Origin of the sequence: Veillonella magna DSM 19857 (genome assembly GCF_000428745.1) — a bacterium.
Lineage (GTDB): Bacteria > Bacillota > Negativicutes > Veillonellales > Veillonellaceae > Veillonella_A > Veillonella_A magna.
Map to the genome: position 1 here is coordinate 1 of NZ_AUAN01000006.1, position 115,343 is coordinate 115,343.

Genomic DNA, 115,343 nt, shown 5'->3' on the forward strand with positions numbered 1-115,343 from the left:
TACACAGCTGGGGAAAATGTAACGATAGATAATGACGGAAAAATTTCAGCGAAGGATACAACGTACACCGCCGGTAGTAACCTTGAGTTAACTAATAAAACTGAATTTTCACTTGTCCCTGAATTGACAAATATTGAATCTATCAAGGGCAAGGACAACACAAAGGGAGAATTGCAATTTACTACTGAAGGTGCTAAGCTATCTCATCAAACCAACTCCATACAGGTGGGAAACGAGATAAAGGCTACTGCCGGTAACAATACCCTTGTGCTTGGCGATGCCATAGAAGCTACATCCGGAAATAACTCGTTATCCGTTGGCAATACCATTAAGGCCACCGTTGGCACTAACTCGCTGACTGTTGGCAACACCATAGAAGCTAAGGCCGGACAGAATTTGTTCGCTCTTAGCGACAACGATTTAACAGCTGCCGTTGGACAGGCACACATGACGATAGATAAAGAAAAGTGGGAAACAGTCTTTAACGATGCGACATCTACAGTCATGAAAGATACATCGATAACAACTACAGCGGGCAAATCTACGTTGGCATTGAGTGATACCACCTCAACCTTGACGGTAGGCAACAAAGACACAGGTTCCACAGCCATGAGTCAGACAACGGATACAGTAGCTTGGACGGTAACGGGCAAAGCTGCGGATGGCAAGCCGGCACCTACGGCAACCGTATCGATTACGGCAGAAGGGCTTGACGTAGGTAAGACAATCATTCATAATCTTGCGGATGGCAAAGCTCCGACTGATGCGGCTACCGTTGGGCAATTAACAACGGCGAAAGAAGAATTTAACACGCACTTCACGAAGCTTGACGGTGATGTGACTAACCTCGGTAACCGTGTGACTACGGTAGAAGGTGATGTGGTTAATCTGCAAAATTCCATAAACGGTATGAACACGCGCATCACCAAACTCGACCGCCGCGTAGACAAAGTCGGTGCCGGAGCAGCGGCATTGGCGGCACTTCATCCGCTTGACTTCGACCCGGACAATAAATGGGATATTGCCGGTGGCTATGGTCATTATGCCGGACAGTCAGCGATGGCTCTCGGCGCATACTACCGCCCGAATGAAGATGTGATGTTCAGTATCGGCGGCGCCTTTGGCAATGGTGAAGATATGATTAACGCCGGTGTGAGTGTGAAGGTTGGTTCCGGTGAAAGCAAGACGACAACTTCGAAAGCAGCCATGGCGAAGAAGATTAATGAATTGCAACAAGTGGTTACTACACAGCATCAGCAGCTGGAAGAACAGAAAGCAAATATGGCAAAGCAAGATGCCAAGATAGCTGCGCAAGAAAATGAAATTCAAGAATTGAAAGCAATGATGCAACAAATATTAGCTAAGTAGCCGTCATCGGTTAATTGTTCCGAGAGTCCGGTAGTACCGCTAGGTGGGTAGGTCTTGCGAATACCCACTGCGCAGTACTGCCGGACTCTCTTGTTATAACCGATGGCGGGTATTAGCAAATGGGGGAAAGAGAAGAGGGAGCTTCCTATCTCGACAGTCAGGTCTGACGAATGACATGTCTGCGATAGAAATCTCCCTTTTTCTTTTCATTGGTGCTACAATAAGCATAAATGGACAGTTTCTACTTTTAGAGAAGGTGAAACAATATATGAGTGTCTAGCGTTATGTGTGGACGGCAAGAGGAAAGTTTATGGTAAGGAGAGATGACTATGAAATGTAAATGCCTAGGAAGGTATGCAACGTGGGTATGTCGTGCGGTGTTGGCAGGCAGTTTGTTGATGGCCCCGATGGTGACTGAAAATTTTGTGACAGCGTCTAATGCATCGACAAGTGTAACGACGGCGGATGAAGCGGATGCGATTGTAAAAGAAGCGAAAGCCATCGTAGCACAGCCGGAAACATTTTATACATTGTATGTAGGTATGCCGAATTCAGATTTTCGGGCAAATTTTTCTAACTTACCCGGTTGGAAAGTAGGGTATTACGATAACTACAAAGACCCATGGATAACGAAGAAAACTGCTAGCTGGGAGTATAAAAGAACATTGCCGTTGGGAAAGCGAATGATTAATCAAGACGTTTATATTAAGCAACTTTATAATGGCTCGGTATATAGAGTGGCCGTTATATTTTCTGGATTGGATAAGGGAACAGGGGCTAAGATATATAAGGAAATGTATAATGTGCTCAAGAATCGATATCCTTCGTTTGAAACATCCATTCCTTATGGTCTAATAGTTCGTCGCGATTATACGCCTACTATCCAAGTAAGCTCTGGCGTACATTTGCAGCTATTGTATTATAAAAATTTTAAGGAACCGAATAACTATGAAGTGGCTTATATAATCGATGGAGGTCAAGCGTACAACCTGTACTAATTTTACTCATCCTCCCTAGCCGATGAAACAAGAGGGGTGTCCATGTCGTAGGTACGTCATTCGCAAGACCTGACTACCGAGGCATGGACACCCCTCTTGTTACTTTATATGTTCTTCTTTTTCTTTTCATGCTATAATAAAGCACATCATACGCGGTTTTCCGCTGATTTAGAATGAATGATGTAGTACGTATAACAAATAGAGTGAATCGATACCGGGCGAGATTAACTGACACCGGATTAGAGTGAATCGACATTGCGTTAGCGTTAACCAATACCGGCTCAAGGTTAACCGGCGCCGTGAATAGCATGTATCGGCACGGGAATAGAACCGGCTGCTACCCGAAATCCGATGGGCATTATGAACAGCGTTAACCGGTACGGTCGATGACGATGTTAATCGGTAGTGTCGATGACGACGATAAAAGTGAGAGAGCTGCGCAGCAGCAAGGAGGCAATATGAAGTATACAAAGATGCATGGACTGGGCAACGATTTTATTTTCTTTACGGATCCGAACGGCGCGGATACGGATTATACGGAATTGGCTAAGCGCCTGTGCCATCGCCAGACGGGCATCGGCGGTGACGGCATTATCGTGGTGGTGCCGTCCAACGTGGCCGATACGCGGATGCGCATTATCAACGCCGACGGCAGTGAAGCGGAAATGTGCGGCAACGGCATTCGTTGCTTTGCGAAATATGTGTATGAACGGGGCATTGTGACAAAAGAAAAGTTTACCATTGAAACGTTGGCCGGTATTATGGAGCCGACGCTGACGGTGGAAGACGGCAAGGTTACCTTGGTTACGGTAAACATGGGTAAGCCTTCCTTTAACGCGGCGGATATTCCCATGGACATCAAGGCGGACAAGGTGCTCAACTATGATGTGGATGTAGACGGCGTGACATATAAAGTAAGCTCCGTGCTCATGGGCGTACCGCATACGGAAGTGTTCGTAGACGATGTGACGAAAGTGCCGCTGACTACGCTAGGGCCGAAGCTGGAACGGCATCCGCTGTTTCCGCGGGGAACGAATGTAAACTTTGTGGAAGTGGTAGACGACAGCCATATTAAGGTGCGCACTTGGGAACGAGGCGCCGGAGCTACGCTGGCGTGCGGTACCGGTTGCTGCGCTTCTGCGGTAATGGCGCACGAAAACGGCTTGACCGGTCGTGAAGTGGATGTGGCCGTGTATCTCGGCACCTTGCACATCAGCTACAGCGAAGACGGCACCGTATTTATGACGGGACCTGCAGCGGAAGTATTCGAAACGGAATTGGCATAACATAGGCAGTACGAACGTATCGGACGTGGCACAACATGTCGGCACGAGTGTGTCGGGATTGCATTAGGCAGGCACTCGTCGGAACTGGCATAACGCAGCGATACGCACGTATGGGATGAGGAAATTACTAGGGAGATATGTATGAAACTACAAGGGATTTCAGGAGCCCGCGGCATCGGCGCCGGCACGGTATATGTATATACGCAGGAAGAGATTTGCATTGATCGCACTCCCATTGAGGAAGCGGCGGTAGCGGAGGAATTACACAAACTGGACGACGCCATGCAGACGACCATTGATCAGCTGACCGAGGTAAAAGCTAAGGCGGCGGCCACGATGGGTGATGCGGAGGCGGCTATCTTCGAAGCACACATTATGATTGCGCAGGACCCGTCGCTGTTGACATCGATTCGGCAGGCAGTGGAAAGTGAACACAAATCCGCGGCGGAAGCTACGGAAGGCGTAATTGAAAGCTTTGCGGCCATGTTCTCTGCTATGGACGATCCGTACATGCGCGAACGCGGTGCCGATATTCGTGACATCGGAGACCGTTTGCTCCGCAACATATTGGGCATGACACCGCGCGGCTTGGCACATTTGTCGGGACAGATTATTTTAGTGGCCGATGATTTGACCCCGTCCGATACAGCGTCCTTGGATGCTACCGTAGTGCAGGGTATTGTAACGGCCAGCGGCGGGCCTACCAGTCATGCCGCCATTATGGCGCGCACCTTGGCGATTCCCGCGGTTATGGGCGTTGGCGACAGCAGCGCACTTCGCACCGGCGAGCAGGCGGTTGTTAACGGCACGGACGGCATTGTGCTGACGGAGCTTAGCGATGATGAATTTGCGCGGTACCAAGAAGAAGGCGCACGGTATCGCCGGGTACTGCAAACGATGAAAGAATCGGCGAACCTGCCGGCGAAGACGAAGGACGGTCATGACGTGCTTCTCTTCGGCAATATCGGCAAAGCTGATGATGCGGCTAAGGCGCGGGAGCTGGGCGCCGAAGGGATCGGCCTGTTCCGAACGGAATTTTTATATATGGAGCGCGACGAATTGCCAAATGAAGAGGTGCAGTACGAAGCCTATAAGGCGTGCGCCGAAGCGATGGACGGACGCCCCGTCATCATTCGCACCATGGACATCGGCGGCGACAAAGAACTAAAATGCTTGGCCTTGCCAAAGGAAATGAATCCCTTCCTCGGGTATCGGGCCATCCGCATTTGCCTGTCCGAACCGGATATGTTTAAGACGCAGCTGAAAGCATTGCTTCGTGCCGGCGTGCATGGTCAGGTGCACATTATGTATCCCATGATTTCTTCGCTGGATGAAGTGCGCCGTGCCAATGCGCTGTTACAGGAAGCAAAGGACGAGCTTGCGGCGGCAGGCGTCGCTTTCAACGGAGACACACCGGTGGGCATCATGGTGGAAACTCCGGCAGCGGCGATGATTGCGGACATCTTGGCAAAGGAAGTTGACTTTTTCAGCATCGGTACCAATGATTTATGCCAGTATACCTTGGCGGTGGATCGCATGAACGAGCGCATCGGGCAGCTGTATGAACCGCTTCACCCGGCAGTGCTGCGGCTCATCAAACAAGTCATCGACGCATCGCATAAGGAAGGCAAGCTTACCGGCATGTGCGGAGAGATGGCCGGTGATCCGATGGCAACGATGATTTTATTGGGACTGGGGCTGGATGAATTCAGCATGAGTGCTACGGCCATTCCCATGATTAAGGCGGTGCTTCGGTCGGTGACCGTAGACGAGTGTCGCCACATGGCGGCAAAGGCATTGACCTTGGGAAGTGCCAAGGAAATTGCGGCGTACGTAACGCGCATAATGACGGAAAAAGGCATTGAACTGTAAATTGGTCATTACGTAAGCGATACTTGTTTGGTATAATAGATAGAGAAAAATGTATGACTCCGTCATACAACAGCAAGTAATGCGCACGGCAGTAGAGGCTGTGCCGATGTGGATAGCGACGCTAGTGGGTAATAGCGTCGGGGAGCAGGAAGAGGAAGGTGTGCACAATGATTCAAGAACATGTAACTATTACGAACGAATCGGGACTACATGCCCGTCCGGCGACGCTGTTTACGCAGCTGGCCGCAAAATTTCAGTCGAAAATTACCTTGGCTAACGGTGCCAAACAGGCCGATGCCAAATCGATTTTGACCGTGTTAACCTTGGGTGCCACGAAGGGAACGGAACTGGTGGTCACCGTTGACGGTGCAGATGAAGCCGAAGCCATGGCGGCGGTTAAAGAATTTTTGACAACGCATAAAGATTAATGGATGATATCCCGTGATTCTATCGCTAGGAAGCTCGTGCGTGGCTAGAGCGTTCTACGCGATAGAGTCACGGGATTTTTTTAAAGAAGAAGAGATACGGTATGAGCTTGTTTTCTTACTAGCGCAAAGAGGGAAGGAGAGGTAGCGTATGATGTCATTAGTAGAAATAATTGCTGATTGTTTTATGTTAGCATCGTATGTAGCATTGCCCGTGTATGTACTTTATCTTGCGTTTCGTCTTTGGAAGCACCGTTCGTTACGGCGGCGTGATATACTGATAGGTATTATCGTGACTGTGTGTACTGTATTTGTGCGCTATGAAATGGAAGAGCCTATAGAACCGCTGCCCAATAGTATTCCGGTGGAGCAGGTGGCTTCGTTACCGGAGAAGGAAATCGTTCGTGTAATACTAACGCAGGAATTAGAGTATTACAAAAGTAAGCGTCTTTTGACAAGCAAGAAAATATTTGATTACCGCATTCATGATATAACCTATCCTTTTGGAAAGGCTGAACTGGCGAAAAAATATCCCGGGTGTTATGACGTATCCCTATCCGTAAAGACCTTTGAATTCGGATGGATACCGGGGAGCGGAACAAGGGATGGGCTTTGGATTCGAAAAGGGATAAGTTATGGTCTGAAAAAAAGTGGAGACCGCTACCTATTGGAACAAGTAGGATCTCCTTGATATATAAAAAGTTGTATTCCGTAATGTATGCCATGCGTCAGCTCTGGCTTCTCTCCTCTGCGAAGGAATACAAAATAGCCTCCGTATTCTGTAATAAAGAGTCATGCACTCCTCCTCTTCGCCGAAGAAAAATAGTGCCTTATTGATTAGAGGATAAAAGAAAAATGAGTGACCCTCTTATGAAGAACGCCATGCGCTAGCCCTGGCTTCAAGTAAGAGGGTCACTCATTTACCATGTTGATTAATAAGGCACTATTCTTTCTTTAAACCTACATCTTCATAGAATGCGCTGTCCGCTTCTCTGGAGGTAATCATCCCTTGCGCGGCCATCAGGGTGAGGACGGTGCGCTGCCGTTCCTTGGCGGCGGTAAAGTTTTCTTTCGGATTATAATAGGACGGTGCCTGCGGCAGACCGGCCAGCATCGCTGCCTGTGCTAAAGAAAGTTTGTCCGGCGTGGTGCCGAAATAACCGGCGGCAGCTGCTTCCAGCCCGTAATAATTATTGCCGTAATAAATGGAATTAAGATACATGGTGAGGATTTGATCCTTCGTGTAATAATACTCCATCAAATACGCCAGCAACACTTCCTCTATCTTGCGCGACATAATGCGCTTGGAAGAGAGAAAGAGATTTTTGACGAGCTGCTGCGTAATGGTGCTGCCTCCTTCCACGGTGTGACCGGCGACCATGTTGATATAAAAGGCGCGGGAAATGCCAAAAATGTCGATGGCACCGTGATCGTAAAAGCGTTTATCCTCCGTTGCTACTAAGGCCTCTTTCATAATGGGGGCGATTTCATCGGCTTTTACGCGGCGGTCCGCCGGGACGCGAGCATTCAAGGCTGTGCGCACGGCCTCTTTGAACGCAAAGAGACGGCGAATACGCTCGGTTCTGCTCAAGCTGTCTTCCGAAGTTTCAATATGTTGTTCCAATCGTGTCTGTGGGGTACGCTGCGCAGTCTTGTCCGCTTCCGGTTCATAACCGGCAAACCAATACAGGCCGGCGGCCAAGGCGGCAAGTACCACTAAAATTTTCAGTAATAGTTTCATGCATCTATCATACCACAGGGAGACAAACTAGGATATAGCAATTACCTTTCCTAGGTGGGAAAGAATACGCAAAAGAAATTAACAGGTAGAAAAAATTGACACACGGAAGAAATTAATGGGAAAGAAATGAATAAGAGGAAGAAATCAATGCGCGAAAGAAATTATGCGGTAGGCAAGAAAAGCCATAGTGTCGGCAGAAGGCAAGTCGGAGAAATAGCGGGAACCAATCCCGTACAGGTAAGAAAAGTCAGAGTATCGGCAGAAGGTAACACCGGGACACCAACCTATGCGATATTTGCAACGTGAAAGATAGTGTCTTGTCATTTGTGGACTGACCCAGTACAATAAAACTATAGAAAAATATAGATATGTGAGTGTCACAATACGACGAAGAACATATCGTCTATGCGTGAATATATAGGAGGAGTTTTTATGGCAGCAGGTAAAATCGTAAGTGTATCGTATTGGCCGGCTCCGTTGGCATATTTTGAGGACCTACCGAAATCGAAGGCTACGTATAAAGAGCTTACTGCCGCTATGAAGGAAGCTGCCATACATATTAGGGACAGCCATCCGCAAACCATCGTTATCCTAAGTCGGTATCGCTACACCTTGCGCGATGCTATTGGGTACAGTCCGCAGCCGCGATTGCGCGGCGCCTTGCAGCCATCCGGCGGAGCGCCGATTACCTTGGGCATGGAAACGGACGATTTTTTTAATCATGTCATGCTGCGCTTGGGAGAACGCATGGGCATTCCGTTGGTCAGTATTTTGGATCATATGCCGACGATTTCCACGGATGATTACTTCCTTCATCATACGGCAGCAATTCCTCTCCATTTCTTAGGTGAAGAAGGTCTGGGCAATAAGCAAATCGTGCGCCTTACCATGGGTCGGCTCAGCTATGAAGAATTATACACCTTCGGTCGTTTGATGCAGATGGCGGCGCAGCAATCGGGACGGCGCATTGCCGTAGTAGGCAGTGCCAATTTATTGCCGGCACGCTTGGTCAATCAAGAGGATGTAAGCGTAGATAAAAATATTGCCCTTATGAATGCGTTGGCCGATTGTCGTCCGCAGGCATTGCATGAGCTGGGCTATCCCGTCGAGGATGAATATGCATTCAGAACTGCCGCCTTTGTCTTGGGCGCGGTAAGCGGTCTCAAGGCAGCGGTACAAACGCATCATTACAGCACTATATCGGGACAGAGCTACGGTCTTGTACAATATGCGATTCCGTAGTGCGCCGTACACAGCATACAGGTATTGAAAAAAAATACCTGTATTTTTTTACAAAAAAGCTTGCATTATTATACAACGATGTGTATAATAAACTACGAAATAAGAAATCACCATCCCCGAGCGAATACGGGATGACAGACAGTAGAGAAAAGATAAGCAGAGGTGTTACACATGAGTAAGGTAAACAAAGGTGAAGTCAATAAAGTCGTATTAGCGTATTCCGGCGGATTGGACACATCCGTTATTATTCCTTGGTTAAAAGAAAACTATGGCTGCGAAGTCGTAGCCGTATGCTGCAACTTGGGACAGCCGGAAGACTATGCAGCGGTGGAAAAGAAAGCTATCGCTTCCGGTGCGGTGAAGGCGTACATCGTTGATTGCCGCGAAGAATTCGTCAGCGATTACATTTGGCCCACCGTAAAAGCCGGTGCCGTATACGAAGGAAAATATTTATTGGGCACCTCCTTTGCTCGTCCGCTCATTGCTAAAAAATTAGTGGAAATCGCTAAGGCCGAAGGAGCCGATGCGATTGCCCACGGTGCTACCGGTAAAGGCAATGACCAGGTACGTTTCGAATTATCCATCAAAGCCTTGTCGCCGAATACAAAGATCATTGCGCCATGGCGTGAATGGGAACTGAAATCCCGTGAAGATTGCATGGCCTATGCGGCTAAGCATAACATTCCCGTAGTGGCGACTAAAAAGCATCCGTACAGCATGGACCAGAACGTATGGCACTTATCCCATGAAGGCGGCGATTTGGAAGATCCGGCAAACGCACCGAAAAGCGATGTATACTTGGTAAGCAAATCTCCGGAAGAAGCACCGGATGTACCGACGACGGTAGAGATTACGTTCACCGAAGGGGTACCGACAGCAGTGAACGGCAAGACCGGCACGCCGCTGGAATTGCTTAACACCTTAAATGAAATCGGTGCCGCCAACGGTATCGGCATTGTAGATATTGTAGAAAATCGGTTGGTAGGCATGAAGTCCCGTGGGGTGTATGAAAATCCGGGCGGAGCCATCATCATGTATGCCCATCGTGAAATGGAATACCTGTGCCTCGACAGAGCCACCTTCCACTATAAAGAATTGGTGGCTAACAAATACGCGGAACTCGTGTACGACGGCATGTGGTTTGCACCGCTTATGACAGCCTTGCAGGCGTTCGTGGATGCCACGCAGAAAACGGTAACCGGCACGGTAACCTTGAAGCTCTATAAAGGCAACATCATCAGCGCCGGAGCAACGTCGCCGTATTCCTTGTACAATCAGGAATTCGTTACCTTCGAAGAAGACGATGTATACGATCAGGCCGATGCGGAAGGGTTCATCAACCTCTTCGGCTTGCCGCTGACGATCAATGCGTTGATGAAAGAAAAGGCAGGTTTATAATGGCAAAATTATGGGGTGGCCGGTTTACGAAGGGCACCGATAAAGCGGTGGAGGACTTTACGTCCTCCATTGGCTTTGATGCGCGGATGTACGCGGAGGACATTGCTGGCAGCAAGGCACATGCCACGATGCTGGCCAAGCAGGGCATTATTTCCGAAGCGGATGCAAAGGCTATCGTAGACGGGCTGACAGAAATAGAACAGGCTATCGAAGCCGGTACGTTTGAGTTTTCCGTAGCTCTCGAAGACATTCATATGAATATTGAAAAGCGTCTTACCGATGCTATCGGCGAAGCCGGCGGACGCCTTCACACCGGACGAAGCCGTAATGATCAATGCGCCGTGGATCTTCACATGTATGTGCGCAAGGCCGTGGTGCATATCGGTGAACTGATTACGGATTTGCGCAAAGCTATTTTGGAAGTGGCCGAAGCGAACAAGGATGTTATTATGCCGGGGTATACACATTTGCAGCGGGCGCAGCCGGTGCTTTTCAGCCATCACCTGATGGCGTACTTTTCCATGTTGGGCCGCGATGCGAAACGGTTGGCGCTGATTTACGATTACGCGGACACCATGCCGCTTGGCGCGGGAGCGTTGGCAGGGACGACGTATCCCATCGATCAAAGCTATACGCAGGAGCTGTTGCACTTCGGAAAGATATACGAAAACAGCATGGATGCGGTAAGTGATCGCGATTATGTGTTGGAGTTTCTTCATCTGGCGTCCATGGTTATGATGCACCTTAGCCGGTTAAGCGAAGAATTAATTCTTTGGTCCAGTACGGAATTTGGCTTCATCGAATTGGACGATGCCCATTGCACAGGGTCGAGCATTATGCCGCAGAAGAAAAATCCTGACGTGTGTGAATTGGTGCGCGGTAAGACCGGTCGGATTTACGGTCACCTGTTGGGACTGTTGACGACGATGAAAGGCTTGCCTCTTACCTATAACAAGGATATGCAGGAGGATAAGGAAGGCATCTTTGATGCGGAGGATACCCTTCACTTTGCCTTGTCCATTAACGCTGCTATGCTGCGGGCGATGAAAGTAAACGGTACGCGGATGCGGGCTGTGCTGCAAGATGATTTTTCCAATGCCACCGACATGGCAGATTATTTGGCGAAGAAAGGCGTGCCCTTCCGTGAAGCCCATGCCATTGTAGGTGCGGCGGTGCAGCACTGCATTGAAAAGGGCTGTGTGCTGGCAGATTTGTCGGTAGATGATTTCAAAGCGATTTCACCCATCTTTGAAGACGATATTTTGGATGCCATTACCATCGAAGCCTGTGTGGCGGGACGCAGCAATTATAGCGGCACCGCACCGGCGAATGTGATGCGGCAGATCGAAAACGGGAAGAATGCGGTACGGGCCGAGGAAGCGCAGCTTGCTTCCTGGGCGAGAGAGATACAATTATAAATAGAATGGTTTTATAAAAGCAATGATGATGTGCTGGGCGGTCAGGTCTGACGAATTCCCGCTACGCACATCATCATTGCTTTCTTGCATTCTACAGTAGTTGTAAACTCTCGGCAGGGAGCAAAGCTGGAAGGGGGAGTGTCTTGCGAATTCCTCTCCCTCTCCCAACATAAAAATAGTAGTGTAATAAAAATAGACAAGAGAAAAAGAGAGCGGCTACCGTGCGCAGAAGGAATTCACCTGCCCGCGCTCCCAATATAAACAATAAAGGCATTGGCAAACGCAGTAGAAGAGAACAATGAAATCGCCCCTGTGCGTAGAGGAAATTCGTAAGACATGACCTCATAGCATAGGGGCGATTTCATGTATTGCTTACAAATTTTTACCAACGCCTTTATTTTTATGTTATAATTCCTATAGAAGTTTTGCGTATACTCTATATGTTTTTCGATTATACGCAAGACGATAAGTAGGAATAAGAGTGATCATACTACAATCGATCACTCACTAGAATGGAGATAGTATGACTCTAGTAGGAGTTTGGATCAATGGGCTAGCCATTGTGGCGGCCGGTGTATTGGGCAGTCGTTGTAAGCGCGGCTTGCCGGAGCGAATCAAAGAACGACTGATGGCGGCGTTAGCGCTGTGCTTGTTATATATTGGCATTGGCGGTATCAATGCGGATATGAATTTAATGGTGCTGACGATTTCCGTCACTGCCGGGGCGCTTATCGGCGAATGGCTGGAAATCGAGTATCGCATGGGCGAAGCCTGTCGCTGGTTGCAGCGCATGGGGCGCCGTGTATTCGGCCAACAAGAGACCGGCGACGATACGGACGGATTCGTGGTGAGCACGCTCATCGTTTGCGCCGGAGCCATGTCGATTGTCGGCGGCATTGAAAGTGGGACACAAGGCACGTACACGACATACTTGGTGAAATCCTGTATGGACTTTGTGGTTATTTTTATGTTGGCCTCTACGAAGGGAAGCAGCTGCGCCTTAGCGGGGATTTCCGTATTTGTCTATCAGCTGCTCATTACCGTATCGGCCGGTTATATTGCGCAGATTGTAACGCCGGCCATCATTACTGAAATGGCAGAAATCGGAGCGCTGCTTATTCTGGCGATTGCCATGAACCTGTTACATATTACAAAGCTCAGTGTGGGCAATTTAATCGTGGCTCCGTACATTCCCATTGTGCTGTACTTGCTGCATATGTGGCAGTCATAGCAGCGGGGACGCCGTAAAAGAATACGAATTCAAGAATATATGAATTCTAAAGAGTACGAATAAGAGAAATAAGAGGAGGCATGGCTATGAATTACGAGAAGTTATATATTGACGGTGCTTGGGTGGACGCGCACGGCACGGGACGCATTGACGTAGAAAACCCGGCGACCATGCAAGTCATCGCCAAAGTACCAGCCGGTGATAGCGAAGATGTGGCACGCGCGGCGGAAGCAGCCAAGCGGGCCTTTCCGTTGTGGGCAGCCACGCCGATGGAAGAACGCATTCGCTATATGAAGGACATGCTGGTGCAGTTCGAAGGCTTGCGAGATACCTTTGTGGATACCATCGTCAGCGAATTGGGATCGCCGGTGACATTTACCGAATCCGTACAGGTGGACTACCAATATACCCGAACCCGTTCCTTCATAGAATTGGCAGAGACCTTACCGTTGGTAGAGAAATTGCCGAACTCTACGGTGTATCGCGATCCGGTGGGCGTCGTAGCGTGCATCACCCCGTGGAATTATCCGTTGGGACAGATTGTGCAGAAGGTAATGCCGGCCATTTTGACGGGCAACACGGTGGTGTTAAAACCGAGTCAGCACACACCGCTGACGGCGTATTGGCTGGTGGAAGCGTTCCATCGCGCCGGCTTCCCGAACGGTGTGATCAACATGGTCACCGGTCGTGGTGGCGAAGTGGGCAATGCTATGTGCGACGATCCGCACATTGATATGGTATCCTTCACGGGATCCACCGCAGCGGGGCGCACCGTTTCGCAACGGGCCTTGGGCGGCTTGAAACGCATCAGTATGGAACTGGGCGGTAAATCACCGTGCGTGATTTTACCCGGTGCCGATTATGAAGCAGCCATCCGCGCTTGCTTTAACACGATTTTCTTTAATGCCGGACAAACCTGTACGGCGCAGTCGCGCCTGTTGATTCCTCGCCAGTCCAAGGCGGCGTTGGAAGCGTTGATGCTGGAAATCATCGGTGAATACACCGTAGGCGATCCGACGAATCGCAGCTCCGGCATTGGTACGGTAGCATCCAAACAGCAGTTTACGACGATTTCCGAATACATTGCCAAGGGCAAGGAAGAAGGGGCGGTGCTCCTTTACGGTAACGAACCGGTAGCACCGGACCGCGGCTATTACGTGGATCCGGTCATTTTCACCAATGTAACGAACGACATGACCATAGCCCGCGAAGAAATCTTCGGGCCTGTACTGTGCGTCATCCCTTACGATTCCGTAGAAGAGGCGGTGCGCATTGCCAACGATACGCCGTACGGTCTCAGCGGTGCCGTGTGGGGCATGAAGGACGAAGCCATTGCGGTGGCTCGTCACATTCGCACGGGCAATGTATTTATCAATGACGGACCGCGCGATGTGGAAGCGCCTTTCGGCGGATTTAAATCCAGTGGTATCGGCCGTGAAGGCGGGCGGGATGGATTGCTGGAATTTACGGAACCACAGGCCCTGTTCGATAACGGACATTAATGGAACCCGGTACATGGGTACCTATTCGTAAGGCGTAACCGGCGTCGATCGGTACGCTACCGGTGAAGGATACCATGTAGCTGACGGGTAAGCTATCGGCGAAGGGTAACGTGTAGCATCCGTGAAGTAAACCGTGTAACCATTGTTACATAGATAAATTTTATAGGGGATATATGCAATAATTTTCATTGTCAATATCCCCTTTTGTCATATAAAATATATGGTGAAGTCATAGTAACGACTGTCTAACGGGAGGTAGTGTTGGGGCAGCCAGGTGAGAAAGGATGTGACAAGTATGCGTGAATACCGTTGTGATACGGAACGAATTAAACGAATGTACAAGGATATCGCGGTGGCCGTAAGCGAAGCGATTCAGTACAAAGATATTAATGTATATGACAAGATTCAGCTTGTCGTGATTGATGATGTAGTAACGGATTGGTACGGGCCGGATGCGTTTACCGGCAAGAGACCGGTGCCGCCGGCGGACAGCTTGGCACGAGAATTTTACAAAGCGCGTTACGAATATGAAAAGCGTTTCTTTGAAGAGTCCAGCACATCGCATGCCGTGTCCTTAGCGTTGTTAAAGGGAACGGTAGAGGCGACGGAGCAGGATATGTTGTCCCATGTGCTGACGGATTCGGAAGCAGCGCGGCTGTGGGGCGTAGGTCTTACGGCGGTCATTCGCGCGTGCCAATCGGGCAAGGGCGATGAGCATAGCTTCCGCCCGACGGAATGCCGCGACAGCATGGGCACATGGCTCGTTACGGAAGCGGCGATGAATCGCGTGTTCGGTAAACGGCGCTCCGTGTATGATGGTGAACGACCGTACCTGACGGACATGGCCGTGGAAGAAGCGGGCGCGTTGCTTCGCCGGTTGTCGCCGGACGAATACATGCCGCTCTTGAAGAAGGCGTGCGACGATTTGGAAAACGGCAAGGAAAAACAGCTCGTTGACGATCTGGCGGCGCTGGGTGCCATCACCGGGGTGGCGTTACAAACGGTAACGTACTTGCGGGATAATTTTGAAGCGAACAGTAAATTATTCTGGGATTTCCTGGAAGTATTGGTAACCGCTGATGAAACGCGGCGTGCCGAAGGCGCTATGTGGGACGGCGTTTCCTTGCAGCTGTTGCGCGTGGCTCCGACGGTGACGACACCGACGACGGATAACGAATTACTGGACGCGTACGACGAAGCCGTTCTTGATGAACATGGCTTCCGGGCAGAAGTGAAAGAACGCCAAGGACAACACTATGATGACGGTAAGGTGGATGAACAAGGACTTACCGACGATATCAGCTACGAAGAATTGATGTCGAAGGTCGTAGACAGTGACTTGAGTGATTTAATCAAAAAATAATTTTAATAAGGGGAAAGGCCTGTATAGGGCACTAGGAAGCCTGCTGACGCAAAGGCGTTCTACGTGCCCTATACAGGCCTTTCTTTCTATGTACAAACATTTTTTGAGTAAATCATACAAGAGGGGGAGGGGAGAGAGTGCTGACGCAACGATATACCACATGTATGCATTATCCGTATACGTCCGCATCGTTTTCTAGTTGAAATTTTTATGAAGATATGAAAAAATGTATTCATAAAAAACTTACTTAAAAACTTAATAAAATATTTAAGTGGGTAGTAAGTATCGTAGAGAGTATTGTCGGTACCGTAGATAGTATGGTAGCCATGAAAGGAAGTTGTCAGTATGTCAGAGTTGCGGTGGAATCCGTTGTTAAGGACCTGGACGATGGTGGCGTCGAATCGCAAGCATCGCCCGACGATGCCGAAGGATTGGTGTCCCTTTTGCCCCGGCGAAGGAAAGAAGGTGCCGGAGCATTTTACCGTGTATGCCTACGATAATGACTTTCCCGCACTGACCACATCGCCGGATGTTCCCTATGCGGATAGCACGGGATTTTATACGAGCGCGGAGAATTACGGCAAGTGCGAAGTGATATTATATTCGCCGGAGCACACGGCGAAGTTTTACGAGCTGTCCATTGATCACATTGACGAATTGCTGGCGCTTATCAGCGAGCGCTGCGACGCATTGGCGGCGGACGAACGCATTAAATATGTGTATCCCTTTGAAAATAAAGGCGAAGCCGTCGGGGTAACCATGCCGCATCCGCACGGGCAGCTGTACGGGTATCCCTTCGTGCCGCAAAAGCTTGAAGTCGAATTGGCATCGGCGAAGGCGTATCACGCCGACCATGATGGACATTGCTTGTTCTGCGACATGAACCATGCGGAGCTGACCGCCAAGGAACGCATCGTCGCGGAGAATGACAGCTTCCTTGGGTACATTCCGTTTTTCACGGATTATCCGTACGGCGTATTCATTGTGGCTAAGCGGCACATGGGCTATCTTAGCGAATGCACGGCAAAGGAACGCCGGGATCTGGCGGAGATGCTTAAATATCTGACAAAGGCCTTTGATGCCTTGTTCGATGCACCGTTCCCATACATGATGGTCTATCATCAACGACCGGTGAACAGTGCGGCTTATGCGGATTCCGACGAGTACTTTCATTTTCATATCGAGTTCTATCCGCCTTTCAGAGAGGCAAATAAAATTAAGTATTACGCGTCCTCGGAAATGGGGGCGTGGGCAGCGGCCAACACCAGTGCGGTGGAAGAAACGGCACCGGTGCTGAAGCGGCTGTACACACAGGCAAAAGAGGGAGAGTAGTCATGACGAAAGATGAATTGACAGCACGATTTGTGGCACAGTTTGGTGAAAGTACGGAGCCGGTGCGCTGTTATTTTGCACCGGGGCGCGTCAACATTATCGGCGAGCATCAGGATTATAACGGAGGTCACGTGTTCCCGGCGGCGTTGACCGTAGGCATTTGGGGTGCCATGCGGGTGCGTTCGGATAAGAAGGTGCGCCTTTTTTCGGAGAACATGGACACCACGGTAGAGGTGGATTTGTCGGTGCCTCTTCGCTATGAAGCCGAGAGGGATTGGGCGAACTATCCGCTGGGCATCATCGACTATGTACAGCGCGATGGGCACGACATGCCGGGGATGGATCTCTACTTTGTAGGCAACCTGCCGGCCGGAGCCGGTCTATCCTCGTCGGCGTGCATTCTCGATTTGACGGGATACATGCTATGGGATTATCTGGGCGTGCCGCTGGATATGACGAAGCTGGCGGAGATGGCGCAGCAAGTAGAATATAATTTTGTCGGCGTCAAGGTGGGCATTATGGATCAGTTCGCCATCAGTCAAGGCAAGGCAGGCCATGGGGTGCTGCTGGATTGCACGACAATGAATTATGAATTGGTCCCGCTTAATTGGGGCGACTACCGGTTGATCATTATGAACACCAATAAAAAGCGGGGCCTGGTGGATTCAAAATTTAACGAACGCAAAGGCGAATGCGATGCGGCGCTGGCGGAGATTCAAAAGCACTATCCACTGACGGCGTTGTCCTTGGCGAAGGAAAGCGATTTGGAGTACATTGCGGACGAGGTACTGCGGCGCAGAGCCCGTCATGCCTTGACGGAGAACCTACGAGTGCTGCGCTTTATGGACGCATTGCGCGCCGGTGATATTAACGAAATCGCAGACATTTTAACGGCATCGCACACGTCGCTGCAACAGGATTATGAAGTCAGCGGTAAGGAGTTGGACACGATTGTGACCATTGCACGGCAGCAACCGGGCTGCTTGGCATCGCGTATGACCGGTGCCGGATTTGGGGGCTGTGCCATTGCACTGGTAGAAACGGCGCAGGTAGATGCTTTCAAGGAAGCGGTGACCACAGCCTATACAAAGGCCATCGGAACGGAGCCCAGTATGTATGAAGCGGAAATTGGTGACGGCGTACACGCGCTGTCCTAGAAAGGTCGGGGTAGGATGCCGAGGCAGCAGTTGAACAATGATGAAATTATACTGAACTATATACGGCGCAACGGGCCGGTATCGAAGGCAAGCATTGCGCGCAATACGGGCATTACAGCGCCGACGGTGACGAATATCTGTAATGCATTGATGGAGAAAGATCTGATTTACATGGATCGCGAGGAGCGATCGCCCGTAGGCAGACCGTCCATGCTGCTGCGCTTTAACGAGCACACGGAAACGATGATGGTCATCCACATCCGTACCTATGCGTTGCTGTTTTACGTGGTCACCGCAGGCGGCACCATTTTACATCGCCGTCAGCAGTCTAGTATCGGCATGGGGCGCGATGAAATTATGAACAGCATTTATCGGGAAGTGGCGGTTACCTTGGAGAGCTCCCGCTTTACCATCAGCTGTTTGGGTCTCGTCATGCGCGGTCCCGTCGATTCGGTGAAGGGCATTTCCGTGTACTCGCCACATGCGAAATGGAACAATGTGCCCTTTAAATATATGTTGGAAGAACGCTTTCACTTGCCCGTGTTCCTGGACAATGATGTGCGCTGCTTGTCTACCGGCGAATATTATTACGGCAGCGGCAAGGGCATTGAAAGCTTGGTGGTGCTAAAGTTTAGCTACGGTCTTGGGTCGGCCCTGTTGTATCAAGGCTCCTTGTTCCGCGGCTTTAACGAAAGCGCCGGTGAAATCGGTCACACCATCGTGCCCTGTGACAACGGTCAGCGGTATACGACGCTGGAGGAAGTGGCGTCGGAAACGGCCATTCGCAATTATGTGTTGCAGCAAATCAAAGCCGGACGTCCTTGTGCGGTGGCGGATTCGCCGGAGGTCAATCGCGATGCCTTTCGCATTGAGCCGATTTACGAGGCAGCGGTCAAAGGCGATGCGGTGTGTTTGGAAGCATTGCAACGGGTGGGCAACTACCTGGGGGCGACGCTGGCCAACATCAGCAATCTCATCAATCCGGAGCGGATTGTGCTGAGTAGTGCCCTCGGTGAAGCGGTGACGATTATGGAACCAATCCTGCGGGATATGATCGAGAAGCACGTGTATAAATCGCGCCCGGTGGATGTGGTGTATTCCGGTAACGGCGTGTATTACACCTTGCTGGGCATGGTAGACATCATGGGTGCCGAACGGGCCGCTACGGCATGGCTCGTCTGATAGGGTAGAAGCGCCGACATAGTATACGGTATGGCGAAGAATAGATTCTACGGTTTCTTTTTAAAGGAGGAGTTTCTTGTGAAAAAGTCATGGAAAGCAGCAATGTTAGCCACCTTGGCGGTAGGCACGTTTGTACTGGGCGGCTGCGGCGGCAGTGGTAGCGGCAGCGGCGAATTACCGCAAATCGGTGTAGCCATCTACAAATTCGACGACACCTTTATGAGCGGTGTGCGCGCTCGCATCGACGCCGACGCGAAAGGCAAGGCAAAGGTAGACATTGTGGACAGCCAGAACTCGCAGCCGACGCAGAACGAAAAGATTGACCTTTTCATCAACAAAAAGTACAAGGCCATCGGTGTTAACGTAGTGGATCGCACCGCGGCAGGCGTACTCATCGACAAGGCGAAGAACGCTAACATTCCCATGGTATTCATGAACCGCGAACCGCTGAAGGAAGATATGGCGAAGTGGGATAAGGTATACTATGTAGGCGCTAAAGCGGAACAAAGCGGCGAAATGCAGGGCAAGATCCTGTCGGATTATTTCAAAAAGCATCCGGAAGCCTATAAGAGCGGCGACAAGGTGATGCACTATGTAATGATCACCGGCGAGCCGGGCCATCAGGATGCGGTGCTTCGCAGCCAGCACGTTATCGAATCCTTGAAGAAGGAAGGCATACAGGTGCAGGAATTGGCACAGGACACCGGCATGTGGGATCGCGTAAAGGGTCAGGAAAAGATGGCTGCCTTCCTCAGTCGTTTCGGCGACAAGATTGATGCGGTTATCTGCAACAACGACGACATGGCCTTAGGGGCCATCGAAGCCTTGAAGGCAGCCGGTTACTTCCAAAACGGTAAGTACATTCCGGTTGTCGGCGTAGATGCGACGGCACCGGCGGTGCAGGCACTAAAAGACGGCACCTTGCTCGGTACGGTACTGAACAACGCCAAGAAACAAGGCGATGCAGTATTCAATCTGTCCTTAGTCCTCGCTAAAGGCGAAACGCCGACGAAGGACAATGTAGGCTTTGACATCGTTGACGGTAAGTACATTTGGGTACCCTACGAAATCGTAACGAAGGACAATGCAGATAAGATTTTAGGCGATAAATAATCGCCGGCGGCTTCATGGCAGGAGGCAGTTTGCTTCCTGCCCATGAGGTACAGACCTGCCGTTAAGGCAATAGTAGAAAGGGAGAACCAAGCATGAGTGAGTATATTTTGGAGATGCAGCACATCACAAAAACCTTTCCCGGTGTGAAAGCACTGAATGATGTATCTCTCAAACTCCGCCCGGGTACCGTGCATGCCCTGATGGGTGAAAACGGCGCCGGGAAATCGACATTGATGAAGTGCCTTTTTGGTATTTATACACAAGACGAAGGGACCATCGTTTTGAACGGTGAGCCCGTGACTATCTCCGATTCGCGGACGGCGCTGGACATGGGCATCTCCATGATTCATCAGGAGCTGTACCCGGTATTGCAGCGCAATGTAATGGAAAATTTATGGCTCGGACGCTTTCCGGTAAAGCGCTTCGGCCCGTTATCCTTTGTGGATCATAAAAAGATGAAGGAAGATACGATGAAGCTATTCGAGGAAATCGACGTGGACATCGACCCGGAGGAACTGGCCGGTCATCTGTCGGTATCGAAGCTGCAAAGTATCGAGATTGCCAAAGCCGTGTCTCACAAGGCGCGGATTATCGTTATGGATGAACCCACCTCGTCGCTGACCAGCGATGAAGTAGAGCACCTGTTCAAGATCATTAACAATCTGAAAGCCAAAGGTGTGGCCATCATCTATATTTCTCATAAAATGGAAGAAATCCTCCGCATAGCCGATGAAGTGACGATTATGCGCGACGGTAACTATATAGGTACCTGGCCGTCTGAAGAATTGACGACGGACTTAATTATTAAACGCATGGTAGGCCGTGAAATGACGCAGCTGTTCCCGGAGAAAACGAATACCCCCGGCGAGGAGCTGCTCCGCGCGGAAGGGCTGACATCGGTGCGGGAGAACTCCTTTAAGGATGTGAGCTTTACCTTGCGCAAAGGGGAAATTCTCGGCGTCGGCGGCCTCGTAGGGGCGCAGCGCACAGAGGTCATCGAAGCCTTGTTCGGCCTGCGCCATTTAGCGAAGGGAAAGATTTTCTTACACGGCAAGGAGATTACCATCAAAAGCCCGCGGGATGCGAAGAAGCATCGCATTGCCCTTCTTACGGAAGAACGACGGGCCACGGGTATTTTCCCCATGCTGAACATCGTGGACAACAATACGATGGCATCCATGAAAAAATACCGCAACAAGGCGGGGCTCCTTAACGATCGGCTTCGCGAGCTGGATACGAAGGACGGCGTGTCGTCGCTGCGCATCAAAACGCCGGATACGCATACGCGCATTCAATCCTTGTCCGGCGGCAATCAGCAGAAGGTGTTGATTTCGCGGTGGCTGAACACGGAGCCGGATATTTTACTGTTAGATGAACCTACGCGCGGTATTGATGTAGGGGCTAAGTACGAAATTTACACGATTATCAATCGATTGGCCAGCGAAGGGAAAAGCGTGATTATGATTTCCTCGGAAATGGCGGAGCTCCTCGGCATGAGCGATCGCATCATGGTCATGAGTAACGGCCTGATGGAAGGCATTATCGATGCGTCGGAAGCTACCGAGGAACGCATCATGGAGCTGGCTACAGCCGGTCTGGTATAGGAGGGTTAGCATGAACGGCAAAAGTATAAGTAAGTTTATGACGCAAAACGCGATTTATATCGTACTTGTCGTCCTCGTTGCGGCTATTTCCATATATAGCCCGAATTTCTTGTCCTTCACCAGTATGAGGGATATTTTGATTCAGTCGTCACCGCGTGTGATCATTGCCTTGGGATCGGCGATGATTTTGATTACCGCCGGCTGTGACCTGTCCGCCGGTCGCGTCGTAGGGCTTACGGCAGTGGTCTCCGCATCGCTGTCGCAGATGCCGAACTATCCGCATCCGTTCTTTGAACAGGTGCCGGACTTACCGCTGATTTTACCGATTCTGATTGCCATCGGCGTCGGCGCTTTGGTAGGACTCGTGTCCGGTCTTATCGTGGCGTATTTAAAAATTGTTCCTTTCATCGCCACCTTGGGCACCATGGTTATGACTTATGGCGTATGTTCGTTGTACTTTGACATGCCGCCCAATAATTCGCAGCCTATCGGCGGTCTTCGTCCGGAATTTACCGCCATCGGTACGGGCGCTATCGACCTCGGTGTTATTTCCATACCGTACATCGTCATTATCGCCGCAGTGATCGCCCTCATTATGTATGTGGTGTATAACAAGACGGTGCTGGGGAAAAACATGTTCGCCATCGGCGGCAATCCGCAGGCGGCGGTGGTATCCGGGATTAACGTAGCCACCACGCTCATCTGCATTTATGTGTTGGCCGGAGCCTTGTACGGCGTTGGCGGTATTTTGGAAGCAGCGCGCACCGGCGGTGCCACCAATAACTACGGTAACATGTACGAGCTCGATGCCATCGCCGCAGCCGTTGTAGGCGGCGTATCCGTTACCGGTGGTATCGGTACCGTGCCTGGGATCATCGCAGGCGTGCTTATTTTTACGGTAATCAACTACGGTCTTACCTTCGTGGGGATGGGGCCGTATTGGCAGCTTATTATTAAAGGGCTGATTATCGTAGTGGCGGTAGCGTTTGACGTGCGTAAGTATTTGGCGCGCAAGTAAAATAAATATAGTAAGAAGACAACAGCCGACATGGTGTGCTAGGAAGCCTGCTGACGCAAAGGCATTCTATGCACACCATGTCGGCTGTTTTGTTTAGGCTAATTTATTCCGTTGCGCGCCGTCTACTTGCGCGCGGTAAATGCGGGGAAGGGGAAGCCTGCTGACGCAAAGGCGTTCTACACACACTGTGCCATCTTTTTTTATACCATTTACTTGCAGCCGACAAAGGGAGAGAGGGAGGCTGCTGCGCGCCGTCTGCTTATGCACGGCAAATGCGGGAAGGGGGAGAGAGGGGAAGTCTGCTGACGCAAAGGCGAATAAAGGAAAAGCATCCAGCGATAGTTTTACTATCGGGTCTTGTAAAGAAGATCCGGGGTAGCTATCGTTGGGTGCTTTTTTGTGTGAACGAGTGATGGATGCATGACAGAGGAAGGTGTAACGAGTGTATGGCACATGAAGGTGTAACGAGTGTATGGTACACGGCGTTGTAATGGATGTATGGTGCATGAAATATCGATGAATATTTTGCCAATAAAAATAAAATGATGCGTAGCAAAAGAATGTTTTAAAAGAGCATCTTAAAAAATATTTCAAAAAAATAAATTTTTTTTGAAAATGTGTTTACAAGTTTACATCTGCTGGATGGTAATAAGTGAGGGGGAGAGGACCTAATTCATTTAGAGGAGGTATTTGTCCATGAATTTCATTGAGGAATTTAAAAAATTTGAGAATTGGTTGTTGGTGCATCCCAATGTATCGCCGTCAGCTAGGCTGGTTTGGCATTCGCTGCTTCATTACAACAATCTGTGCGGGTGGAAAGAGGAATTTGACTTATCCATGTCCGCCTTGCAGCTGAGCACGGGGCTTTCAGCGCCGACCATTCGCAAAGCCAGAGAGCAGTTACGCCTCATGGGGCGCATTGCGTATAGAAAGGGAAGTATGGACCACTCGGCAGTATATCGGCTCAGCCCGCTGGCCAGCTTTGGGGCCGCGTCGTCGGCGAAGGAACGGGCGATGGATGAGACTGCGGGGAAGGACGATTCTGAAAGAACTACCCAAAGGGCGCATGAAAGATCCAAGGAAAGCTCCAAGGAAAGCTCCAATGAAAGAACCGCTGAAGGAACCAATAAGGAAGCCGATACAAGAACCGATGAAAGAGCTTGCGAAAGCGTGAGCGAAACGAAGGACGAAAGACCTAAGGAAACGGCCATGGAAAGTACCATGGAAAGCACCATAGAAAGCCCTATGGAAAGCACCATGGAAAGTACTACGGAAAGCACCATGGAAAGCCCCATGGAAAGCCCTATGGAAAGAACGGAGGAAAAAAGTGACGCAACTTTTTTAGCTAAACCTAAACAAGACAATACAAGACAATCTATCTCTAAAGAAAGTGTAAAGAAAGGTAGCGATGGTGTTCTTGGACAACCAACAGAACAACCAACGAATGAAGATGCTGTCGTTGAACAACCAACGAATAGAGAAGCTACGGTTGAACAGCCGACGAAAGTAACCTCTGTTGAGCCATTGGTTAACGAGAACAGCAAGCAACCAACGGACAAGAGTAGCAAGCAATCAACCGACAAGAGCAGTACGCAATCCGCTGACGAGGACAAGCCCTTTGTGCCGCCAACGATAGAGATGGTGCGGGACTACTGCAAGGAGAAGGGCTATCATGTGGATCCGGAGATTTTCATGGCCTATTACGATTCCAAAGGCTGGGTAGTCGGCAAGGGGCCGATGAAGAGCTGGACTCGTGCCGTGGCGTACTGGGAACATTTGGACAAGAAGCGAGCCGCGGAAGCCAAGGAGCGGCAACGTCGCTATCGCCAACATAGCTATGGCACAAAGACGGACAGCTATCGAACGAACGGACAAGGGCAGACCTCTTCGTCTGCGCCGGTGCGCAAATATCATTACGAGTAAGACGAATGGCAAGCAGCGAAGCCATCAAATACATGACGTCGGCAAAGCGATACGGCGAATGACCGACAGTGAAGTCATACGGCGAATGACCGATAGTGAAGTCATACGGCAGACGGCGGTCAATACAGAAGTACCACCGAAGGAATGTCGGCACATAGGTACGGTAATGACGGTTAGCGAAGATTAGCGAAGAGAAAACCAAAGGAACGCTAACCGGTGGAAATGAAATCAACGGAGATGAAACCAATGAAGATAGAACCGATGCAACATATTTTGACAACGGCAGGTGCCATGGGTACGGGGGCGATGCCCGACGATAAGGGAATGGCGGATATATTTGCGAACGCGAAGAAGCGTATTGAAGAAGCCTTGGCCCGTGAGCATGTGGTACTGGACGAAGCGGTGGCGAAGAACGACAACTACTTTTTGCGCCTTTTGGAATTTGCGGAAAGCAACGAGCATTGTACCTTTCACTGTCCGGGGCGCACGCACTGTGACAGCGCCATTAAGGGCTACACCGCGCGGATGGATGCTCATGGCTACATTTCGTATTGCAAGTGCAAGGCCGGCGATACGTATTGGGATATTTTTTCCACGTCCCAAACGAAGGCCTCCCATATTCCTGCGTTGTACCGACAGATGACACTGGCCAATTACAAGGAAACGGAGGACAACAAAAAGGCCCTGCGCTATGCGAAGGAGCTGTTGGCACAAGGCACGGCGGGGAAAGGGCTCTTCTTAACGGGCACTACGGGGACCGGAAAAACGCACTTGGCGGTGGCTACCTTGCAGGCGTGGATCGAGAACGGGCACAGCGGAGCCTTTTGCACGGTGCCGCTGTTGGTGGATCAGTTACGGGCGTGTATGGACGGAAACGACGGAAAGTCGGTGTATATGGATCGCTTGGCACGGGTGGATTTGTTGGTGCTTGACGACTTCGGCGCGGAGTACAGCACGGACTGGGTGCGGTCGCAGATGTGGCTCATCATCAATGCGCGCTATGCGGAGCATAAGCCGTTTATCATCACTTCCAATTTGCGACTGGAAGACATAGAAGCCGGTGGCGGTGTCCAGGGACAGCGCATTTGCAGCCGCATTGCCGGGCATTGTCATGTGTTGGAGCTGGGCGGTGCGGACAGACGGGTGACACCGTTGTTTTAGGTGAGGCCGACGGTCGTCTGTCGATGGCGATGATTGCCTTGGTCAATCGCTAAGGTAATCATTGCCGGTCAATCGTTAAGGTAATCACCACCGGCCAATCGCTAAGGTAATCATTGCCGATAGCTGGAGGATTACCATTGATTGGTGATTACAACATTCATCATGATTTAATTGCGATTATGCTATAAAATGACATGTATGCATTGATGAAAAAAATAAATTATGAAAAAAATAATTTTTTTTGAAAATGCGTTTACAAGTTTACATCTGCTGGATGGTAATAAGTGAGGGGGAGAGAGCAAAAAAAAAGAAGAGCCCGTCGGTGGGGGAAAAAGAAGGGCCAATCTGTCGGCGGAAACGACGATGCAATCAGTCGAAAGAACGACGATTCAATCCGTCGGCAGAAAGACAATCCGGTCAGTCGGTAACAAGGAGATGATGCTGTGAAGTCAAATCACGGAAACGTGTTGCATAGTAATGTTGTAAGTTTGGATAGGAGCGTTAGCGAAGACAATGAAATCATCTGACAAAAAAGAAATGAATGTGCAGTTTGTTATTAATACGCAGGAAGAAGAAGCTACATGGGATGCGGCCACGACACGGGACAGTGACATTCCGTGGGGCGCGGATACGCTATGGGCGTATGTTAGCGTACAAGATGGGGCTATACCGGCCGTTGAGAATCTATGCAACACCCATAATCGCTGGGAAGCCATTGATAAACGAGATAATCGCTTGGTAGCGCTGGCGCAAGCCGGTGATACGGACGCCATGGCAGAGCTGTTTAGATTGTACGCGCCGATGATTGCCAAATACGACAACGACAGGCATCTGGCCGGACATGGACTGGATGTGATTGATATATTATGGATTGCTCTGGTAAGGGCGATTTATACCTATGATTTGGACGGTAACATCCCCTTTACCTGTCACCTGAACAATAAACTTTCCTTTTCGGAAATCGGCGCGGCCCGCGATCTTTACCGCTTATGGAAGCGGGAGAGGTTCTTTCCGAACGGGGAGATTACGGAGGCCATCGCGTCCTTTGACAACGAGGCCTTTGATGTGATTGAGGCGGAAACGACTGTATTGCGGCGGTTGCAATATGAAAAGGTGGACAGCATTGTGGAGCAATTACCTGAGAAGGATAAGAAGATTATTCTCGGCATTTATTTTGAAGGACTGTCCATGACAGAGCTGGCCCATCGCATGGGAATCAGTCGTCAGGCAGTGAGCCAACACCATGCGCGGTGTAAGAAAAAGCTTCGCTATTTATTGCTGGAAACGAAACTTTTTTAAAATAGGCGTTTACAAGTTTACATCTGCCGGATGGTAATAAGTGAGGGGGTGATGACAAAACGAAAACGGCTCAGCGTTGGTTACGAAAAGGAGATGGTCAGGGGGCGTTATAAAGGGAACCGGTCAGGGCCGTTTACAAAAGGAACGGTCAAAGGCCGCTTGCCAAAGGGAACGTATACGACGTTGCGTACGGAAAGGAGGTGAGTGCCGATGAAGTGGTTACGGAATATCGGTCACAGAAGGAGGTAGGCAGTGATAATCGGTACGGCCCGGCGAGGCCGTTTACGTACGTTTAGAATTGTGAGTAGTGTAAAGGTACGGCAAGGACAATGCCAATGACGATGCTGATGCCAATGACGATAGCAATGGTAATGCCGATAACGATGGCAATGTCAGAGTAATGCCGTACAGGGATGAAAAGGAGATTATACATATGATTAGTACACACCATAAAATTACCGACGTGATTAAAATGAATTTTACCGACGAAACGACGAAGATGTCTTTAAGCGTGCCTATCAGCGCACCTAAGGAAGGTCTTACCTTAGAAGAGGTGGACGAAGTGGGTCGCTTTATTGCCATGGGCGGCTTTTTTGTCGATGCGGCCGGTCATGTGGCGACTCGTTATATTTGTGCCCACAAAGAGCATACGACGGTAGAGGAAATGAAATAATCCACGGGATTATCGTTGGCGTTACATTCTGTGAGAGAAAACGGGTGATACTATGACAATAAAAGAGTGGGTTAAGCTGCTGGTGGAAGTAGTAGCCACCGTGGTTTTGAAAAAATTATAGTTTGTATGTGGTTGAATCGTGTGTAATACAGGATAAGGAGCGATACGTATGAGTGAAGATATGTTGCGTATGATGGATGAAAACGAAGAAGCAAAAGCCAGTGAAGCGAAAGCGGTCGAAGACGGCGGAGTCGAAGCGAACGAAGCCGAAGCAGGTGAAGCAAAAGCAGCCGAAGTTAGCGAAGACGAAGCAGGTGAAGCAAAAGTAGCCGAAGTTAGCGAAGACGAAGCCAACGAAATCACCCGTGTGATGGCCGGCGGTGCACCTACGGAACCTGCGGCGGCAGACAGCGGTGCCACCGAAGACGGCGTACACGGCGAAGGTGATGAAGGCGTGCATGCCGATGCGGACAGCGATGGCGCGGCGCTTGATGATCTCGATGATGGCAATGAAGACGAAGAAGAACGCGGCCCGATTTGGGATGCCATGGTGCAGACAACGAAGCTGCAGCTGCGCTTGAATGAAGACATTGCAGGAGCCACCAAGGTCAAGCTTTACCTTCAACGGCATTGTGCCGAATAAGACCGATGACGAATTGAATGTGCTCAGCGATAAGCTGGCGTCGTTGTTTGCCTATCCGTCCGTAGGCTTTGTGCGTATTGATACGAAGACCTATAAGCCGGGTAACCCGTTGCTGTAACAATCAGGCCATCCGTTGTTGTAACCAGTGGAGGCACGTATGGCTGCACCAAGCCGAGTCACGTATGGCGACACGCCATACGTGCCCTGCTGTATGATCACAGTGCCGATGACTGTCGGGCCGTTGTGCCCGGCAGTATCGGTTACCGTGTTTTATTTAATTTTGTTTAATTTAAGTTAATACCTCTCGATGCATAACACATAAAAGGCGATGCCCTGTACTGCAGCGATCCTATTCGATGAATCCGACGCTGGGAGATGGGGCGTCGCCTTTTTTGTATTGGTATATAACGGTGTCCTAGAAAATCCTTGCCATTGTATATTTTAAGAAGTATTCCGTGATGAAATTAGACAGCTAGCAAATTTAGAGGTCGTTGATTTCATATTGTGAATTATACATATAAAAAAAAGTTATAATAACGAAACGTTATTAGTTTTAGAGTAGAATTTATGATACAAAATAGGAGAAGTTGAATGATGAGATATATTTTCTAGTTGTGTATATACGATGTATTCTTGGATATATAAGATCTATGGGGTATATCGAATGAGTGTATGTGTAGAGGACGTAAGTTTATTTGTTGGGCATTGATTAGGTAGAGGTAAAGTAAGCATATGGGAAAAAAACGAATATCTGTAGGAACATTTATAGCAATGGTGTTAGGCACGGGTTGTTTGGGAATAAGTAGTGTACAGGCCATGAATGAAACTGCTGATGGATATAATGAGTACGCATTAAATCCGGTAGTGGTAACGGCGACAAAGTCTGAGCAACAATGGATGCAGGTTCCTCAAGATGTGCAAGTCGTATCAGGAAAGGATATTAAGGAGCGTAATATTAAAACAGTAGCTGAAGCAATTCAATACTTGCCTGGGGTGTATATGAACCAAAAGGCGGTAGGCGATGTACAGATACAGGGATTTGAGGGTTCTAATGTATTAGTTATGTTAGATGGAGTCGCTGTTAATAATACGTATGATGGAACCACGAACTGGGCAATGCTTCCTATCGGCACCATCAAGAAAATTGAGTTGGTTAAGGGTGCAGGCTCATCTTTGTGGGGCGGTCATGCTGTAGGGGCGGTTATTAACATTACTACCCAGGATACGGCTCCGACTGAAAAAGGACATGCCAATATATCTGGACGCTTGGGTTATGGCTCTCATAATACCTGGAATAGAGAACTGGCGATTGATGGCCGGATCAATGATAAGGTGACGGCAGGAATCAGTTATGCAAAACGAAGTACATCGGGATATCCTGGGTATTACTATACAGCAAAGGCTAGCAAGGGAAAAGGAGCTATTGCCCTAGATAATGAACTGCCTAAAACATCAGATGGAAAGTATATATTGGGTGGTCGAGGTAAAAAGGAATGGACTACAGAAAATATAGGTGCTTGGATTAAGTACCAATTAGATGAGAGTAAGAGCGTTAAATATACATATCAGCATATGGATTACAGCTACCGGTATAAGGGTCCCTTTAGCTATGCGATACATGATGGCAAAGAGATTTTTTCCGGTAAACTTCGTGTAGATCCAACACATACTGTAAATAGCCAAATTAGTACATACTTAGGATATGATGGTCAGACAGCATCAGATATGCATCATTTGTCTTACGGAGACATAAAGAATAAGCTTAATATATCTTTAGGTTATGTAGATACCTATGCTAATGGCTTTAGTTCGGCTGATAAAAAGGCAACTACGATTAGTTGGGATGGAGCCGGTGAATTTTCTAGTTATCCCGGCAAAGCGTATGACGCGGACATTAATAAAGTATGGGACTTAGGTAGGCATAGCTTGACGGTGGGCTTTAATTACAGGCAAGAATCATTTGATCAAGAAAGAAGTACATTACTGCATTGGCGCGACCATGATTCGCGTGATATGAATGTGGGCAAGGATGGTGTATTTGCGGCATTTGGCGGAAAATCTAAAAATACGGCCTTGTATGTACAGGATGAATACGATATTAATGATGATTGGACTGTGTATGCTGGAGCTAGATGGGATTATTATAAAAAATTAGACGGCTATGCACATTACTATGATAATAAACATAAAAGTAATGATTTTGGAGGCGAGTCGTTTAGTGAAGTTAGCCCTAAGGTAGCTGTTCAGTATAACCTTGATGATACTTCTTCAATATATGCTTCGTACGGTCACTCCTTCAATCCGCCTACATTATACAAGGTATATCGCTATGGTGGTGGAGGTATGGGGGATGTTATTCCTAATCCGGGACTCAAACCGGAAACATCAGATACATTTGAATTGGGATATAAGAAAATCATTGGTACTAAAACAGCTTTGACAGCTACTTATTTTAATGTACACACCGATGATACAATTCAATATGTAACTCATTATGATGGAGCGGATACAACAAAGGCGTTGTTCAAGCGCTATGAAAACGTAGGCAAGTCTAAGAAAAATGGGATTGAGTTGGCTGTACAACATGCTTTTAATGATAAATGGTCGGGGTATTTGAATTATACATGGCAAGAGGCAAAAATAACCGGTAAATCAATAACTGATACAAACTTTACTGACGATACTACAGTGAGAGACTATACAGTTCCTAAACATATATTGCACAGCGGCGTGCAGTATAAAGTAGGAAAATTAGCTACTGTTTTAGATATGCAGTATATCAGTGATAGGCAGGCTCCAGATAAGGTAACCGGCGAATATGGATCGGAAGATTCCTATGTACTGTTCAATATGGCGATGAATTATAAATTAAATGAAGTATTGGGTATACAGTTTGCCGTTAATAATATATTTGATCGGCAGTTTTATAACTCAGAAGCTACAGATGGGCGTAGCTACCATTTGAATTTGGATTTTAAATTTTAGTTACTTTGTTCTACGGCAGAACAAAGGGAGGGGCAGTCGACGTTGACGTATGAGCGAAGACTGCTCTTTTTGTATTAGATATAGAGGTGACGTGATCATGGATTTTGGTATTTTAGTAAAGGGTGGCATCGTTATGATTCCTTTGTTGGCGTGCTCCCTGGTTTCGATGGCAATCTTATTTGAACGCATGTATTTTTATAAAAAGTGCCACACGGATATATCTACATTGCGGAAGGCTATGACTCAGTATATACCACAAAAGAACTGGACGGCATTACAAGGTAGTTGCGATATGGTGGGAGGTAAAGCAGCTGAGATGGTAGGAGAGGCCCTTCTCCATGATAAGGCTATTGATGTACAGGAAAAGTTTGTAGATATGAAAGGAGCGGCTATTGCCGGCGAGTTACAAAACTACTTGAGCTACTTGTCGACTATTGTTACCTTGGCACCGCTGATGGGATTATTAGGTACTGTGACCGGTATGATTAGTTCATTTAACGTACTGGCAACAGCAGAGGGGCAACCGTTTGCGATTACGGGGGGTGTCAGTGAGGCATTAATTGCTACGGCTACAGGTTTATGTGTAGCCATTATTGCATTGGTTATTCATACGTATCTCAAGCAACGACAAAATAGCTTGCTCGATGAGATTGAAGAAGTGGGAGCGTTATATATATTAACGCTGGTAGGTGATCGACATGAAGCTTAGACCGCGGCGAGACAATGAATCTCCACAACTGATGATTATTCCAATGATTGATATTATTTTTTTCTTATTGGTGTTTTTTATGATGAGCATGCTATCCATGGTAGTACAAAAATCAATTCCTGTAGTGTTACCAGTTACGCAATCAGCAAAGCTTGATGTAGAGCGTAAGGTTCCAGTAACAGTGACTGCAGATGGTCATGTATATGTGGAACAAGAGGGGATGAACTTGGATGTATTCGTTCGTCGCATGCAACTGGAAAAGACTCGAAATGAGAAGGTTATTATCATATTAAGGGCAGATAAGAATGTGTCTTATGGTGCAGTTGTAGCGGTACTGGATACATTGAAAAAGGTAGGACTTAAAAATGTGTCGATTGCCACAGAACAGTAAAAGGAGGAGCCGATTATGTGTGAACGCAAGCGATGGCAACGAGCGTACATAGCATCCTTAGCGGTAAATACGATATTAATCGGGTGTGGAGCATGGTATTTAACTATAGCCCATGAAGTGGTGATGCCCTCTTCGGAACCGATAGAAGTAACTATAACCGATGCGGGGGGAGGAGGCTCCTTGGAAAGTAATGGAAAGAATGCAGTTGGTCCAGCTATTTCTGTGCCTAGATCAAGTAAAGTAGTAATTCCACCGACGCCCACCTCTCTGTCAGAAGCAGAGGCTATGGTGCAAGAGTCGGTAAAAACCGTAGAAATGAATACTTCTACTCACATGTCGGTAGGAGATTTTAATGAGAGCGCTGTTGGCAATGGAGGAGAAGATGGCACAGGGGGATCTGGTGCAGGTGCCGGTGTAGGTAGTGGTATAGGCAACGGTGATGGTAATGGTGGTGGCACCGGTGACGGTAACGGACCGGGTAGTGGCGGCTCCAGCGACGGGGGTGGGGAAGACAGTGATGACTCGGTACATGATGTTGGTAGTTTGATGCCACTACATACAGTGGCCCCGATATATCCTGAACGTCTTCGAAAGCGAGGTATAAGCGGGCAGACTGTAGTTTGCCGCTTAGTAGTAGAACGAGATGGTTCCGTCAGTTCGGTATCTGTGATTAGTAGCTCTGGATATGGTGCTATGGATAGAGCTGCGGTTAATGCATTATATCAATGGACGTTTTCACCGGTGATTATTGGAGGACACGCGGTTCGTGTGACAGCGGTGCAGCCGGTTACGTTCCGGTTGCAGTGAGGATGATGAGATGATAGTTATCCGGCGAAGATATTTTTATTATGTTGTTTTAGGGTTGTCTGCTTTGGCTTTTTTTATATGTGTGATGGGGTGTGGACTGAACATACAACCAAAATTAACGGAGCCTACGCGTATTCTTATTGATGATCAGGGCTGTCGGGTGGAAGTACCAGAACATCCACAGCGGATTCTATCAATGACATCAGCATTTGATACGATTTTACTGGACATTGTGTCACCTCAGCGCATAGTGGCGATAGGATCGTTGGCTACCTATGAAGACTACTCTTTGTCGTGGCAAAAAGCGAGGCAGGTACCTATTGTATTGCGGGAATATAATTTAGAACGCATAGTGGCATTGCACCCGGATGTTGTTATTGTACCGGATTATTATAGCAAAGATACAGTAGATGGGCTGCGGGGTGCAGGTATTCCTACTGTAGTTATTCATACGGACACAACAGTAGAGTATGTACCACAGCTTATTCAGCGTTTAGCAGATGTTGTTAATGAGCCAAAACAGGGAAAAAAATTAGTTGATATTATCAATCAAGATTTAGATATCGTGAAAAAGAAAGCAGATAGAATTGCTAGGGATGATGAACGTTCTGCTATTTTCTTATCTACGATGAGTGGCTATACGGGCACAGGCAGTCTGTTTGATCATATGTGTACATATATGCATATTAAACACCCTCCATCAGAGTTACATTATCCTTCAAGGATACCGTTTACGGATGAACGCATTGTTGAGATGAATCCTGATTTTGTATTTGTGCCGGTGTATCGAGAAAAAGACTATCGCATGGTGAAACAGTTTTACGAGGATCCGGCGTATTCTGGGATGAAGGCAGTTCGAGATAAGCGAGTGCTTCCCATGAAGTCAGCATATCTGTATACGGGGAATCAATATATAGGTAAGGTTATGTTAACTATAATGAATGTTGTTTATCCAGAGCTATAGTTTGTAATGGATGAAGAAAGGTGAGATATGATGCACCAATTACAGAAAGTGTATGGATACGGGTTAGGTCTTGTCATAGCATTTGTAATATTATTTGTCGTATCTATTCACATGGGAACAATTACGATACCTATAAATGGAGCCATTGACGAAATTACGCGTGCTATAGGGTTCGTCAATGGAATCGGTGCACCACTTGACGATAATCAAAGAGCTGTTTTTTGGTTTATCAGGTTACCACGTTTACTGGTGGGTGTCTTGGTGGGCAGTGCTTTAGCGACAGCTGGAGCGGTTATGCAAGGTGTATTCGCTAATCCGCTTGCCGATCCCGGTGTTGTTGGCGTTTCATCAGGGGCTTCTTTAGGTGCCGTGATTGCCATTGCATTAGGGCTTACATCCGTGAGTATGTTTTATATGCCTTTGTTTGCGTTCGGAGGAGCCTTTGGTGCCGTTGTATTAATTGTAGGTCTTGCCATGAGGGATAATAAAGTGCAACCGATTACGTTACTATTATCCGGTGTAGCGGTAAGTTTATTTTTAGGGGCATTAACATCAGGACTACTGACATTTATGAATGAATACCGTTTACGGGAATTTCTGTTTTGGATGGTGGGAGGTCTCGATTATCGACGATGGGAGCATGTGGTCATTGCCATCGGTCCGATTATAGTAGGTATCAGCGTATTATTTATGCTGGCACGACACTTAAATGTATTAGTGTTAGGTGATGTAGAGGCAAGGGCACTGGGACAATCAGTAATGTTCTATCGCTTACTATTCCTTAGTATTGCTTCCGTAATCACGGCTACCGCAGTATGCGTCAGCGGCTTTGTTGGCTTTGTCGGTTTGGTGGTTCCTCATATTATGCGTATTCTGGTAGGTCCCGATCACCGAAGTCTACTACCACTGTCCGCACTGGCAGGAGCGGTATTCCTAGTCTTTTGCGATACGTTGGGGCGTGTTATATTAACACCTATCGAAATTCGATTAGGTATTATGACGGCGCTGGTAGGAGCTCCGTATTTCTTGTTTTTATTGCGTAGATTGCGGGCAGAAGGAGGCATTTAATATGACTGTCATGGAAGCGAAGAACGTGTCTGTGTCTGTGCAGGATAGGAGTATTCTTACAAAGTGTTCGCTCACCGTTGGCAGAGGTGAATTTATTGGCATTATAGGACCTAACGGATCAGGAAAAACGACGTTTTTAAAGTCGTTACGGGGCATCCAACCCATTAGCCAAGGACAGATTTTTTTGTATGACCATCTATTGACTCAAATGACAGATAAAACTATCGCACGGCAAGTGGCATACATGCAACAATCGGTAAAAGTGGGCTTTGGTTATAGCGTGAAGGATATTGTCATGACGGCGCGGTATCCGTATATAGCATGGTGGCAAAATAGTACATCAAAAGATAGCCAAATAGTAGAAGAGGCTATGCGGTATACCGGGGTATGGGAGTTGAGAGAAAAGAATATACAAGCTATTAGTGGCGGTGAAAGGCAACGTGTTTTTTTGGCTAAGGCGTTAGCACAGGATACAGATATTTTATTATTGGATGAACCGACAGCTGCACTTGATATTGGCTATGCAGACGATATGTTTCGACATTGTCAAGAATTATGCCATGCAGGTAAGACTATCGTTATAGTAGTCCATGATTTGGAAATGGCTGCCAAATTTTGTAGTCGCCTAGTTTTATTTGCTAATGGTCAGATTGTGGCAGATGGGGAACCGCACATAGTTATGAATGCAAAAAATTTGGGAAAGGCATTCCATATTTCGTCTACTGTTTATGAGGATGCGCTATTCAGACAAAGGAGAATTTATGTATATCCGTATGGTGTACGCATAAGACAGTCGCAACATTTACGCCCGGGGGTACAAATTCCAGAAGAAGCATCCACTATGATTCTTAATGAGTGAGTTATACGTATGGAAGGAGTGGTTACCATGAAAAAGATATATCCTTTTTCAGCAATAGTAGGGCAAGAGGTGATGAAAGAAGCATTGCTGCTTAATGCAATTTCTCCAGAAGTAGGCGGTGTGCTGATAAAAGGGGAAAAAGGGACGGCGAAATCAACGGCAGTGCGCGCCTTAGCCGATATATTGCCTCCCTTATCTGATGCAGAAGAGACATGTATGAAAGTTGTTGAACTTCCTGTTAATGCTACGGAAGATCGAGTGGTAGGGACGATTAATTTAGAGCAAATCTTACAAAAAGGGGAAAAACAATTTGAGCCAGGACTTTTGGCAGAGGCCCATAATAATATTTTGTATGTAGATGAGATTAATTTGTTGGATGATCATGTAGTTGATGTATTGCTGGATGCAGCCGCTATGGGGATTAATACAGTAGAGAGAGAGGGGATTAGCTATTCTCATCCGGCAAGATTTGTGCTAGTAGGGACGATGAATCCGGAAGAAGGCGAGATTCGCCCTCAATTATTAGATCGAATTGGTTTATCTGTAGATGTATATGGAGAAAGAGAGAGTCATAAACGCGTGGAGGTTATTAAGCGACGATTGGCATATGAAGCCAATCCAGATGCGTTCTGCGAGTCATATGAAGCAGAACAGCAGGAATTACGTCATCGTGTTATATTAGCTCGTAAGCGTTTACAGGAGATTTCTGTTACTGATGAGTTATTAGAAGCGATTACGACAATTTCTATTACGCTCAATGTTGATGGACACCGACCAGATATTACCATGTTACATACGGTGCGGGCGATGGCTGCATGGGAGGGTAATGCTGTGGTAACAGAAGAACAATTACTAAGAGCGGCAAGATTAGTGATGCCGCATAGAATGCGACGTAAGCCTTTTGAGGAAACAACGATTGATTGGCAATATGTTGCGGAAGTATTGCAAAGAAAGCAGTAACCTTATGAAAAGAGAAAGAATAGATATTGCGCTAGAAATGGCATACATACATCCTGGTATTGGGAGCATATTGCTTATAGGACCTACCGGCTGCGGTAAGAGCCACAGAATACGGGCTTTTTTTCAGGAACAAGGGATACCTTTGGTAACGATTCCTATTTATGCAACACAGGAGACTTTGTGCGATCATCTTGATATAAAAGAAACATTGCAAAAAGGTACGCTACACACGGAGGAGGGACTGCTTTCCAAAGGCAGAGGAGGAGTTATATATATTGATGATGTTGATCATCTTTCTTGTGAGCAGTGGCGATGTATTAGACAACAGCAATACAGTAAAGAGAAAGGTTTGCCGATATTTACATTGGTTGGGACAATAAATACAAGTGAAAATGAAATAGATAGGGCCTTTATCAATGAGTTCGATTTGATTGTAGTTATGTGTAATCCTACGAAGGAAGAGCGTATTACAGTTTTAAGGGATCTAGCAAGAGCGAGTAAACAGTTAGAGCGACAAGAAATGGTTAAGACCTGTGTTACGGATATTCAGTTACCACAAAAAGAGGCAGCATATAGAGAAAAAATGGCGAGTCGATGTCTCAATATCAGGCTAGACGATTCGATGAGACAGCTTATTGCTGAGTACTGCACGGCCAATGGCATAGTTGGTAATGTTAAAGAGATTTGTATAGGAAGGGCAGCGTCAGCGATTGCGGTGCTAGATAATAAGGAATATGTATTACCAAGTCACATTGAAACAGCTATACGCTATACAATCTTTACAGCAGGGAACAGAGACTCTCCGTCAGGAAATACTAATATGGATAATGTAGATCACAAAGATGAAGGTAAGAAAGATGGTCAAGAAAAACACGAGAGACCACAGAATAATATAGTGCCACCAAGGGAAAATAAGACAGTAACAGATCGAGAGAGCAATGTGAAGGGGCAATGGCCGACAATACAATTAAAGGATCAAGGCACAGAGGACACGATAGTTTCTGGTAAAGATAATGAAAGTAAACAAGACGGTTCGTGCAATCAAATAAAAATGACTATGCAAAAGCAATCTGATGGCACGGCAAGGGGCAATAATCAGTTAAAAAAAGATAAAGAGAAAGTTATACCGACCCCAGAAAATTATAATGCATTAGCTTTTGCCGTAAAAAAACGGATGGACTCCTTTTGTCGATCGGGCGCGGGGAGACAGATGACGACGCATAGTAAGAGCGGTAGGGGGCGTTATATTCGAGCTGTTAAATCAAAAGGGGATAGTAGGGATATAGCATTAGAAGCGACAGTACGTGCAGCGGCTCTTAGACAGGGCGGACGCAGAGAAGGTCCTATGGCTATAGTGATTCATAAGGAAGATATATATGTGAAGTTGAGAGAAACACGGGTAGGTAGACATATATTATTTGTTGTAGATACCAGTGGTTCTATGGGGGCGAAAGAACGTATGGAAGCGGTGAAAGGTACGATTGCCGCTCTGTTGCAGGATGCATATGAAAAGCGAGATGTGGTGGGGGTTATTAGTTTTCGACGGATGAAAGGCGAGGTGATACTCCCCTTCACGCGGAGTGTAGTACTAGCTCGACAAAGAATGGAACAATTGTCAACGGGTGGTCGTACTCCATTAGCAGAAGGCATTCGGATGGCGAGTAATACATTGCAACAGTTAATGAGAAAACAGCCGATGGCTCGTCCTTTGGTGGTGTTTGTAACGGATGGTCGTGCTACATATGGTAGTACGGATAATCCGGTAGAAGAAGCCTATCAAGCGGGACGCCAGCTAGCAATGTTACAGGTAGATGGGATTATCTTAAATACGGAACAGGGACCGATAACTGTAGGTATTGCCAAACCATTGGCTGAAATTATGGGAGCTGCATACTATCATTTGGATTGTTTAAAAGATATTCATATTATAGGGGCTATTGCAGCAGCTAGATAGATTGAGTAAAGGGGGATTGTCTATGATAAAGAAAATACTGTTTATTACTAGTAAAAATAGGCAATATGAATGTGCATTACAAGGCATTTCGTCAATCAGGAACTCCCTGGAGGTTGATTTGACTGTGAAGTTTATGCGACGTGACGCTGTGTTTGATGAGCAGTGGAGAAAAGCACTAGTCAATAGTGATTGCGTATGCATTACCCATGCTGGTACGGGGGTGGATACTCCTTTTTTAGAGGATGCGGAAAAATGGTTACGACAGTATCATCCTATGTATATCATGGTATTGGATACAGGAGGGCAAAAAAAAGAGAATCCCAAGAAAGGCATTGGACAGCAAGAGGAAGATGAGATTTTGCTATATTTAGCACATTTTAGTCAAGAAAATTATGGAGGTCTTGTTTCCTATTTGTTATCTTTGACAGGCAGCATGTGTGAGGTTGTTCGCCCAAAACTAATACCTTGGTATGGTATTGTTGGTATTAATGGTGAAGTATATGAATCTTATGGAGCTTATCGGCAGTCATATCCTGAGAAATCAAAGAACTGCATTGGTATCTTATTCTATCGCGAAGAGTGGATAGAAGGAACTCTAGAGTATCAAAGAGCATTGATAGAATGCATCCAACAAAAGGGTTGGGACGCTGTGCTGTTTTTTTCTTTCTATGGACGCAATGAAAAGACGGGGCAAACGTCGTTAAAGGAATCTATGGATGCCTTGTTTGGTCCCAACCAGTGCCCTTTGTCAGCGATTATCAATACGTGTAAATTTTCTTCTATTGGTTTGAAAGGCGTATTACCTGAAGAATTAATTGCCTATGATATCCCTTGGTTTACGGGCACGGTTTCTTATGGAAGTGAAGTATCGTGGCAGGAACGGAGTGAGGGCTTGCCGGCACAGGAAATCACTATGTCGTTAGCCATGCCAGAGATGGATGGATGTATTCATGGAGGGTTAGTAGCGACAAAGGAACAAGGAGAGGAAGGATTTCATAACTATCACCCCATACGAGAAAGAGTAGAGGCTGTTGTAGAGCGAGTGTATCATTGGGTAAGGTTACGGAACATTCCCAATAAGGATAAGCGCGTAGCTATTATTTTCCATAATTATCCGCCAACGAATGCTACAATCGGTTCGGCAGCGGGGTTAGATACTCCGGAATCTGGAAGACAAATTTTACAGGCTATGTATGAAGCAGGGTACACAATAGACTATGTACCGGCTACTGGACAGGATATTATCGAACGAGTAGTTGCTCATGCGACCAATGATAAAGAGTGGCAAAGCGAGGATAAGCTAGAACTAGCGGAGGGGAAACTAACGCCTAGTAATTACAGCATATTCTATACAGCGTGCCCTCCTAAGGTGCAACAACAAATGGAGATGCAATGGGGCAAGGCACCGGGAAATGTTTATGTACATCAAGGTGACATGATTGTACCGGGCTTTTCTAACGGAAATATATGGATTATGTTACAGCCTCCACGTGGGTTTAGTGAGAATCCCAGTGCGCTATATCATGATCCGTTGTGCCCGCCCACACATCAGTATGAAGGCGTATATCATTGGCTGCGGTATGTGTGGAAAGCAGATGCTGTTATTCATGTAGGAACACATGGCTCTTTAGAATGGTTACCAGGAAAAGGAACGGCGCTTAGTGATGGATGTTATCCAGAAATGGCCATTGATTATTTGCCCAATATATATCCGTACTGGACGACCATTGTTGGCGAAGGATTACAAGCAAAGCGCAGAAGTGCAGCATGCTTAATCGGCCATTTATCTCCACCTATGACGCGGGCCGGTTTATACAGTGAGTACGCAGAATTAGAACGGATGATAGATGAATATGAGGATTATCACCGCCACGGTGATATGTTTGCATGTGATCAAGTATATTGTTTACTGGAGAAGAAGGCATATAAGTGTCATCTTCTTGATAAAGGTGGTGAGATTCATGAAAAAGAAAAAACTATACAAGTATTACACGAAAAGCTTACAGATCTAAAGTTCATGCAAATACGCTGTGGTTTACATGTACTGGGACAAGTACCTAATGGCAAGAAGAAAGTTGCTTATCTTATTGAGTTGCTCAGAACGTCCAACCCGGGAGCGCCTTCATTGGTACAGTGTCTACAGTCGATAGATAGCAACGAGGATTGTTGGCAAGCTGCAGAAGAAATGATAGAAGCTGTTCTTGATGAGAGAAGAGGACAAGAGGCTTGGCAGATGACTCCGAGGATGAAGTACTTTTGGCAACGGACGCAAGAGAAGGATAGGAAGGCATTATACCGGATAGTGCGTTCAATACGAGAGTGCTATGTACCGGCTTTAGCGCAGACGGGTAATGAAATTGCACATATAATACATGCACTTGATGGTGGATACATACCAGTAGGCCCAGGTGGGGCTATATTTGGAGGTAGAGCAGATGTGCTACCTACAGGACGTAACTTTTTTGGCGTAGATGAACGTGCTTTGCCAACGAAGACTGCATATACAATCGGAATGAAATTGGCAGATGAACTAATTATGTCTTTCATCAAGAAAGAAGGTAAGTATCCAGAAGAGGTAGGGATTGTACTTTGGGCAGATAACACAGCACGGAATTATGGTCAATGTGTAGCTCAATTTTTATACTTATTAGGGGTGCGGCCCGTATGGCAGGATGGAGGTGGTCGCGTTATTGGTCTTGAGGTTATTCCCTTAGAAGAGTTGAAGCGTCCAAGGATTGATGTTACTGGACGTATTAGTGGTTTGATGCGCGATATGATGCCTACGACTATTCAGTGGTTAGATAAAGCCGTTCTTTTGGTAGCTGATAGGGAGGAATCTTGGGATGAAAATTATATAAGAAAACACATACAAGCCGATATGAATTGGCTTATTGAACAAGGCGAGGCAAAGGAAGATGCCCGTATAAAGTCAAGCTGGCGTATTTTCGGTGATCCTCCAGGAGCTTATGGCGCAGGCGTTAACCAAGTGATTGATAATAAGAATTGGGAAACCCTTGATGATTTAGCAAGGGTATACACGACTTGGAGTAGTTATAGCTATAGCACGCAAAAATCGTTACCGCAGGACAAGCGACTTTTTGAACGTCGGATGGCAACAATTGATGTCACGGTAAAAAATGAAGATAATCGAGAGGTAAGTTTGCTGAGTACAGATGATTTTAGTTCCTATCATGGTGGAATGATTGCGGCGGTGAAACATTATAGTGGAAAGGTGCCGATGTCATTTGTTGGTGATACATCTAATATAGATCAACCTGTGGTGCGACAATTAAAAGATGAAATAGAAAGGACATTTCGGGGGGAAGCAGTGAATCCTAAATTTATTAAAGGAATGATGGAGCATGGGTATAAGGGGGCTGCTGATATGGCAGGCTATGTAGCTCATACTTTTGCTTGGGATGCCACGGCAGGAATTGTTGATGACTGGATATATGAAGAATATGCTACATCTTACGTACTGGATCACAGTGTAAGAGAGTGGATGCAAGAAGTGAATCCTTGGGCAGTGCAACGGATGGTAAATACGCTGTTAGAGGCCATTAAAAGGGGACTGTGGCAGGCTATGGAAGAAATGGAAAATCAATTAGCATCTATTTTTTTATCGGTAGATGGTGATTTAGAAGAACGTAGTGAGTCGTGAGCAAATTATGCGAAACATTATAAAGCAAAAATTAGTAAGAGGGGGAGAGGTGAGAAGTGGGAAGGTAATGTATTGGTAGTAAGGCTTGGCAATAGTGAATATATTGGGTATGGAGGTAGTACAATGAAAGCAAAAACGTGGTTATATGGAATGGTGATGGCAACATTAATAGTACCTGTAGGAAGTAGTAGTGCATCAACTGATAATTCAGTAGCGTATACATTAAATCCGTATACAGTGACGGCACAACGTACAAAACGGGCTGATTTAGATACACCTAGTGCAACAACTGTATTGACTCAGGAGCAACTCAAGGCAACAGGCGCATCAACGGTATTTGACGCACTTTCTTTTGTTACTGGAATTACAGATTTTTCATATGGCCCAGGTGGCATGGATTATGGGGCGATGGATAGTCGTGTAAATATACGAGGCATTGAACGTGGTACATTAATTCTCGTAAATGGGGCACCTATTAATTTGAATGGTAAAAACTCTGTCAGTGGACTTAACTTAGATGAGGTAGAACAAGTTGAGGTAGTGCGTGGAGCTGCATCAACTCTGTATGGTGCAGAAGCTATGGGAGGTGTAATTAATATTACAACTAAGTCTGCAGATGAATCTAAGAATATAGCAAAAGTATATGGAGGAAATCACGGAAAAAAAGGATATGATGTGACTCTTAGCAATGAGAAGGTACGTATAAATGTGTCTAAAGATTTTGCTGGACGTATTAATCAAGTGAGTCCGGTGCGGTTGGATAGAGCCTACTATAATAGCTTAGGTAAAAGTGATCAGCTCTCACTATCTGCTAATGTACAATTGGATGATCGCTGGAATTTTAATTACATGCGATCGGAAAGTAATAGTCAATATGAACAGACGAATACATCAGATAATTGGTTAATACGAAAACAGAAAACACCGACGTATGCGTATAATGATAAACGCAATAATGCGGTATTGACATATGATGTTAATGACGTGAAGGGGATTATCTTCTACAATGACCGTCTCTTGTACGGACAAACTAAGGATTATCGTAAGTATAAAAATTATAGCTTTTATGACAATGATAGCAATTATACGGCGAGAAAAATTGGAGGAGATATACAAAAGACATGGCATCTAAGGAATAATAGAGATACATTTGTAGGGGGATTTATGGTAAGCCGTGATACCTATGAGGGTACTTCTAAGGCTAATAAGGATGTGCAGGCAGGACGTAATACCCTGGCGGCATATGGCAGTTATAGTTATAAAATTTCTCCGCGTTGGACAACAACAATAGGTGCCAGATATCAGGTGATTAACGATCCAGTAAAGGATCAACATGTATTTATGCCCCAGTGGCAGACCCTATATGCATTGGATAGTACGACCTCTATTTATACAAATATTGGTAAATCATTTACTATGCCAGCCCTTTCAGATAGTATGGCTAAGAATAAGCAAGGGAAATATATTGCCGTAAGTGGGAAAAATCTAAAACCTGAAGAAGGATGGAATTATGAAATTGGACTGAAAAAAATATATGACAAGAGCTCTTTGCGGATAGCTTTGTATCATATGAAGTTTGATAATTTATTTGCTTGGGCCCCAGACGACACAGGTAAGAAGACGATTCGTATTAATGGCGGTGAATTCAAAAATACTGGGATAGAAGTAGAGTATCGTCAACATATCAATACAAAATGGCAATGGGGTAGTGGCGTGTCTTATTCAAATCCACAACAACAAGATTATGTTAAGGGAGCGTGGGAACTGGCATATCCTAAGATTCAAGCAAATGCATTCCTTACATATACCAATAATAAATGGAGTGGTGGAACATCCATTAATTGGTTGACCAAGCGACTGGAAAATAGAGATGGACGCACAAATCCTGATCTTATTCGCTGGAATGGATATATTGAGTATGAAGTAACGAAGGATAGTAAAATACGATTAGATGTAGAAAATATATTGAATAGGCATAATGTAATAACCAATGGTAGTTATGAATATTGGGATTACCCGCGCAGTTACCGAATTACGTATACTCAGAGTTGGTAAAGGTGAGAGTGAAGTACAAATAAAATATTCTCGCTAGATGAAGTGGATGGTAGATCTAATGTTTTAGCCATTTACAGTAAGTTAAATGAAATATGCTAATAGGTGACTGTTAGCCTTACACGTCATTTTTGGAACGAGTCACGATAAAAGACAGCCGCTATAGCGGTCTATATTCGCTATAGTAAGGATAGATCTTGCATAGACGTTGCGAGGAACCATGGTGCTGCATCGGCAGCCACCATGTGATGTATGAAGACGCGTATACAGTAGAAAGGATGCTAACTATGAATACATTACGACTACTCTATCCGGAATGGCAAGCCGGAGATAAGAAAGGCTATTATTTAGGGGCGCAACTATTGGCAACGTTAGCACCGGGTGGTGATCACCAGCGCACGCGGCAGGTGCCGGTGATGATGCCTACGGGAACACGCTATGGTGTGGGCTAATCTTATGCATCGAGGTGACTCCCTGGTACAATCGACGGTAAAACACCCGTTTACGGCAGAGGATATTTTGTACGTAGGCCTCTAGCCGTTGACGCAAGAGGAAGTACCGCGCATGAAGGAGTTAGGGATTGCCTATACCATTCAAGGGGTGGAATTACTATCCAATGATGTGATTGGGCAGTGGATAACGGCACATGGGTTTACTGCGTTGGCAGTCCATTGGGATTTAGATGTATTGCATCCGGACAGCTTTCATTCTTTATATTTCAATGAACCGGGCGTTCCTCGGTTTACGGGATCATCCCATGGTATTTATAGCCTAGAGCAAATTACGAGTATGTTGCGATCTGTACAAGATATGGCGGATATCGTAGGCTTTACAGTGGCCGAGTATCTGCCGTGGGATGCCATTCAATTGCGCCAATCGCTGGGACTGCTGTCTATTTTTAGTGAGTAGCCTGAGATGTAGTGTTGCAAGATAGAGAAAGGCTAGGAGTAGTGATACAGGGTGTTGAGTGGTAAGGTAGGGTACGGTATGGAATGAAAATGTATGGTACAATAGGCGTAACATCAGAGAGGTATTAATAGGAGATTGAAATGAATGCCAAAAAATATTTGCTTCGGGCTGCGTATGAGCTGTGTTGCCTGCGACCTATTGAACGGATTACGCTAAAAGAAATTTGTGAGAACGCCGAGGTCAGTAAGCAGACGGTCTATCGGTATTACAGAGATAAATACGAATTGGTAAATGAGCTGTATCGACAGCTAACACAAGAGCATATTATAGACGTTAATGCGGTCATGACGATGGATGACTGGAAGCAGATGTATCTTGCACAATTTCGTGTGTTCCGAAACCATTTGGATGTAGTTCGGCATCTATACAGCTCTAGGGAAACAGGCTGCACCCTTCAGTACGAGATAGAAAGCACGATTCGCTTTGACCGAGGATTGCTAGCCAAAAAAGGGGCGGACCTTACTGATCCTAGAATTCAATTTGCCATTGAAGCCAAGGATGTGGGCGGTACGTATATGATGAGAGATTGGATTTTGGGGGGAATGCAAGTAGAGGATGATGAAATGGTTGAACGGTTTCGATGTATTATTCCGCACATTCTGGTTTCTTACTATGAAACATAGTGTAGCGATTGCCCGGCGGTACATAGAACTATAGAGAGTGTCGGCACAGTAACATAGCTTTTAATCTTTCAACATAGGGCAGAAATTGTCTTGACTTGGAGTTTACTTCACGTAGTAGAATGAAACACACAGTAATAGTTGTATGAAGTAGCGAAAAGGAGAGAGCCTATGAACGAACGAAAGACATGGCAACGCTGGGTCGTATATGTTCTTGGCATGGTAGTTGTCGTCGCCGCATTGGGCGGCTTGGCGCTGCAAACGACATGGGGGCAGGTGTTGGCGGCGAAGGCCGGTAAGTACACGTGCGTGTTGGCTGCCTATGTGCCTATCGGTGACGGCGAGATCCGCTTTACCCGTCAGCTCATTACGGCGGACAGCAGCACATCGCGGACGATTATGTGGGAGTCCGTGAAGCCGGAAGCAAGTCCTGTGGTGGAGTATCGCCTGAAGGACGGGGCAGTGGCAAAGCAAACAGAAGCAAAGCAAACAGCGACAAAGCAAACAGCAACGAAGCAAACAGCAGCGGCGAAGTCACAAGAAAGCGATTCGGAAATAAAATGCGTTACGGCAACGGAGTCCGTGCTTACCGATGATGAAGTGACGCGGTATTTGTACACTGCCACTATTACGGGATTGACGCCGCGTACGACCTATGAGTATCGGGTAGGTTATGAAAATAAACGGGGCGATTGGCATCCTCTAACGACAGCCGGCAGTGGGGCTAACAAAGTAGCGACCACAGATGATGCGGCGAATACGTCAGCAACGACGGGTGATGCAAACGCGGCAGAAAGTGAAAATTTTACTGCGCTTATCTTTCCCGACTCCCAATCGGCAGATTACCGCGGCTGGGACGCGCTGGCAAAGGAAGCGTACAAGCGCAATCCGACGGCAGCGTTCTTTATTAACATGGGTGACCTCGTGGACAACGGCGAAGACGCGTCGCAATGGGATGCATGGTTTACGGCGGTGGAGCCGATGATTGAAGACATTCCCTTTGTCGGCGTTATGGGGAACCACGAAACATATAACCTGCAGTGGCAGGTGCGGGAGCCTAAGGCGTACCTGAGCTTGTTCGACTTTCCCGCCGTACCTCAAAGAGAAGATAACAACCGCTACTATTCCTTTGATTATAACGATGTGCATTTCGTGGTGCTGGATACGCAGCTGGCGGAGCGCCCCGAAGCAGAGCGCGAACAGGCGCTGGCCAGGGAAGAGGCTTGGCTTCGCCACGACTTGTTAGCGACGAAGGCCCGTTGGAAGGTGGTGCTCATGCACAAGGATACGCTGCGCTATCCGAACACTAAACGGCCGGACACTGTGCCGGGCATAACCGATATGGGCTATGCGTTCATGCCTATCTTTGATGCGTATCATGTGGATGTGGTGGTGTCGGCGCATTATCACATGTATCGGCGGCGCGGTCACATTAAGGATTTTAAGCGCGATGAAAGCGGGCCCTTGTACATCATCAGCGGTGTAGCCGGTGACGTGCGCTACGCTACATTGTGGAAGTCGCACCCCTTGGACACCTTCGTGTCACCCTATCCGGCGGAGGCCAATTATATTGTGCTGACGAAGACGGATGATCGATTGACATTTGAAGCATTCTTGGCCAATGGAACGAAGTTTGATGAGGTGCAAGTCAATAAACAATAGATACTGTGTGAAAGCACCGCATATAGGTTTCGAAAGTCAGGTCTTACGAATGACGTTTCTCGACCTATATGCGGTGCTTTCGTTTCGTCCTATTGTATTGGCTTGCACATCACAAAGGGGAAAGGGGAGAGAGCTAGGTCTGGCGAATAGCGTTACAGGGCCTATATGAAACGCTTCTTTTTTGCCGTCGTAGTTTATTGGCTTGCATATCACAAAGGGAAGGGGAAAGTCAGGTCTGGCGAATGACGTTTCTCGACCTATATGTGGTGCTTTCGTTATATCCTGTTGTATTGGCGTGTGTTATCATGTGTACAAACGGACGGACACGGATGAGCAAGGGGGACCGTATCCGCTATTATACATGCGGAAGAAGTAGCGGCATATAGAGAGAAGTAGTAATTGCATGCACAGAGAAGTAGCAACGGCAAGCATAGAGAAGCAGTAATGGCATGCATAAAGTAGCAGTATTGGCATATAAAAAATAATAGCGAATTCCAGTTTCATACTACTTTCATAGAACTCTCATTGCTTTTTCATGTGTGAGACATATACTTTCGTCATAACATAACGTGAGTTTATAGATGGGAAAGGTAAGGATGACTATGAAACGGGAAGGTCTACAGCAAAGAATACAATCAATAAAGGCTTGGTTAGTATCGCCGACGTATAAAACATGGCGGCGCCGTGCACTGGCCGGCGTGGTAACGGTGGTAGTACTTGGCGGTGTCGGTGTTGGCAGTGCGCATTATTATGAGGGACAGCAAAAGGCAAAGCTGGAAGCGGCTCGCAGTGAAATGATTCGCAGCGATGCGGAGGCCCATCACGTAACATTGCTTGATGAGGCGGCGATTCGCAGTATTACGGCTAAAGCGGTGAATGTCGATGAAGAGCAACTGGCTTTTGAACGAGTGCGCTTAGCACAATTCAAACCGGATAAAGAAGGCCATAACATGAAGCATCGCAATGATACGAAGCATGATGAAGAGGGCAAACGCGGGACTATGAAAGATGGCGACTACAAAGATCGCGACCATAGAGACCGTGACTACAAAAACCGCGACCATAAAGGAGGTCATTCTTGGGATGTGGCACCCATACCGGACGGTTTGCGCGGCCATTATGCCGACATGACACCGGCACAAAATGGTGAAGGGGCTATGCCGCCGGTACAGGCCGATGGACATGTCGATAGTAACGGCACTATGCCTTCGGCAGGCAAGGAAGCAGCCGCTGCTTCACCGACTGCGGTGCCTCAAGGTAATCCGTCAAGCAAAGCGATGACCAAGGATATGACGAAGATGGATGGCTATATTCATCCTGTCTACAAGGTACGAGCTGCCCACGATGGTGTAGTGTATAAGCTGGTCATTGATGCGGTGGATGGGCATGTGATTGCTAAGGATGTTGACTCGGCAAGTCCTTTTGATGTGTTGTAATGTGAAAATACATAGTGACTAGGTAGCTGACAGTGTTGCTGCTAGTTTATTCCATATAAAATAATAGCCTGTATATCGCAACGGGTCACGGAGTGTAGATGACCGGTGCGATATACAGGCTTGTTTTATAGATTAGTTCTTCAGTATGTCCCCCAAACAGTTGGCTACATAGTCCAGGTCTGCTTCGCTGTGTGCGGCGGTGACGGTCAGGCGCAAGCGACTTTTACCGGCCGGTACGCTAGGCGGTCTGATCGGGGTGAGGATGATGCCGCGGTCGCGTAGCTGGTCGGCGATACGGAGGGCTTTGTCCGCTTCACCAATCATGATAGGAAAGATAGGGGACTCGGTGTGTACGGTGATGCCGTTTTTGGCCAGCGCTTCTTTCATGTACGCTTCGTTACTATGCAGCTGCGGTACCGGCGATTCGGGGCCGGTGATGATTTCCACGGCCGCTAGGGCAGCTGCGATATCGGCAGGGGTTAAGGCCGTAGAAAAGATAAAGCTCCGCGCTTTGTTAATGATCGTATCGATGAGAAGCCGTTTACCGCATACGAAGCCGCCTTCCGAGGCCAAGGCTTTACTGAGCGTACCCATCTGAATATCTACGGAGTCGGTAAGTCCGAAGTAGTGAGCGCTGCCGCGGCCATCGCCGAGTACGCCGGTGGCGTGAGCATCGTCCGTCATTAACAGGGCATTGTGACGGCGGGCCAGGAAGGCCAATTCTTCCAGGGGCGCGATGTCGCCGTCCATGCTGAACACGCTGTCGGTGACGATGAGGCGGATGCCTGTGGTAGGTGCTTTTAGAAGCAGTTCTTTCAGAGCTACCATGTCCTTATGCGGATACACACAAACGGTGGCCCCGCTGAGACGACACCCGTCGATAATGCTGGCGTGGTTCAGTTCGTCGCTGAAAATCGTATCGCCTTTGCCGACCAAGGCGCTGATGGTGCCCACATTGGCCATGTAGCCGGTGTTGAATATAAGGGCGCTGTCGGTGCCTTTTAATTCTGAAAGGATCCATTCCAATGCAGTGAAAAGCGGAAAGGCACCCGAGGTAAGACGGGATCCGCCGGAGCCGGTGCCGTACATGTCGATAGCTTTTTGAGCGGCCGCTTTTACTTCCGGATGATGGGTAAGCCCCAAATAATTGTTGGATGCCATCATAATGTGATGCAGCGGAGCGGGGAAGGTGGTAGGTCCTCGCTGGGCTCGTTCTTCTACGATGTCGAGGGGAACGACGTGCGTAGCATCCACGGGAAGGTACGACGGACATTGACGACGCAGATGGGCTGCTTCTAAGTCAACCATCTGCTGATAATAACGTTCAAAGGGTTTCATAAAGCTCTCCTTGTAATGAAACTGTTGGCGGATTAACGAGAGTTACCGTCGTTTCTAAATACTTTTTAATGGCCGCAATATCGGCGGTGGCATCCACGAAGAACAAGCGACCGCCCAAGGGGGAGCCTACGGGTTTCATGTGGTGCAGGCGATGATAGGTGCTCCCGTAGGACACATAGCCGGTGGTGTAGTCAGGGTCGTCGGAGATGCACAGTTCACCGACAACGCTCGGGGCGGATAGTACCTTGGACGCCAGTACCAAGGCTTCTTCCAAATGAACGCCGCTGTATCCGGCCGCGTTTAGGGCCGTGATGGCTGCTGTTTCGTCGGCAAAGCTCATGCGACTCACGCGCACTCCGCGCTGTCCCCACGGATCGAGACGCTGGCCGGTGCGCATATCCACTAGCATAGCACCGCGCATGGATTCTGGCAAGGATACCAGCTGTGATACGGCACGTCTGAAAGCTACCGGCGTAATTGCCGTGTGCGTAGTCAAAAGGGCTTCCGCCTGTCGGTGCGAGGAGAGAATACGGGGCAGCGTAGTAAGACCGTTGCCTTCAGCGGTCGTATCTGCGGGTTCGTGATTAGTGGGCGATGCCGCCGCTTCATGCGTGGTTGTCGGCGCGTTTACTTCATGATTGGTTGTCTGCGCAGCAGTTTCCCCGTTGGTCGGTTGCGCCGCTGCTTCATGGTTGGTTGTTGGCCCCTCTCCTGTATGCCCGTCTGTCTGTTCGTCGGCAATGGTCAGGCAAGGAATGCGATGAATGGCTTCGTCCGGAATGGCATCGATGGTGATGCGAATGAAATCGGCACAGCCTTTACTGTGCGTAAGAGCGCGATGCACCAACTCGGAAGAAATCTGTTCCAGTTCTTCCTTGGTAACCAGCCGTTCGGCTCCGGAAATGTGATGACCGCCTTGTTCGTGAGGACCGCCTTCGGCAGCGCGCATGCGAATACTGTATAACATATGTGAGGGAAGTTTGTCGTGTAAACTTCCTGCCTCCTTTATGGATGTAACTGTAAGAGAATAGGAAAGAAAGCACGCAGACTATAGGCACTGCGTGATGTACGTAGCTTATACCGATGGCTACGCATGGGTTAGCTACATAAGAGATAGCTACTACATAAGAGATAGCTACTACATAAGACAGGTGCTTTCAGCCGAGCATGGCACGATGGGGGCCGTAGGATGTGGCCGCCTGCAAAATGCGACGCAGCAAGGTCGTTACGAACGGAGCGGCACAGGCCGTAAAGAGATAGCCCGGTATGGCGGCGGTTACCATGGCGAACACGAGGTCGCCGAAGAGCGGATACAAGCTGAGCCGTGCCAAGGCAGAGGCGATGGGCCCGGCCAGAATGATGCTCAGCCAATGGCGGCGCCCCGCATAGAGAAAGAGCCCGACCCATAAGCGAAACTGTAGGGCAATGGCTACATGTAACAGCGTTTGCGTACCCAACAGCAAGGAGATCACACTGGCCAAACAGCCGGCGATGATGTAGCGTTTAAACCCGAAAACGGCGCAAATGGCCACGGCTAGCGGTGCGGATAGTTGAAAGTCCACGCCGGGAATGACATTGGGAATTTTGATGGCCCCCGTTACGGCAATAAAGGCGGTGAGCAACGCTAGTTGACATAGCGAAACCGGTGAAAACAAGGAAACCTCCGATGATTGATGATGTGACATTCTGCATCCCTACCCTTTCAAGAAATTGTAAACAACAAAAATATAAACACGTTTACATTGATATGAGATTATTATAGCTGAAAGGAGAGATGGGGTAAACTCAAAGCGTATTACTGGGAATAAATTAGGCAGCTTATATAGGTATCGCAAGTCAGGTCTGACGAATGACGTTGCTCAACCTATATAAGCTGCCTTTGGTTGGAAGAAGAGAGAAAATGACGTTTCTCAACCTCTATACGGATCTTTATATGCAGTTACATTTCCCAGCGGGGAGAGGAGAAAGGGGTTTCTTAATTTATGTGAATATTATAATTTCGGCAAAATAAAGTGAATCCACGGCATACCGATGACGATGAAAATCAGCAAGTAGATGATGCCGAAGATAGCACCGAGCTTCCAGAACTCCGGCCCTTTTACATAGCCACTGGCAAACCATACCGGACTATGACCGGTGCCGTAAGGCGTAAGGATGCCCATGATGCCCATAGGAAGTAATAAAGCTAACATAATTTCAGCAGGGTTACCGCCGGCTACATGCGTGGCCAATACGGTGAAGAGTCCCACCATAGCTGTTACATAGGCTGTACCGGAAGCAAAAAAGTAACGCAATACACAAAAGGCAATGAGTAGGCCTAAGGTAGCCATTGTCGTATCTAGATGTGTTAGGTAACCACCGGCTACGTTGGCTAACCATGTTAGGAAGCCTACATTTTTTAATCCTGCTGCCATAGGTACTAATGTGGCAAACCAAGTAAGTACATTCCAGGCCGGTTTATTAGCTAAGAAGTCAGACCAGCTGATAATGCGAAACAGTACCATTAGGATGATGACAATCAGTGCCGTTGTGGTGGGATTAACACCAAAGAAGGACGAGCCTATCCATAATACCAAGGCTAATAAAGAGATGAGTGCCATGGCGATTTCATTTCGACTCATAGTGCCCAGCTTGGTGAATTCTTCGCGGGCCCATGCGGCAATTTCGGGTGATCCTTTTACTTCCGGCGGGCAAAGGAAGTAGGTAAGCAACGGTGTTATAAGAAATAACAAAAAGCCTACGGGGGCAACGGCGATGAACCAGCCGGTCCAACTAACGAGAGTTACTCCGGACTTGGCGGCGAGTTCTACTGCCAGCGGATTAGGGGCTTGCCCTGTTAAAAAGAGAGTACTGGATACACAGGTGGTAGCTAAGCTGAGCCATGTTAAATAGGCACCGATGCGCTTTGGGTTTTTATCCGGGTAGCTATCAAACATGGGACAGATACCGGATACGATCGGATAAATTGTGCCACCGCTGCGAGCGGCATTACTGGGAATAAACGGGGCTAAAATTAAGTCGGTAATAGCGATAGCATAACCGAGACCAAGAGAGGACTTGCCCAAATGCTTTACTAAAAATAAAGCAATTCGTTTGCCGAGACCGCTGTTTTGGTAGCCGATACCAATCATAAAGGCCGCGAAAATGAGCCACACGATGGAGTTGGAGAAGCCGCTTAGCCCCCAGCCGATAGCTTGTGCCGAAGTAGTGGGAACAATGGAACCGTTTTTTTCAACGACAGGCATACCTACTCTGAACAGTACGGATAGAGTGATAGCGATAAGACCAATAAATGCCGGAGGCATAGGTTCTAGAATTAAACCGATAACAAGACCGGCAAAGATGCTGACAAATATCCAAGCGCTGCTGCTCAAGCCGGCCGGTGCACCAATGAGAAATACCAATAGGCCGACGATGATAGGTGCCGCATATTTCCATAGAGGCGTGTTAACTTTGTTTGACATACATACATCCTTCCTTATACATATATACTACCTATGTAATACCTAGACGGTAACAGTACACTACCGGTACTGCTGTGTTACTATACGCGTATAGGCGTGTTTGAAACGTTATTATTATATATAAAGAGTGACGGTACTACAAATGAATAGTCGGCATAATGGATATGGGCATACTAAATAATCGCCATAGTTGTATTTACGCGCAGCGGATTATCGGACGGTTAGTCCTTCCCCGATGCGCCGAGCCACGTCTTCGACGATGGCCGGGGCTGTCGCTAAGTTAAAACGGGCAAAGCCCTGATAGTTGGGGGCAAACCATTCGCCAAAGTCTACGGCAACACCGCAGGTGTCTTGCAGAAATGCCTTCGTCGCTTCCGGTGCCAGGTAAGCGCGGAAATCCACCCAACAAAGGTAAGTGCCTTCCAGGGGCGTGATGATGAGTTCCGGCGCCTCTTCCTTTAACCGTCGGGAGAAGGTGACGGCGTTTTGACGAATGACATTAATCAATGCATCCAGCCAATCGTCGCCGTATGTATAAGCCGCTTCGGTTGCCGTAATGGACAGGGCGTTCGGCTCGATTTGTCCCAAGGTTTTCATGTAAGCCATGTACTGTTTGCGCACGTTTTCGTTGGGAATGAATAGGTGCGAGTGTAAAAGCGACGCTAGGTTAAAGGATTTTGAAGCGGAGTTGACTACGATAATCCGATCTTGGTACTTGCCGTTAGCAACGCGCAGTGCCGGTGTAATGGGACGGGAACCGGGAATGATATCCTGGTGAATTTCATCGCTGATGATTGGCACGTCATACTCGTTGCAAAGCACAAATAAACGGGTCAGTTCGTCTTCACTCCACACGCGGCTTACCGGATTGTGGGGGTTGCAGAGAATGAACATGCGCACACGGCCGGAGCGAAGCTTTGTTTCCACATCGGTGAAGTCAATGGAATAGCGCCCGCTTTCATCGGCAACGAGATCGCTGGTATACAACGTGCGACCGGTATCGTTGATGGCATAGTGGAAAGGATAATAGACAGGCGTGAGAATCAGCACGCCGTCACCGGGTTTGGTCAAGGCATTGATTAAACTGTACAAGGCGTTGACGACGCCGGAAGAAAAGCGGAACCACTCGCGCTTTAGCGTATAGCCGTGGCGCCGTTTATGCCAACCGATGACGGCATCGTAATAGCTGTCGGGAATCAACGTGTAACCATACACGCCGTGAGCCACGCGTTCCTCTAACGCGGCAGTAATGGCAGGACAGGTTTTAAATTCCATGTCCGCTACCCACATGGCGGTTAAGTCGGCATTGCCGAATTTCTTTTCCAAGGCATCCCATTTTAAACTGTTGGTGTGACGCCGTGATACGAGATACTGTGTTAAAAACTGAGTGGTGTCCATAGTGCGCTCCTTTCATGATGAAGCAACTTAATAATAGGTGTTAGTCATAGTAACTTAGAGATAGGTATTAGTCATGGTGCCATATGTGTTGCCGCTTCGTTTGGTTATACTGATGAAGACGTTAATAGCTGTTAACGCTGTCACATGCATGGGCGTGTGTCCGTATAGGGGTAGTATAGCACGGTTTCGATGTAGACGTAGTATGGTGTGGTTGCTATATGCGTAGTGTGGCGTGTTTGCTATATACGTAATTGGTGTATTTGTTATATGTGCAGTATATAGCGTGTTATATATATGTAGTATGCAGTGTGTTTAATATATGCGTAATGTAACGAGTTTAATAGATGTATAATATAGTGCGTTTAATACGTGTGTAATGCAATAAGAAAATTAAAAAAGTTATGTACATAAAATATCGATAGAGTGGAGTAAAGAAAATTGTTAAAAGACTTAACATTTTATGTATTTTGTGTTATAGTAACCGTGTTAAGCATTTAATTATGTGACTAGTTATCCTTTTGACTCTCGAAAAAAGGACGGTGGGGACCGTCCTTTTTTTCTTGCTTATTTTTTGCGCTTTCTTGCTAACTATTCGCTGTAGATAGTGACAGCGATGGCAATCATTAAAGAAAGAACTTCGTATGTGCTCATGGGATCACCACCTTTAGTGATGAACCCAACCTCGTCAGCTATCTCAATACAAGTATAACAGAGTAATCATTGATAGTCTTACCATTTTATAGATCGTGTGTTATACTATTAGCAGGTAGTGACAGCGATGGCAACAATGAGCGGGGCGAGCAAGGGCACCCAAATTACAGATGTAACTAGCTCAAAGAGAGATTAAAAAGGACGGTGGCAGCCGTCCTTTTTTCCTTGCTTATTTTTTGTGTTTTCTTACTAACCATTCGCTGTAGGTAGCAACAGCGATGGCAATCATGAGAGAAGAGAAAATTTGACTCTCCCCTTATAGATAGCGTATAATGAACGTATGAAAAGAGATAGCTGACGAGTGGATGCGTCGGGCTCATCTCTCGAAATTAAAAATTTAGATTGATGAAAGGGCCCGACGTTCCTACAGTGTTGGGTCTTTTATCATTTTAGGATAAAAGCCACAAGCATAGCAAAGGCAATCATTAAAGAAAGAACTTCGTATGTGCTCATGGGATCACCGCCTTTAGTGATGAAGCCAACCTCGTCAGCTATCCTAATACAAGTATATCATATTTCGTACAAAGAGACTGAAAAACGAATTATATGTGTGAAAGAATTTTATAAAATGGTTAATGAAAAAGTCGGAATACAATGATGATGTCCATCGTTGTGCTCCGGCTTTTTTACTGTGCATAAATTACTTTACCAGGTGATCCCCCGATAAATTTTCCCTGACAAAAAAGGATTTTTGTCATTGCACTTTGAATATATACAATATGTGATTTATGAAATTTGATGTTATTTCGATACTTCCTTTGCTAGAATGAAACCAAATGTAGCCAAATAGACATAAGGAGTGACAAACATGAGCCAAGAACGTTTTGATGCGATTGTGGTAGGCGGCGGTATGGCCGGTGCCTCGGCAGCCTATCGTTTGGCCAAGGCCGGCATTCGTGTGCTGATCGTTGAACGCGGCAATTATGCAGGGGCCAAGAACGTAACCGGCGGACGCATTTACACGCATTCGCTGGAGCAGCTTATCCCTGATTTTAGAAAGCGTGCCCCCTTGGAACGAAAAGTAACGCAGGAACGCATTTCTATTTTAGAAGGCGGTAAGTCGACAACCATAGAATATAACGGCGGTGCAGAGCATCCCGATGAAGAGTCCTATGTGGTACTGCGCAGCGTGTTTGATAAGTGGCTGGCAGATGAAGCGGCTAACGCCGGTGCGATGGTGGTCAACCGCATTCAGGTGGACAGCTTGCTTATGCAGGGTGATCGCGTAGTAGGCGTGCGTTGCGGTAATGATGAAGCCTATGCCAATGTAGTGATTCTGGCAGACGGAGTTAACTCGTTGTTGGCAGAGCGCGCCGGTTTGCGTGCGCCCCTACGCCCGGCAGAGGTGGCGGTCAGTGCCAAAGAAGTATATACCTTTAACAAGGGTGTCATCGAGGAACGATTCGGGTTGGCCGCGGATGAAGGGGCCTCCTGGCTTTTCATGGGAGATATTACGCATGGCCTTATGGGCGGCGGCTTTCTATACACCAATAAAAACAGCGTGTCCATCGGCATTGTGGTCAGCTTGGAGCACATCGGCGAAGCGGATGCGACGATTGAAGATATGATGAATGAATTCATGGCGTATCCTACGGTGGCGCGTCTTCTTAAAGGTGGCAAGCTGGTAGAACGCAGCGGTCACATGGTGCCGGAAGCCGGGTACCAAGCGGTATCTACTCTCAGCGGTGACGGGTTTATCATCGTCGGAGATGCCGCCGGTTTCTGTGTGAACATGGGCTACACCGTACGCGGTATGGACTTTGCCATCGCGTCCGGCATGTATGCGGCGGATGCGGTGATTAAGGCACATAAGCTAGGCGATTTTTCCGCCGGTGCCATGCGCTATTACGATCTCAAGGTGGAGGACAGCTTCATCGGCAAGGATTTGAAACAATATCGCCGCTTGCCGGACTTCCTCAACAATCCGCGTATTTTTACAGCCTACCCGGCCATGGTCAACGGCATTATGCAGGATGTCTTTACGGTGAACGGTAAAGGGGCATCGCCGTTGGTACCTAAGCTGTTAAAACGTGCGAACAAGGCCGGCTTGGTGGGCCTTGCCATGGATGCGCTGAAAGGAGGTCGTGCCCTATGAAATTGGAAGAAAAGTTAGGCGTCAATAAATATTATGTCAACGAAGGTCATCCGCATATTGAAATCATCCACGACTATCCGGACATGGCAGAAAAAATGAAGCTCGTCAATGCTTGCCCCGCCGGTTTGTATACCTTGCAGGACGATGGCACGCTGGCCTTTGATTATGCAGGCTGTTTGGAATGCGGTACGTGTCGCGTACTTTGCGGCAACACGATTATAAAGAAATGGGAATACCCGGATGATACGAAGGGCATTGAGTTTCGTCAAGGCTAACGGAGGACCGAAGTATGGAGTTATTGGTTTGCATTAAACAAGTACCGGATACATCGGAAATCAAACTGGATCCGGAAACAAATACATTGATTCGCACGGGGTTGCCCAGTATTGTGAACCCCTTTGATTTGAATGCGCTGGAAGCGGCATTGGAGGTAAAGGATGCCAATCCGGGGGCGCGCATTACGGTGATTACCATGGGACCGCCGCAGGCGCAGATTGCTTTGCGCGAGTGCTTGTCCATGGGGGCCGATGAAGCGTATTTGATTACGGACCGTGCTTTTGCGGGAGCGGATACGCTGGCCACCAGTTATACCATTGCTTGTGCGATAAAAAAATTACAACAGGATCAAGGGCATCCGTTCGACATTATTTTCTGCGGCAAGCAGGCGATCGACGGGGATACGGCACAGGTGGGCCCGCAGATTGCGGAAGAGCTGGGCATTCCGCAAGTGACCTATGTGTGCGGTATCGAGGTAACCGGCGATACGGTGAAAACGAAGCGTGAACATGAAGCGGGCTTTGAGGTGTTGGAAACGACCATGCCTTTGTTGGTGACGGCGGTGAAGTCTTTGAATATTCCGCGGTATCCGCAGCTCATCTATTCCATTCGCGCCAATCGCTATGACATCGGCATGCTTACCGTCAAGGATCTTGATGTGGATCCGAAGCGCCTGGGCTTACAAGGATCGCCGACGCGGGTGCGCAAGGTATACCAACCGCCGCTTCGCGCCGCCGGTACCGTATGGCAGGAGCCGCCGCAGGAAGCGGTAGGTAAGCTTATCGATGCGTTGGTGGCTAAGGAAGTTCTTTAAGGCGAGGAGGAATCACGATGTTTGAAGAGTACAAAGGTGTGTATGTGATTGCCGACTGCTTTGAAGGGCAGGTACGCGGCGTCACCTACGAACTAATAGGACAGGCACGCTTGATTGCGGATCAGCTTGGGGAAAAGGTACATACATTGGTGTTGGGAGAGGCCGTGGCGGCTACCGCCCCGAGTATGATTGCGCACGGCAGCGATGTGGTGCATGTGTTTGAGCATCCCTTGCTCGGACGGTATACGACGGACGGCTACACGAAGGTAATTACCGACTTTTTTGCCGCCCATAAACCGAATGTTATTCTTATCGGGGCGACTAATGACGGTCGCGATTTGGCGCCGCGCATTTCCGGGCGTATGAAGAACGGCGTTGTAGCAGACTGTACTATTTTAACGGTAGATACAAAGGATGGGTTGGTAGAATGGACACGGCCGGCTTTGGGCGGTAATATTCTGGCGGAAATTATTTGTCCGGAGCATCGGCCGCAAATGGGTTCGGTGCGACCGAATGTATTTAAAAAGCCGGAGCCTGATGAAACAAGGCAAGGCGAGATTTGCAAGGAACCGGTGCAGCTGGCGGACGGGGATATTCGCAATCGCTTTGTGGAGATGATTCATATCGACAAGGGCGATGTGAATATTGAAGACGCGGAGATTGTCGTTGCCGGCGGACGGGGCATGGGCAATCAGGCGAACTTTGCCAAATTGCAGGAGCTGGCCGATGTGTTGGGAGGCGTCGTAGGTGTCACCAGACCTATTGTAGAAAAGGGCTGGTTTGACCTTAGCCGCCAAATCGGACAAACCGGTAAGACCATTGCGCCGAAGCTGTACCTGGCCTTTGGTATTTCCGGTGCCATTCAGCACACCGCAGGTATCACCGGCGCGGAGGTCATCGTGGCGGTCAACAATGATCCAGAGGCTCCGATTTTCAAAGTGTGTGATTACGGTATCGTAGGCGATGCGTTGCAGGTAATTGACGAAATGATTAGGCAGTGTAAGCGAATTAAGGCGAACGGCGGCGATGCCGCTGTGGCATTTGCCCAAACGCAGCAAGTACCATCGGCCGATGAAGCATAATTACATAGAAAAAGGGTAGGCGAACATCGTCTGCCCTTTTGTTGCCTGGTAGCTTGTCTGTCTTTTGATCGCCTAGTGGCTTGTCTGTTTTTTGTTGTCTGGCAGTTTGTTTGTCTTTTGGTTGATTGGCAGCTTGTTTGTCTTTTTGTTGACTGTTATCTTTCTATGAGCCTAGCATACTCCTATGGTATAATTAACATAAATATGTGTGATGTGGAGGTCTACAATGAAACGAATGGTATCTATGCTGACGCAGGAAGTCGTACCGGCTTTTGGGTGTACCGAGCCGATTGCTTTGGCTTTTACGGCGGCCAAGGCAGTGGAGGAGTTGGGTACATTTCCAGATGCACTGGTGGTGTCCTGCAGCGGTAATATTATAAAGAATGCAAAAAGCGTGGTCATTCCTAATTCCGAGGGTCGCCGAGGCATTTACTACAGCCTGATTCTAGGGGCACTGGTCGGCAATGCCCAGCGGGAACTGGAAGTATTGGAAGCGTTGACGCCGTCGGATATTGAAAAGGCGGATGAGCTGATGAACAGCGACTTTTGCAAGGTAACGTTGGCGGAAAACGTAGAGAATTTGTTTATTGATGTAACGGCGATAAAAGGCGATCATCGTACTCGTGTGGTCGTTCAAAATAAGCATACGCATATTACGCATATCGAAAAGGACGGTGTTACCGTTTTCGATGAGCCGTTAGCAGCGACGCAGGCTGCCGATGAGCTGTTGACCTTTGACGATTGCTACACGTTTGCGGAGACCGCCGATTTGTCGGAGGTACAGGATCGCCTGTTACAACAGTTTACCTATAACATGGCCATTGCCGAAGAGGGGATGACCCATGATTACGGTGCGAACATAGGCAAGCTGATCATGGAAGAGGCGACCAGCTTGCGAGATAAAGCAAGAGCTTATGCAGCGGCCGGGTCCGATGCGCGCATGGGCGGTTGCAGTATGCCGGTTATGATTAACTGCGGCAGCGGTAATCAGGGGATTACGATTTCCGTGCCGATTTGGGTGTATGCGGAGGAACACAACATTCCTATGGAATGGCGCATTAAAGCCTTGGCGTTGGCAAACCTGTTGGCCCTTTACATTAAGCAGGGCATCGGCCGACTCAGTGCGTATTGTGCCGTAGTCAGTGCTGCTTCCGCAGGGGCGGCCGGTGTGGCCTATCTCATGGGCGAGCCGAAAGCGGTGGTGGAAGCTACGCTGTCGAATGCGCTAGCCGGTACATCCGGCGTAGTATGCGATGGAGCCAAGCCGTCATGTGCCATGAAAATTGCCTTGTCCGTCGGCAATGCGCTGTTGGCATATAAAATGGCGCGCACCGATAATAACTTTAAGTCCGGTGAAGGCCTGGTGAAAGGCACGGTGGATCGCACGGTAGCCACCATTGGCGATGTAGCCAGAGTGGGCATGAAGGAAACGGACATCGTCATTTTAGAATCTATGCTGGAAAAATAAGGCTGACACAGTAATGACTAAGAAATGAATTGTTGAGAAAGCAATTACTAAGAAGCGAATTGCTAAGAAAGTAATTACTAAGAAGTGAATTGCTAAGAAAGTAATTACTGCGAAAGCAACTACTGAGAAATGAATTAAGGAGGGAACCATCATGGGAAGAAATGTATTTATTACGGGAGCTACTTCGGGTATTGGTCGTGAAACGGCCATCGCTTTTGCAAAGAACGGCGACAATTTGCTGCTTTGCGCCCGTCGCAAGGATAAATTGGACGAAATGAAGCAGGGTCTGGAAGATTTGTACAAGGTAGATGTTACCGTCTTTGAATTGGATGTGACGGATCGTGCGGCCGTAGCGGAAAAGGTACCGGCGATGATTGAAAGCATCGGTCATGTAGATATTCTGGTGAACAACGCCGGTTTGGCACAGGGACTTGATGCCTTTGAAGACAGCTCCATCGACGACATGGAAACCATGATCGATACCAATGTGAAAGGTCTCCTTTACGTATCCCGCACGGTATTGCCGTACATGTTAAAACGCAATATCGGTCACATCATTAACCTTGGCTCTACTGCCGGTATTTATGCCTACGCCAAAGGCGCCGTATATTGTGCAACCAAGGCCGCCGTTAAAACCTTGAGTGACGGTATTCGCATCGATACCATTGAAAGCGATATTAAGGTGACTACGATTCAGCCGGGCATTGTGGAAACGCCGTTTAGCGAAGTGCGCTTCCATGGGGATAAAGAAAAAGCCGCCGCTGTCTATGCCGGTGTGGATGCGCTGCAGCCGGAGGACATTGCGGACATCATCCTCTTTGCCTCCAATCGCCCGCGCCGCGTGCAGATTTCCGACATTACCATCATGGCTAATCAGCAGGCTACGGGATTCATGATAGCAAAAAAATAATGTACTAAGAGCAGATACTTCTCCTTGCGGTCCGGTCTTGCGAAAAACAATACAACAAAAGCAGATGCTTTTCTTTGCGGTCCGGTCTTGCGAAGGACCACATCAGAGAAATATCTGCTCTTTTTATTGAGAAGGGAAATTTTAAGAGGGGCAGCTTGGCGTCATGATTTGACGACAAAAGAAGAAATAGATATAATGAAAACAGAAAGAGATGGCTAAGCGTTGGTACCGTTTGGCTCATCTCGAAGAAATTAAACATAACTTGAGAGATGGCCTTGTCGTTTACGTTACGTCAGGGCTATTTTCTATTTAAGGAATGAGCGGCACCGTTTGTGCCGTAGTCTATACTGATATGAAGGAGGTTCGTCTGTTTTATGAAGCAGCCCTTCGTCAGACCGGGTTCCCCGCAAGGCGTTTTAAGGAATGAGCGGCACCGTTTGTGCTGTAGTCTATACTGATATGAAGGAGGTTCGTCTGTTTTATGAAGCAGCCCTTCGTTAGACCGGGCTGCAAGTAAAATTGACGAACCTCCTTTTGGTGTTACATACGGCACAACCCGGTGCAAAAAAATTAAAAAGCCTATTGACAAGGACTTTTGTTTGTGGCACAATAACACCAACACAAAACAGAAGTTGCGATGAACAGGTTTAAAGAGCCGGTAGGTTGCCTACAGAGAGCCGTCGGGTGGTGTGAGACGGTGGAACGATCGGTGTCGACAACTCGCCTGGGAGCATCGGCGGTGAAACAAAGTAACCGACGACGGTGGTGCCGTTATAACCATAGAGGACCAACTAGGGTGGTACCGTGTTATAGTATATAACGCCCCTTATGATGCAATGCATCGTAAGGGGCTTTTTTATCGAATCAAATGGGATGACTTCGGTCAACTGATGGTAGCAATGCATTGCGCTGCGACTGGCAACTATGGGTTGCGCTGTAGCCAGCAGGTAATCGGTAACAATCGGTGGCAAGGCGGCCGGTGTTCATGCGTATGGGTAGAGGCCATGTCCCTAATGATTTGAGAGAGAAGAGATTGCTATGACGCCCCTGGAACCGTGACGAGTGCGCGGATCCGGGGGCGTTTTTTTGTTAAAAAGGAGAGACCATTATGAAAGACAAGGTAGCAGTGAAAGACGATGTAACGGTTGGTGTGGTGAGCCGGACTACCGGCCATATGACACAGAATGAAACGAGCAAAGATAAGGTGTATTTCTTCGATACCACGCTTCGCGACGGCGAACAGAGCCCGGGCGTATCCTTGCAGACGCCGGAAAAAATCGAAATTGCGCAAAGCTTGGCGCGCATGGGCGTAGATGTTATCGAAGCCGGTTTCCCGGCTGCTTCGCCGGGGGACTTCGAAGCGGTAGCCGCCATTGCCAATACGGTAAAGGGCTGCACCATTGCCGGGTTGGCCAGAGCCAACAAGGCCGACATTGAAAAAACGGCAGAAGCCTTGGCCGGAGCCGAACACAGCCGCCTGCACGTATTCATCGCTACCAGCGATATTCATTTGGAATATAAATTGAAAAAGACGAGAGAAGAAGTTATCGAAACGGTAAAGGACTGCTTGGCATTTGCAGCCGATAAATTCGATGAAATCGAGTTTTCCGCCGAAGATGCATCGCGCACCGATATGGACTATTTAAGCGAAGTTTTTTCCGTAGCCATCGAAGGGGGCGCAACCATATTGAATGTGCCGGACACGGTAGGCTATATGACGCCCATGGAATTTGCCGGAAAGATCCGCTACTTGAAAGAACATGTGCGAGGCATTGAAAAGGCCATCATCAGTGTGCATTGTCATGATGACCTGGGCATGGCCAACGCAAACACCTTGGCAGCCATCGAAGCCGGTGCCCGTCAGGTGGAATGCACGGTGAACGGTCTTGGCGAACGGGCCGGTAACGTCGGTATCGAAGAAGTGGTGATGGCATTGAAAACGCGCCGCGATATTTACGGCGTTGATGTAGACATTGATACGAAACAGTTTACCCGTGTCAGCCATTTGGTCAGTCGCCTTACCGGCATGGTGGTGCCGCCTAACAAAGCGATTGTCGGTGCCAATGCGTTTGCCCACGAATCGGGAATTCATCAGCACGGTGTGCTGAGCAATCCGACGACCTATGAAATTATGACGCCGGAAAGTGTAGGTGCCGAAAAGAGTGCCATTGTTCTCGGTAAGCATTCCGGCAAGCATGCCTTTGTCGATCATCTGGTGCGCCTGGGCTTTACCGTGGATGACAGCAAGATTCCGGATTTGTTCGCTAAGTTTAAATCCTTGGCGGACCGGAAAAAGCAAATTTTCGATGAAGATATTATCGCCTTGGTGATGGACATGATCGATCACGAAAAGGCGGTAGAGGTGGTGCATCATCATTACCATTCCGACGAACAAGGCTATGCCTATGCCGATGTGCGGCTGAAGACACCGGAAGGCATTCGCGAAGATGCTGCCGTCGGTGACGGTGCCGTTGATGCATCGCTGAAAGCAGCGGAACGAGCCCTTGGCAAACCGATCAGCTTGAAGGATTTTCAAGTGCGCGCCGTTACGTCCGGCAAGGATGCGTTGGGCGAGGTTATGCTCAAGGTAGAATACGAAGGCAAGCTGTATCACGGCCGGGCCATTCACACAGATATTATTACATCCAGCGTTAACGCATATGTGAACGCAATTAACAGTATATATTTCGCAAAGGCTATTACGACCAATGCGGAGGAGGCATAGATTATGGGAATGACAATAACGGAAAAAAATATGGCCCGCCATGCAGGGGTGGCCGAAGTGAAAGCGGGACAGATCGTGGAGTGCAAGGTGGATGCGATTCTGATGAATGACATCACCTTTCCGCCGGCGCTGAAAGAATTTAAGAAAATCGGGAAACCCGTGTTCGATAAGGAACGCATTTACTTGGTGCCGGACCACTTCACGCCGAATAAAGATATTAAGTCCGCAGAGCAGTCCAAGATCATGCGTGACTTTGTACGGGCTGAAGGGATTACGCATTACTTTGAAGTAGGTCGCATGGGGATTGAGCATGTGCTGTTACCGGAAGAAGGATTGGTAGCCCCGGGGGATATGATCATCGGCGCAGACTCGCATACCTGTACGTACGGTGCGTTGGGAGCCTTCGCTACCGGCGTGGGCTCCACCGATGCCGGTGTTGCTATGGCACGGGGCAAGACATGGTTCAAGGTGCCGGAAACGATTAAGGTGGTGCTGGACGGTAAGCCGGGCAAATGGATTACCGGTAAAGATATCGTACTGGAGCTTATCGGTCGCATCGGTGTTGACGGTGCGCGCTATAAAGCCATCGAGTATCATGGGACGGCGCTTCAATACATGTCTATGACGGATCGCTTGACCATTTGCAACATGGCCATCGAAGCCGGTGGTAAATGCGGCGTCTTCCCGTACGATGAAATCACTAAGGCGTATGTAACGGGACGAGTGAAACGGGATTTCACGCCGATTACGGCCGATCCCGATGCAGAGTACTGCGAAGAGGTTCACATTGATGTAAGCAAGCTGCAGCCGGTAGTGGCATTCCCTCATTTACCGTCCAATACGCATTACATTACGGATGTGAAGGAGCCTATCGCGATTGACCAAGTGGTCATCGGCTCTTGTACGAACGGTCGTTTTGAGGATTTACAGGCAGCGGCATCTATTTTGAAGGGGCGTAAGGTAGCCGACTTTGTGCGCTGCATTGTAGTGCCCGGCAGTCAAACCGTGTATGACGAAGCGATGAAAGCAGGCTTGATTGATACGTTCATCAAAGCAGGTTGCGCCGTATCCACGCCGACCTGCGGACCGTGCTTGGGCGGTTACATGGGAATCATGGCTGCCGGTGAACGCACGGTATCGACGACGAATCGCAATTTCCGCGGACGCATGGGTCACGTAGACAGCGAAGTATATTTGGCAAGTCCCTATGTTGCGGCAGCCAGTGCAGTGATGGGACGCTTAGCCGGTCCCGAGGAGGTACAGTAAATGGATTGTAAAGGAACGATTTGGCGCTACGGCGACAATGTAGATACAGACGTAATTATTCCGGCACGCTATTTGGCGATTGCGGATATGAAAGAATTGGCGACACATGCCATGGAAGATATTGATACCACCTTTGCGGCTAATGTAAAGGAAGGGCAGATTATGGTTGCCGGTAAAAATTTCGGTTGCGGCTCCTCGCGCGAGCATGCACCGGCGGTGATTAAAGCCAGCGGCATCAGCTGCATCGTAGCGGACAGCTTTGCGCGCATCTTTTTCCGCAATGCCATCAACATCGGGTTGCCGGTGATTGAAATCGGCGAAGCCGTGGAACATATCAAGGCGGATCATGAAATTGGCGTAGATATGGGACAAGGGATTGTATATAATTTGACGACCGGCGAAGAATATCAGGGAACGGCATTGCCGCCTTTTATTCAGGCCATTGCCAAAGCCGGCGGGCTTGTTAATTTTGCTAAGCAGCAAGACGATTAACAATTATATTTGGTCGCATTCTTCGAGGCGTTTTCGGTGGTAAATCAAATAAACCTATAAACCAAAACCCAAGGATGGACATTGTTTGTTCATCCGCCTATACAACAAAACTAATAAACCAAAACCAAAATGTATATGTTACAGTGTGACGGCATGTACCGTCACCATTGGCGAAAGCCGGTAACCAACCATACGGCAAACGCCGCGAAGATTGTAGATATAGGTAGCAATGTAGGATGGTACCATGCGATAGGGTGGCATGAATGTGTTGCCTACAGGTGTATTACAGATGCGCGATAGTATAGTAGCAAGGTAGTAGGGTAGCAGTTCACATAGGTGCTGCAGCTTTCATAAATAGCTGCGGGTATATGTGTGTACAAAGACAGCTAATAGAGTAGGCATAGCGTCCTGTCATGGAAAGCAGGGGGCGCAGCCGAGTGATAGATAGCCTATGAGAGAGATGAGGCAAAAGAAAGAGGGACGACGATGAGTAATGAAAAAGAGATAGTCATCATTGCCGGCGATGGGATCGGTGAAGAAATAACGGCCGCTGCCAGAGCCGTTACGGAGGCAGCCTTTCAAAAAGCCGGTGTGACGGCACATTGGATTGAAAAGAAAGCCGGCGGCGCAGCCATTGATGCATACGGCGAACCGTTGCCGCAGGATACCATAGAAGCCTGCCGCAAGGCAGATGCCGTTTTGTTAGGTGCCGTAGGTGGACCGAAGTGGGATGCGGTAGCACCGCATTTGCGACCGGAGCAAGCTATCTTGGGATTGCGTAAAGCGTTAGGTCTCTTTTGTAATTTGCGGCCTGTAAAAATTTATAAGGCCTTAGAGGAGTATTCTCCGTTAAAAGCGGACTTGGTAGCGGATGTGGATTTCGTTATTGTTCGCGAGTTAACCGGCGGTATTTATTTTGGTGAACGCCAGGAAGCTACCGGTGAAGGGCCGGACGAAGTAGCGTGGGATAAGGAAACGTATCACCGCTATGAAATCGAACGCATTATGGATGTGGCGGTGGAAACGGCGAAGAAGCGGCGCGGCAAAATCGCCAGCGTAGATAAAGCCAATGTGTTGGCAGCGTCTCGCTTATGGCGACGCATTGCGGAAGAAAAAGCAAAGGCGCATCCGGAGATTGCGATGGATTATTTGTATGTAGACAATACGGCGATGCAGCTGGTGGTCAATCCCGGACAATTCGATGTCATTGTCACCTCGAATTTATTCGGCGATATTTTAAGTGATGAAGGGGCCGTTATTTCCGGCTCCATCGGTTTGTTGCCGTCGGCTTCCATGGGAGAAGGCACCGCATTGTACGAACCGATTCACGGATCGGCACCGGATATTGCGGGACAAGGCATTGCCAATCCGTTGGGGACGATTCTGTCGGCAGCGATGATGTGTCGTCATTCCTTGGGATTACCGGCGGTAGCCGATGCTATCGAAAAGGCGGTAGAACAGACGTTAAACGATGGCTATCGCACCGGCGAGATTTATAAAGACGGTATGAAAAAAGTGGGGACGGTGGGCATGCGAGATGCGGTTATCGCCCGCCTCTAACCGGCTATAGCGACAATAGAAAACAGCCTGACCTATTCCTTTGAAGCCCTGCGTGGCTAAGGCGTTCTGCAGAAATAGGTCAGGCTGTTTTGTGTTATTGGATAAAGACCGGTTAGAGGGTGGCGAAACTGGGAGTGGGGGAAAAGCCCTGCGTGGCTAAGGCGTTCTTCGGAAAAGATACGACGGGCTTTAGTTGTGTGTAAAGGTGACGAGTAAATAATAATTGAATACGCCATAGAGGTAGAGGCAGTGATAATCTAAGAAAAGGGGAGGGAGCCCTACGTGGCTAAGGCGTTCTTCGGAAAAGATACGACGGGCTTTAGTTGTGTGTAAAGGTGACGAGTAAATAATAATTGAATACGCCATAGAGGTAAAGGCGGCGATAATCCGGGAGAGGGGAGGGCGCCCTGCGTGGCTAAGGCGTTCTGCAGAAATAGGTCAGGCTGTTTTGTGTTATTAGATAAAGATCGGTTAGCGGGTGGCACTAATATAGTAAATAATATAGGTGCAAACCATTTGACATATAACTATTTTTTATAATTATAAAAGTCGATATAATCATCTTTTGATTGACAGTGTTTTATTACATAACGTATTATGAATATGACATACGAATACGTGTAGAAGACATTAGGTGTCTTACGACTTAATAGGGAATTCGGTATAAGCCGAAGCGGTCCCGCCACTGTAAGCAAGAGCGAAGTTACAATGATGTCACTGCAACAGGAATTGTTGTGGGAAGGCGTAATCAGCGATGACAGCAAGCCAGGAGAACTGCCTAATGAATAATCACCGATGAAGTACCTACGAGCGATGGGGATGGCGATTGTACATAATGATGATATACAGTAATATATAAGAAATAACAGCCGTCACAGTCAGTATTGTGTCATATGATGTAAGCAAAGAAGCTAAGAAATCAGCAAAGAAGCTGCCGCACCATTGAAGCAATGCGCTCTGTGACGTTTTTGTAAATAGATACAGTGTATTAGTATTGGCTATTAATGGTATATAGCTGCGTTATGTATAGAAAAAGGCGCATATAAAAGCGGTCGCTCGGATAGGGCGGCCGTTTTTTCGTTTATATGCGTAATCCTGTTGAAAGAGGGCGTATGTCGTATTGCGTTACATTGAGTAACTGGCGAGTGGCGATAATCCGTACTGTTACATTGGGACTGTAGAAGAAAGTGGAAAGGAGCGAGATTTCAATGAGTAGGGATTTTGTATGGCGTACAGTGAGACGTACGTATCAAGGAAAGCTGAGGGCAGTGTACGAGAGAGAGGCGTATAAGCCATATGTTAGTCAGTATCGAAGACGTAAAGAACGAGGCTGGCGGCGGGTGTTTGGTGGTAAGCTCCGTTCTTTACAGGCGCGCGGCTTGCAGATATACAAGGTGAAGGTATGACGAAGGCGATTAAGTATCTTTCCTATAAAGAGTTCTTAGTATTGACAGTTCCCTTCATGATTTCTACGGCAACGCAGCCGCTATTGGGGGCAGTCAATACCGCTATTATGGGACATTTATCCGATGCGGCTTATATTGCGGCCGTCGCTTTGGGCGTCATTTTATTTAACAGTATGTATTGGCTGTTTGGTTTTTTACGTGTAGCTACGACGGGGTTTTCGGCGCAAGCCTTGGGCAAAGGTGATCGCGAGGCAGTCAGTTTAGCTCTCTACCGCCCGGCTTTGTTAGCAGCCGGAATCAGTATCTTTTGCATTCTCATATACACGGTTCTTTTCCCTACCTATGCAACATTTATGAAGGCAGAAGGACGCGTATTCTTTTTTCTAAAACAGTATTGTGATGTTTTAATCTGGGGCGCTCCCTTTGTATTGGGAAATTATGTCATACTGGGCTGGCTGATGGGACAGATGTTAGTACGTCTTACCTTATGGATGCAAATATCTATGAATGTGCTCAATATGATCTTATCTTTTGTCTTCGTGTTCTATGGTGGATGGGGTGTGGCCGGAGTTGCATGGGGCACGTTATTAGCACAGATATACGGATTCGTGGTAGGCCTCTTTATATTAGCCTGTGTAAAAGAGCGATTGGCACGGTCGGCAGTTATTATACGCCGGGTGTTTCATGGCAAGGCATTGTTACAAATTATGAAGGTCAATGGCGATCTCATGATTCGTACGGTGTGTTTGTTAACGATTAATAATCTTTTTGCTACTACGGGAAGCGCTATGGGGACAACCATACTGGCAGCTAATGCGGTATTGCTGGAAATCATTTTTATTATGGCCTATTTTTTTGATGGCATTGCTAATGGTGTTAGCGTTTTTAGCGGTCGAGCTAAAGGAGAAGGTCACCTAGGATTATGGAAAGATACTATCCGTATTGGTCTGGGGTGTGCCGGAGTGATGGTAATGATGTGGGAGCTACTATTGGTATCGGGGGGACAGGTATTGATTGAAGCGATGACCAATGTAGTGGCAGTGAAAATGGTGGCCATGGATTATCGTTGGGTACTGCAAGTGTATCCTGTTTGTGCGGCTGTGGGGCTGGTACTGTATGGTATGTATACGGGTTGCGGAGAGACGGCATGGGTGCGCAATATGATGTTAATCGCTGTTATAGTCTTTTTTATGGGTGACTGGCAGTTGACAAAATACTGGGGAAATACAGGGCTGTGGATTACATATGTAGGGACATATTTCTTAGAGTCTGTATTGTTGGTTATCTTTTTGCGTTATATACATATCTTACCTTAACGGGATGGGGAGTATGATCGGAGCGGCTAATTATATGGTAAGGTTGGTTTTGAACACGAGGAATGGAGGAAGGTTGATAGAACACATGGTAGTTAGGATAGGAAAACGACTAGTACAGTTGTTAATTACATTATTGGGAGTAACATTTATTACGTTTTCGCTGACTTATATGGCTCCGGGGGACCCGGTAGCGATGTTATTAGAAACAGGCGATACGATTATTTCGCAAGACGTAGTAGAGCAGACGCGCCATGAATTGGGGTTGGATCGACCGTTTCTTGTGCAATACGGATCATGGCTTGGTCATGCGCTTACCGGTGATTTGGGAATGTCGTATTCGGCCAAAAAACCGGTAGTCGATAAGATGGCAGAAGCGTTTCCGGGAACATTGCTATTGGCTACAACAAGTATTGTGTTGATGCTGCTCATAGCAATCCCCGCAGGGGTAATGGCTGCGGTGTATTGCAATCGTTGGCTTGATTATATATTGCGAGCGGTGTCGTTTATAGGGATTTCTATGCCTACCTTTTGGTTGGGTCTCGTATTGTTATATGTTTTTGGTTATAAATTGGGGATGGCACCCATTGCGACGGCAACGGTGTCACTTGCTAATGTCATGTTACCGGCTATTACTATGGCGTTTACGTTAGCATCCAAATATATGCGGCAGGTACGCTTAGTTGTGTTGGAGGAAATGAACAAGGAGTATGTTATTGGTGCCCGTGCACGAGGGATGACAGAACGAGCTATTTTATGGCGTCATATATTTCCCAATGCGTGTTTGCCTTTGATCACCATTTTAGGGCTCAGTTTTGGTTGGCTCCTTGGCGGTGTTGCCGTTGTCGAAATGGTATTCGCATGGCCCGGCCTTGGTAAGATGGCGGTACAGGCGATTACTATGCGTGACTATCCCTTATTACAAGGATTTGTTCTTTGGGCGGCATTAGCCTATATGAGTATTAATATGCTGATTGATGTGTCCTACTCTTTGCTGGATCCACGTTTGCGTAAGGGAGGACATAGCTAATGAAAATAATGAATGAAAAGAAACGATATTTTATAACATATTCTGTTTTGTTGGGCGTGATGATTTTAATTGCTCTCATCGGACCGTTATGTATGTCAACCGATATATACACGTCCGATTTGGGACGTGCTCTACAGGCCCCCAGTGCGGATCATTGGTTTGGTACGGACAAATTAGGGAGAGATGTATTTGCTCGTATTATACATGGTATGCAGTTGTCGTTGGGAATGTCCTTTTCCATTGTTAGTTTGATGGCTATGACGGGAACACTGGTCGGTGTGGTAGCCGGATTTTACGGCGGTAAGGTAGAAATGGTGTTGATGCGGCTTTGTGATATTATGATTTCTTTTCCGGGAATTATCTTGGCCATTGCCATTGCCGGGGTTATGGGTGGTAGCATAGGAAATGCTATTTTAGCACTTACCTTGGTAGGCTGGGCTAAATATGCTCGGATTGTCCGTAGCTTGGTATTGAAAGTGCGCGGCGAGGATTATGTCACCGCGGCACGGCTCAGTGGTGCCAGTCCGTTCGTCATTATGCGTCGACATATCTTGCCCAATACATTGCCTTTGGTATTTGTTACGGCCGGTATGGACTTAGGAACGATGATACTCGAAGTGGCCGGACTTTCTTTTCTGGGGTTCGGCGCACAGCCGCCGACACCGGAGTGGGGACGTATGCTCAACGAGGGTCGCCAATATTTGCAGATGGCACCGTGGTTAATGGTATTTCCGGGGGTAGCTATTTTGTTGGTAGTCACTGTTTTTAATTTATGGAGCGATAGCTTGCGGGATATATTAGATCCGAAGCAAACATAATAAGGATTGTAGGTAGGCATTTGGTACATAGAGGTAGTGAGTAGGAGGTAGTATATATGATGAAATATGGTATGCATAGAATGATAGGCAAGAAAAAGACATTACGCCGTTGGGTGGTAGGAGGCTTAGCCGCTCTTGCTTGTGTAGGCATGTTAGCCGGCTGCGGTGGTAGCAGGAGTGGTAACCCGGATGTATTGAAGGTAGGGGTGACCAACTTTGCGGATACTCTCGAGCCAACGGAGAATTATTTTGCTTGGGTAGTTATGCGTTATGGTATCGGTGAAGCATTAGCAAAGTTCGACAAAGAAATGAAGCCTGTACCTTGGTTGGCTAAGGAATGGTCGGTCAGCAAAGATCATATGACTTGGACATTTATTATTGATGAGAAAGCTACATTTTCGAATGGCAAGCCGGTAACGGCAGAAGCGGTGAAAGCTTCTATTGAACGGGTATTTGCCAAAAGTAATCGTGCTAACACATTTTTTACGTATGATACTATACAGGCCGATGGACAGACATTGACGATTCATACGACGACACCGGTGCCCAATATGCCCGGTTTGTTAGCGGATCCTCTGTTCCTCATCGTTGATGTACAGGCAGAAAAGGACGGTCGTAATTTTGCCAAAGAGGGCCCGATTGCAACAGGTCCTTATAGGGTGGTATCTTTCAGCCGCGATAAGGCCGTAGTAGAGGCAAACCCGAATTATTGGCAAGGTAAGGTACCTTTTAAGACGATAGAAATTCCATCCATTGATGATCCGAATACGCGAGCCATGGCCTTGCAATCCGGTGAGGTAGATATGGCAGTGAATATCGGACCCGGTGAATTGCCGATGTTTAAAGAAAATTCGGCATATAAAGTACATGAAATTGATTCGTTGCGTGTAGTGGTAGCCAGACTTAATCAACGGGGTATCTTTAAAGATCCTAATGTACGTGCAGCACTGATCAGTGCAACGGATCGCAAGAGTTATGCAGATGTATTATTAAAGGGAACGTTTAGCCCGGGGAAAGCTCCGATTCCGCCATCGCTTGACTTTGGCTTCAATGAGTTAACAGATCCTAACAGCTATAATCCGGAACGAGCAAAGCAACTGTTGGCTGAAGCAGGCTGGAAGGATACTGATGGGGACGGCATCTTAGATAAGGATGGAAAACCGCTTCATGCAGATTTTGTTATTTATAACAGCCGGGCAGAGCTGCCTATTTTTGCAGAAGGGGTACAGGCTGATGCGCGTAAGGTGGGAATGGATATTTCCATTAAAACCGTAGATTATAATCTGATTGATAAGATAGGTATTGATGGGGACTATGATTTGCTTATTTCCAATATTGTTACGGCTAACACCGGCGACCCACAGATGTTTCTTAAATGGTATTGGGGTACGAATATAAACGGTAGCAATCCACAGAATGGTTCCGGTTACAGTAACCCCACCTATGACGCTAAATTGGCTGAAATGGCAGCGTCGTTTGATCCGACTAAGCGCCGTCGGTTAGCTATTGAATTGCAGCAAATTTTGCTTGATGATAGTGCGGCTCTTTTCCTGGGATATCCGAAGACAAACATTGTCAATGCGGGATACTTGGATAATGTAGAAATGTTTCCATCCGATTATTATTGGATTACCAGCGATATTGCCTACCGTAAATAATGAGATATTGAAAGGATATATAGAGAAGTGGGACGGAGATAGAAGTGATGAAAGTGGATACTACAGTGATTAATGATAAGGGAACACGAGAAGCGTTGGGGAAACAGGTACTGCTTAGTGTCGAAGATATGGATATTACATATGGTAAAGGTGCAGCAGCTATTCGTGGTATATCCTTTACTATTAGTCCCGGTGAGGTGTTGGCTATTGTAGGCGAATCCGGTTCGGGTAAAACATCTATTATTCGTGCGTTACTGGGATGTATATCCGGTGATGGTCAGATTGCCAAGGGTACGATTACGTTTGATGGAACAGATATTACGGCGTTGACGAATGAAGAATGGCGTCGTTATCGAGGGCGTAGTATTTCGATGATCTTTCAAGACTCGGGCAATGCGTTGGATCAGATTATGCGCATTGGGAAGCAAATGGTGGAACATATATCTCGGCTTACAGGCAAAGATAAAGAAGCCGCCGAAGAAGAGGCGCGTACATTGTTAGCGCGCGTAGCGTTACCGTCGGATGTATTACATCGATATCCTTTTGAACTTAGCGGAGGGCAACGTCAACGACTGGGGATTGCTATGGCCATGACGGTAACACCAAAGCTGCTCTTAGCGGATGAACCTACTTCGGCATTAGATACGACGACACAAGCACAAATCGTGGAGGAACTGTTGCGATTGGCAAAGGACAAGGGTACGGCAATTATTATCGTTACCCATAATATGGGCGTAGCAGTGCATATGGCTGATAAAATCATGGTTATGAAAGAAGGCCGAGTAGTTGATTATGATAGGAAGGATGTCATAGTAACGGAGCCTAAGTCAGAGTATACTAAGACGTTGTTAGCTGTTGTACCTTCCCTGTACGGTAAGCGCTATATTTGATAGACCCCCTATGAATGGAAAGGAGTGAATAGGAGTATGGACAGGAATGTGATAGATTCGGACGCAATAGCGGCAGCCACGCCTCTGTTGCGAGTGGAAGGGCTGTGTAAATCATTTGCTTTGCCCGGAGGCAGTATAGTAAAGGCTTGCGATTCGATATCACTCACAGTCGATGAAGGGCAATCCCTTGGTATCGTTGGTGAATCCGGTTCGGGTAAAACTACGTTGATGAAGATGTTGATGCAGCTTATACCGGCTTCATCGGGAACGATTTACTTTCAAGGTCATGCAATTGATTGTCGTAATAAATCACAACAGTTGGAATACCATCAGCATATTCAGATGGTATTCCAAGATTCTACATCCGCCTTTAATCCTCGTATGAAGGTAGCAGATAGTTTATGTGAGCCCTTATATAATCAAGGATTGTTGAAAGGGCGTGATTCCGTAGAGGTAGCCGCTACCTATCTGGACATGGTGGAACTGTCGAAGGATATTGCCTATCGATATCCTCATGAACTCAGTGGTGGTCAACGACAGCGCATTGCTATCGCAAGAGCCTTGGTAGCTCATCCGGATATTATCATCTTTGATGAAGCTACATCAGCTCTGGATGTATCGGTACAGGATGCCATTGCGCGTTTGCTGGTAAAGCTTCAGAAAGAACATGGTTATACATATATTTTTGTTGCTCATGATATTGCTTTTGTGCGGTGCATTTGTCATAAAGTGGCTGTCATGCACAAGGGAAAGCTCGTTGATTATCTAGCTGCCGATACATTGGTTCAGTCCGACAATCCGTATACTCGTAGACTCATTCAATCTGTCTATGAAATTTAGACGCTAAGTTCCTTCTACCTTTTAACGATGCATATAAGCATTTACTACAAAAATATATTGAGGAGAAAAAGAGCATATCTGTGTTAGAAAAACGAACTACCCCTCCATCATCGAATCAAAAGTCTGATGATGGAGGGGTAGTCTTTTTATATATAGAATTAGATAAAAGACCGGTTAGAGGAGGGCGAAACCGGGAGAGGGGAGTGCGTGGCTAAGGCGTTCTTCGGAAAAGATACGGCGGGCTCTTCGTTGTGTGTAAAGGTGACGAGTAAATAATAATTGAGTACGCCATAGAGGTAGGGGGAAATAGGGGAGTTTGGGCTATGATGAAAAAGAGAGTATAATAGTTGATGTCGCGGGCAAGGCCCTATTCTCGACGAGAATGGAGGTGGTGCTTAGTGTTCGAGATTTTTACATCTTTTATCGTATCTCTTATGGCAAGCATTGTGGCCTATTATGTTTGCAAATGGTTGGAAAGATAGCCCGTGATGGTACAGCCTCGATGCATCCATACATCGTTAAATAAGAATGGGAAAACCCCTTCTCAGATTGCCGCTGAGAAGGGGTTTTTTGATGCTCGATGTTCGAGAGCACTCATTTTTACATCTTTTCGTATCTACATTGTAAATGGTATAGGTATAAAAGTCAAGGTGCCCACTGACCGGCGCAAAGGTATGTGACGGCATTTCCCAGTTTTTGTTTTAACTTTTTATAAGCTCTTTGACTGGTACAATGATTTACGTATAGGTGAGAGATAACACCACGGCGAGTTTGTGTAACAAGATAGTCTATTTCATTTTGACGCAAGAAGCCTAGATTGTATTTAGGAAACTGAATGAGGTGTAGACCGCCAATGACAATAAATGGAAGAGGACCATAGTTGTCAGCAGTGTATTCTATGGCTTTTTCTAAAATAGTGGAGATGCCTGCGTGTGAGCATCCGGTAATGAGATAGATATAAGCTCCATCTCTGATGAGGAGGCTTACTTCATAATTAAACGTGTCAAATTGCCATTTTCCGTTATTCTTTATTTTAAATGAAGCGTCCTTTCCAAAAATATTAGTAAGAAGAATGGTGTCTGTATCAATAGCCTGTGTTGTTGAAATAAAATGAAACTGTGATCTGTAGTCAGTATATAGGTTGTCTAATAATGTGGGGTGGCTGATAGGAAAGGAGAATGGCCCCAGCTTGTAGTAGCAGGATTGAAAACAATACGGTGATAGGTGTATTGGCGCGGAATCGTTTTGGGTAAGAACGTAAGGTAAACCACCGATATGGTCATAATGGGGGTGAGAAATAATAATGTGATCAATGGTATGAAGATTTATATGTAACTTACGTGAGTTATGTAGAATAGCATCGGAGGGACCAGTATCAAAGAGAAGTGTTTTGTTATTATGCTGTATTAGTAGGCTGAGTCCATGAGCTTTTCTTAACGGGTTGCATGGGATATGATGGCACATATCATCAACAAGGGGGATTATTTTCATAGGTATATACTCCTTTTAAGGATAAAGTTGTTGTAAATCTACATTAAGTAATATCGATAGAGAATGTTATATTACATAGTAGTTATATGATTAGGTAAGAATACATTATGACGGACGTTGGATGTACAGATTGCTACAGTTAGCATAAAAGCTTTCGCTAGATAAAAGTCAAAGCATCCCGTTTTTCTTTCCACCTATAGTATAATACATATATAGCGCAATGGATGACACGAATCACTCCGGGTCATTCATAGAAAATAAGTGATATAGTAAATGGGTGATGCAGCGTACTTTCAGGAGGTGCACTATGGCAGCAGTAGAAACGAAGGTAACGGGACATATTGGATATGTAATATTGAATCGGCCGGAATCGTTGAATGCGATGAACGGTGAATTGGTGGAAGGCTTTCATGCAGGGCTGACGAAACTGCTCGACGATGAGGCGGTGCGGGTTATCATCTTAACCGGTGCGGGACGGGCGTTTTGCGCCGGCGGTGATTTAGCGTATATGGAAACGCTGACGGAGGAAAGCGAACGGCAGACGTTTATTGCTCGTGTAGGCGAAATGGCACTGCGCATCAATCGGGCGGACAAGCCGGTTATTGCCATGGTCAACGGTGTTACGGCCGGTGCCGGTGTGAATATCATGCTGGCTTGTGACATGGTATGCGCCGTGGACAGTGCCAAGTTCATTCAATCCTTTGTCAATGTAGGCCTCATTCCCGATTGCGGAGGACTGTATTTCTTGCCCCGCGTCGTAGGTAAGCAGCGCGCTAAGGAGTTGATGTATACGGCACGACCGGTGAAAGCGGAGGAAGCCTTGGCATTGGGTATGGTTACCTTCCTCTATGATAGCGACACATTGGTCAGTGAAACGGAAGCGTTGGCCACACGCATCGCTGCCGGATCACCGGGAGCCATTCGCGCGATGAAGCATATGTTGGCAGAGAATACGACCTTGGAAGAAGTATTGGCGCGAGAAGCCAGAGTACAGGCACGGCGCTTGGGCGGTGATGCCTATGCGGAAGGGGTAGCCGCGTTTAAGGAAAAACGGTCACCTCGGTTTACGGACGATACTATTGATGATAAGTAAGATACATCTCCCCTCTTTGCGTTCCTACTATTTTGGTGTACAATAGGTACCGCAGTTGTGAGTGCGAGAGGAGAGATAGAAATGGCACAGAAAGAACAGTCGTGTCAGAAACAAATTACACAATTTTCGACGATGAATGCCCTATTGGGACGAGTATATGAAGGGGGATTTCCCGTACACCTCATCGAAGCGGAAGGCACGATTGGCCTAGGCTGCGGTGACTGCATGGACGGTGAAATGATTATGGATGACAGCACATCGTACATCGGACGCATTGGCTCGCCGTTTAGTCGCATGGATACAAACGAACGCGTGCCCTTTGCACAGGTGGCGCCGTTCGCGGCAGACGATAGCTTTACGGCGGCGAAGTTGGATAAGCATGCGTTAATGGAAGAAGTGCTTCGCCGTGTAGGTTCTGAAAATTATTTTATTGCCCTTCGCGTGACGGGGACCTTTACGGATATGAAGCTGCGCTTGGCACCCAAGGCAGATAAGCCGTATCCGTCTTTGGTTGAGCTTTTTGCGGGGCAGAAAGAATTTTCCGAGTCTTCTATTCGCGGTACGGTGATCGGCTTTTGGGCACCGGAAGCATACCAAGGGATTACCGTGGCAGGCTTGCACATTCACTTTATGGATGAAGCCAAACAGACCGGCGGTCATGTGCTGGATTGCACATTGGCGGAAGGAACTGTGGAGTATGAAGTGTACCAAGGGTTCGGTATCCGCTTGCCGGAGCGACAGGATTTTGCGCAGGCCTATCTCAATCATGAAGACGGCGACAGTGCTATTCGCCACGTAGAAGGCTAAAGCAAAAGTAAACCATAAAAGTAAATTGCAGAAGCAAAACGCAAAAGTAAATCGCAAAGGTAAATTGCCGAGGTAAATTGCAAAAGGCGATGCTCTCGATACGAACCGAGGGCATCGCCTTTTTGCTTAGTAAGTTTAGGTTTTAGGTTTTAGGTTATATATAGAAACGGTATGATGCTACGGCCGGGACTGCCGGAGATGGTGACAGTCTTGACCGCTTCTCAAAGAATTCTGCGAGCTTGTTTCGTCTGCAAGGCGCAGGGAGATTAGCATCGAATACCGGAATTCTTGCGTGCGTAGAACCAGTAGGTAATTACAATGGTTGCCGCCGTGAAAGCAATCAAGATATAGAAGGCAGCACTTACGCTACCGGTAGACGCATAGGACCAGCCGAAAATTTTCGGTACGAAGAAGGCACCGTAAGCACCGATGGCTGCGGTAAAGCCCGTTACCAACGAGGACTGTACGGTATCGGCGAAGATGTACGGAATCATGCGGAACGATGCGCCCGTTTCAAAGCCGGTCATGAGGAAGAGTACCAAGAAGGCACCGAAGAAAAGAGGGAAGTTATGCTGCTCTATACCGAAGAGAACGGCAATGGCAGCGACAAAAATACCGATTAAGGACAACAGCGTAATCAACGATCCGTTGTTGATTTTATCGGACAACCAACCGCCGAAGGGGCGAATGCCGGCACCGATGAAAGGTCCGAGGAACGCCGCGTAGGCGAAGGACACGATGAAGGAACCGAAGCCGCAGGTGTAAATCCATGTCATAATCCAAGTGTGTTTATTAGTGAACATGGATAGCAATGCTTTCGGACTCTGCTTGGGAATCGGTAGATTGTCCATGTACTTGGCAATGAAGAAGAGGACGGCGATGATTTGAACGATACCTACATAGCAGGCATTTTGCAAGAAAATCTTGCCGCCGTCGGACAAGGTTTGCGGTCCGCCGAAGATGGGGACGAAAATATCCATGGCAATGACAACCGGGGCTAACAGGAAGATCACCGATACGCCGAGGTTACCGATGCCGGCGTTAATGCCCAATGCCGTACCGCGACGCGACCGCGGGAAGAAATGGCCGATGTTGGACATGGACGAGGAGAAGTTGGCACCGGCAATACCGAGGAGCGCTACGTAAATCAAGAAGGTTTCATAGGATGTGGTAGGATCCTGCATAGCCTGTGCTAAGCCAAAGAGCGGTACCAGCATGATGGCCGTGGCAAAGAAGGTCCAGTTCTTGCCGCCGAAGATGCCCGGCATATATGTGTAGATAAGACGACCGGTGGCACCGATAAGGCCGGGAATGGCCGTCAAGGTAAACAGCTCTTCGTTAGTAAAGTGAAAGCCGATGGCATTCAGCTTGACCGCCACCGTTGACCACAATGTCCAAACACAGAAGGACAACGTTAAGGCAATGGTGGAAACAATTAAGTTTTGATTGGCAATTTTTTTGCCGTACGTATTCCAGAAGGCTTCGTTTTCCGGTTGCCAATGCTGCAAGATTTCGCGGCGCGATGAGGTCGCCGATAATCCTTGAAATTCGCTCATAGTGTTATTACCCCTTTACGTAATATATTGGTCGCTCCCGCAAATCCGAACAAAAGGGAACGATACGATGTTGCTACCATGGAGTATAGGAGAAAAGCCACAGGCTGTATGTGATGAAAATCACGAACGGTGAAAATATCATGAAAATAGTATGTATTTACTGAAAAAACTTGTTATAATATAAGCAGAAATTAAACGTTGTCGGCGAAGAATATACGAATACCGTTAGGCTATCGCCGCCAAAACACGAGATATTGGAGTTGGGAAGAGAGTTAATAATCAAGTGAGGATACGAATGAAAACACATTACAATGAGGTAAAGGAGTTACGGCTATTTAAGAATATCAAGGAAGAGGAATTCAATCGATTATATACATCGCTGGGCATGTATGTGAAGCGCTATAAAAAGGGCAGCTACATTGCCTTGTCCGAGGAACCGGTGCGCTGCGTTAGTATTGTACTGGAAGGGGTAGTACACATGGAAAGCGAGGACGTGTGGGGGAACCGGACGATTTTGGTATTTATGAATCGCGGCGATTTATTCGGCGAAACCTTTGCGTGCGGTACCTCGCAAGCATCGGTGGTCAACTTTTTGGCAGCCCGCGATGTGGTGGCACTGAATATTCCGTTCCAAGCGGTTATGCAATTGACGCCGGACATGGATCGCAGTCAAGTACAGCTGATGGGGAATATCTTAACGTCGATTGCCGATAAAAATGTGCGGCTTATGCAAAAGCTGGACATCGTATCGAAGCGCACCTTGCGGGAAAAGCTGCTCACCTACTTTTCCTTGATAGCACGGGCGCATGGTAGTAATGAATTCGATGTGCCGCTGGGACGGGTCGGACTCGGTGAGTATCTTTGTGCCGATCGCAGCGCATTGACCCGTGAACTGAGTCGCATGCGGGATGACGGTTTGATCGAATATGAAAAGAATCACTTCCGGTTGTTGGTAGATGCGATATAACGGGAATCACTGTAATGAATACGTAAGCTGATAACCGCAATGGATACGTAAGCGGATACTGCTGCGGATGCGTAAGGCGGTTATCACAGCGAATGGGAAAGATGGTTACCATAGCGAATGGGAACGGCGATTACCGCAACGGATACTTAATATCTACAATTTGTATAGAATTTGCGTAGTCCTTTACGATTATACATGTTACAATACTTCCTAATCACGGTAGGCTGTAGCAGACGGTATATGCGCCGCTAAAAATAAAGGAAGACGCATGGAAGAAAACCTGAAATATACAGGAAAAAATCGGTACTCCTACGGGATTGCCGATTTTTTTGTGGCGCCATGCTATGCGAAGGATCTCGGCGAAACTGTATGCATGCAGCTGAATTACATACATGGAGGTATATATTATGTCTTTTCTGACGGAACAAGTTAAGGCGGATTTATTGCGGGACATCGAATCCTTCGCGGAGACGACGGATCGCTTTTATAAAAAGGAAGTATCCATTCGAGATTACAAGGGATACTCCGGTGGCTTCGGCAGTTTTGCGGAACGAGGCGCCGGATCGGGCATGTTCCGCATGCGGTTACCGGGCGGCCGAATTCGTCATGAGCATTTGGGGTTCATCGCCGATGTAATCGAGCGATACGAATTGCCCGTTATTCACTGCACTACGGGGCAGTCACTACAGTTTCACAAGCTTGACGGTAAACGCATCGTAGCACTTTTTAAGGAATGTCATGCGAAGGGAATTTATTCGCGAGGCTGCGGCGGAAATTATATTCACAATATTACCGGGCCGGCATTAAGCGGTGTTCATCCGGCAGAGCAATTCGTGGTGGCACCGTATGTGGCGATTATGTCCGAATATATTTTGTCGCAAATTCTATATATTGATTTGCCGAATAAATTTAAGACCGCCTTTGTCGGTGATTATGAAACGGCCAGTCACGGACGGTTTAAGGACATCGGTTTCTTGGCAAAGCCGGAAGGACGCTTTGATGTATATGCGGCCGGCGGCATCGGCGCAAGGTGTTTGTGTGGGTCGTGATGTGGCACCGGAAGACATATTGTATTATATGAAAGCAATGCTGCTCATGTCTTCCGAAGAAGGGGACCGCACCAGTCATACGAAGGGACGGACGCGATTTATTTTGGCTCGCTTAGGCGAAGAGGCCTTTGTTGCACGCTATAAAGAATTCTTGGCACGGGTACAGGCAGAAGAGAACTTAGCGTTTACGTTGCCCGTAGAGCCAAAGCGGGGTATCGCAGTAGCGTCCGACGCAAACGTACAGGCTGCCTCCCATGATGCGGCGGTGCTTACGCATCCGCGCATCGGCGCGCAGAAGCAAGCCGGGCTTTATTACGTAAGCTACCATCCCGTAGGGGGCACGATTCCGCGGGAGGTATTCTTAGAACTGCTTCACTATCTTTCAAATAGTGAGGGCACGGAAATTCGCTTGACCGGTGAAGAGGGTCTGTATATTGTTAATTTGACTGCGGAGGAAGCTAAGACCGTGGCCGCTATGACGGAAGACGGTGCCCGCACGCGTTTCGAAGCGTCCGTATCCTGCATCGGATCGACGGTGTGTCAAATCGGCTTCCAGGATTCGCAAGGATTGTTGGCTACGTGCATTCGCCGGTTGCGCGAAGAAGGCCTGTCTCATGAATACTTGCCGAAGATTCATATTTCCGGTTGCCCTTCCTCATGCGGCACGCATCAGGTAGGTCACATCGGTTTCCACGGCGCAGTGAAGTTAGTGGATAAAAAGCCGGTACCCGGTTTTACTATGTTTGTAGGCGGCAGCGAAGAGCATGGTCGTGAGCGCTTCGGCAAGCAGCTGGGCGTGATGGCCGCTACGGACATTCCCGAATTTTTCGTAGCCTTGGCAAAGCTGTTGCAGGATGCTAAGCTTCCGTATGAAGCATGGATCGGCGATCATCAAGAAGAGCTGGAAGCCTTGGCGGGCAAATTCATATAATGGATGCGATGGAATATACATTGGATAAATAGGGAGCAACAAAATAGAGTTATAGGACAAAATAGAAAATAGAGTTAAAAACTATTGATGGGACGTAGGAACGTCAGTAGGCAATGTATATACAGAAAGACGCGCAAGCCGAGGCTGCGCGTCTTTCTTATAATGAAATTTCGTTGACGTATTCGATGAAGGCCCGCACATAGCTGGACAAGGTGTCATGCTTGCGATAGACCAAGTATAAATAGCGGGTAGCCACTTCGTCCGGCAAGGGAAAGGTCAACAGGCGACCTTGATCGCGATAATAATCGACGGCGGTTTCGGAAATAATGGACACGCCGAGGCCGTTGACGACAAGATTCTTGATGGCCTCCGGATCGCTGATGTGAGCGGTGAGCTTTAACTGATTGCGGTCCAAGGGCAGTGCATCAAGAACGGTGTTGGCTACATCAAGGCTACCGCTGCCTTTGCTGCGCAGGATGATATAGTTTTTTGCTAAAAGAGAAACCGCGGTGTCCACCGTCTTCGGCAGGTGACGAAAAGCTTCGCTCGGCGGGGTAATCAGTACTAATGTATCCGTCATAACCGGCGTATAGGCCAGGGCTTCATCGGGAATATGAAGTCCCGTAAAGCCCACCTGGTTATCACCGTGACGCAAATGCTCGATCACTTCATGGCTTACGCTTTGGCGAATGGTGAAAGGAATGTGCGGATAGCGCCGACAAAATTCGGGAAGGATGCGAGGCAGAAAGTAGGTGGACGGAATGGTGGAAGCTTCGATGTGAATCTCTTTGGCGTCGGCCTGTTGCCATCGCGCCATGAGATGGTCGCGGTCGCGAAGAAGCTGGCAGGCCCAATCGTACAGTTCGTAGCCGCGCGGTGTTACGCGCAAGCTTTTCGTAGTACGAATGAGTAGCGTCGTGTCCAGACTGGTTTCCAAGGCGCGCAGGTGACTGCTGATAGAGGGCTGTGAAATAAAAAGCGCTTCCGCAGCTTTGGTAAAACTGCCGTATTTTACAACGGCAACGAAGGACTCCAGTTGTTTTAACTCCATGAGAAAGACTCCTTTAGCAGATTTTTTAATACATAGTTATATGTATCATAGCATGGTCTATTGGATTTTTAAATAAAAGGTTGTACTTATCAGCAAAGTCTATTGGTCAAGGCATGCCTCTCATGGTACACTGGCGATAGTTATCAAGTAGATATACAAAGATAATTAGCAGGTAAGATAAGTAATGCGCAAGATAATTAGCGCGTAAGACAATTAATGCGTGAAGGCAATTAACGCGTAAGATAAGTAATGCGCAAAATCATTAGCGTACAGGATAATTAGTACGTGAAAGCAATTCATAGAACAAAACAGTAGTTATAGCACAAGGGTAAGGAGAGAAGCAGATATGCAGGACGCAGTAACGGTACAGCAAGACGCGAATCGCACAGAGGTCACGAGGGTTTCGTCGACATCCGCAGCATCGCCTTTCGTACAGGTGGCAGGTATCGGTGTCGATATCGGATCCACATGGGCTAAGGCGGTAGCCGTCGATGGGGCGGGAACGCATAGGATTGGCGCTCCTTTTTTTGTTGGCGGGGTGGTATCTTATATTTACACGGAACAAATATTTGCTATAATACATATATAAGTTCGATATAAAGAAAGGGGCAAGGACGATGAGCGAGGAGAGCCGTGTGTATGTAGCCATTGATTTAAAATCATTTTATGCATCCGTGGAGTGTCGAGAGCGTGGATTGTCACCGCTTTCGACGCATTTGGTGGTTGCCGATGAAGCGCGCACATCAAAGACGATTTGTCTTGCCGTGTCGCCGTCACTGAAGGCGTACGGGATTCCGGGACGACCGCGCTTGTTCGAGGTGGAACAGGCGGTGCAGCAGATTAACACGAAGCGGCGGTTATGCTTGCGACGGCAATCCTTTGTAGGTGCGTCCTGCCAAGTAGAGGTGCTGGCCCGAAATCCTCGGTTGTCGTTGGACTTTATTCGCGCAGTGCCGCGCATGGCGCTGTACATTACCTATAGTGAAGCTATTTATCGCATTTACTTGCGTTACATTGCGCCGGAGGATATTCATGTGTATTCCATTGACGAAGTGTTTATCGATGCTACGGCGTATTGCAAACTCTATGGTGTGACGGCGCGTCAATTGGTGGCGCGCTTGCTTCGCACGATTGAGAAAGAAGTGGGCATTACGGCTACGGCCGGCATTGGTACCAATTTATATTTGGCTAAAATTGCCATGGATATTGTGGCTAAGCATTTACCGGCGGACAGTGAAGGACTGCGCATTGCTACCTTGGATGAAATGAGCTATCGGCGGCTCTTGTGGAATCATACGCCGTTAACGGATTTTTGGCGCGTTGGTAAGGGCTACGCCCGTGCCCTGTCCGGGGTAGGCATTCACACCATGGGAGACATTGCGCGTTGCTCTATCGGCAAGGCGAGTCAGTGGTATAATCCATGGCTGCTTTACAAGCTGTTCGGTGTGCAAGCGGAGCTTCTCATGGATCATGCTTGGGGGCGTGAAAGTTGCACGATGGCAGATATTAAATCGTATCGCCCGAAGGGGCATAGCAAGGTGTCGGGGCAGGTACTTCATCGCCCGTACAGTACGGCGGAGGCGGCTACGGTGGTGCGCGAAATGGCGGACGAGCTGGCGTTGGATTTGGCGGAACAGAGGATGTATGCTCATACCTTGGTGCTTCATGTCGGTTACGATGTGAGTAACAGTGAGCAAGCGGCAGCGCGTATCGGTTATACGGGACCGTGGAAAACGGATAGCTACGGACGATGCAAACCGGCGTCGGTGAGAGGCACGCACCAATTCTTGATGCCTACCAACGACAGCACCTGTTTGGCCGATGCGGCGTGTGCAGTCTTTGAACGCATTGTAACGCCGGGGTTATGGGTGCGGCGGATTACGGTCGGTGCCAATGAAGGCGATACGGATCACGGAAAGAGAAAGGCAAGCGAGAACAAAGGACAGAGCCTGTGGGATTTTAGTGAGGCTGGGATGGAAATGACTACGACCGGTACGGCGGAACGCACGATGGAAAAGCGTGCGAAATTGCAGCAGGCAGTGCTTACCATTCGGCGCCGTTTCGGTAAGGACGGTATCATTAAAGGCGTAAGTCTGCAAGAGGAAGCCACCGGTCGCGATCGACATCGTCAAATCGGTGGTCATCGCGCATAGTCGATACCATGTCGTGGCGGCTTACAAGTCTTACAAGGATACGAATATGATAGCGCAGCATACCAGGAACATTGCTTGGCAGAGGATAGGCAAATGACATCAGAAAAAGTAAAGGAAAAAGAAACGGGAAGAGAAAGGAAGAAAGAAAATAAACAAGAGAAGGGAAACGAAAAGCAAGTTATCTACACGGGCTATGAGGACCTTATCGATCAAGCGGCACCGCCGCAGTATGTGCGCCCGCGCATGCAACGACAACAGCGGGCAGCCCAGTTCATGCCCTTTGCCGCCTTGGTAGGTCATGAAGAGGCGTTGGCATTAGAACGGGAAGTTACTGAAGAATGGCAGGAGCAAAGTGAAGACATACTGCATGACTTAGATGCGGTGGTCCGTGATATAGAAGCGGCCCTTAGTCGGGGGGATACGCCGGTCGTGCAAATCACTTACTTCGCACCGCATCCGCAAAAGGCCGGTGGGCATTATGCGACACAATGTCTTACAGTGAGTAAACTGGATTCGTGGCAGCGAGTCGTATATGGTTATGCAGATAATGATAGAGAAGACAGGCGGCAGATTTCTTTTGATCGGATAACATCACTGCGCATCCAATCACCATAACATAGCGCAAGTATTGCAAAGATAGCATATACTCCTCTATTGACATTGGCAGGTCACAAATTTATAATGAAGACAAAAAGACAAATACATATGAATGATTGTTCATATATTAAAATGAAATGAGAGTACATGATAATCAATACCGCTAAGTGAGTGAGCGGTAGGTGTTAGAGAGGTAACAGGTATGGAACATATTTATGTGCTAAAAAATCTTACATGTGCTAATTGTGCCGCTAAAATAGAAGATCGGATTCGCGCCTTGCCGGATGTGGAGGCAGCGGATTTTGCCATCGGAACGCAGCAACTGCGCGTGCGCGGCCGTCAGGTGGATACGCCGGTGTTTAAAGATACGGTGCAGGCAATTTGCGATGCTACGGAGGACGGCGTTGTGGTGGAGCCTTTCGTACGGACTCCGAAGGGGAGCGAAGAAGAGGAGCATCATTACGACAGCAGCTTGACAGCCATTATCATCGGTGCCATTGTCATGGCGGTGACGGGCTTTACCGATTGGATTCCGGAAACGGCGGAGCGCATTGTGCTGGTACTGACATATTTGTTATTGGGATGGCGCGTTCTGTGGGGCGCCGTTAAAAATATTGTAGGCGGACAGATTTTTGACGAAAACTTCCTCATGGCCATTGCGACAATAGGGGCTATGGCTATCGGCGAATATCCGGAAGCCGCCGGTGTTATGCTGTTCTTTCAGATTGGCAGCTATTTTGAAGAACACGCTACCGAACGCAGTCGCTCGGCTATTATGGAAGCCGTGGACATGCGGCCGGAAGAGGTACGCCTTGTCAATGCGGATGGCAGCGTAACCGTTACGGCACCGGATACAGTGCGAATCGGCGATTTGGTAGAAGTACGCGCCGGCGATCGAATTCCTTTGGACGGCACGGTAGTAGAGGGGGAAACGCGTATCGACACGGCACCGGTAACCGGTGAACCGGTACCGATCAGCGCCGGTCCCGGCACGGCCATATTGTCCGGTTGCGTTAACGAATCGGGACGCATTGTGGTGCGCGTCGATAAAGAGCTGAGCGAGTCCATGGTAACGCGCATCCTTGATGCGGTGGAACATGCGGCAGCCAGCAAGCCACGCATTGATCGGTTTATTACGCGATTCGCCCGTATCTATACGCCTATCGTGGTGGCCTTGGCCGTATTGACGGCTGTGATTCCGTCCCTTATTACGGGGCAATGGGAGTATTGGATTTATACGGCGTTAACCTTTTTGGTTATCAGCTGTCCTTGTGCGTTGGTACTTAGCGTGCCGTTGGCGTTCTTTGCCGGTATCGGCCGCGCTTCGAAGGAGGGCATTCTTTTTAAAGGCGGTGCATCCATCGAAGCGATGCGTGCCATTACTGCCGTCGCGCTGGATAAAACGGGAACGGTAACCACCGGTCGCTTTGCGGTACAATCCGTGGAAGGCACCAAGGCATGGGATGAGTTGACTGTGCTTCGTTATGCAGCGTCACTGGAAGCAAGCTCTACACATCCCATTGCGCTCAGTATTTCCGAAGAAGCAAAGGCACGTCACATACAGGCGCAGCCGGTAGAAAATCTTCAAGAACTTTCCGGTCGCGGTATGGTGGGCACTGTGGAAGGCAAACGCATCCTTCTCGGCAATCGTCGTCTTCTTGATGAAGAAGGAATTACCGGGTATCCTCAAGCGCCCTCGGCCTATGGTAGCGAAGTGCTTATGGCTGTAGACGGTAGCTATGCGGGGCGCATCAGCATTGCGGACAGTCTCAAGGAAGATACGGTGGAAGCCGTAGCCGGTTTGCGTCGCCGCGGTTTGGAAACGGTTATGCTCACCGGGGATAATTGGGAAAGCGCTAATTATATTGCCAACGAAGCAGGCATTCAAACGGTGCGGGCAGAATTATTGCCGGAGGATAAGCTGCAAGAAATGGCGCAGCTTCGCCGTGAGTTCGGTCCCGTTATGTTTGTAGGCGACGGCATTAACGATGCGCCGGTACTGGCCGGTGCCGATGTGGGCGGTGCCATGGGAACCGGTGCGGATGCGGCCATCGAAGCGGCCGATGTAGTATACATGCGTCCCGGCATCGGATCCGTGTTGAAATCGTTCAGCATTGCTTCGTCTACCTTGTCCATTGCTTGGCAAAACGTAGTGATTGCGCTGGGCATTAAAATTGCCATCATGATTCTTGGTCTCGTAGGCTATGCCAATATGTGGCTCGCCGTATTTGCGGATACCGGCGTGTCTATGATTTGTATTTTAAATTCCATTCGCATTTTGTATAAGAAAGCATAAGTAACGAAGCGTCTTGTTCGTGAATCGTCGCAGCCGTATGTGCAGCGATAAGCGGGCAAGACGCTTTTTATGTACTGGTCATGCAAGATGGCTACGGTGTACAATAGACACAAGATTAGGTAGGAAGTGTGCACGAATTATCGGCGGGATTTACTTGGCCACCAAACAGGCTGAATGCGTTGGCAATATAAGGAGGCTTTATGTCGGATAAAAAGGTATACGGTTTGATGATATTGACGACGCTCTTTTGGTCGGGCGCGTTTATTGCAGGCAAGCTGGCCATGATAGAATTCACGGCCCCTACATTGACATGCGTTCGCTTTTTAATTGCTTTGCCTTTTATTTTTTGTGTACTGAAAGTCATGGACAAGGACGCGTGGTGGCCTACGAAGCAGCAGTGGTTACCCATTCTCTTTGTGGGCACCATTGGCACCTTTGCATATCACATTTTATTTTTTCTCAGCGTAAAATACACATCTGCCGGCAATGCGGCGCTTATCGGTGCCACCATGCCCGGCGTGACAATGCTCTTGACGGTTATCGGCTTGAAGGAACGCACCAATGCGCGGCAGCTGTTGGGGATTGCCCTCGCCTTTGTCGGCGTCATTACGGTTATCACTAACGGTAACCTTGCTATGCTGCAACAATTACAGCTAAACTTCGGCGATGCCATGATGTTTTGCGCCGTGCTCAGCATTTCCCTGTACACGATTTTCAATCGGTTGTTTATGATGAAGTATACTATCAGTCCGTACAAGATGACGGCGTTCACCTTCCTCGTGTGTACGGTGGAAGCATCGCCGTGGGCGATTAGGGATGCGCTGAACGGAACACTGCAAGCAGTGACTCTCGGCGGTTGGTTGTCGGTGACCTACATGGCGGTGTTTGCATCCGTCATGGGCTATTTGTTTCAACTCATTGCGGTGCGTGAAATAGGACCGACGCGCTCGGCGGTGTTTAATAATTTAATTCCCGTATTTACGCTAACCTTGGCGGCTCTTATTTTGGGGGAACCCATCAGTCTGTATAAAGCGGTGGCAGTAGTGATTATTATCAGCGGGATTTACTTGGCTACGCAGACAAAGGTGAAAGGCTGAGCCATGGCCGGAAATATACATAACAAATGGAATAGAGACGGTGAACAGAAAACACATGTGAAGGAATGGAAATAAGCGCGGCAGGTCTAATAAACCGGCGGTTTTAGCTTGACTTAGCGGATACTCTTCGATAAGATAAAATGTGGAATTAATGTCTAGGAGGTGACCTATGCTCACGGTATATAAGCACGCAGAAGGAGAATTATTCTCGGATACAACAGTTGCGGATGCGACAAAAGGTTCATGGATCAATCTGGTGAATCCTGACCCCGATGAGCTGGCTCTCGTCAATATTATGACGGAAATTCCGACAGACGTATTAAAGACGGCGTTAGATATGGAAGAACGTTCGCACGTGGAAATTGAAGAAAACTATTTGTTTGTCGTTATCAATATTCCGGCCTTGCGCGGCACTGATAGCTATGACACGGTACCGCTGGGGATTTTCTTGACACCGGACTTCTTTATTACGGTTTGTTTGGAAGAATCGGATGTGCTCTATCCGTTTTTGAATAATCAGATAGCCACATTCTACACCTATAAGAAGACGCGCTTCCTGTTTCAGATTATGTATCGTACGGCTACGTTGTTCCTGCGTTACTTGCAACAAATCAATCGCCGCACCGATGATATTGAAATACAGCTTCGCCACACGACGAAGAACAAGGACTTTTTCCAGCTTTTGGAATTACAGAAATCCATGACGTACTTTACGTCCGCGTTAAAAACGAACGGTACCGTAATGGAACGCATTTTACGTATTCGCCGTCATGACGATGTGCGTCATGTCCTCAAGATGTATGAAGAGGACGAGGATTTGTTGGAAGATGTTATTATCGAAAACAAGCAGGCTATCGAAATGGTTGAAATGTACTCTAACATTTTGATGAACATGATGAATGCATTCAGTTCGATTATTTCCAACAATTTGAACATGGTCATGAAGCTTCTTGCGGCAGTGACGATTATCTTGGCAGTACCTACGGCGATCTTTAGCTTGTGGGGTGTCAACGTGCCGGTGCCGTTTACGGAATACGGACTGGACGGATTCCTCGATGTGTTGGGCATTGCCGGCGTGGCTACCTTGGTGGTAGGCGTGTTGCTTTGGAAGAATGATTTCTTATAAATAATAAGAAGGCAGTTATAGTTGTTTGCGGGACCGGTCTTGCGAAGGCCCGCTTCACAACTATAACTGCCTTTTTTTGCTTTATACGATGGGGCCGGTTTGGGAAAAGCCCTCTGCATAGCTATGATAGCGCATTCGTATGTAATTGTTTACTCAGGTAGATAACTGCCTTTTTGTTTTATATGAATGGGGACTGAGGAGGCGAAGGCCCGCTTCACAACTATAACTGCCTTTTTTGTTTTATACGATGGGGCCGGTTGGGAAAAAGCCTACTGCATAGCTATGACAGCGCATTCGTATGTAGTTGTTTACTCAGGTAGATAACTGTCTTTTTGTTTTATATGAATGGGGACTGGGGAGATGAAGGCCCGCTGCAAAGCTATGATGGCTTCTTTTTTGCTAAAATTATTAGAACTATTCTTGCTGAACTGAACCCAAAATGTTAGACACATTTGGGCAAGATATTAGGTACCTAACAAGGATTGAATTCTGTACTGAACAGGACTCAGTCCTTTTAGTTTGCCCTTGATCCTATAATGATTGTAATAATAGATATATTTCTCTAATTCCTTATGGAACTCCTTGAGACTCTCAAACTCTCGAAGGTATAGTAGCTCAGATTTTAGTAAGCCAAAGAAGTTCTCCGTAACTGCATTGTTCAGGCAGTTGCCCTTTCTCGACACAATACTTGTCCGGTCGCTGTATTTGTTTCAGATAGTAGTAATAGGTGCTTCTTGGGACTCCTGCTACATATAGCAGATCATGGAGCGGATACTTCCGCCCCCTCTTCATAATATTGGCGCTCCCATTTAGCTACCGCCGAAGTACTTGGAATGCAAAAGTGATGTGCTGTTTCATTTAATGACATATTGTTTGCATGCATATATTCTATAACATAAATCTTGAACTCACTACTATAACTTCCTGAAGTTTTGAACAAACCTTCCGCTCCATGGAGTTCATATCTATGAACCCATCCTTTAACTATTGAATGATGAATGCCATATTTCTTTCCAATTCTTTTAAAGCCGCCAAATTGACTTGAAAGATATTCAGAAATAATTTTGAGTCTAAACTCATTTGAATACTTTCTTTTTCTTGACATAACAAAACCCCTTTCGTTAGATTTTGTCTAACGAAAGGGGTTCAGTTCATTGCAGGGCGTTTTTTGATTCTGTATTTGTCTTATATGGTTGAATATACTGGACAGATAAATCTTACTTCAGAATATAGAGTAGGATATACATCACTTAATGGACGTTGCCAATGGGGATCTGAGTGACAACTATATGTTATTCCATAAGGACTATTTATGGAAGATATTATTCCTGAGTGGGACCATTTTGATTCGTTCGCAGACCAGAATTGTATTATATCTCCGGGCTGCACTTCAGTGCTACTCCATTTTATAATTGCTATGGGATCTAGTGACAGGCTACTGCTATTGGTCATATAGTCACAAAAGCATCCGTATCGACCCAACTAGGGGTATTAGCGATAAATCCTGGATGTGATTCTATGTAAGCTACTCCACCGTGCCATTCTGGAGTCATTGGAATACCTCCGGCATTCCAACATTGAGAGATAAAATTGGTGCAGTCATTGCTGTAATGATGGAAAAGAGGATTAAAACTATTCCAGTATTCGTGTGCGTATTCTAAGGCTTTCGATCTGTTTAGGGTTGCTATAGGCATTGTTTTACCTCCTTTGGGAATAGAAAATAAGATGAGTAAATTATTTATCGATAAATATTGATTTCATCATATTCTTATTTTATGACTATATAATGAAATGAGATGAAAAGGAGGTGAAATTATGGTGAGCATGGTTGAAACAATGGTCTTATTGATAGCTTGGATTGTAGTTCCGTTATTTGTAAGTATAGAATTATGGAGATGGAGTAGAGGAAAACGTTTACATGTGATGTGGGTTATAGTTGCGTTGGCATATGTATCGTTTTTCTCTCATGAATCGATTGAAACAGATGAAAACGTACCACATACACTTACGGTTGCAGAGGCGCAGGGGATGACTGGCGAAGAAATAGCGCGAACGATTATGATCCATCAACTGGAGTTTTACAAGAAAAAGCCGGTATTTACAGGCTACAAAATATTTGCTTATACGATAGATGGAACCGTTAAAGAGCAACCATATCCCGTAGTCACGCTGGCACCTGGGGACAAGGCTTATGTGATTAGGTTTTCCGTAATGACAATTAATAGTGAGTGGTTGGGTGGTAGCAGTGATAAATCCGGTTTATGGCTTCATAAATTAGGTGGTATCTATCGATTATATTTTGATGGAGAAAAATATATTCTAACATATGTGACTGATTAGTTAGTGTAAAAATCTTTATGGAGATTAGTGTATAAAGAAGGGCAACTCTTGATACAATGGGTTTCCTATCTTGCACTATAAAAGTGAATGCCGGTCGTATCCATTCGCTTTTTGCGTTGAGCAATGTACTATAAGAAGAACGTCAGTATATAAATGATATACCCAGTAATGCATGTAGCGATACATAAGAGATACGCACAGCGATACGCAAGAGAGACGCACAGCGATACGCAAACCGATACCATTCTTAAACAAAACAAAACTAAACTAAACAGTAGGAAAGAAAACCATCAAAGAAAGGAGGCAGGCTATACGCATCCTTTTTAGTAGAGTAATAAATGATGTGGCAGCATTGGCATACTACCGTTCAAATTGTTTGTCATATTGATTGCTAAAGTGACAGTTATAGTGAAAGTTAGTAGTAAACGGTATTTGGGTAACATGCAGAATTACTGTCGGAGTAACTATCGGACTAATTGTCAGAGTAACTGTCAGGATGACTGTCACAGTGACGGTATACCTAAACAAAACAAAACTAAATAAAAAGATAGGAAAGAAAACCATCAAAGAAAGGATGCGATGGTTGTTACCGGAGAAAAAGGAATTAGTGTTTGCCGGTACTCTTTTTTCAGAAGATAATCCGGGGGTGTCCGATCGGTACAAAGATGCATCGGGTCGTTCTGTTGATGATGTTGTAGAGGTATTGAAAGAGGCAGGCCTTTATAAAGCAGAGGTACGCACGGACGAGTAGTTACCGTGACAGTACGCATCTATAAGAAAAACGTCTTTTACAGGGGCCTTGTGCCCTATCGTATCTCGGAGAAAGGTCATGTCGCCTTCGAATAAAATAGTAGAAAGTATGATGTTTTATTTTTCTTATGCTTGGTTATACGTTAAATCGTTTTAAATCTCTTAAATTACACGATTCGTTAAAATTTTTAGATGGAACTTTATCAATCTATTAGGTATCCTAAAAAGAAGTATACAGCGTACAAGCCATGTTTGAGGATTACCCTTGGTGAGGGAGAGTGTGAGGCGTTCAAAAATGGCTGATAGCCGTGATGCGCACAAGGCTTTTTGAGAAAAAAACACTATGCACGACGGGCGAATGATGTTAGAATAAGTCGTCAACAAAATACGGTGCCACATCCACGCACATCCCGCAAGGACTGGCATCGAGAGCGGTTTTGAAGAAGTTAACTTGTAGCATAGAACAACTACAAAGAAAGGGGATTGATACATGAAAACCACCGCTAAGAAAATGTCTGTATTCCAGTTGACCACGCTTGTTGCTGCTAACATGATGGGGGCCGGAATTATTATGTTACCTACTAAACTTGCCGAGGTAGGAACCATCTCTGTTTTGTCCTGGCTGATTACAGCCGTAGGCTCGTTAATTTTAGCTCATATCTTTGCGCAGTGCGGTACATTTACTACAAAGCGCGGCGGCATGGGCGGCTATTCTGAGTATATGTTTGGCAGAACCGGACATTTTATGGCTAATTACGCATATGCCATTTCTCTTGTTATCGCTAATGTAGCGATTGCGATTTCTGCTGTCGGATATGCGGCAGTGTTGTTTGATTTAACGTTGTCACCGTTACAGGTAAGCTTGGCCACGATTACATTATTGTGGTTGGCAGCGGTGCTCAATTTCGGCGGTAATGCCAAAACAGGTCGTATTTCCAATATTACCGTATGGGGAGCTATCCTGCCGGTGCTGTTCATCAGCGTAGCCGGTTGGTACTGGTTCGATCCGACAATGTACAAGTCGGTGTGGAATCCGGGTCAGCTTCCGTTCTTTGATGCGGTAAGCGAAGCCATCGCTCTTACCCTTTGGGCATTCCTTGGCTTTGAATCGGCGGCAGCCAATATGGATGCCGTAGAAAATCCTAAGAGAAATGTGCCGATTGCTACCTTCTTTGGTACATTGGCCGTAGCGGTTATTTATGTATTGTCTACAAATATTATGGCAGGTATCGTGCCGAATGCAGACCTGCTCAACTCCACGGCTCCGTTTGGGTTAGCCTTTGCGCATATGTTTAACGAAACGGTAGGTCGTATCGTGATGGCCATGATGGTTATCTCTTGCTGTGGCGCCATTCTTTGCTGGCAGTTTACCTTGGCACGCGTATTTAAAAGCTCTGCCGATGTGGGGCTGTTCCCGAAAATTTTCGCTAAGGTAAATAAAGCGGATGCACCGGTGAAGGGATTGTTCATCATTTTAGCCGTGCAGTCGTTGATGGCGTTGATGACGACAGATGCATCGCTGAATCGCCAGTTTGAAAATTTGGTAAATCTTGCGGTAATAACGAATGTGTTCCCGTACATTTTGTGTTGCTTGGCCGTGCATGTAATGCTTAAAAAGGAAGGGGCCGGCATGGCAAATCGCGTGAGCATTATGGTTCTCAGTGTGTTTGCGTTGGCATATTCCGCGTACGCGATCTACGCATGCGGTGAAGGCCCGATTATCGGCGGCGCCATAGCCATTGTGATTGGTTATATTATTTACCAGTTGGCGTTTAACGTAGTGCCGAGAGCCGTTCGTGCTAAACAGCGCCCGACGCTATAATTGAATAAAAGGTAGTGAGGTTCTCTCCATTCTGTTTAAAGCCCGGTCTTGCGAAGGGCATTCTGCACAGAACGGAGAGAACCTTTTTCTTTATCCGGCAATTATAGCAAGGGCGCGTGTAGCAAACGGCTCCGAGTAGAGATGCGAAGGACGTTCTACGCGGAACATACGGAGCTTCTTTTTTTGAATGATAGCGAAGGCTTGTGTAGCAAACAGCTCCGAGTGAAGAAGGGCATTCTGCACAGAACGGAGAGAACCTTTTTCTTTAGCTGGCAATTATAGTAAGGGTGCGTGTAGCAAACGGCTATGAGCAGGGATGCGAAGGACGTTCTACGCGGAACATACGGAGCTTCTTTTTTTGAATGATAGCGAAGGCTTGTTTAGCAAACGGTTGTCATATGTATGCTTATTAGCTATAATAATCATAGAGAAAGGGTATAGGTGATGGCTATGAAACTTATGACTACGGTAAAAGAGCTTCGCAATGTGACGCCGACGCAGTTGTTGGCAACAAATTTATGCCTTGATGGGGTGAACGGCTTGGTGCGTTGGTCACGGCGGGAAAAAAGTCGCACGCGTAAGTTGTTCGTTACGCTCAGCGTAGTGCAGCTTGTCGTATCTGTAGCATTGCTGTGGCTAGGTCGTAAGAAATAGGATGGCTCTATGAATCGGTTGGGCGGATTGATTGTGGCGGCCAGCAATCACGAGGTGAACGGCAGTGTATCGCCGCTGCTGGAGATCGGATCCATTTCGCTGATTAAGCGCATGGTATTGACCTTTCAAAAGGCCGGCGTTACGGATGTAGTGATTGTAACGGGGTACGAGTCCTTTGCCATTGAGCAGGAGCTGTGGGATTACGGCGTTATTTTTTTGAAGAATCATGAATACCTGTCTTCGGATAAGCTGGCTTCGGTAAAGTTAGGGCTTCGTTACTTGGAGGATAAGTGTGACCGCGTGTTCTTTGCTTCCGTGGCGTCGCCGTTGTTCAAGGCAATTACATTGCAGCGACTGGCCGAGGCGAACGGTGCGGCGGTGGTACCGATGAAAGACGGACAAAAGGGACATCCGATTTTATTCGATCGTAAGGGAATGGCGTTTCTGAACGCTTTCACCGGTGACGGCGGTGTGCGCGCCGCGCTGGAATCCATGCCCGATGTAGTGACGGTGCCTATGGAGGACACGGGGATTTTGCGACCTTCCGTTCCGCTGGAACACATGGCGGTGCCGTCGGAGGAAGCAGTCAACGAAGCATTGATTCATCCGTTCCTACGAATTACGCTGGAAAAGGAGAAGGCCTTTTTTACTTCTCGTGCCATGCTGCTGTTAGTGCTGATTGACGAAACGCATTCGGTGAAGAGCGCGTGCGATCATATGGCACTTTCTAAAGGCAAAGCATGGGCCATGATCAACGAGCTCGAGGCGGGCCTGGGCTATGCCGTGGTGGAACGACGCCATGGCGGTAAGCACGGCGGTAATACGGAGTTACTTCCGGCAGGCAAGGAATTTCTTGCCAAGTATCGTCGTTTCGAACAGGCTGTGCGGCGGTATGCAACGGAATCTTTTTTTACTATTTTTTCGGAGTTTAATGAAGAGTAATCGTACAATAGCAAATGTAGTTGGGTATGTAGGCGCCTGTCGGTTCAAGTTCTCCAGAAAAAGAATTTGACGGCAGGCGCACTTCTTTTATAATAAAAGTAGAAATATATGTTTAAAAATCATTTTACACATCTAATAGAGGTATAGTTATACGCATGGGAGGCTAGGCTATGGCAACGATTAGTGAATCCGTAAGAAAACGCGACCACTTGGCAAAGCTCAGTGGGACGGCGCTGTACGTAGGCGATTATCGGGACGATGACATCTTGGTAGGCAAGATGCTGCGTTCGTCAAAGGCAAAGGCGCGCGTTATCGAAGTGAAGGTACCGACGTTACCGGATGGGTATTATTACGTGGATGCCAAGGATGTGCCGGGGGATAATAATGTAAATATCATCAAGGATGACACGCCGGTGTTTGCGCGGGAAACGGTAGAGTACATCGGGGAACCGATCGGTATGTTCTGCGGTCCCGATAAGCTGGTGGTGGAACAGCTGCTAAGGGATACGGAAGTCGTTTACGAAGAATTGGAACCGGTGCTGGACATCGATACGTCCGATGTATTTTTCTTTGAATACGAATATAAGAAGGGGGATATTGCCAAGGCGTTTGCCGAAGCGGATCGCGTTATCGAAGAAACTTTTGAAACGGGGTACCAGGAACAGGTGTATTTGGAAACGCAGGCGATGATGGCCGAAGTATTGCCGGATGGCAAGGTGTATATTCACGGTTCCATGCAGTGCCCGTACTATATTAAAAATGCGGCGACCCGCGCGTTGGGCTTGCCACCGGAAAAGGTGCGCATTGCACAGGATGTAACCGGCGGCGGCTTTGGCGGCAAGGAAGCATGGCCATCGATTTTGAGTTGCCAAGTAGCCGTAGCAGCGGTGGCAACGGGTAAAAAAATTCGCTGCGTATTCGATCGTCGCGAGGATATTGAATATACGTCCAAGCGTCATCCGTCGAAGGATCGCTACCGCGTAGCCATTAAGGATGGCCGGGTGACGGCGATGGATATTGATATTACTTATAACGGCGGTGCCTATACTACATTGTCTGCCGTTGTATTGCAACGCGGTATGATTTGTGCCAACGGCGTTTACAACGTGCCGAATTTATTGGTAAAGGGTCGCGTGGCTAAGACGAACACTGTGCCGAACGGAGCGTTCCGCGGATTTGGTGCACCGCAGACATTCTTTACGGCGGAAATGATGATGACTCATGTGGCAAAGGCACTGGGCGAAGATCCGTTGGCATTTAAAGAACGTCATATGGTAGTGCAAGGTGACAGCACGTCTACCGGCGGGAAGTTCCATTTTAATGTGCCGTTGCCGGCAATGATTGCCAAGGTGGATAGCATGTGCGATTACCGCAAGAAGAAAGCTGCGTACAGTGAGCCGCAAACCGGTCGGTATCGTCGCGGCATCGGTATGTCCCTCTTCTTCCATGGGGCAGGCTTTACCGGTTCGGCGGAACGCGATTTGATCAAGGCTGTAGTGAAATTGAAAAAGACAGCCGACGGCAATGTTCATATTTTGGCATCCAATACGGATATGGGCCAAGGGCTTCGCACGACCTTTCCGAAGATTGCTGCTCACGAATTGGGCTTGCCGTTGGAACGCATTTATTATGAATATCCGGATACGGACGAAGTACCGGACTCCGGACCGACTGTAGCGTCCCGCAGCTTGATGAACGTAGGCGAGTTGATTCGCCGCGCTGCGGTTAAGCTGAAAGAGCAGTGGGTAGACGGTGAAGAACAGCTCATCGAAGAGCATTATGTACAGCCGGACTTCCTCATTCCTTTCAGCCTTGATACCTTCAGCGGCGATGCATATCCTACCTATTCTTGGGGCGTAGTGGCCATGGAAATCGAAGCGGATACGGTAAGCGGTACTACGAAAGTGTTAGGGGCTTACGGTTCTTACGATGTGGGTACGCCGATGGATTACAACATTGTATTGGGTCAGATGGAAGGCGGTACCTTGCAGAGTATCGGTTACGCTTCCATGGAACAGATGAATTACGATAACAAGGGGCGCATCCGCAATAATGCGTTCTCCGATTATATTATTCCTACGGCGATGGATGTGCCGAAGATGGATATCGACTTGTACGTGGCGGAAAGCTATCCCTTCGGTCCGTACGGTGCCAAGGGGGCCGGCGAGTTACCTTGCGTGGGTGCACCGGCAGCCTACATTGAAGCCATGGAACAGGCACTGGGGAATGATGCGATGATTCAGCATATTCCGTTCTCGGCGGAAGATGCGTTGAAGGCTATGCGAGGAGGGCAGTTATAATGGATACGAAGATACATTTCACATTAAACGGCAAGCCGGTTACGTATGACGGCAATGCATCGAATCGCTTGCTTGACGTGTTGCGCGATTATTATAAATTGACGGGCACTAAGTGCGGTTGCAAAGAAGGCGAATGCGGAGCCTGCTCCATCATTATGGATGGGGAATTGATCAACTCCTGTATGGTAGCCATGGGCCGCTGCGAAGGTGCGGACATTATGACCATTGAAGGCTTTAGCGAAACGGAACGGTTCAAGGTTATCGACAAAGCCTACGGTGCGGTATCGGCCGTGCAGTGCGGTTATTGCATTCCGGGCATGGTCATGGCAACGGAAGCATTATTGCGCAAGCATCCGCATCCGACGGAAGAAGAAATTCGGGACGGCTTATCCGGTAATTTGTGTCGATGCACCGGCTATAATGCGATTGTGCGTGCCGTCGGTATTGCTGCGAAGGAGGGGAACGGATTATGGTAAACGGATATATGGCGACTTCGCTGCGGGAAGCGCTGGAAATTAGAGCGGCCCATGATGTGGTTCCTTACGGCGGTGGCACGGACTTGATGATTGCGGCAGATACATCGCTGACGTATTTATATGTGAATCGCATTCCGGAAATGAAACAGATTGCGGTGGATGATGCGTACGTTCGCATCGGCGCTTCCTGTACGTTTACGGAAGTGTTGGCTTCGCCGTTGGTACCGCCGCTGATGAAAGCGGCCGTTGAACAAATCGGTGCGCCGGCCATTCGCAACGGTGGCACTATGGGCGGTAATATCGGTAACGGTTCCGCTAAAGCAGATTCGGTGCTCATCGAATTTGTCTTGGGTGCAAAGCTGCGTTTGGCATCGGTGCGAGGGGAACGCATCGTTCCTATCGAAGCGTTTTACAAAGGACGCAAGCAACTCGATCTTGCCAAGGATGAATTAATCGTAGAAATACTGTTGCCGAAGGATGCCGATTATGAATGGTATTACGAAAAAGTCGGTGCTCGCCGGGCGTTGGCGATTTCTCGTATTTCCTTTGCCGGTCTTCTTCGCTGTGACGGTGACGTGATTACCGATTTTGCGACGGCGTTCGGTGCCGTAGCGGGAACGGTATTGCGTTTCCCGGACGTAGAAGCTATGGTAATCGGTAAGACAAAAGCGGAAGTCAAAGCTATGCATGATGCTATTGTAGCGGCGTACGGCGATCATATTGTACCTACTGCCGGTCGCGTGTCGAAGGAATACCGCAAGGATGTATGTCTTAATTTGGTAGATGATTTCTTGACGAGCAAAGGGTTATAGAACATAGCGTTACGGCGATGGGCCAGTAGCGTTATTGCCCGGCAAAGAGTGTATCGCCATTGGCTGTGGCGCTGTAGTGAGATGTATTTGTGTATGTGGAGTGGAAAAATTAAATAGTAGTGAAAATAGCCGATTTTCGGAGTTCTCTCTGTAAAGTCGGCTATTTTTCGTGAATGGATACATGATAAATGAGCATAGCAATTTTTGAAAATGTATATCTGCAACGGACGTGTTGTGCTATAATGAACGTATCAGATGGGTATGTAGGCATGACCTGAGAGAGCATACAGCGGGGTAGTTGTGAGAAAAGAAGTAGTGAGGTAACAGCATATGAGTAGTGTATTTGATATTATCGGGCCGATTATGATCGGGCCTTCCAGTTCGCATACGGCCGGCGCGGCGCGGCTGGGAAAAATGGCGCGTTGTATTTTTGATGAACCGGTAGAGCGCGTGACGATGACGCTATATGGTTCCTTTGCAAAAACGTATAAAGGACATGGTACGGATCGGGCATTGATAGCGGGCCTTCTCGGTTTCGGCGCGGAAGATGTACGCATCAGACAAGCCTTTAAGGAAGCGGATGAAGCGGGCCTGCAGTACGAATTTGTAGAATCGGCGGAGCCGTCGGATCATCCTAATGTAGTGCTTTTCGATTTGTACGGTCATTCGGGACGACACATGTCGGTGTTGGGGCGTTCGCTTGGGGGCGGACGGATTTTGATTACTCGCATTGACGGCCTAGAAGTGGAAATTACCGGTGATGAACATACGATTATGACATTCCACACGGATAAGCCCGGTGTGATTGCGGCGGTGACGACGGCGCTTAGCTTGCAGGCGATTAATATTTCGTCGATGCGCGTGTTCCGCAAGGAAAAGCATTCCCAAGCGGTTATGCTGATCCATACGGATTCGGAAGTGAGCCGCGATGTATTGGATAGCATTAATGCGGTCAGCGGCATTGAATCGGTGATGTATTTCAAACCGCTATGATAGAGAGAGTTTATACATTTCGTGAGAGGGTATACCTATGAAATATAATTACAACAGCATTGCCGATATTGCGGCATTCAGTGAACGGGACGGGATTCCGTTCTGGCAGGTAGTACTGCGTTCGGAGGTGGAGCTTACCGAAGCCGATGAAGCGGCGGTACTGGGGGAAGCGAAGAAACGCATTGCTATTTTTAATCAATCCGTAGAGGATGGCTTGGCAGATATTCGGACAACGCCCAGCGGTATGTCCGGCGGACAGGCAAAGGCACTGTTTGACGGGCAGCCTCGCTTTCTAAGTCCGTTAGCCTATAAAGCATTGACCTATGCAATTGCGGTTAATGAAGCGAATGCGAAAATGTTTCGCATTGTAGCCTGTCCGACGGCCGGCTCCTGTGGCGTGGTGCCCGGCGTGATGCGGGCGGTGGGCGATACGTATCATCTTGATGAAGAGGCGTATGTGCGCGGCTTCTTTGCCGCTGCCGGCGTAGGCAATGTTATCACCAATGCAGCCTGTGTGGCCGGTGCGGTCGGCGGCTGTCAAGCGGAAGTGGGTTCGGCGGCAGCGATGGCAGCGGCAGCAGCGGTGGCCATGATGGAAGGTACGACGGATGAAGTGGTCGCTGCGATGGCGTTGTGTTTAAAAAATGTATTGGGCTTGGTGTGTGATCCGGTAGCCGGTTTGGTGGAAGTACCTTGCGTTAAGCGCAACGGGATTTATGCGGTTCATGCGTTAACGGCGGCAGAAATGGCTATGGCCGGTTTACGCAGTCAGATTCCGGCGGATGAGGTTATCGGTGCAATGGATCGTATCGGTCGCGCATTGCCCAGTGCGTTGCGCGAAACCAGCGAAGGCGGTTTGGCTGTAACGGAAACGGGCAAACAAATTGCCGAACGGGTTCGCAATTTGTAAAATTATAAAACTGTAAGTCTATACACGTATAAGCCAATACATTGGCAGGGTCATATAGTGTGAATCTATAAATTGTAATTCTATATGTTGTGAGTCTGCGAACTGTAAGTCTATAAATAAGGGACATGGAGTCGCTGCCTGTACGATACGCGGTATCGTAGGGGTGGCGGCCCTTTTTTATTATGTGATTTTTTATCTGAGCTGTTTCATCCGATTAAATAACATGCACCGAAAGTAATCAAGGGCAATCGAAATTTAGCGGTAGCATAATCATAGGTATGTTGGTATAATTTAAGAGTTGACAATGGTAGTAAAAAATGTGTGATACATTGCGATGATGAGGAGGTGCCCTAATGGCTCGGGACCATTATACAAAAGAGCAAACAGATGCCTTGCGCCGCGGGGCGATGCACATCATAGAAATTTTGCATACCGCAGGCTTTGAAGCGTATGTAGTCGGTGGGGCCGTGCGCGATATTCTCATGCACCGCGTGCCGCATGACTACGATATCGTTACGGCGGCCAAGCCGGATGAAGTGATAGCAATTGTAACGAAGCATGGCTATACGACGCCGGGCGTAGTAGGTAAAAGCTTTGGCGTTGTGGTGGTGACAACGCCGGAAGGCTATAACTATGAAGTGGCTACCTTTCGCAGTGAACGGTATGGGGCGGACAGTCATCGACCGGAAGAGATAACCTACGCAGATACCTTGGAAGAAGATGTTATGCGTCGTGATTTTACGGTTAACGGTCTTGCCATGGATCGCTATGGCAACATCATCGACTATGTAGGCGGTCGTCGGGATATAAAGAAACAAACCTTGCGTACCATCGGCCGGGCGGAGGAACGCTTTCAAGAAGATGCGCTGCGCATGTTCAGGGCCTGCCGCTTTGTGGGACAGCTGGATATGCTGCCGCATCGGGAGATCATCGACGGCATGGCACCGAATTTTGATCGTGTCAAAGGATTGTCGTTGGAACGGGTACGGCAGGAATTAGATCGGCTTATGCTTACACCGGCCGTGGCTAAGGGATTGGATGTAATGGTGCAATCCCGCTTGGCGGAATGCTCGTGCCGTGTTAATGATAACGGCCACGTGATGGAAGTAGACATTTTACCGGAATTATATCACTTGGTGGATCTGCCGCAGCAGCCGGAGTTCCATGCCTTCGACGGCTGGTATCATACGTTGGCAGCGGTGGCGGCAACAAGACCGGATCCGATAATTCGCTGGGGTGCCTTGCTTCATGATGTGGGCAAAGGGATGCCCGGCGTGCGTGGCTTTCACAAGGGGCGCATTACGGATCGCGGTCATGATATGTTGGGAGCCAAGATGGCAAGGAAGCTGTTGCTGCGCCTCAGATATCCGGCGGATATGGCGGAACGCGTGTCTTGGTTGGTGGCCAACCACATGCGCTTTCATTTCTTTGCGCAGCATGAAGAAGCGGATCCGTGGAAATGGATGCGCAAGGAAGCGGTAAGCGGCAAGTTCCGTCGTTCTGCCGATTTAAGGGAAGCCGTACTGCAGCAAACCGAAGTATGCTGTGCCGATGTCATCGCTTGCGGTCATCCGCATGCATCGACGGATGGCACAAAGGCGATGGGGGCATGCTTGGCGGATATTGCCGGTCGCTTGCCCATTCATACCCGGGATTTGGCATATGGTCCGGAACTACCGAAGTTGTTGGGACCGCATACCGGTGAAGTATTGAAAACCTTGCTTATGCAGGTGAGAAACGGACAGACGGAAAATACGGCGTCGGCCCTATACCATGCGGCACAACGACGTCTTGAACGATTGCAGCAGATGTAGGAGGCATCTCGATGATAGAAGCAAAGGAGCGTAAACGCGTACAAAAGAATATGCGGCGGTTTCTGTTGCTGCTGTTGCTGGCGGCATTCATCGTGGTGTGTCGTCTGCTGTCGTTGCAGGTTATCGACCGCACCGAACTGGAAAGCCGAAATTTTAATCAGGTGAAAACGAACCGTACATTGCAATCGCCGCGAGGCACCATCTTTGATCGCAACGGTCATCCGCTGGCGATGAGTATGGTAACGCGGTCGCTGTATGCGGATCCGAAAATGATTAAAGAGGATCCGGCGACCATTGCCGATGCCATTGCGCCATACGTGCGCATTAAGAAGGAAGAGATTATCGAACGCTTGCAAGAGGATACGGCGTTTGTATGGCTGGATCGCATGATGGATCCGGATAAGTCGCGCGCCGTTGCGGATGTGCTGGATAATGAGAAAATCGAAGGACTGAATTTTGTCGAAGAGAATCGTCGCTTTTATCCGAACGGCAACTTGCTGGCGCAGGTGCTGGGTTTTGTCGGCACCGACGATAAAGGTCTGGACGGGCTTGAAATGGTATTGGACAAGGAGATTAAAGGGGATCGCACCAAGGAGCTGGTGGCTACGGACAGCCGCGGCAATCCGATTTTGGGATCCATCATGTCTAAGTACATTCCCGATAAGGAACGCAGTGTTACCTTGACCATCGATACGACGGCTCAGTTTATTGCGGAGCGCGCCTTGGACAAGGCTATGAAGGAAACGAAAGCCAGCGGAGCCAGCATTATTATCATGGATCCTAAGACAGGTGAAATTATTGCTATGGCAAACCGGCCGACGTACGATCCGAACGAATATGAAAAGGGAACGGAAGAGGATTTTAAAAACCGTGCCGTTACCAATATTTACGAACCGGGGTCGACCTTTAAACCGATTATCGCTTCGGCGGCGTTAGCATCCGGTAAGTGGACGACGGAAACCGTCTTCCATGATACCGGGCATATCATGGCGTCCGGTCATGTTATGCAAAACTGGAACGGTGAAGGCTACGGCGATGTGCGCTTACTGGAAATTTTGAAGTTCTCCATCAACACCGGTATGGCGCGTATCGGCTTGACTACGGGACCGGCTATTTTGTTGGATTACATTAAGGCCTTTGGCTTCGGCAAGCAAACGGGCATCGATTTGCCCGGTGAAGGCGAAGGACTTCTCTTTACGTTGGAAAGTATGAGTGACATCGATACAGCAGCCATGTCCATCGGTCAAGGAATTGCGGTTACGCCGCTGCAGATGGTACAGGCCTTCGGTGCATTGGCTAACGGCGGACACATGGTGCAGCCGCATATCATTAAATCCATCGATAATCCGGATGGCACTGTATATGAAAAGAAGGAAACTGTTGAGGTCGGTCAGCCTATACCGGAAGGTGTGGCGAAGCAGATCGTAGCCATCTTGGAAAAAGAAGTATCCGAAGGGGGCGGCCACAAGGCGTATGTGGAAGGCTATCACTTCGGCGGTAAAACGGGAACGGCAGAAAAACTGGATCCGGAAAACGGCGGTTATTTGAAGGGCCGTTATATTGCTTCCTTTATCGGCTTTGGTCCTATTGAAGACCCTCGGTTTGTGGCGCTCATCGTTATCGACGACCCGGGCGGTACCTTCTACGGCGGTCAGATTGCGGCGCCGGTATTTAAAGATATTATGAGCCAGCTCGTGCGGTACTATCAGATTTCTCCGTCCGTATCGAAGGAGAAAAAAGGCAAGGCACCGGCGAAGGCGGAACGACCGGCAGTACAAACTAACGGTGACGGTCAAGTTGTTTTGCCGGACTTTACCGGATGGAGTACCGGTGAGGTGCGGGATTGGCTTCATGAGGCGAGACTTTCCTTTGTGCCGGAAGGCACGGGCTATGCTATTTCACAGGAACAGGTAAGCGGTGAAGCGGTAGACCCGGGGTCAGCCGTGCGCGTATACTTTAAACGGTAATACATACGAGGTTGTAAGTTAGGGATAACGGAGGTACGAGCTATGAAAGAATTGCGCGGTAAAGCCGTAGCCGATGCGCATAAGGCGGCGTTGGCAAAAAAGCTGGAAGCCTTGGCGGCTAAGCAGGTAGTCATTACATTGGGCATTTTATTGGTCGGTGATGATAAAGCGGCCCATATGTATGCGCATTTTATGGAGAAGACAGCCCGTACTATGGGCTTTGCCGTCGATCGCCGCGATTTGCCGGCAACGGCGACGCAGGCGGAAGTGGAAGCGGTGATTCGCGAATGGAATGCAGCGGACACCATATACGGTGTGTTACCGCTTATGCCGATGCCGGCGCATATCGACAGTGAATACATTGTCGATTTGCTGTCGCCGGATAAGGACTTGGACGGACTTACGACGCAGAGTATCGGTCGCGTCATCCGCGGCAAGCGAGGCTTTTGGCCATGTACGCCGCGTGCTTGCATAGCCATTCTCGATCACTATGATATTCCGGTAGCCGGTAAGGAGGTTGTCGTTGTAGGGCGAAGCCAGGTGGTAGGCAAGCCGGTGGCGTTGATGCTTCTCGATCGCAATGCGACGGTAACCATTTGTCACTCCCGCACGGCGGATTTGGCAGCGAAACTAAAACAGGCGGATATTGTCATTGCCGCCGTAGGCAAGGCACATGTTATCGACGGGACGATGATTAAACCGGGGGCAGTTGTTATTGATGTGGGCATTAATGAATTGGATGGTCACACCGTAGGCGATGTGAATTATGCATCGCTGGATGGTATTGCTTCGGCGGCTACGCCGGTACCGGGCGGTGTGGGTTCCGTGACGACAACTATTTTATTGGAAGGCTTATGCGAGGCGTATTATGCACGAAATGTCGATTGCTGAAGGCATTGTCGATATTGCCTTGGATACGATGAAGAACAATGACGGTACGGTGGTGCACGCCGTCCGTCTGCGCTTGGGCGCCATGTCCGGGGTAGAGCCGGACGCGCTTCTCTTTTGCTTTGAAGCGGTAACGAAGGGAACGGCAGCAGAAGGAGCAGAGCTTGTTATCGAGCATGTACCGTTAAAGGCAAAGTGCCTTGATTGCTTGACGGAGTTTGTCGTAGAAGGCTATCGATTTATATGTCCGGCGTGTCAAAGTACGACGGTCACTACCGTGACGGGCCGGGAATTACAGGTGTTATCCATCGATATGGATTGATGGATAACACTTTTTTCTATATGGAAAAGTGGTGGCAATGAAATTGCTCCGTGCCTTTTATAATTTGTTCATGTGTTTACCACGCAGTGATGGTATACTATAATAAAAGACATGGGATATAAACGCGAATGCGTGCTATACAGGTGAGGAGGGCTAACATGGAAGTGCAAGTGGTAACGGATGTACTCGCAAAGAATGATGCCATTGCGGATACATTGCAACGCACCTTTGCAGAAAAAGGCATTTTTGTATTCAATTTGCTCGGATCGCCGGGGGCCGGGAAGACATCGCTGTTAGAAGCGACGCTGACCGAATTGTCGAAAACATATCGATTGGCAGTTATCGAAGGCGATTTATATACAGATAAGGATGCGGATCGCATAGAACGCCTCGGCGTGCCGGTGCTGCAAATCAATACGGTCGGCGGTTGTCACTTAGATGCAGCGATGATTGAAAAGGCAGTAGCGGCCATGGATTTGGATGCGCTGGATATGATTATTATCGAGAACGTAGGCAACTTGGTATGTCCGGCGGAATTTGCCATCGGCGAAGCTATGAAGGTAACTGTGCTGTCCGTTACGGAAGGCGAAGATAAGCCACTTAAATATCCGTTGATATTCAAAGAGTCCGCTGCCGTGTTATTGAACAAGGTGGACTTGTTGCCGTACATTCCTTTCGATAAGGAAAAGGCGATTGCGGATATTCATATGTTGCATCCGCAGGCGGCGGTATTTGAAGTAAGCTGCACGGCTAAGACGGGACTTGATGCATGGATTGCTTGGCTTAGCGAGCGCATTGAAGCTCAGCGGAAAGGAGCGGCATGCAAAGAATAATAAAACAATGGTTGGCGTTGGCCTGTGTATTGGCAGTAACCGGTAGCATGTCTATGGTTGGTGCTGCCGATGAAGGCAAAGGCGACGACAGCAAAGCTGACAGTAAAGCGTTGCTGGAACGGATGGTACAGGCGTTGGTAAAGGAAGCGACCGGAGAACCGTTGCCAAAGGTAATATCGCCGACATCGACGGCAGCAGCAACGGCTAAGGCAGCCAAGCAATCGGAACCGGCGGACAAGGATAGCGGTGATACCATTGATTTAAATGCCGTAGGTACAACGTATACGGCTAAGCGATTACCACCGTTGCAGGCAGAGGAGTTTACCATTGCCGGTTTGCAAGTAGGCAAGACGGCAGGACCGCGGCAAATTCTCTTCCCCTATCAAACGGTGGAACGAAAGGGACCCTTTGTTACCTACAAAGGGGAGAACGGTGGCGATCCGAAGCAGACCACCATTGATTTAAGCAGCTATGCGGCACTTAATAAAAAAGCAGCCGATGAGGTAGCGTCGAAGGCGGATAAAACAAGTGCACGCAAGATCGAAGAGAAAACGTCTGATGTAAAAACGTCTGATGTAAAAACGTCTGATGTAAAACAATCTGATACAAAGCAGACCGATGCTAAACAAACCGGTGTAAAACAGACTGAGGCAAAACAGGTTAATGAAAAGCAGCGCGATATTGAACCGTCCGATACGGAAAAGGCGGCTGCTAAAAAGACCGGTGCAGATAAGCTTGGCGCGGATACGACTGATGCTGCTCAGGCAGTGAAAACGGAAAAGGTAACAAAGCCAACGATACCGCTTACGACGAATACGGTGACGGTATATGATGGTCTTGCCGGCGGGGCGGATGCCAATGTATTGCGTACGTCCGGGCTTACATACAACTACGCGGATGCGACGGTGACGAGCATTCACATAGAAGATTCTTTGTTCCAAACGCCGCGCCATATCGGGGTGGGCAGCACTCGCAGCGAAGTACTCTTTGCTTACGGCAGTCCGCAAGCCATGTGGCAACGCAGTGAAGACGGGGCCGTCCTCTTGGTGTACGCCGAAGATATGGCCCGCTTCCGAAACGATCAATCACATTGGCAGACGGCACATAACCGTGGCGAAGAAAAAAAGGAAATGGCTAAGAAGGAATTTAGCCCATCCGCGGAGAATGTAGCTAATAGTCGAGTGATTACCGATCCGGCTCCGACGTATCGGTATTTGGTGTTTACCGTGGCGAAGGGCAAAGTCGTAGCGGTGGATGCCGTGGACGGTCAAGTGTGGCCGCACATGATGGGCGCCACGAAGCTACGGTATTTTGTACCGAATCAACTCACCGCGGATGACTTCGTATTAGGAGGCTATACACTTAATGAACCGTTCTTGGGCGCGCAGGATGATCGATGGGAAAAGAAAGGTCGCTTGTATGGCGATGACTTTGTGAGCTATAAGAATTGGCTCGTCAGCTATGATGCACGCCACATGATTTCGCGGGTGCTCATCAGCAGCAGCGGCGGTGCCACAAGGCGAGGGATTTCCATCGGGGACACTAAATATCTCTTGCTGTATTTGTACGGTATGCCCACCAGCATGACGCCGGGCGAAGGCAAGGAACAGGCGGGGACGACGGTATATACATATAAAAATCCGATGTCGGAACACAGCTATCTGTTGTTTGTTGTAGGCAATGAAGGAGGATTTATCAAGGAAATCATCCTTTCCGATAGGCCTAATCATACATTGCGAAGAAACGTATAGATTTCACACAAGGAGGGCAACACAATGATTACTGCACAGGACATTAAAGCACGTTGGGAAGAATTGCAGGAACAGGGCGAACGTATTTTGTTCGTAGTCGGCGGTCCGGGGTCGGGCAAGAGCCGTTTGATTCGCGAGTTGGCCGAACAGGACGGCTGGAAGTACATGGAAGCCAAGGATTTGTTGGAAGAAGAATTTTTGGAAGTTGCCCATGAATTACGACCACAACGGGCGTACGACGAACTCAGTACGTCGCTGAAAGCATACGATGCTAAGGTGGCGCTCATTGACGGCGTGAATGTGTTGTTTGCTCCGATTCTGAATTTAACACCGGTGGAGTTGTTGAAAGAAATCAGCAAGGAATATCCGATTATCGTAGGGTGGCGCGGTCGCTTTGACGGCACCAAGCTTCATTTGGAACATAATAATAATCCGGAGTATTTCTCGTTTGAAGTAGAAAATCCGGATCGCATTATTGTTGTAGAATAAAGCATTATACAACAGCACTCGTATGCTATCGGACGATTCTATCTGTTAAGGTAGTTGTGATGATTACGGACAGCACCGATACTTACGCAGCATATATACTTTTATACATAGCCGCTCCTTTGGAACCGAAGGTCTATCGTTTAGACGAATGGTTTTGAAGGAGCGGTATTTTTGTAAAGATTTTGTAAAGCGCATAAGAAAAGATTGAGAATTGACGGACAAAAAGCTATAATGTAGCTATTGTACAGTTGTCGTTATGTTGAGGTGGAGCTATGGATCAAAATATAATAGCGTTTATACTGGGAATCGTTGAAGGGGCTACGGAATTTTTACCGGTGTCCAGTACGGGCCATATGATTATCGTAGGTGATTTCTTAGGATTCTCCGATGAGAAAGCCGGCGTTTTTGAAGTGTTCATTCAGCTGGGGGCCATCCTCTCGGTGTTCCTGCTGTATCGCGAAAAATTTATGACCATGCTAAAGCGGGAAAATTGGACGCGGCGCAACGGTTTGTCGTTGGTACATATTTTCTTCGGTATGCTGCCGGCTATGGTCATCGGCTTCTTCGGACATTCCTTTATTAAAAATGTTTTGTTCTCGCCGTTTACGGTTATCATTGGTTTGTTGGCGGGTAGTGTGTTCATGCTGTGCGCGGAACGGTTTCATCCGGACATACGAGTGAATCGCGTAGATCGCCTTTCGATTTGGCAGTGTTTGCAAATCGGTTTCTTCCAGGTGTTATCCTTGTGGCCGGGCTTTTCACGATCCGGCTCGACTATTGCCGGTGGCCTTTGGCTCGGTGTCAGTCGTAAAGCAGCTGCCGATTTTTCCTTTATCATGGCAGTGCCGATTATGCTCATTGCTTGTACGTACGACTTTTTAAAGATTGCCGATCAATTGGCATGGTCGGATTTTCTGATGTTCGTCATCGGTTTTGTTACGGCCTTCGTCGTAGCCTATGCTTCCATTGTATGGTTTTTGAAATTCCTTAATAAATCATCGTTAGCTTCCTTTGCGTACTATCGCATCGTCATTGCGTTGATTGCGCTGTGGTATTTTTATTTGTAAGCAGTAGCTGGGCCGGTACAAGCTATATGTGCAAGATGGCAGATTTCAAAAAAATTGTAAAACCTCTTGCGCAATATAAGAAGTTATGGTATTATTACAAAGTGTTCACGATATAGTAATGCAACAAGAAAATAATAAAAATTTTCTTGACACGATAAAATAGATTGTGTATAATAAATTACGTTGTGACGCGCTGGCGTAGCTCAATTGGCAGAGCAGCTGACTTGTAATCAGCAGGTTGTGGGTTCAATTCCTATCGCCAGCTCCATGATGTGGAGGGATTCCCGAGCGGCCAAAGGGAGCAGACTGTAAATCTGCCGTCTTCGACTTCGAAGGTTCGAATCCTTCTCCCTCCACCATTTTCATCGCGGGGTGGAGCAGTTGGTAGCTCGTCGGGCT

At 47.8% G+C, this 115,343-nt stretch carries 103 protein-coding genes, 3 tRNA genes, 1 pseudogene, 1 riboswitch and 1 other annotated feature (1 of these 109 running past the window's edge); of the genes and pseudogenes, 93 read left to right on the top strand and 14 right to left on the bottom strand.

The genetic code is table 11. From position 1 onward, the window contains the following. From G344_RS11875 to G344_RS0102425, 6 genes are all read left to right on the top strand, one after another. Window positions 1-1,368 (top strand): YadA C-terminal domain-containing protein (locus tag G344_RS11875; RefSeq protein ID WP_211219543.1); only part of this gene is annotated, 1,368 nt, incomplete at its 5' end. Between the two features lie 329 nt (window positions 1,369-1,697). Next, the gene (locus tag G344_RS0102400; protein WP_028254803.1) at window positions 1,698-2,366 is read left to right on the top strand and encodes a protein prenyltransferase subunit alpha family protein; all 669 of its coding nucleotides are present in this window, start codon (window positions 1,698-1,700) and stop codon (window positions 2,364-2,366) included. A gap of 458 nt (window positions 2,367-2,824) precedes the next feature. Continuing rightward, window positions 2,825-3,652, top strand: a complete 828-nt coding sequence (gene dapF, locus G344_RS0102405) for a diaminopimelate epimerase (RefSeq protein ID WP_028254804.1) — start codon at window positions 2,825-2,827, stop codon at window positions 3,650-3,652. A gap of 141 nt (window positions 3,653-3,793) precedes the next feature. Beyond that, complete coding sequence (gene ptsP / locus G344_RS0102410; protein ID WP_028254805.1) at window positions 3,794-5,524, top strand: phosphoenolpyruvate--protein phosphotransferase; 1,731 nt, start codon at window positions 3,794-3,796, stop codon at window positions 5,522-5,524. A 167-nt stretch (window positions 5,525-5,691) separates the two neighbouring features. After that, on the top strand, window positions 5,692-5,952 hold the full coding sequence (locus G344_RS0102415; RefSeq protein ID WP_028254806.1) for an HPr family phosphocarrier protein: 261 nt from the start codon (window positions 5,692-5,694) through the stop codon (window positions 5,950-5,952). Between the two features lie 148 nt (window positions 5,953-6,100). Continuing rightward, window positions 6,101-6,640 (top strand): hypothetical protein, encoded by a 540-nt coding sequence (locus G344_RS0102425; RefSeq protein WP_028254807.1) that lies wholly within the window; start codon window positions 6,101-6,103, stop codon window positions 6,638-6,640. 252 nt (window positions 6,641-6,892) lie between these two features. Here the strand turns inward: G344_RS0102425 and G344_RS0102430 are convergent, their stop codons facing one another. Beyond that, the gene (locus G344_RS0102430) at window positions 6,893-7,690 is read right to left on the bottom strand and encodes a transglycosylase domain-containing protein (RefSeq protein WP_028254808.1); all 798 of its coding nucleotides are present in this window, start codon (window positions 7,688-7,690) and stop codon (window positions 6,893-6,895) included. Window positions 7,691-7,837: 147 nt separating this feature from the next. Between G344_RS0102430 and G344_RS12315 the strand changes: the two genes are divergently transcribed. From G344_RS12315 to G344_RS0102605, 38 genes are all read left to right on the top strand, one after another. After that, window positions 7,838-7,996 carry a hypothetical protein gene (locus tag G344_RS12315; RefSeq protein WP_156886133.1) on the top strand — a complete coding sequence of 53 codons (159 nt, stop codon included), beginning with the start codon at window positions 7,838-7,840 and terminating at the stop codon, window positions 7,994-7,996. Between the two features lie 126 nt (window positions 7,997-8,122). Beyond that, a complete protein-coding gene (locus G344_RS0102440; protein ID WP_028254809.1) occupies window positions 8,123-8,932 on the top strand; it encodes a class III extradiol ring-cleavage dioxygenase family protein in 810 nt (269 codons plus the stop codon). A gap of 171 nt (window positions 8,933-9,103) precedes the next feature. Beyond that, on the top strand, window positions 9,104-10,330 hold the full coding sequence (locus G344_RS0102445) for an argininosuccinate synthase (RefSeq protein ID WP_028254810.1): 1,227 nt from the start codon (window positions 9,104-9,106) through the stop codon (window positions 10,328-10,330). Next, window positions 10,330-11,748: an argininosuccinate lyase gene (gene argH / locus G344_RS0102450; protein ID WP_028254811.1), complete on the top strand. Its 1,419-nt coding sequence runs from the start codon at window positions 10,330-10,332 to the stop codon at window positions 11,746-11,748. The genes G344_RS0102445 and argH overlap by 1 nt, the downstream gene beginning before the upstream one ends. Before the next feature lie 523 nt (window positions 11,749-12,271). Beyond that, complete coding sequence (locus G344_RS0102455) at window positions 12,272-12,979, top strand: DUF554 domain-containing protein (protein ID WP_028254812.1); 708 nt, start codon at window positions 12,272-12,274, stop codon at window positions 12,977-12,979. A gap of 86 nt (window positions 12,980-13,065) precedes the next feature. Beyond that, on the top strand, window positions 13,066-14,481 hold the full coding sequence (locus G344_RS0102460) for an aldehyde dehydrogenase family protein (protein WP_028254813.1): 1,416 nt from the start codon (window positions 13,066-13,068) through the stop codon (window positions 14,479-14,481). Window positions 14,482-14,776: 295 nt separating this feature from the next. After that, window positions 14,777-15,844, top strand: coding sequence for a helix-turn-helix domain-containing protein (locus tag G344_RS0102465; RefSeq protein WP_028254814.1), 1,068 nt, complete (start codon window positions 14,777-14,779; stop codon window positions 15,842-15,844). A gap of 345 nt (window positions 15,845-16,189) precedes the next feature. Continuing rightward, window positions 16,190-17,176, top strand: coding sequence for a galactose-1-phosphate uridylyltransferase (galT, locus tag G344_RS0102470; protein ID WP_028254815.1), 987 nt, complete (start codon window positions 16,190-16,192; stop codon window positions 17,174-17,176). Between the two features lie 2 nt (window positions 17,177-17,178). After that, entirely contained in the window at window positions 17,179-18,333 is a 1,155-nt protein-coding gene (locus tag G344_RS0102475; protein WP_028254816.1) for a galactokinase, read from the top strand. A 15-nt stretch (window positions 18,334-18,348) separates the two neighbouring features. Next, on the top strand, window positions 18,349-19,515 hold the full coding sequence (locus G344_RS0102480; protein ID WP_038154792.1) for an ROK family transcriptional regulator: 1,167 nt from the start codon (window positions 18,349-18,351) through the stop codon (window positions 19,513-19,515). A 78-nt stretch (window positions 19,516-19,593) separates the two neighbouring features. Beyond that, window positions 19,594-20,628, top strand: a complete 1,035-nt coding sequence (locus G344_RS0102485) for a galactose ABC transporter substrate-binding protein (protein WP_028254818.1) — start codon at window positions 19,594-19,596, stop codon at window positions 20,626-20,628. A gap of 92 nt (window positions 20,629-20,720) precedes the next feature. Next, on the top strand, window positions 20,721-22,232 hold the full coding sequence (locus tag G344_RS0102490) for a sugar ABC transporter ATP-binding protein (RefSeq protein ID WP_028254819.1): 1,512 nt from the start codon (window positions 20,721-20,723) through the stop codon (window positions 22,230-22,232). A gap of 10 nt (window positions 22,233-22,242) precedes the next feature. Continuing rightward, window positions 22,243-23,250, top strand: coding sequence for a galactose/methyl galactoside ABC transporter permease MglC (gene mglC, locus G344_RS0102495; protein ID WP_028254820.1), 1,008 nt, complete (start codon window positions 22,243-22,245; stop codon window positions 23,248-23,250). Between the two features lie 696 nt (window positions 23,251-23,946). After that, entirely contained in the window at window positions 23,947-25,173 is a 1,227-nt protein-coding gene (locus tag G344_RS0102500) for a hypothetical protein (RefSeq protein ID WP_028254821.1), read from the top strand. A gap of 58 nt (window positions 25,174-25,231) precedes the next feature. Continuing rightward, window positions 25,232-25,360 (top strand): hypothetical protein, encoded by a 129-nt coding sequence (locus tag G344_RS12195; protein WP_277352581.1) that lies wholly within the window; start codon window positions 25,232-25,234, stop codon window positions 25,358-25,360. A 59-nt stretch (window positions 25,361-25,419) separates the two neighbouring features. Next, on the top strand, window positions 25,420-26,334 hold the full coding sequence (locus G344_RS11375; RefSeq protein ID WP_051245664.1) for an ATP-binding protein: 915 nt from the start codon (window positions 25,420-25,422) through the stop codon (window positions 26,332-26,334). A 513-nt stretch (window positions 26,335-26,847) separates the two neighbouring features. Further along, window positions 26,848-27,633 (top strand): RNA polymerase sigma factor, encoded by a 786-nt coding sequence (locus tag G344_RS0102510; protein ID WP_028254822.1) that lies wholly within the window; start codon window positions 26,848-26,850, stop codon window positions 27,631-27,633. Between the two features lie 51 nt (window positions 27,634-27,684). Then, a complete protein-coding gene (locus G344_RS11885) occupies window positions 27,685-27,837 on the top strand; it encodes a hypothetical protein (protein WP_156886135.1) in 153 nt (50 codons plus the stop codon). A gap of 229 nt (window positions 27,838-28,066) precedes the next feature. Then, window positions 28,067-28,306 carry a hypothetical protein gene (locus G344_RS0102515; protein ID WP_028254823.1) on the top strand — a complete coding sequence of 80 codons (240 nt, stop codon included), beginning with the start codon at window positions 28,067-28,069 and terminating at the stop codon, window positions 28,304-28,306. 169 nt (window positions 28,307-28,475) lie between these two features. Further along, the gene (locus G344_RS0102520) at window positions 28,476-28,949 is read left to right on the top strand and encodes a hypothetical protein (protein WP_028254824.1); all 474 of its coding nucleotides are present in this window, start codon (window positions 28,476-28,478) and stop codon (window positions 28,947-28,949) included. Continuing rightward, on the top strand, window positions 28,939-29,067 hold the full coding sequence (locus G344_RS12200) for a hypothetical protein (protein WP_277352582.1): 129 nt from the start codon (window positions 28,939-28,941) through the stop codon (window positions 29,065-29,067). Before G344_RS0102520 ends, G344_RS12200 begins: the two co-directional genes overlap by 11 nt. 39 nt (window positions 29,068-29,106) lie before the next feature. After that, the gene (locus G344_RS11890; RefSeq protein ID WP_156886136.1) at window positions 29,107-29,247 is read left to right on the top strand and encodes a hypothetical protein; all 141 of its coding nucleotides are present in this window, start codon (window positions 29,107-29,109) and stop codon (window positions 29,245-29,247) included. 434 nt (window positions 29,248-29,681) lie between these two features. Beyond that, on the top strand, window positions 29,682-31,934 hold the full coding sequence (locus G344_RS0102530; RefSeq protein ID WP_028254825.1) for a TonB-dependent receptor: 2,253 nt from the start codon (window positions 29,682-29,684) through the stop codon (window positions 31,932-31,934). Between the two features lie 97 nt (window positions 31,935-32,031). Next, on the top strand, window positions 32,032-32,643 hold the full coding sequence (locus G344_RS0102535) for a MotA/TolQ/ExbB proton channel family protein (protein WP_038154794.1): 612 nt from the start codon (window positions 32,032-32,034) through the stop codon (window positions 32,641-32,643). Continuing rightward, on the top strand, window positions 32,633-33,034 hold the full coding sequence (locus tag G344_RS0102540) for an ExbD/TolR family protein (RefSeq protein ID WP_028254827.1): 402 nt from the start codon (window positions 32,633-32,635) through the stop codon (window positions 33,032-33,034). The genes G344_RS0102535 and G344_RS0102540 overlap by 11 nt, the downstream gene beginning before the upstream one ends. A 15-nt stretch (window positions 33,035-33,049) precedes the next feature. Beyond that, window positions 33,050-33,841 (top strand): energy transducer TonB, encoded by a 792-nt coding sequence (locus G344_RS11895; protein WP_051245666.1) that lies wholly within the window; start codon window positions 33,050-33,052, stop codon window positions 33,839-33,841. Window positions 33,842-34,037: 196 nt separating this feature from the next. After that, window positions 34,038-34,805, top strand: a complete 768-nt coding sequence (locus G344_RS0102550; RefSeq protein WP_169718807.1) for an ABC transporter substrate-binding protein — start codon at window positions 34,038-34,040, stop codon at window positions 34,803-34,805. 27 nt (window positions 34,806-34,832) lie between these two features. Next, entirely contained in the window at window positions 34,833-35,873 is a 1,041-nt protein-coding gene (locus G344_RS0102555) for a FecCD family ABC transporter permease (protein ID WP_028254829.1), read from the top strand. 1 nt (window position 35,874) lies between these two features. After that, window positions 35,875-36,732, top strand: coding sequence for an ABC transporter ATP-binding protein (locus G344_RS10500; RefSeq protein ID WP_051245670.1), 858 nt, complete (start codon window positions 35,875-35,877; stop codon window positions 36,730-36,732). 27 nt (window positions 36,733-36,759) lie between these two features. Beyond that, a complete protein-coding gene (locus tag G344_RS0102565) occupies window positions 36,760-37,692 on the top strand; it encodes a magnesium chelatase ATPase subunit I (RefSeq protein WP_038154798.1) in 933 nt (310 codons plus the stop codon). A gap of 4 nt (window positions 37,693-37,696) precedes the next feature. Next, window positions 37,697-39,646, top strand: a complete 1,950-nt coding sequence (locus tag G344_RS11385) for a VWA domain-containing protein (RefSeq protein ID WP_051245672.1) — start codon at window positions 37,697-37,699, stop codon at window positions 39,644-39,646. Window positions 39,647-39,668: 22 nt separating this feature from the next. Continuing rightward, a complete protein-coding gene (gene cobN, locus G344_RS0102575) occupies window positions 39,669-43,307 on the top strand; it encodes a cobaltochelatase subunit CobN (RefSeq protein WP_051245674.1) in 3,639 nt (1,212 codons plus the stop codon). A 123-nt stretch (window positions 43,308-43,430) separates the two neighbouring features. Further along, the gene (locus G344_RS0102580; protein ID WP_028254833.1) at window positions 43,431-45,362 is read left to right on the top strand and encodes a TonB-dependent receptor; all 1,932 of its coding nucleotides are present in this window, start codon (window positions 43,431-43,433) and stop codon (window positions 45,360-45,362) included. Window positions 45,363-45,646: 284 nt separating this feature from the next. Then, window positions 45,647-45,811 (top strand): hypothetical protein, encoded by a 165-nt coding sequence (locus G344_RS11900; RefSeq protein WP_156886138.1) that lies wholly within the window; start codon window positions 45,647-45,649, stop codon window positions 45,809-45,811. 112 nt (window positions 45,812-45,923) lie between these two features. After that, window positions 45,924-46,268 (top strand): arginase family protein, encoded by a 345-nt coding sequence (locus G344_RS10510; RefSeq protein ID WP_028254834.1) that lies wholly within the window; start codon window positions 45,924-45,926, stop codon window positions 46,266-46,268. 140 nt (window positions 46,269-46,408) lie between these two features. Further along, window positions 46,409-46,951: a TetR/AcrR family transcriptional regulator gene (locus G344_RS0102595; protein WP_028254835.1), complete on the top strand. Its 543-nt coding sequence runs from the start codon at window positions 46,409-46,411 to the stop codon at window positions 46,949-46,951. Between the two features lie 168 nt (window positions 46,952-47,119). After that, window positions 47,120-48,610: a purple acid phosphatase family protein gene (locus G344_RS0102600; protein WP_028254836.1), complete on the top strand. Its 1,491-nt coding sequence runs from the start codon at window positions 47,120-47,122 to the stop codon at window positions 48,608-48,610. Window positions 48,611-49,191: 581 nt separating this feature from the next. After that, window positions 49,192-50,046, top strand: coding sequence for a hypothetical protein (locus tag G344_RS0102605; RefSeq protein ID WP_156886139.1), 855 nt, complete (start codon window positions 49,192-49,194; stop codon window positions 50,044-50,046). Between the two features lie 132 nt (window positions 50,047-50,178). On the opposite strand, the gene bioF is transcribed toward G344_RS0102605, so the two are convergent. The 6 genes from bioF to G344_RS12260 form a co-directional block, all read right to left on the bottom strand. Next, window positions 50,179-51,384: an 8-amino-7-oxononanoate synthase gene (bioF, locus tag G344_RS0102610; RefSeq protein WP_028254838.1), complete on the bottom strand. Its 1,206-nt coding sequence runs from the start codon at window positions 51,382-51,384 to the stop codon at window positions 50,179-50,181. Continuing rightward, window positions 51,371-52,351, bottom strand: coding sequence for a 6-carboxyhexanoate--CoA ligase (locus tag G344_RS11390; RefSeq protein ID WP_051245676.1), 981 nt, complete (start codon window positions 52,349-52,351; stop codon window positions 51,371-51,373). Before G344_RS11390 ends, bioF begins: the two co-directional genes overlap by 14 nt. Window positions 52,352-52,541: 190 nt before the next feature. Continuing rightward, window positions 52,542-53,039: a hypothetical protein gene (locus G344_RS0102620; protein ID WP_028254839.1), complete on the bottom strand. Its 498-nt coding sequence runs from the start codon at window positions 53,037-53,039 to the stop codon at window positions 52,542-52,544. A gap of 336 nt (window positions 53,040-53,375) precedes the next feature. Beyond that, a complete protein-coding gene (locus tag G344_RS0102625) occupies window positions 53,376-54,848 on the bottom strand; it encodes a DASS family sodium-coupled anion symporter (RefSeq protein ID WP_028254840.1) in 1,473 nt (490 codons plus the stop codon). A gap of 210 nt (window positions 54,849-55,058) precedes the next feature. Then, complete coding sequence (locus G344_RS0102630; protein ID WP_028254841.1) at window positions 55,059-56,246, bottom strand: MalY/PatB family protein; 1,188 nt, start codon at window positions 56,244-56,246, stop codon at window positions 55,059-55,061. A 1,095-nt stretch (window positions 56,247-57,341) separates the two neighbouring features. Then, window positions 57,342-57,410 (bottom strand): putative holin-like toxin, encoded by a 69-nt coding sequence (locus G344_RS12260; RefSeq protein ID WP_353885608.1) that lies wholly within the window; start codon window positions 57,408-57,410, stop codon window positions 57,342-57,344. Between the two features lie 355 nt (window positions 57,411-57,765). Here G344_RS12260 and G344_RS0102635 point away from each other — a divergent pair, with 355 nt between their 5' ends. The 17 genes from G344_RS0102635 to G344_RS0102715 all read left to right on the top strand — a co-directional run bounded on the left by G344_RS0102635 (window position 57,766) and on the right by G344_RS0102715 (window position 77,600). Continuing rightward, window positions 57,766-59,052, top strand: a complete 1,287-nt coding sequence (locus G344_RS0102635) for an FAD-dependent oxidoreductase (RefSeq protein ID WP_028254842.1) — start codon at window positions 57,766-57,768, stop codon at window positions 59,050-59,052. Then, complete coding sequence (locus tag G344_RS0102640) at window positions 59,049-59,327, top strand: ferredoxin family protein (protein WP_028254843.1); 279 nt, start codon at window positions 59,049-59,051, stop codon at window positions 59,325-59,327. The genes G344_RS0102635 and G344_RS0102640 overlap by 4 nt, the downstream gene beginning before the upstream one ends. 14 nt (window positions 59,328-59,341) lie before the next feature. After that, on the top strand, window positions 59,342-60,142 hold the full coding sequence (locus G344_RS0102645; RefSeq protein WP_028254844.1) for an electron transfer flavoprotein subunit beta/FixA family protein: 801 nt from the start codon (window positions 59,342-59,344) through the stop codon (window positions 60,140-60,142). A gap of 17 nt (window positions 60,143-60,159) precedes the next feature. After that, window positions 60,160-61,224: an electron transfer flavoprotein subunit alpha/FixB family protein gene (locus G344_RS10520; protein ID WP_083963047.1), complete on the top strand. Its 1,065-nt coding sequence runs from the start codon at window positions 60,160-60,162 to the stop codon at window positions 61,222-61,224. 226 nt (window positions 61,225-61,450) lie between these two features. Next, entirely contained in the window at window positions 61,451-62,692 is a 1,242-nt protein-coding gene (locus G344_RS0102655) for an L-cysteine desulfidase family protein (RefSeq protein WP_028254845.1), read from the top strand. Window positions 62,693-62,843: 151 nt separating this feature from the next. After that, window positions 62,844-63,602, top strand: coding sequence for an SDR family NAD(P)-dependent oxidoreductase (locus G344_RS0102660; protein ID WP_028254846.1), 759 nt, complete (start codon window positions 62,844-62,846; stop codon window positions 63,600-63,602). 628 nt (window positions 63,603-64,230) lie between these two features. After that, window positions 64,231-64,432 (top strand) — a binding site (T-box leader). Between the two features lie 278 nt (window positions 64,433-64,710). After that, window positions 64,711-66,327: a 2-isopropylmalate synthase gene (locus G344_RS0102665; RefSeq protein WP_083963048.1), complete on the top strand. Its 1,617-nt coding sequence runs from the start codon at window positions 64,711-64,713 to the stop codon at window positions 66,325-66,327. Window positions 66,328-66,330: 3 nt separating this feature from the next. After that, window positions 66,331-67,593 (top strand): 3-isopropylmalate dehydratase large subunit, encoded by a 1,263-nt coding sequence (gene leuC, locus G344_RS0102670; protein WP_028254848.1) that lies wholly within the window; start codon window positions 66,331-66,333, stop codon window positions 67,591-67,593. Continuing rightward, window positions 67,594-68,085, top strand: a complete 492-nt coding sequence (locus G344_RS0102675) for a 3-isopropylmalate dehydratase small subunit (protein WP_028254849.1) — start codon at window positions 67,594-67,596, stop codon at window positions 68,083-68,085. A gap of 486 nt (window positions 68,086-68,571) precedes the next feature. Beyond that, the gene (leuB, locus tag G344_RS0102680) at window positions 68,572-69,645 is read left to right on the top strand and encodes a 3-isopropylmalate dehydrogenase (protein ID WP_028254850.1); all 1,074 of its coding nucleotides are present in this window, start codon (window positions 68,572-68,574) and stop codon (window positions 69,643-69,645) included. Window positions 69,646-70,260: 615 nt separating this feature from the next. After that, window positions 70,261-70,441: riboswitch (cobalamin riboswitch) on the top strand. Window positions 70,442-70,853: 412 nt separating this feature from the next. Further along, window positions 70,854-71,051 carry a hypothetical protein gene (locus G344_RS0102685; RefSeq protein WP_028254851.1) on the top strand — a complete coding sequence of 66 codons (198 nt, stop codon included), beginning with the start codon at window positions 70,854-70,856 and terminating at the stop codon, window positions 71,049-71,051. Further along, window positions 71,048-72,367, top strand: coding sequence for an MATE family efflux transporter (locus tag G344_RS0102690; RefSeq protein ID WP_028254852.1), 1,320 nt, complete (start codon window positions 71,048-71,050; stop codon window positions 72,365-72,367). The genes G344_RS0102685 and G344_RS0102690 overlap by 4 nt, the downstream gene beginning before the upstream one ends. Window positions 72,368-72,452: 85 nt before the next feature. Continuing rightward, window positions 72,453-73,394 (top strand): nickel ABC transporter permease, encoded by a 942-nt coding sequence (gene nikB / locus G344_RS0102695; RefSeq protein ID WP_028254853.1) that lies wholly within the window; start codon window positions 72,453-72,455, stop codon window positions 73,392-73,394. Beyond that, window positions 73,394-74,212: a nickel transporter permease gene (gene nikC, locus G344_RS0102700; protein ID WP_028254854.1), complete on the top strand. Its 819-nt coding sequence runs from the start codon at window positions 73,394-73,396 to the stop codon at window positions 74,210-74,212. Before nikB ends, nikC begins: the two co-directional genes overlap by 1 nt. 149 nt (window positions 74,213-74,361) lie before the next feature. Then, window positions 74,362-75,870, top strand: a complete 1,509-nt coding sequence (locus tag G344_RS0102705; RefSeq protein WP_420864496.1) for an ABC transporter substrate-binding protein — start codon at window positions 74,362-74,364, stop codon at window positions 75,868-75,870. A gap of 47 nt (window positions 75,871-75,917) precedes the next feature. Next, window positions 75,918-76,760 carry an ABC transporter ATP-binding protein gene (locus G344_RS0102710; RefSeq protein WP_051245680.1) on the top strand — a complete coding sequence of 281 codons (843 nt, stop codon included), beginning with the start codon at window positions 75,918-75,920 and terminating at the stop codon, window positions 76,758-76,760. Between the two features lie 36 nt (window positions 76,761-76,796). Then, window positions 76,797-77,600: an ABC transporter ATP-binding protein gene (locus G344_RS0102715; RefSeq protein WP_051245682.1), complete on the top strand. Its 804-nt coding sequence runs from the start codon at window positions 76,797-76,799 to the stop codon at window positions 77,598-77,600. Between the two features lie 645 nt (window positions 77,601-78,245). Here the strand turns inward: G344_RS0102715 and G344_RS0102725 are convergent. After that, window positions 78,246-79,091: an MBL fold metallo-hydrolase gene (locus tag G344_RS0102725; RefSeq protein WP_028254859.1), complete on the bottom strand. Its 846-nt coding sequence runs from the start codon at window positions 79,089-79,091 to the stop codon at window positions 78,246-78,248. A gap of 307 nt (window positions 79,092-79,398) precedes the next feature. Here G344_RS0102725 and G344_RS0102730 point away from each other — a divergent pair, with 307 nt between their 5' ends. Both G344_RS0102730 and budA read left to right on the top strand, forming a co-directional pair. Next, window positions 79,399-80,184, top strand: coding sequence for an enoyl-CoA hydratase/isomerase family protein (locus G344_RS0102730; protein WP_028254860.1), 786 nt, complete (start codon window positions 79,399-79,401; stop codon window positions 80,182-80,184). An 81-nt stretch (window positions 80,185-80,265) separates the two neighbouring features. Further along, the gene (gene budA / locus G344_RS0102735) at window positions 80,266-80,991 is read left to right on the top strand and encodes an acetolactate decarboxylase (protein WP_028254861.1); all 726 of its coding nucleotides are present in this window, start codon (window positions 80,266-80,268) and stop codon (window positions 80,989-80,991) included. A 266-nt stretch (window positions 80,992-81,257) separates the two neighbouring features. Here the strand turns inward: budA and G344_RS0102740 are convergent, their stop codons facing one another. Continuing rightward, a complete protein-coding gene (locus tag G344_RS0102740) occupies window positions 81,258-82,547 on the bottom strand; it encodes an MFS transporter (protein WP_028254862.1) in 1,290 nt (429 codons plus the stop codon). 295 nt (window positions 82,548-82,842) lie between these two features. Between G344_RS0102740 and G344_RS0102745 the strand changes: the two genes are divergently transcribed. The 3 genes from G344_RS0102745 (at window position 82,843) to G344_RS11630 (ending at window position 85,494) form a co-directional block, all read left to right on the top strand. After that, window positions 82,843-83,514 carry a Crp/Fnr family transcriptional regulator gene (locus G344_RS0102745; protein ID WP_051245684.1) on the top strand — a complete coding sequence of 224 codons (672 nt, stop codon included), beginning with the start codon at window positions 82,843-82,845 and terminating at the stop codon, window positions 83,512-83,514. 407 nt (window positions 83,515-83,921) lie between these two features. Beyond that, on the top strand, window positions 83,922-84,563 hold the full coding sequence (locus G344_RS11785) for a hypothetical protein (RefSeq protein ID WP_051245686.1): 642 nt from the start codon (window positions 83,922-83,924) through the stop codon (window positions 84,561-84,563). Continuing rightward, the gene (locus G344_RS11630; protein ID WP_051245688.1) at window positions 84,514-85,494 is read left to right on the top strand and encodes a hypothetical protein; all 981 of its coding nucleotides are present in this window, start codon (window positions 84,514-84,516) and stop codon (window positions 85,492-85,494) included. Before G344_RS11785 ends, G344_RS11630 begins: the two co-directional genes overlap by 50 nt. 157 nt (window positions 85,495-85,651) lie before the next feature. Here the strand turns inward: G344_RS11630 and G344_RS0102755 are convergent, their stop codons facing one another. Continuing rightward, window positions 85,652-86,545: a selenium metabolism-associated LysR family transcriptional regulator gene (locus G344_RS0102755; protein WP_028254864.1), complete on the bottom strand. Its 894-nt coding sequence runs from the start codon at window positions 86,543-86,545 to the stop codon at window positions 85,652-85,654. Window positions 86,546-86,891: 346 nt separating this feature from the next. Here G344_RS0102755 and G344_RS0102760 point away from each other — a divergent pair, with 346 nt between their 5' ends. The 6 genes from G344_RS0102760 to G344_RS0102785 all read left to right on the top strand — a co-directional run bounded on the left by G344_RS0102760 (window position 86,892) and on the right by G344_RS0102785 (window position 93,814). Beyond that, window positions 86,892-87,134, top strand: coding sequence for a hypothetical protein (locus G344_RS0102760; protein ID WP_028254865.1), 243 nt, complete (start codon window positions 86,892-86,894; stop codon window positions 87,132-87,134). Window positions 87,135-87,162: 28 nt separating this feature from the next. Beyond that, the gene (locus G344_RS0102765) at window positions 87,163-88,698 is read left to right on the top strand and encodes a Y-family DNA polymerase (RefSeq protein ID WP_028254866.1); all 1,536 of its coding nucleotides are present in this window, start codon (window positions 87,163-87,165) and stop codon (window positions 88,696-88,698) included. Window positions 88,699-88,791: 93 nt separating this feature from the next. Beyond that, entirely contained in the window at window positions 88,792-89,313 is a 522-nt protein-coding gene (locus tag G344_RS11405; protein WP_051245690.1) for a hypothetical protein, read from the top strand. Between the two features lie 184 nt (window positions 89,314-89,497). After that, the gene (locus G344_RS0102775) at window positions 89,498-91,591 is read left to right on the top strand and encodes a heavy metal translocating P-type ATPase (RefSeq protein WP_028254867.1); all 2,094 of its coding nucleotides are present in this window, start codon (window positions 89,498-89,500) and stop codon (window positions 91,589-91,591) included. A gap of 200 nt (window positions 91,592-91,791) precedes the next feature. After that, complete coding sequence (locus G344_RS0102780) at window positions 91,792-92,688, top strand: DMT family transporter (protein ID WP_028254868.1); 897 nt, start codon at window positions 91,792-91,794, stop codon at window positions 92,686-92,688. A gap of 169 nt (window positions 92,689-92,857) precedes the next feature. Next, window positions 92,858-93,814 carry a magnesium transporter CorA family protein gene (locus G344_RS0102785; protein WP_028254869.1) on the top strand — a complete coding sequence of 319 codons (957 nt, stop codon included), beginning with the start codon at window positions 92,858-92,860 and terminating at the stop codon, window positions 93,812-93,814. Window positions 93,815-94,278: 464 nt separating this feature from the next. On the opposite strand, the pseudogene G344_RS12095 reads toward G344_RS0102785, so the two are convergent. The 4 genes and pseudogenes from G344_RS12095 to G344_RS0102795 all read right to left on the bottom strand — a co-directional run. Further along, window positions 94,279-94,506 (bottom strand): annotated as a pseudogene (locus G344_RS12095) (IS3 family transposase); the annotation flags it as partial. A 68-nt stretch (window positions 94,507-94,574) separates the two neighbouring features. Next, the gene (locus G344_RS12100) at window positions 94,575-94,919 is read right to left on the bottom strand and encodes a helix-turn-helix domain-containing protein (protein ID WP_051245692.1); all 345 of its coding nucleotides are present in this window, start codon (window positions 94,917-94,919) and stop codon (window positions 94,575-94,577) included. Between the two features lie 80 nt (window positions 94,920-94,999). Next, window positions 95,000-95,266 carry an amidase domain-containing protein gene (locus G344_RS12265; protein ID WP_071838083.1) on the bottom strand — a complete coding sequence of 89 codons (267 nt, stop codon included), beginning with the start codon at window positions 95,264-95,266 and terminating at the stop codon, window positions 95,000-95,002. Continuing rightward, window positions 95,263-95,508, bottom strand: a complete 246-nt coding sequence (locus G344_RS0102795; RefSeq protein WP_028254870.1) for an amidase domain-containing protein — start codon at window positions 95,506-95,508, stop codon at window positions 95,263-95,265. Before G344_RS0102795 ends, G344_RS12265 begins: the two co-directional genes overlap by 4 nt. A gap of 121 nt (window positions 95,509-95,629) precedes the next feature. Between G344_RS0102795 and G344_RS0102800 the strand changes: the two genes are divergently transcribed. The 21 genes from G344_RS0102800 to G344_RS0102900 all read left to right on the top strand — a co-directional run. Further along, entirely contained in the window at window positions 95,630-96,154 is a 525-nt protein-coding gene (locus tag G344_RS0102800; RefSeq protein WP_028254871.1) for a hypothetical protein, read from the top strand. A 508-nt stretch (window positions 96,155-96,662) separates the two neighbouring features. Continuing rightward, a complete protein-coding gene (locus tag G344_RS0102805) occupies window positions 96,663-96,905 on the top strand; it encodes a hypothetical protein (protein ID WP_028254872.1) in 243 nt (80 codons plus the stop codon). 489 nt (window positions 96,906-97,394) lie between these two features. Then, window positions 97,395-98,726 (top strand): putrescine-ornithine antiporter, encoded by a 1,332-nt coding sequence (gene potE, locus G344_RS0102810; protein ID WP_028254873.1) that lies wholly within the window; start codon window positions 97,395-97,397, stop codon window positions 98,724-98,726. A 450-nt stretch (window positions 98,727-99,176) separates the two neighbouring features. Next, window positions 99,177-99,380, top strand: a complete 204-nt coding sequence (locus G344_RS0102815; protein ID WP_038154802.1) for a hypothetical protein — start codon at window positions 99,177-99,179, stop codon at window positions 99,378-99,380. A gap of 9 nt (window positions 99,381-99,389) precedes the next feature. Then, window positions 99,390-100,322, top strand: a complete 933-nt coding sequence (locus G344_RS0102820; RefSeq protein WP_028254875.1) for an NTP transferase domain-containing protein — start codon at window positions 99,390-99,392, stop codon at window positions 100,320-100,322. A gap of 170 nt (window positions 100,323-100,492) precedes the next feature. Further along, window positions 100,493-102,622 (top strand): xanthine dehydrogenase family protein molybdopterin-binding subunit, encoded by a 2,130-nt coding sequence (locus G344_RS0102825; protein ID WP_028254876.1) that lies wholly within the window; start codon window positions 100,493-100,495, stop codon window positions 102,620-102,622. Further along, on the top strand, window positions 102,622-103,098 hold the full coding sequence (locus G344_RS0102830) for a (2Fe-2S)-binding protein (RefSeq protein ID WP_028254877.1): 477 nt from the start codon (window positions 102,622-102,624) through the stop codon (window positions 103,096-103,098). Before G344_RS0102825 ends, G344_RS0102830 begins: the two co-directional genes overlap by 1 nt. Beyond that, on the top strand, window positions 103,092-103,910 hold the full coding sequence (locus tag G344_RS0102835) for an FAD binding domain-containing protein (RefSeq protein ID WP_028254878.1): 819 nt from the start codon (window positions 103,092-103,094) through the stop codon (window positions 103,908-103,910). The genes G344_RS0102830 and G344_RS0102835 overlap by 7 nt, the downstream gene beginning before the upstream one ends. Before the next feature lie 330 nt (window positions 103,911-104,240). Further along, window positions 104,241-104,903, top strand: a complete 663-nt coding sequence (gene sdaAB, locus G344_RS0102840; protein WP_028254879.1) for an L-serine ammonia-lyase, iron-sulfur-dependent subunit beta — start codon at window positions 104,241-104,243, stop codon at window positions 104,901-104,903. Between the two features lie 37 nt (window positions 104,904-104,940). Next, on the top strand, window positions 104,941-105,813 hold the full coding sequence (sdaAA, locus tag G344_RS0102845) for an L-serine ammonia-lyase, iron-sulfur-dependent, subunit alpha (RefSeq protein ID WP_028254880.1): 873 nt from the start codon (window positions 104,941-104,943) through the stop codon (window positions 105,811-105,813). A gap of 353 nt (window positions 105,814-106,166) precedes the next feature. Continuing rightward, a complete protein-coding gene (locus G344_RS0102850; RefSeq protein WP_211219544.1) occupies window positions 106,167-107,627 on the top strand; it encodes a CCA tRNA nucleotidyltransferase in 1,461 nt (486 codons plus the stop codon). A gap of 11 nt (window positions 107,628-107,638) precedes the next feature. After that, the gene (locus G344_RS0102855) at window positions 107,639-109,594 is read left to right on the top strand and encodes a penicillin-binding protein (RefSeq protein WP_028254882.1); all 1,956 of its coding nucleotides are present in this window, start codon (window positions 107,639-107,641) and stop codon (window positions 109,592-109,594) included. Window positions 109,595-109,636: 42 nt separating this feature from the next. Further along, window positions 109,637-110,485, top strand: coding sequence for a bifunctional 5,10-methylenetetrahydrofolate dehydrogenase/5,10-methenyltetrahydrofolate cyclohydrolase (locus tag G344_RS0102860; protein ID WP_028254883.1), 849 nt, complete (start codon window positions 109,637-109,639; stop codon window positions 110,483-110,485). Beyond that, window positions 110,463-110,804: a hydrogenase maturation nickel metallochaperone HypA gene (hypA, locus tag G344_RS0102865; RefSeq protein WP_028254884.1), complete on the top strand. Its 342-nt coding sequence runs from the start codon at window positions 110,463-110,465 to the stop codon at window positions 110,802-110,804. Before G344_RS0102860 ends, hypA begins: the two co-directional genes overlap by 23 nt. Before the next feature lie 158 nt (window positions 110,805-110,962). Continuing rightward, complete coding sequence (gene hypB, locus G344_RS0102870) at window positions 110,963-111,637, top strand: hydrogenase nickel incorporation protein HypB (RefSeq protein ID WP_028254885.1); 675 nt, start codon at window positions 110,963-110,965, stop codon at window positions 111,635-111,637. Further along, window positions 111,625-113,388, top strand: a complete 1,764-nt coding sequence (locus G344_RS11410; RefSeq protein ID WP_051245694.1) for a hypothetical protein — start codon at window positions 111,625-111,627, stop codon at window positions 113,386-113,388. The genes hypB and G344_RS11410 overlap by 13 nt, the downstream gene beginning before the upstream one ends. 24 nt (window positions 113,389-113,412) lie before the next feature. Then, window positions 113,413-113,877: a BREX-3 system P-loop-containing protein BrxF gene (gene brxF / locus G344_RS0102880; RefSeq protein ID WP_028254886.1), complete on the top strand. Its 465-nt coding sequence runs from the start codon at window positions 113,413-113,415 to the stop codon at window positions 113,875-113,877. A 272-nt stretch (window positions 113,878-114,149) separates the two neighbouring features. Next, entirely contained in the window at window positions 114,150-114,944 is a 795-nt protein-coding gene (locus tag G344_RS0102885) for an undecaprenyl-diphosphate phosphatase (RefSeq protein WP_028254887.1), read from the top strand. 192 nt (window positions 114,945-115,136) lie between these two features. Next, window positions 115,137-115,212 (top strand) — tRNA-Thr (locus tag G344_RS0102890). A gap of 6 nt (window positions 115,213-115,218) precedes the next feature. Then, window positions 115,219-115,303 (top strand) — tRNA-Tyr (locus G344_RS0102895). 7 nt (window positions 115,304-115,310) lie between these two features. Beyond that, a tRNA-Met gene (locus tag G344_RS0102900) sits at window positions 115,311-115,343 on the top strand; it runs 43 nt beyond the window's last position.

Excerpts from the sequence above, each read along its gene's own strand:
- G344_RS0102400 (WP_028254803.1), top strand. The coding sequence starts at position 1,698 with ATGAAATGTAAATGCCTAGGAAGGTATGCAACGTGGGTATGTCGTGCG.
- dapF (WP_028254804.1), top strand. The coding sequence starts at position 2,825 with ATGAAGTATACAAAGATGCATGGACTGGGCAACGATTTTATTTTCTTT.
- ptsP (WP_028254805.1), top strand. The coding sequence starts at position 3,794 with ATGAAACTACAAGGGATTTCAGGAGCCCGCGGCATCGGCGCCGGCACG.
- G344_RS0102415 (WP_028254806.1), top strand. The coding sequence starts at position 5,692 with ATGATTCAAGAACATGTAACTATTACGAACGAATCGGGACTACATGCC.
- G344_RS0102425 (WP_028254807.1), top strand. The coding sequence starts at position 6,101 with ATGATGTCATTAGTAGAAATAATTGCTGATTGTTTTATGTTAGCATCG.
- G344_RS0102430 (WP_028254808.1), bottom strand. The coding sequence starts at position 7,690 with ATGAAACTATTACTGAAAATTTTAGTGGTACTTGCCGCCTTGGCCGCC.
- G344_RS12315 (WP_156886133.1), top strand. The coding sequence starts at position 7,838 with ATGCGCGAAAGAAATTATGCGGTAGGCAAGAAAAGCCATAGTGTCGGC.
- G344_RS0102440 (WP_028254809.1), top strand. The coding sequence starts at position 8,123 with ATGGCAGCAGGTAAAATCGTAAGTGTATCGTATTGGCCGGCTCCGTTG.
- G344_RS0102445 (WP_028254810.1), top strand. The coding sequence starts at position 9,104 with ATGAGTAAGGTAAACAAAGGTGAAGTCAATAAAGTCGTATTAGCGTAT.
- argH (WP_028254811.1), top strand. The coding sequence starts at position 10,330 with ATGGCAAAATTATGGGGTGGCCGGTTTACGAAGGGCACCGATAAAGCG.
- G344_RS0102455 (WP_028254812.1), top strand. The coding sequence starts at position 12,272 with ATGACTCTAGTAGGAGTTTGGATCAATGGGCTAGCCATTGTGGCGGCC.
- G344_RS0102460 (WP_028254813.1), top strand. The coding sequence starts at position 13,066 with ATGAATTACGAGAAGTTATATATTGACGGTGCTTGGGTGGACGCGCAC.
- G344_RS0102465 (WP_028254814.1), top strand. The coding sequence starts at position 14,777 with ATGCGTGAATACCGTTGTGATACGGAACGAATTAAACGAATGTACAAG.
- galT (WP_028254815.1), top strand. The coding sequence starts at position 16,190 with ATGTCAGAGTTGCGGTGGAATCCGTTGTTAAGGACCTGGACGATGGTG.
- G344_RS0102475 (WP_028254816.1), top strand. The coding sequence starts at position 17,179 with ATGACGAAAGATGAATTGACAGCACGATTTGTGGCACAGTTTGGTGAA.
- G344_RS0102480 (WP_038154792.1), top strand. The coding sequence starts at position 18,349 with ATGCCGAGGCAGCAGTTGAACAATGATGAAATTATACTGAACTATATA.
- G344_RS0102490 (WP_028254819.1), top strand. The coding sequence starts at position 20,721 with ATGAGTGAGTATATTTTGGAGATGCAGCACATCACAAAAACCTTTCCC.
- mglC (WP_028254820.1), top strand. The coding sequence starts at position 22,243 with ATGAACGGCAAAAGTATAAGTAAGTTTATGACGCAAAACGCGATTTAT.
- G344_RS0102500 (WP_028254821.1), top strand. The coding sequence starts at position 23,947 with ATGAATTTCATTGAGGAATTTAAAAAATTTGAGAATTGGTTGTTGGTG.
- G344_RS12195 (WP_277352581.1), top strand. The coding sequence starts at position 25,232 with ATGACCGACAGTGAAGTCATACGGCGAATGACCGATAGTGAAGTCATA.
- G344_RS11375 (WP_051245664.1), top strand. The coding sequence starts at position 25,420 with ATGAAGATAGAACCGATGCAACATATTTTGACAACGGCAGGTGCCATG.
- G344_RS0102510 (WP_028254822.1), top strand. The coding sequence starts at position 26,848 with ATGAAATCATCTGACAAAAAAGAAATGAATGTGCAGTTTGTTATTAAT.
- G344_RS11885 (WP_156886135.1), top strand. The coding sequence starts at position 27,685 with ATGACAAAACGAAAACGGCTCAGCGTTGGTTACGAAAAGGAGATGGTC.
- G344_RS0102515 (WP_028254823.1), top strand. The coding sequence starts at position 28,067 with ATGATTAGTACACACCATAAAATTACCGACGTGATTAAAATGAATTTT.
- G344_RS0102520 (WP_028254824.1), top strand. The coding sequence starts at position 28,476 with ATGAGTGAAGATATGTTGCGTATGATGGATGAAAACGAAGAAGCAAAA.
- G344_RS11890 (WP_156886136.1), top strand. The coding sequence starts at position 29,107 with ATGGCTGCACCAAGCCGAGTCACGTATGGCGACACGCCATACGTGCCC.
- G344_RS0102530 (WP_028254825.1), top strand. The coding sequence starts at position 29,682 with ATGGGAAAAAAACGAATATCTGTAGGAACATTTATAGCAATGGTGTTA.
- G344_RS0102535 (WP_038154794.1), top strand. The coding sequence starts at position 32,032 with ATGGATTTTGGTATTTTAGTAAAGGGTGGCATCGTTATGATTCCTTTG.
- G344_RS0102540 (WP_028254827.1), top strand. The coding sequence starts at position 32,633 with ATGAAGCTTAGACCGCGGCGAGACAATGAATCTCCACAACTGATGATT.
- G344_RS11895 (WP_051245666.1), top strand. The coding sequence starts at position 33,050 with ATGTGTGAACGCAAGCGATGGCAACGAGCGTACATAGCATCCTTAGCG.
- G344_RS0102550 (WP_169718807.1), top strand. The coding sequence starts at position 34,038 with ATGACATCAGCATTTGATACGATTTTACTGGACATTGTGTCACCTCAG.
- G344_RS0102555 (WP_028254829.1), top strand. The coding sequence starts at position 34,833 with ATGATGCACCAATTACAGAAAGTGTATGGATACGGGTTAGGTCTTGTC.
- G344_RS10500 (WP_051245670.1), top strand. The coding sequence starts at position 35,875 with ATGACTGTCATGGAAGCGAAGAACGTGTCTGTGTCTGTGCAGGATAGG.
- G344_RS0102565 (WP_038154798.1), top strand. The coding sequence starts at position 36,760 with ATGAAAAAGATATATCCTTTTTCAGCAATAGTAGGGCAAGAGGTGATG.
- G344_RS11385 (WP_051245672.1), top strand. The coding sequence starts at position 37,697 with ATGAAAAGAGAAAGAATAGATATTGCGCTAGAAATGGCATACATACAT.
- cobN (WP_051245674.1), top strand. The coding sequence starts at position 39,669 with ATGATAAAGAAAATACTGTTTATTACTAGTAAAAATAGGCAATATGAA.
- G344_RS0102580 (WP_028254833.1), top strand. The coding sequence starts at position 43,431 with ATGAAAGCAAAAACGTGGTTATATGGAATGGTGATGGCAACATTAATA.
- G344_RS11900 (WP_156886138.1), top strand. The coding sequence starts at position 45,647 with ATGAATACATTACGACTACTCTATCCGGAATGGCAAGCCGGAGATAAG.
- G344_RS10510 (WP_028254834.1), top strand. The coding sequence starts at position 45,924 with ATGAAGGAGTTAGGGATTGCCTATACCATTCAAGGGGTGGAATTACTA.
- G344_RS0102595 (WP_028254835.1), top strand. The coding sequence starts at position 46,409 with ATGAATGCCAAAAAATATTTGCTTCGGGCTGCGTATGAGCTGTGTTGC.
- G344_RS0102600 (WP_028254836.1), top strand. The coding sequence starts at position 47,120 with ATGAACGAACGAAAGACATGGCAACGCTGGGTCGTATATGTTCTTGGC.
- G344_RS0102605 (WP_156886139.1), top strand. The coding sequence starts at position 49,192 with ATGGGAAAGGTAAGGATGACTATGAAACGGGAAGGTCTACAGCAAAGA.
- bioF (WP_028254838.1), bottom strand. The coding sequence starts at position 51,384 with ATGAAACCCTTTGAACGTTATTATCAGCAGATGGTTGACTTAGAAGCA.
- G344_RS11390 (WP_051245676.1), bottom strand. The coding sequence starts at position 52,351 with ATGTTATACAGTATTCGCATGCGCGCTGCCGAAGGCGGTCCTCACGAA.
- G344_RS0102625 (WP_028254840.1), bottom strand. The coding sequence starts at position 54,848 with ATGTCAAACAAAGTTAACACGCCTCTATGGAAATATGCGGCACCTATC.
- G344_RS0102630 (WP_028254841.1), bottom strand. The coding sequence starts at position 56,246 with ATGGACACCACTCAGTTTTTAACACAGTATCTCGTATCACGGCGTCAC.
- G344_RS0102635 (WP_028254842.1), top strand. The coding sequence starts at position 57,766 with ATGAGCCAAGAACGTTTTGATGCGATTGTGGTAGGCGGCGGTATGGCC.
- G344_RS0102640 (WP_028254843.1), top strand. The coding sequence starts at position 59,049 with ATGAAATTGGAAGAAAAGTTAGGCGTCAATAAATATTATGTCAACGAA.
- G344_RS0102645 (WP_028254844.1), top strand. The coding sequence starts at position 59,342 with ATGGAGTTATTGGTTTGCATTAAACAAGTACCGGATACATCGGAAATC.
- G344_RS10520 (WP_083963047.1), top strand. The coding sequence starts at position 60,160 with ATGTTTGAAGAGTACAAAGGTGTGTATGTGATTGCCGACTGCTTTGAA.
- G344_RS0102655 (WP_028254845.1), top strand. The coding sequence starts at position 61,451 with ATGAAACGAATGGTATCTATGCTGACGCAGGAAGTCGTACCGGCTTTT.
- G344_RS0102660 (WP_028254846.1), top strand. The coding sequence starts at position 62,844 with ATGGGAAGAAATGTATTTATTACGGGAGCTACTTCGGGTATTGGTCGT.
- G344_RS0102665 (WP_083963048.1), top strand. The coding sequence starts at position 64,711 with ATGAAAGACAAGGTAGCAGTGAAAGACGATGTAACGGTTGGTGTGGTG.
- leuC (WP_028254848.1), top strand. The coding sequence starts at position 66,331 with ATGGGAATGACAATAACGGAAAAAAATATGGCCCGCCATGCAGGGGTG.
- G344_RS0102675 (WP_028254849.1), top strand. The coding sequence starts at position 67,594 with ATGGATTGTAAAGGAACGATTTGGCGCTACGGCGACAATGTAGATACA.
- leuB (WP_028254850.1), top strand. The coding sequence starts at position 68,572 with ATGAGTAATGAAAAAGAGATAGTCATCATTGCCGGCGATGGGATCGGT.
- G344_RS0102685 (WP_028254851.1), top strand. The coding sequence starts at position 70,854 with ATGAGTAGGGATTTTGTATGGCGTACAGTGAGACGTACGTATCAAGGA.
- G344_RS0102690 (WP_028254852.1), top strand. The coding sequence starts at position 71,048 with ATGACGAAGGCGATTAAGTATCTTTCCTATAAAGAGTTCTTAGTATTG.
- nikB (WP_028254853.1), top strand. The coding sequence starts at position 72,453 with ATGGTAGTTAGGATAGGAAAACGACTAGTACAGTTGTTAATTACATTA.
- nikC (WP_028254854.1), top strand. The coding sequence starts at position 73,394 with ATGAAAATAATGAATGAAAAGAAACGATATTTTATAACATATTCTGTT.
- G344_RS0102705 (WP_420864496.1), top strand. The coding sequence starts at position 74,362 with ATGTTAGCCGGCTGCGGTGGTAGCAGGAGTGGTAACCCGGATGTATTG.
- G344_RS0102710 (WP_051245680.1), top strand. The coding sequence starts at position 75,918 with ATGAAAGTGGATACTACAGTGATTAATGATAAGGGAACACGAGAAGCG.
- G344_RS0102715 (WP_051245682.1), top strand. The coding sequence starts at position 76,797 with ATGGACAGGAATGTGATAGATTCGGACGCAATAGCGGCAGCCACGCCT.
- G344_RS0102725 (WP_028254859.1), bottom strand. The coding sequence starts at position 79,091 with ATGAAAATAATCCCCCTTGTTGATGATATGTGCCATCATATCCCATGC.
- G344_RS0102730 (WP_028254860.1), top strand. The coding sequence starts at position 79,399 with ATGGCAGCAGTAGAAACGAAGGTAACGGGACATATTGGATATGTAATA.
- budA (WP_028254861.1), top strand. The coding sequence starts at position 80,266 with ATGGCACAGAAAGAACAGTCGTGTCAGAAACAAATTACACAATTTTCG.
- G344_RS0102740 (WP_028254862.1), bottom strand. The coding sequence starts at position 82,547 with ATGAGCGAATTTCAAGGATTATCGGCGACCTCATCGCGCCGCGAAATC.
- G344_RS0102745 (WP_051245684.1), top strand. The coding sequence starts at position 82,843 with ATGAAAACACATTACAATGAGGTAAAGGAGTTACGGCTATTTAAGAAT.
- G344_RS11785 (WP_051245686.1), top strand. The coding sequence starts at position 83,922 with ATGTCTTTTCTGACGGAACAAGTTAAGGCGGATTTATTGCGGGACATC.
- G344_RS11630 (WP_051245688.1), top strand. The coding sequence starts at position 84,514 with ATGTATATGCGGCCGGCGGCATCGGCGCAAGGTGTTTGTGTGGGTCGT.
- G344_RS0102755 (WP_028254864.1), bottom strand. The coding sequence starts at position 86,545 with ATGGAGTTAAAACAACTGGAGTCCTTCGTTGCCGTTGTAAAATACGGC.
- G344_RS0102760 (WP_028254865.1), top strand. The coding sequence starts at position 86,892 with ATGCAGGACGCAGTAACGGTACAGCAAGACGCGAATCGCACAGAGGTC.
- G344_RS0102765 (WP_028254866.1), top strand. The coding sequence starts at position 87,163 with ATGAGCGAGGAGAGCCGTGTGTATGTAGCCATTGATTTAAAATCATTT.
- G344_RS11405 (WP_051245690.1), top strand. The coding sequence starts at position 88,792 with ATGACATCAGAAAAAGTAAAGGAAAAAGAAACGGGAAGAGAAAGGAAG.
- G344_RS0102775 (WP_028254867.1), top strand. The coding sequence starts at position 89,498 with ATGGAACATATTTATGTGCTAAAAAATCTTACATGTGCTAATTGTGCC.
- G344_RS0102780 (WP_028254868.1), top strand. The coding sequence starts at position 91,792 with ATGTCGGATAAAAAGGTATACGGTTTGATGATATTGACGACGCTCTTT.
- G344_RS0102785 (WP_028254869.1), top strand. The coding sequence starts at position 92,858 with ATGCTCACGGTATATAAGCACGCAGAAGGAGAATTATTCTCGGATACA.
- G344_RS12100 (WP_051245692.1), bottom strand. The coding sequence starts at position 94,919 with ATGTCAAGAAAAAGAAAGTATTCAAATGAGTTTAGACTCAAAATTATT.
- G344_RS12265 (WP_071838083.1), bottom strand. The coding sequence starts at position 95,266 with ATGACCAATAGCAGTAGCCTGTCACTAGATCCCATAGCAATTATAAAA.
- G344_RS0102795 (WP_028254870.1), bottom strand. The coding sequence starts at position 95,508 with ATGCCTATAGCAACCCTAAACAGATCGAAAGCCTTAGAATACGCACAC.
- G344_RS0102800 (WP_028254871.1), top strand. The coding sequence starts at position 95,630 with ATGGTGAGCATGGTTGAAACAATGGTCTTATTGATAGCTTGGATTGTA.
- potE (WP_028254873.1), top strand. The coding sequence starts at position 97,395 with ATGAAAACCACCGCTAAGAAAATGTCTGTATTCCAGTTGACCACGCTT.
- G344_RS0102815 (WP_038154802.1), top strand. The coding sequence starts at position 99,177 with ATGAAACTTATGACTACGGTAAAAGAGCTTCGCAATGTGACGCCGACG.
- G344_RS0102820 (WP_028254875.1), top strand. The coding sequence starts at position 99,390 with ATGAATCGGTTGGGCGGATTGATTGTGGCGGCCAGCAATCACGAGGTG.
- G344_RS0102825 (WP_028254876.1), top strand. The coding sequence starts at position 100,493 with ATGGCAACGATTAGTGAATCCGTAAGAAAACGCGACCACTTGGCAAAG.
- G344_RS0102830 (WP_028254877.1), top strand. The coding sequence starts at position 102,622 with ATGGATACGAAGATACATTTCACATTAAACGGCAAGCCGGTTACGTAT.
- G344_RS0102835 (WP_028254878.1), top strand. The coding sequence starts at position 103,092 with ATGGTAAACGGATATATGGCGACTTCGCTGCGGGAAGCGCTGGAAATT.
- sdaAB (WP_028254879.1), top strand. The coding sequence starts at position 104,241 with ATGAGTAGTGTATTTGATATTATCGGGCCGATTATGATCGGGCCTTCC.
- sdaAA (WP_028254880.1), top strand. The coding sequence starts at position 104,941 with ATGAAATATAATTACAACAGCATTGCCGATATTGCGGCATTCAGTGAA.
- G344_RS0102850 (WP_211219544.1), top strand. The coding sequence starts at position 106,167 with ATGGCTCGGGACCATTATACAAAAGAGCAAACAGATGCCTTGCGCCGC.
- G344_RS0102855 (WP_028254882.1), top strand. The coding sequence starts at position 107,639 with ATGATAGAAGCAAAGGAGCGTAAACGCGTACAAAAGAATATGCGGCGG.
- G344_RS0102860 (WP_028254883.1), top strand. The coding sequence starts at position 109,637 with ATGAAAGAATTGCGCGGTAAAGCCGTAGCCGATGCGCATAAGGCGGCG.
- hypA (WP_028254884.1), top strand. The coding sequence starts at position 110,463 with ATGCACGAAATGTCGATTGCTGAAGGCATTGTCGATATTGCCTTGGAT.
- hypB (WP_028254885.1), top strand. The coding sequence starts at position 110,963 with ATGGAAGTGCAAGTGGTAACGGATGTACTCGCAAAGAATGATGCCATT.
- G344_RS11410 (WP_051245694.1), top strand. The coding sequence starts at position 111,625 with ATGCAAAGAATAATAAAACAATGGTTGGCGTTGGCCTGTGTATTGGCA.
- brxF (WP_028254886.1), top strand. The coding sequence starts at position 113,413 with ATGATTACTGCACAGGACATTAAAGCACGTTGGGAAGAATTGCAGGAA.
- G344_RS0102885 (WP_028254887.1), top strand. The coding sequence starts at position 114,150 with ATGGATCAAAATATAATAGCGTTTATACTGGGAATCGTTGAAGGGGCT.